This is a genomic window from Mesorhizobium sp. WSM3868 (assembly GCF_002294785.1).
GTDB lineage: Bacteria > Pseudomonadota > Alphaproteobacteria > Rhizobiales > Rhizobiaceae > Mesorhizobium.
Genome location: NZ_NSGB01000001.1, coordinates 403,701 through 519,043 on the forward strand (window position 1 = coordinate 403,701; position 115,343 = coordinate 519,043).

Here is a 115,343-nt window from a genome sequence, read left to right on the forward strand (position 1 = left end):
GGGGCGCGGCAGCGCGAGGTTCGCGGGGCGGTACTCAAGAAGCAGGCCCAGCGCGGGCAGTCGGGAGCGGCGGCATCGGCCATCCTTCAGGCGATGAGTCCCTAAGGTGGGGCGAGAGATCAGGACGCCGAGAGACTGGCTCCTGGGCGGGAGGGGGAGTAGGCACTTCCTCCCGCCACACCGGACCCAGCATTTTAGACTTGGAATTTCCTGATTACGTTTATCACCAGGTCTTCGATCACGGACACAGCTTTGCTCCGCGCCACCTCGACGCCGGAAGGATGCGCTGCGGTGTTTCGTACCCCTAGAGCTTCATCAAGAATCTTCCGCACGTCATTCGAAATGATGTTGGCCGCCCTGCAAAGCTCGATGAACTTGACCTCCTTGAGGTCTGAAAACTCATCTTTCGTGTTTATCTTCTTGGTCCGTTTGTCGGGGTTCGCAGCGAGCGCGGCATTGAACTCGTCCAGCCGGTGAGCCAGCACGTAGTCGAAAAGGTGGTCCAGGGCCAGTATCCAAGACATCACGACAGCGGCCCGGTTCGCGTTAGCCTCGAAGCAATCAATAGCCTCTGCGAGGAACTTCTTTTTGGGGCCGTCCGGGAAGGCGGCCTCCAACGAGCGCAACTCCGCACTGGTCTGGACAACCACGCGCCGCGAGCCCAGGCGGGCCGATAGGGTCTCGCTAAGCTTGCGATGCAGCCGGTATCCCCCGGATGGCGCTTTCACATATTTTGCGCCTCGACCCCTGGTGCCCTCCGAAAGGTAGGCGGCTGTTCTGCCGGGGACCCTGAGGTCACAGACTGCGAAACACTCGTTGATCGCCTTTGCGCTCGCCGCCGTGTCGCCCTGTTCGACAGTCAAGAAGTAGAGGAAATAGGAGACTAGCTCGGAGTCCGTGAGGCTCGCGCGATCCTCAATGGCTTCGTAGAACCTGAGAGCTGGAGCAATCACGGATTTACGCCTGGGCCGGCTTATTCATGCCGCCGTGATCGATATGGTTTGTGCCCCGTATCGTCAGGTCAACATCCTCGCTGCCGGTGAATTCAATAAACCCCTTGTTGCGCCTCGCATCGATGAAGGCCTGCGGGAACGCGACGGGCAGCTTGATCCCAGCATCTCGGTAGCAGGTGAATACCTGGTCAAACGTTGCGGGCTTTCGACCCTTGCTCTCCAGAAATTTCACAAAGGCGACAATGTTGTTGTAGTGATTTGTCATAGCATAAGGCGCGATGAATTCCTTGATGCCCCTTGTGTCGAGATCATCCACCAACTTAGGCCTATAGCTCCTCAGACCCGGCGTGGATTCCTTCGCGACCTTATTGTTTGTTACGCGCTTTGGCCGAGGCTTGCGCCCTCCACTAGAAACCGGCGGGGGCGTCTCTTGGTCTCCAGCCTGCGTTTGGTTGTCGGGTCTGTCCTTCGAGACCATATTGGGCTGAAGATTGTCTCGAAAGTCCTCATAGACCTTCCATACGAAGTCTTCTGACCCTTCCGCCTCAATTGTTCCTTGTGCAATGTCGATGTGCAATTTCGCATTTGACATGTGATATTCCTCCAAGCTCCTGCGACTACTATCCCCGTCATCCGATTCGATGCAACTACCGCAACCGCACAAAGGTTCGATCACGCGAGCGGCCGGTCGCCTGACTGAAGACGGTCGGGATTAAGGGAAGAATGGCGGCCTTGGAGCAGGCCAGCCACCAGTCTCCATCTGACTGGCGAGGTCGCGCTGGCGGGAGAACCTTCTCACTGTTGCGGCAGCCACAAATTGGACAGCAAGAGCTAGGCGGGCAACCCTTAGGCGGGTCAGCCCGGCAGGCGCATACCGGCTCTTCACGTATGGTGGTAGCTGCCGAATAATCTCCGCCACTTTGATGTCTTCGCGGTGCGGTGCTTCGGCCGATAGGCGGTCAGCCAGTCCCGGGACGTCGTGGCCTTTGGGGCCTTTGAATTCATTGGGGTCAGCACCGTTGAAGACAAGGGCCGCCTTCAGCGACAGCTCAGCAACCATGCAGATTGGCTGAAGCAACGAGTCAACGCCGAACGCGGCCGGCAATGCATTGGCAGCGTCACTCAGATTGGACCCGGCCATCCGCCAAAGTGTCTGAGCCTGAGGCTCGCGATCCCTCACGTCATCGACCCCATAGGCGAAGTCGAAAAGGTCCGCGAAGGCGAAGTACGACTCCGCTGCAATAGCACGATCCTCCCGGCACCAGTGCCACCAATCCTCCGGGCTGTCGAAGGCCAGCGGCCCCGCAATGTCGAGCGGCCCATTGTGACTACCAAAGACAACTGGCAGCACCATCTTGCGGACGCGATCCATCGAGACAGCAAGGCCGATGCCCATACCCGGCCAACTGTCCTGGGCTTCTGGAAGCATTGCCCTATAGGCGTCGGTGATTTTCTTGACCTCGGGATTTGCCCCAACCCCAATTCTAAAGCCTGGGCCGAGTAGCTCAACTGCGGCGCGGAAGGGCCGTTGATGCATGTGCACACCATCCTTGGCGAATTTTGCATCAAGCCTGCGCAAGTCTTCCACAGTCCAAGACATTACTATCTCGCCAATAAGTTACCCGCCTCAACTCGCGGGCGAAGTCATGGGCCTATAGCTTCGCCTTATCCCAACACCCGGCGAGAGCGGGAAGCCGACCCAGCGGCAGCATCAATGGCCATCCCAATACGAAGAACGCGTCACCCGTGGGCTAACCGAGATGGGCTGCATTGCGCCGAAATAGTAGGGCTGACCGCAAGGTGCACAGTGATACTTATCCTGCGCAGATGCGGTTCTCCCCAGGAACTGGAGCAACGAGCGCCTCCGTTGTTCGAAGCATGTGGGGCACAGTCTGTGTTGGGGCTCACCGTTCGCAGCTTCGGGCCTCAACTCATAAGCAAACGTACCAGCGCCGAAATCCTGCAACTGGTATCTGCTTGCGGTCGCCGCCCACTCATCAACCGCTGCCGCCTTCCGCTTAAGCTCCGCATTGTCCTGGAGCACCTCAAACAACTGTGTTTGGGCCGCCATCGCAGAAGACTGAGCGCTAAGGATAAGCTCCTGCATCTCTATCACTTTGTCCCGCACTTGCGAGATGTCGTTTATCTCTTTGACGGTCTTTCCGATGTCGATAGCCGTTTTGAGATTCGTAACAAGGGCAGTCACCAAGCTCAGATCAACCATAGCAAACCCCGCTGATGCAAAGCTGTGAGACTCTAGCGATTCTGCCTGGCTGTCAAAGCAGCCGCTCACGGGCCGGGGCTGGCTTGCCGGATCACCTCAAGGGGTGCCTCACGCGAGCCCTCCAATTTACGTGGCAGCGGGCGGGCTTCCCCCCGGTGGGGGTCTGGAGATTTCGGCACCGGGCAGAGCGACTCGTGGGCTAGTGCCCGAAGGGGCGGCGGCCTGGGCACGTGGCGTTCAGTCAGCCTCCCGCCTGCTTTTCGCTTCTCCCCGCGATGCAACCGACTTGCTTATCTCAGCTACCATGCCCGCCGCGATGCCGATGAGACAGTACAACGCCCCACGGTCGATGGCCTGTCCTGGGGTTTTTCCTGCGAAGTAGCGGGGAGCCAAGTCTGGGTCGATATTATAGGCAACCACCACCTGAAGGCCACCCAGGATCACCAGTAGCCACGCAATGACCAGCGCCGACTTTGTGAAGAACATAAACCCCTCCATCTCAATGTCCCTATCCCGAGTAGTTACTTTGAGCCGACGATAACCGCAACTGGCCTGAGGCCATCGCCATTAGGGTATACCCTTTGCGAACCGCCTCCAGACTGGTGTCATAAATACCTCTTGACTACCCAAAGCGAACCGCTACTAATGAGACCATGTAAATCGAACCGAGGGCCACGCAAGGCCCGAGGACCATTCCTGAGAAAGGGTCTCTCTCAATGTTTGTTCGTGCCTACCTCCGCGCCTCCACCAAGGAGCAAGACGCCAGCCGCGCCAAGGCGGACCTCAAGGCCTTCGCCAAGGAGCGCGGCCTCAAGATCGCCGCCACCTACCTGGAGAACGAGAGCGGTGCCTCCCTGGCCCGCCCCGAACTGTTCCGCCTCCTTGCCGATTGCGAGCCTGGGGACGTTCTCCTCATCGAACAGGTGGACCGCCTAAGCCGCCTCAATGCTGCCGACTGGGAGCGGCTCAAGGATGAGATCAGGCAGCGCCTGGTAAAGGTGGTGGCCCTCGACCTCCCCACCTCCTGGAGCATGGCCTCAAGCGGAACCGACGAGTTCACCGCCCGGATGCAGGAGGCCATCAACGGGATGATGCTGGACATGATCGCCGCGATTGCCCGCAAGGATTATGACGACCGGAGACGGCGGCAGGCCCAGGGCATCCAGAAGGCAAAGCAGGAGGGGCGCTATAGGGGGCGGCCTGAGGATCAGGAGCGCAACGCGGCCATCGCGAAGATGCTCAAGGCAGGCCAGTCCTGGAGTAGCATTGTGGCGGCCACCGGGGCCTCCAGGAGCACCTTGGCGAGGCTCGCAAAGAGGGCTTAGGGGCGGGCCGCCCGCAACAGGGCAAGACCATGTGGGTGCGATAGTCCGCTCTCTCAGACGCGCTGGTGGCGAATTAGCCAGGACATTGCCCCGGGGTTCTACCACTTCACGCGAGGCATTCCCGCGTTCTATCCTCGACGTTACCCACGGGTCGCCTCCCGAGATTGTCCTTGCGAGTTCCTCTTGCGAGGGTCTTCAATGGATTCTCCAAGAATCGGCCATCCAGCTTCTCCTTGGGCGATTGTGGGCCAGCCCCAATAGCGTGGGTCTGGCAATGCATTTCACGCCTTAACCCGTCCCCTTTCTAGGAATGCCTCAAAGCGGCGCTATCCGCGATGCCTTGAGAACAGGGACTTCAAAAAGGCTTCCAACAAGGGAGAGCCTCCTTTCTGTCCCCTCAGTTGAGGACTGTTTGCAATTTAGGGATCGCCACCGATTCGTTCAAGTAACCGCGCCAGGGCCAGTTACGACGCATCTGACAAGTACCGGCGAAGCGCTTCTGAGGGTGCCCGCTACTCGTTGGCTTTCGGCTGCCTAGTCAGGTGGTAGAGGACCAACAAACCTGTGCCGAGCATGGCAATGGCGGGGACACACGCCACGATGAAAACGATATGGTCCCAATACTGGCCCGCGACCTGGAATAGGCCAGCATTCGAAAGATATGACTGCATCTTCAGGATTCCGAGCCAGGCTCCTGCAATGCCCAGCCCAACCCCTATGCCTGGCATGAAGGCATACAAGCCCAACACGGCGGCAGTCCTGAATCGCACCGGAAGGATGAAACTCAGCGCCAACTGTCCAAGGACGAGAACCCAGAGGGTGCATAAGATCGTGATCTGAAGAGCGGACATCCCGGCTAATCCCCCTAACCGCCGTCGCAGCTTGCCTCTGTTGAGACCCCAAGATCAAGCCAGGGACCTTGCCCCTACTCGGCCCAGTGCGCCGGCAGTGTCGTCTTCGCGGGGCCTCCAGGGGCACACTGGCGAGGCTGGCGGAAGGGGCAACCTGGCCACGCCCAAATGGGCCGCTCCGTTTTGTGCGACTCTGAGGCGCTTTGCCACGCGCTACGGGACGACACACCGGGGGCCGAACTCAGCGGGCCAAATCCGGCATAGCGAGACCTCCCCAGTCCACCTATCCCGCATCAGGTACTTATCGCCCAAGGGCCAAAGCTCCGTACGAAAGGTCACCGCGAGGATCACGGAGGCGACCACGATGGCTCCCGGCAGTAGTAGCTTTTCCATTTCCCTTGCCCCTCAGTTGGCCGCCGGCAACAACGGCTCAATCTTCCCCAGTTCGACCGCAAGCCCGGGCAGCATGACATCCGAGGAGCCATACTTGGCGTGGACCGCCTGGGTGGAATGCCCCGCGAGATACTCCGCCGCGCTCCCATCAAGCCCATAGCGGCGACACAGGCCGATGAAGAGGTGGCGAAGCCCGTGGTTGGGTGACAGCCCAGGGCGCACCAGCCCCACCTCCTTGCTCCGCACCCAGCGCCCCAGGAGCGACGTTGCGCCGTCCCTGAAGAGTTGGCCTTGGGGAGCCGCCTCCACCCACCGCATGAAGCCCTCCGCCACCAGGGCAGGGTGAACCGGGATGCGCCTCTCGCTGTTTGCCGTCTTGAGGGAGCGCTTGCCGGCGCTGGTGACCTTGAAGAACCAGGTGCCCTCCGCCTGGAAGAAGTCGGCCCTCCGCAGGGTGTTCGCCTCGCTGATCCTGAGGCCGGCATAGAGGCACAGCCAGGGCAGCCACCGCTTGCTTGCATCGTCCTCCTGCCTCGCAGCCAGGAGCACCTTGCGGGCCTCCGCCAGGGTATAGGAGGTCTCGTCTGCCGGCTTCTCCATATAGCTGGGCAACTCCACCCGCCCGGAGACGGTCTCCGCCTGGGCCATGGCGTCCCGATGGTCCCGTTGCCTTTTGCCCCAGTTGATGACGGTCCCGATGGCCACCAGCCTGTCCGCAATGGTCCGGTTTGAGACCCCAGCCTCCTCCTGCATGGCATCCAGCCAGGCCTCTGCCTCCCGAGCCGTCACAGTGGTGGCATCTGTCGAGCCGCGATGAGCGGCGAAAGCCTCCGCTATCCGCCGATACTTCTTGACGGACTTATCGGGCATCGGCTTCGACCCCTGCCCCGCCTTCTTCTTGGCGACCTGGGCCTCAATGATCGCCTCGAAGGTGACTCCCTTGGTGGGGACCGCCTGGTCCGGATTCGACGGCGTGGGGATGAAGGGCGGAGCCTCATCCAACTCGGGGACCGGCCCGTAGCGACCCGCGCGGCGCTCATCGAGTGCGAGGCTCACCGCAGCCATCTTGTGCGCCATCTGGAGGTTCAAGAGGCTGCGCGTCTCGGGATCGACATGGAGCCCTCGCGCGGTGAGCGCCTCATCCGTGTCCCCGCCGTGCATGGCCTCAAGCGCGGCCACAAAGTCCGGAGCGAGCGCCTTGCGCAGCGCGGGGTGGGCATCAAGCAGGGTGAGTGCCAGGGTGCGCCGCTCCGCCTCCCCCGCCGCGAGGTATTGCCTGAGGTCCGCCACCAGCGCCGCCCGCTCGCCGACCGGCAATGCGGCCACGCTTCGAGCAAGCCTCCCCCCATCATCCGCAAGGGGCGGTACCTGGCCCGATACCGGGGGCGCGTCGAATGGGTCGGCCTCATGCATCGCGAGGAATGCCCGCGCCCGCTCCGCCGCGAGGGCCACAAGTTGCTGATGGTTGAGCCGCTGGGGGCCGGTATCCAGGAGCGCTTGCCAGGCCTCCAGGAGCCGCTCCCAGGTGTCCAGCCGCTTGCGGTAGACGTGGGCCGCTTGGCCCCTATCCCGCTCCCCGAGGGTCTTGGTGAACTCCTGGCTTTTCCCGAGGTCCGAGACCCCAAGGCGCACCAAATCTTCGCGGCGATCCCATAGACGTTGGGGGATTCGGAACTTGCCCTGCCAAACCTCAGAGCCCTTGCGTTTGGACAGACCCCGCATTCTCCACCGATTTCCAGCCATGCCAGAGCACAATCCCATAACAGTCCGCGTTGACGGAAGCCACGGAAAACGCTATGTTTTTGATGCTGCTTCGGAAAAGACTGGTGCTGCGAGAGAGGATTGAACTCTATGATACGTTAACAAATTCAATAAGTTACGTGGTGTTTTGTAACGTTGTGACGGTCATCGAAATGACCTCGAGCGCTTCACATCTATACAAGCTGACACTAAGTTTCGCGCCAGCAGGGACCCGAAGCAGACACTCAATTGGGTGGGCGAGCATCATTCCCTCTGCCCCACAAGCAGCCCTTTGCGAGCAGCTCCCGTCGGCCAGCACCACGTCAGCTTTGGCGACGGCGAGCCCATACTGCCGGCTGAGGTAGCCTTGGCCACCGCTCTCGAGTTTCCCAGTTCGGATCGAAGGTTGATCAGACAGTTTCTGGCGCGCCGCCGCCAGGCTCGGCCCGTCTAGCTCACAAGGTGACCGGCAGCCGTGACTTGCCCAGTAACACCTACCTTGCCCGAATGAGCGCTTGGTCCAAAACGAATTCATGAGATGTGACCTCGATCGCAACCACGCTGACCCTGAGTGGGCATGGTGCTACGGCTATCATCGCGCTAGTTTAGCGTGGTGACATGGGCAAGACGCTCGATGCAGACGATCGAAGACTGGCTGAGCCAGCTCGGCCTCGGCAAATACCTGGAGGCGTTCGTCCAAAACGACGTCGATCTGCGAGCGCTCCCTCATGTCACTGAACGCGACCTCCAGGAGCTGGGTGTCTCACTGGGACATCGCAAAATTATCCTGGCCGCTGTCACTGGACTTGCGCAGCCAAGTCTCACCGAGTCTCCGGTCGCTTCACGTCCTCCTGAGGGCTCGGCCAGCCACCTCCCTCAGGAACCGACTGCAGACCGGCGGCTGCTTAGTGTCCTCTTCTGTGACTTGGTTGGCTCGACCGCACTATCTGCCCAACTCGACCCCGAAGACATGCATGAGCTTACCCGTCGCTATCAGGACAGTGTTGCAGGCGCGATCACGCGCTATGGAGGCTACGTCGCGAAATATCTAGGAGACGGCGTGCTTGCATATTTTGGATGGCCCATGGCCTACGAGGACCACGCGGAGCGTGCCATTCGTGCAGGCCTTGAGGCCCTCGCTGCGGTCGAGGCTTTTCAGTCCCCCAGCGGCGAGCAATTGAAGGCGCTGATCGGCATCGCATCGGGACACGTGGTCGTCGGCGATATTGCCGGCAACAGCGCAAATGAGCGGGCCTCAATCGCAGGGGATACTCCGAATCTCGCAGCTCGCCTGCAAGCTGCCGCTGCACCTGGCCAGATCATCGTGGCCGACACCACGCGGCGGCTCGCCGGGCAATCCTTTGAGATCGAAAGTCTCGGTGCGCAGGATTTGAAAGGCTTTCGATTGCCGATTGCCCTGTTTGCAGTCCACGGCGAACGAGAAGTGGAAAGCCGTTTCGATGCCGCGCAAACCAGTGCCCTCTCAAAATTCGTTGGCCGCAGCAGTGAAATTGGAATGTTGCTGGATCGCTGGGAATTGGCCAAAAACGGCCAAGGCCAAGCAATCTTTGTATCGGGAGAGGCGGGGATCGGGAAATCGCGCCTCGTCGACGCGCTTGAGGAACGCTTGCATGAGAACCAGCCCGAGTTAATACGACTGCAGTGTTCGCCCTATCACTCCACGTCAGCCTTCTATCCCATCATTCAGCGCCTGAGCCGGCTGGCGGGCCTTTCAGCCGCCGACGAGCCGATGATGCGTGCCGAGAAGCTGCGCGCAATTGTTCAGCGTTACGGCGAAGATCCCGCAGAAGTCGGGTCGACATATGCCGAGCTGCTGTCGCTGGACTTAGCTGGTGAGTTCACGCCGCTCGATCTCTCCGCCCAGCAGCGCAAAGAACTGATCGTCCGCACACTGGCGAACCGGGTGCTGCTCGCGGCGAAGATGGCCCCGGTTTTGTTTGTCGTTGAGGATGCTCACTGGATCGATCCGTCGACCAATGAATTTCTCACAGAGATTGTTTGCTCGTGTGACACAGATTCCGCAGGCCGGGCCAGCGCAAAGAAAAAGCCCGTCGCGGTTTGCGACAGGCTCTTTATAGGACTTCAGAGGACTAGAATTTGTAGCCGATGCCGAGGCGAACCTCGTTGGTCTTCAGATCAACATCGGCATTGGCCGGAGCTCCAAAGGACTCTGAGCCGAAGTCAGTATAGCGATATTCGCCTCGCAGCAGCAGATTGTCGGTCATGGCATAATCCAAGCCGACGCCTATCGTCCATCCTGTAAATGTTTTTCCGAACGAAGTTCCGCCGGGGGCATTACTACTGATGTCGACATCGCCAAACGCAACGCCGCCCGCAATGTAAGGAAGAAAGCGATCAACGGCATATCCTAGGCGAAGTCTTGCCGCCCCGCTCCAATTGAGTTCTTCGGTTGCGTCGAAGCCCGATGGGACACCAGGAGCGGTGAATATTTCGCCGCTGCCATCAACGTTCGCATATACCACGTCCAGTTCCGCACCAATCACGATGTTGTTGGACATCTGATAGTTGTAACCGCCGTAGAGACCTCCAAGGAACCCGTCAGGATCTGGGTCGACAAAGCCCGGTCCACCGATCTGGTCTATATTGCCATTACCCCAAGCATAGCCTGCCTGTAGGCCGATATACCCACCTGTCCAGCTAAAGACCGGCGCGGGTTCTGCAACGATGGCATCGGCAGCAAAGGCCGAAGACGCCAGCAGAGACAACGACAAAGCAAGAAGCAGCTTCTTCATAGGTGATCTCCCCGTAACCTACCCTTTTGTAGCAGAGAGCGCTGACAAATGTAGTTGTATATCCGCCACAGCAAACCGAGATTCAAGTTGCGGTCAGCACGTCCTTTAGTCAGCCGCCAAGCGTCGCGGAGTGAAAGACCGCGTCGAGAATGGCCTCCACGATGCCGACGAACCAGAATGCGACTCAGACGCGCGTTCCTTGCAATTCGAAAATCCTTGCAGCGAAGCGTGGCGAAGGTCTTCCCCGCCGCGTAGATGTTTCACGCGGCGATCAGTCCAGGCTTGACCCCGTCTGGGCCACCACCGATCGGATCTATCAGATCGATGAGCGGCGTCTGACGTGCGCCGGGGGCAGTTCTACACTGGACCTCATGCTGACGTTCATTGAGCACTGGTCCCGTAGGGGCATCTGCGAGTGGCAACGCTAGTTTACGTTGCCCTATCGGACTGTCGAGGCACTGCAGGTCGAAATTGAAAGATCACCGCTTGCAAATCGGCCGCCGCTGTCTTTTGCTCGCGCGACAGTTGCTCCTTGACCGTTGAATGGTTGGCGAACGGATGAACAAAATCGATCGGCGACGGCCAGAGCCCGAAATGGACGCCACCCTGAATGCCGCGCGGCTTGGAACGCGGTTGCGCCTCGCCCGACAGATGCGAGGCATGACGCTAAAGTCGCTGGCCACTGCTGCGAACTGCTCTGAAAGCCTCCTGTCCAAGATCGAGAACGGCAAAGCTTCGCCCTCGCTGCCTATGCTTCACCGTCTGGTCGAGGTCCTAGACACCAACATTGGCTGGATGTTCGAGGAGGTTGACGATGACGAGGCCATCGTATTCCGGGCAGGCGCGCGGCCATTGATCATGTTGGACGCATTGAGGCGCGGCGATGGCATCTCGCTAGAACGTGTCATTCCGTATTCGTCTGGCCACCTGCTGCAGTGCAACATCCATCACATCGAGCCAGAGGGCGAAAGCGAAGGCCCCATCCAGCATGTCGGCGAGGAAGTCGGTTATGTGCTCGCTGGCCGCATCGAGTTGATCGTCGACGGGAAGAGCCATAATCTCGCCGCCGGGGATGCGTTCGTGTTCAGGTCGGAGCTACCGCATCACTACCGCAACATCGGCCAGGAAAGAGCGAGCATTTTCTGGGTCAACACACCGGCGACGTTCTGATCCGCGGGCTGCCATGCAAACTCATTGACAAATATTCAAGCCTCTTGAATTGTTGCCTCGTGCCTGTGCACCAATGGGACCAGCCAAATGAGGTTTGGCCCGCAAGCAAGGGGAATCGCAAATGCGTCTGTTCAAATTTCTCGTCGGTTGCGCCGCCTTCATCGCCATCGGCTCGACAGTCATGGGATCGGCTCTCGCCGACACGTTCGCTCTGGTCAACATCAATCAGCAGGCCCTGTTCTTCAACCAGATCAACGAAGGCGCACAGAAGGCGGCCGATGCTGCCGGCGCCAAGCTGGTCATCTTCAATGCCAACAACGTCCCGAGCGCGCAAAATGACGCGATCGAAACCTACATCACACAGAAAGTCGACGGGATCATTCTGGTCGCCATCGACGTGAATGGCGTGAAGCCTGCGATCACCGCCGCCAAGTCGGCCGGCATTCCGGTCGTCGCCATCGATGCGCAGATCCCTAACGGCGACAACGTTTCATTCATCGGTGTCGACAACACCAAGGCCGGCGCGGATATCGGCAAATTCTACGCCGATTATGTGAAGACCGAGATGGGCGGCAAAGCCAAGATCGGCATCATCGGCGCGCTCAATTCTTTCATCCAGAACCAGCGGCTCGACGGCTTCAAGAAGGCCGTCACCGACAGCGGCGAGGCGATCACCTTCCTCGACACGGTCGACGGTCAGAACGTTCAGGAGACCGCGCTGAGCGCATCGGAGAATTTGATGACCGCCAATCCTGACATGACGACGCTCTATGCGACCGGTGAGCCGGCGTTGCTGGGTGCCGTCTCCGCCGTGACCAGCCAGGGCCGCACCGACGACGTCAAGGTGTTCGGTTGGGACCTGACCAAGCAGGCGATTCAGGGCATCGACGATGGTTGGGTGGTGGCGGTGGTCCAGCAGGATCCGGCCGGCGAAGGAAAGGCGGCGGTCGAAGCGCTGACCAAGCTCAAAAAGGGCGAAAAGGTCGATCCAATCATCAACATTCCGGTGACGATCGTGACCAAGAAGAACGTCGACCAATACCGCGCGATGTTCAAGTAAACTGCACCGACGACCGACCCGCGGCGGCGCTCAACGCAACGCTGCGGTCTCTTTGCCAATTCCGTGGACTCCAAGATGAGCAGTGGCGAGACTTATCGGGTGCGGATGAGCGGCATCTCAAAGCGCTACAACGCCATCCAGACGCTCGACGACGTGTCCCTGACGCTGAAGCCAGGCGAGGTCCTGGGCCTGGTCGGCGACAATGGCGCGGGAAAATCGACATTGAGCAAGGTGCTGTCGGGAGCGGTGATCCCCGACGCCGGCACGATCGAGATCGACGGAATGCCGGTGAGCTTCAGTTCGCCGGCGGACTCGCGTGCAGCACGCGTCGAGATGGTCTATCAGGACCTTTCGCTCTGCGACACCATCGATGTCGCCGGCAATCTCTTTCTCGGCCGCGAACCGCGCCGGCACATCGCGGGCATCTCCTTTCTCGACAAGAAGCGCATGCACGAGCAAACGCGCCAGATGCTCGACCGCCTCGGCATCGTTATCGCCGACACGCGGCTGAAGGTCGAAAACCTGTCCGGCGGGCAGCGACAGTCGATCGCGATCGGGCGCGCCGCCTCGTTCGAGCCCTCGGTGCTGATTATGGATGAGCCGACGGCAGCGCTCGCCGTCGCCGAGGTCGAGGCCGTGCTGGACTTGATCCGCACCGTGAGCGCGCGCGGCGTCAGCGTCATTTTGATCACCCACCGCCTCCAGGATCTGTTCCTCGTTTGCGACCGCATCCAGGTCATGTATGAAGGACGCAACGTCGCCGAGCGGCTGATCGGCGAAACCAATATCGAGGACGTGGTCAACCTGATCGTTGGCCGCAAGTTCAATGCTCGTTCCGCTGCCAGTCGATATCGCGATGGAGCGGCGACATGAGCGAAGCGACCCACTCCGCTCAATCGCGAAAGGTGCGCGAAGGCACATGGCGAGAAGCGATGCTCGCCAATGGCAGTGTCGTATCGATTGCACTGTTCTTTCTTGTCGTTTGCATCGTCTTCTCGGTGGCCACGAACGCTTTTCTGACATCGCCCAATCTGTTGAACATCCTGCGACAGTCGGCGCCGTTGCTGATCGTTGCCGCGGCGATGACCTTCGTCATCACAACGGGCGGCATCGATCTTTCAGTCGGCTCCGTGCTGGCCCTGGTGGCAACGCTGTCGGCGACACTTCTGCAGTTTGGCTTTCCGTGGCCGGCGGTCATCCTCGCCATGCTTGCATTGGGAGCCCTGCTTGGCGCGGTTCAGGGTTATTTCGTGGCTTATGAGGGCATCCCGGCCTTCATCGTCACGCTTGCTGGGCTTTCGGTGATCCGGGGCGTGGCGCTGCTCATCACCGGCGGCTATTCCATCCCGGTCGACCCAGGAAGCTCTTTCACGGTCATCGGCCGCGCCTGGTTCCTTGGCGTGCCGGTGCCGGCGCTGATCGCGCTGGCGATCCTCGCGATCGCCTATCTGGCCTTCAACGAGACACCGTTCGGCCGCTATGTGACCGGAATCGGCGCCAATACCGAAGCGGTGAGACGCGCCGGCGTTAACACGCGGCTGATGACGCTTTCCGTTTATGTGATTTCCGCCACCGCGGCGGCACTTGCGGGGATAATCATTGCTGCCCGTCTCGGATCCGGGTCCTCGAATGCCGGGCAAGGCTTTGAGCTTGAAGTGATTGCCGCCGTCGTGCTTGGCGGCACAAGTCTCTTCGGTGGCCGCGGAACGATTATCGGCACAGTGCTCGGCGCACTTACCGTGGCCGTGATCGGCAACGGCCTGATCCTGGCGCATCTATCGCCTTTCCTGACACCGATCGTAACCGGAACGATCATCCTGATCGCCATCTGGCTGAACTTCCGCCTGTTCCGCGGCGCCGTGAGGAGCCGTTGAGCTCATGAACAGTCTCTTCGATAACGCGCCGCCCAAGCAACGGCTGGAGATCGGGGTCGAAACCGGTCATGTGATGACCGTGCTCGGCCCGGTTCCGGTCGAGGAAATGGGCATTACCCTGATGCACGAGCACATCCTGCTCGACGGCGCGCGCACCTGGAAATGTCCCTGTCATCCGGACGACATGGCGCTCGCCGAGCAGCCGGTGAACATCGAGATCATCGGCGAACTGCGCATGAACCCTTATGTGAACCGCGACAACGTTTCGCTCGACGACAGCGACCTGGCGTTATCGGAGCTCCAACGCTATCGCGCGCTGGGGGGCCACACCGTCGTCGACGCGACCAATCTCGGTATCGGCCGCGAGCCCGAAAAGCTTGCCCGCATCAGCCGCATGTCCGGGCTGAAGATCGTAATGGGCACCGGCTTCTATCTCGAGCACACCCATCCCGAATGGTTTAAGGCGATGGATGTCGACGCGGTGACCGAGTTCATCGTCAACGACGTCGGCGGCGGCGAGACGCAGCCGCCGATCCTGGCCGGCCTGATCGGCGAGATCGGCGTCAGCAAGGATTTCACCGCCGAGGAACGAAAGTCGCTGAGAGCTTCCGCCCGAGCGTCGCGCGTCACGGGCGTGCCGCTGTCGATCCATCTGCCGGGCTGGGAACGCCTGGCGCACGACGTGCTCGATGTCGTGGAGGCCGAGGGCGCCGATCTTCGTCATACCGTGCTCTGCCACATGAATCCCAGCCATAACGATCTGGACTATCAGACAAGCCTCGCCCGGCGCGGCGCGTTCCTGGAATACGACATGATCGGCATGGACTACTACTATGCCGACCAGGACGCGCAATCGCCCTCCGACGAAGAGAATGCGCGAGCGATCGCGGCGCTTGTCGAAGCGGGTTTCGGCGACCGCCTGCTGCTCTCGCAGGACGTGTTCCTCAAGATCATGCTGACCCGCTTCGGCGGCTTCGGCTACGGCTATATCCTGAAGCATTTCATACCGCGTCTGAGACGGCATGGCGTGGAGCAGCTAGCCATCCACTGCATGCTCATCGCCAATCCGAAGGCCGTGTTCGCGCGGCGGACCTAAGCCGCCAGACTGATAACGGAGCTCCAATGTCCAAGAAAAAGATCCTGCTTGCCGGCGAATCCTGGGTGTCGACTGCGACCCATATCAAGGGTTTCGATCAGTTTCCGACGGTCACTTATCATACCGGCGCGGACGAATTGTTGAAGGCACTGAAGGCGACCGATTTCGACGTCACCTTCATGCCGGCGCACGAGGCGCAACGCACTTTTCCGCAAACGATGGATACCCTTTCGGCATATGACGCGGTGGTGCTCTCCGACATCGGCGCAAACACGCTGCTTCTGCATCCCGACACCTGGGTCCACTCGAAGCGAACGCCGAACCGCTTGCGTCTGCTGCGCGACTATGTGAGCGCCGGCGGCGGGCTTTTGATGTTTGGCGGCTACTACAGCTTCCAGGGCATCAACGGCGGCGCGCGCTACCGCAAGACGCCGGTCGAGGACGTGCTGCCGGTGAACTGCCTCGCCGTCGACGACCGCGTCGAAGTTCCGGAGGGCTTTGCGCCGGTGCTGAAAGGCCCGTCGAGCCATCCCATCCTGAACGGTCTCGGTGCCGACTGGCCAATGCTGCTCGGCTTCAACGAGGTGACGCTGAAAGATGGGGCGGAAGTTCTGGCATCCGTGTCGTCGGACTATGGATCACTGCCGCTGCTCGTCACCGGCCACTATGGCAAGGGCCGCACCGTCGCCTGGACGTCCGATGTCGGGCCGCATTGGCTGCCACCGGAGTTCATCGCCTGGGAAGGCTACAAGACCCTGTTCGAACAGATGCTTGGCTGGGCAACCGGCGAGAACTGAGCGATGCACGTCCACGTGATGGGCAACGCCTGCGTCGACACGACGTTTCGCCTTAGCCGCTTCCCTGCTGTCGGCGAGACGTTGAATGCCACCGCCTATGCCGATGGCCTCGGCGGCAAGGGTGCAAATCAGGCAGTCGCGGCAGCGCGCACAGGCGCGGCGGTGACGCTATGGACGGCGCTTGGCAAGGATCCGGCAGGCGCATGGATCAGGAGCCGGCTCGACATGGAGCTGTCGGACGTGCAGGTGAGCGTATTCGACCTGCCCAGCGACCGCTCGACCATCGTCATCGATGCTGGCGGCGAGAACTTCATCGTCAGCGGCGTCGCCTGCAGCCAAGCATTCGATCCGATTGTGCAAACTGCGCTTGCGCGCCGCATTACTTCGGGCGACATCCTTGTCTGCCAAGGAAACCTGCGGGGCTCCGCGACAAATGCCTGCCTGAGGGCGGCACGGGAAAGTGGCACGCGCACCATTTTGAACGCCAGCCCTATCGATCAGGCGGGTCTGGCCGACTTCCGCCTGGCTGACTTGTTGGTGGTGAATCAATCCGAGGCGAAAGCACTGACTGGGCGAAGTGATATGGCGGCGGCGGCCGGCGCGCTTGCCGCGAAAGGGGTCGGGACAGTCGTGATCACGCTCGGCGCCGAGGGATGTCTTGTGCTTGGGCCGGACCAGACACGAACGCTTCCTTTGCCGGCCCCACACGTCGAGGCGCTCGACACCAGTGGCGCCGGCGACGTGTTCTGCGGCTGTCTGGCCGGCGGGCTCGCCAGGGACATGCCTGTTATCTCAGCGCTGAAGTTCGCGCTCACGGCCGCAGCAATCGCGGTGACACGGCCTGGCACATTGTTATCCTGCCCTTCCGCGTCTGAAATGGCGGCGCTCGTCGATCAAACGGAGTTCTCATGACCCAGCCCCCACGTCCGGTCGGACAATCAGGCGGCGACGCGCTCGTCCAGCTTTTTGGCCGCAGCAAGGTGGTGATCGGAGTCGTTCACCTAGCGCCGCTTCCTGGTGCGCCGCGCTATGACGGCGAGGCCGTAGAGGCGATCTATCAGCGAGGACTCGATGATGCGCGGGCCTATCTCGTTGGCGGATGCGACGGCGTGATCATCGAGAACCATGGCGACATTCCTTTCGCCAAACCTGACGATATCGGACCGGAGACAGCAGCCTATATGGCGGTGATCTCGGACCGTATTCGCCGCGAACTGGGCAAGCCGATCGGCATCAATGTGCTGGCCAATGCCGCGATCCCGGCGCTGGCGATCGCCAGTGCCGCTGGCGCGGGCTTCGTCCGCATCAATCAATGGGCCAATGCCTATGTCGCCAATGAGGGCTTTGTAGAGGGCGAATCGGGCCGCGCGGCACGCTACCGCGCCCGGCTGCGCGCCAACGGCATCCGCATTTTCGCCGATGCTCATGTCAAGCATGGCGCGCATGCCATCGTTGCCGACCGCCCGGTGGAGGAATTGGTCAAGGATCTGGTTTTCTTCGACGCCGACGCCGTCATCGCGACGGGGCAGCGCACCGGGCACGCTGGGGATCTAAGTTACATCCGCATGATCAAGGACGCCGGGGGACTCCCCACCCTGGTCGGCAGCGGCGTGACGCCCGACAACGCCAACGACATTCTCGACATCGTCGATGGCATCATCATTGCCAGCGCGTTGAAGTATGAGGGCGTATGGTGGAACAAGGTCGAGGCCGCCCGGGTGAAAACTTTCATGGCAGGGCTCAGGCGATGACCGAGCGGCAAGTCAATGTCACCGGAGCCACTGGGTGCAGAGCTTGTCGGCCGCGAGCGCCGCCTGGCCGAGCTTTAGGCGGCAAATGCGGCTTTTTCTGCAGCTGCTCACGCCACCAGTCCCGCCAAGTCGCTCGTCGGGGCCATGCACGTCAGCGACGTGCCCGTAACGTCACCTCGTCCAACAGCCTCACCAGCGCGCTGCTGCCCTGTTCATGCCGCCTGCTGCGGGCCGAACCGTCAGTCTTTGATCGCGGCTGCGCAGGATGTATTCATTAATTCGCAACAAAGCTCTCGTCATTGGATTGTGATCGGGCCAGGCTTCCCATCGGTGCCGTCAGCTCCTTTGACGCCATCCTCACCTTTTGGGCCTGGGCCCGCGCCGGGGCGACCTCCACAACCTTGATGGCCACCGTCGCCGCTGCCGCCAGGCCCACCAGGCCCACCAGGACCAAAAGCGCCGCCAGGAGCACCCTTTCCCGGAAGAGTCTTTCCATCCTTACTCACGACGACCAGCTTTGCGAGTGACTCACCACCATCTCCAATCTGGGCAATGAGAACGCCGCCGTTTCCACCGGAGCCCCCGGGAGTTCCATCGCCACCGCGCCCTCCCCTGCCCCCTGGACTAGCGTCATGGCCGCCGCCACATCCACGAAAACCTGACTGAAGGCCCCGTCCCTTCGCATTTCCTCCTCCCGGACCTCTGGTGCCAGCCGTGCCGTCTGTGCCCGGAACTCCGTCTTGTCCTTTGAGATCGATTCGAAGCTCGCCCTCACCAGTCAATCGATCTGCTTTGATCAGAACAGCTCCGCCCGAGACTCCATTTTCTCCCGATGCTCGAGGGGGGCCGCTGCCATCAAATGCGATGATTTCTCCTCCGCCCGCCGCTATGTCTACTTCGTCGGCATCGATCGTCAACGATTGGCCGTGCGTAACTATACGACTTCCAGGCTCAAACTTGACGACATCTCCTGTCATCGTTCGGTCCCCCTCCAGGGACACGGTCCCGACAACAGAGAAGACTTTCTTCGGATACGCAGCAACACCCGTGCAGATGCCGCGGCTCGTTTCAATCATGACCATCAAGTCCAGTTTTGGCTCTGGCTTACAAGGAGATCCTATACCGCCTTCCAGAACTTTCGCCCCCTTCGGGATGCCTGGTTCACATGATCCATTTGTCACCATGACACGTCTAATTTCGGGAGCGGCGCTTTCAAGTTCGCCGTCAGTCCGCCGCCATCTTATGGTAAGTGAAGACGGGTCGCGGCTGAGAGCACACTCTAGAGCTCCTGTGTTTGCAGTTGCTTGAATGCAGGCGACATAGGCGCTCATCGCGCCTGGGGCGACCTGTCTAAGATAGCTGTAGCTCGCAGCTTCAAATGCCGCATTCCTCGTATTGTTCGAGCAGTTCTCTTCTTTCCACTGATCAATATTTTGTTTATTGAAAGTTCCGCCGATCTGCAAAGGAACCCCATAAACAACTGCTCCAACATTTAAGCCTGCGGCAATTGCCTCGTCATGGCTCGAAAATTTAAAGCTACATTGCCAGGCGGTCGATGCCTCGCTTGAGCCAGAAGCGTTTCCACTTTGAGTGATCGTCATCAGTGCCGCTCTGAGAGGCACGGCACAAATATGCTCTTCCGCCGCATATGTGGCCGTAATCGTTGACACAAGTAACATAGTTGTCGCAAGGCTGTGTCGCAGCATGTTCTTGGTCTCTTTACGGGCTCGAGAACTCTCCCCATTGACACTTATAGCACCATTACATGAACGACGATAGGCACCAAAAGCGCAGCATCACCCCCCCCAAAAAACCGCTTCGGGGGACGGACCCGTCGCGCGGTTGGGGGGGCGAAACCTCGCATTACGGAGGAGGGATTACCGACCGCGGGCAACGCTTATAGCCGCACTGCCAGCCAGCGGCGGGGCCAAGGCCACAACCGGTCTTCACGCTTCGCCCGATCCCCACGTCCAAAACTATGGCCCCCAGCCACCCGAGAGCAGATAACTTGACTCTAAGTCAGGCAAAATGGGAGTTTAGATCAGTTCAATTGGAGACTGGTCCTGTGACGCTTCTGTCTCGTTGTTTTTTGGCAATTATCTCCGTCACTTGCACGATGTCCGCAGCTCACGCGGACTTTTGGAAAGACGCCGTCAACGTTATAACTGATCCGCTCAAGCTTGACGCGGGGACGGAAAATCTAATTCGCGCGGTTGAGCGGACAGATCTGATGCTCAGGGATTTGAAGAAATCGCTAGATGCGTCTGGCCGAGAGGTCGACAAGAATATTCGCGATTATCTTGGTAGTGCCGACTTAATAATCCAGAAAACATTTGAACGAGGAGATCTCACGATAACAGCTGCTCTGGCTCAGCTTTCCGATCTTGAAGGAAAGATTATGGCAGATGCAGGAAAACTGATTCAATGTTCGGCCGCTACTACCTTCGATCAGATGCAAACTGCTTTAGCAAGGTCTCTAAATACTTTGGGAGAGTCTCGCCCTCGGTTTGTAATTTTCGGATTTGAATTTGGGGCTGTTGAGGTTACTCCCTTGGACATCACGAATCCTATAGAGTCCTATGAACGCTTGAAGGTCGCCGCATTCAGACGACTGGATTCGCTAGAGCCTTCCAGTGAGGCTAAAATTGTAGAATTCATCTATGGCGACATGCAGCGGGTGGCTGAGCTAACGAAGTGTCATTATGAAGCCGAAAATGAACTGCGCTTGAGACTACAGCGTGATATTTATGAGTATCGGCGTCTACACCAGGTGTGGGCTGGATTGGTCCATTAACTCCTTACGAGGATGTATGAACATGCGATATAAGGCTCTAGTGCTAATTGCGAGTGTTGCTGCATTGAGCGGATATGAGCTGGCATTCAGTCAGAGCGAGGGGACTTGTAGCACCGTGATGGATTGCGCCCAGAAGGCTATGGAGGCTGCCTTTCAGGCGAAGAAGGCCATTCGCGTGGCTGTTCCGAAGGGCTCGGTCATAGCATTCAACCTTGACAGCTGTCCGGATGGTTGGCAGCTGTTCCAGCCGCTCGTTGGAAGGGTCGCGGTTGGCGCAGGCGTAGACGTCACAGGGGTCCTAACAGCGCGCAAACTCGGGGACAAGGGTGGTGAGGAGCTACACACTCTGACCGTAGAAGAGTTGCCGAAGCAGGCAGTAGAAGTAAAGGGGGTGGCGTCGGCAAGCCGGAGCGACAGATATAACGCGGGCGGCAGCGATTATCCTGTCATTACGAAGTCGGAGGGCGTTTTTCCCACCGACGGTGGAGGAAAAGCACATAACATCATGCAACCCTACTATATTCTGACCTACTGCGAGCGCACGTGAGTGACAGCGGATGCACGCCTGCCGCGCCTCTCCACCGACTGTGATTGCGGTCGGTATATAATGAGCCCAAGCGCGACTTGCGAGCGCCGCTACAGCAGCAAGAGGCAGGCAACGGCGACGCATCCGCTTGACCTCAACGTCGTTCATCTAAGTCGCGGGTGGAACTCAGCGATGGAAGACCAGTGTGACATCGCATCTATCGAATTTGGGCCTCAGCTCTCTCGAGGCATTTCCAGACGTTGTGAGGCGGGCTCGCGCTGGCGTTATCAAAGGCTTTGATCTTGCTACCGTTTCCCCTGAGCGGGACAGGTGCTCAATTCCACGCGCACGCGCATGCGTGCCATTCCACAAATCCATGGAAATGCGTTCCAGCCTGGCGGTCCAAGTCGACGGTGATCTAGGGAATGGAGGCGCATTCGAACCTCAAAACAGCCTTTTCCAGCAGGAACGACCACATATTGGCCGATAGCGTTGTCCATGGCGAGGACTGTTTCGGTGTGACGGATAGCTCCAGCCCCTTCTGCTGCACATATCACCTGGACACTAACGCGATCCTCGACGCAGAAATTGCCAGCGCCACCGGGTGCAACAACCTCGACAATTGTTTCGGTAGCCATGACGTCCTTACACGTTTGCCCTTGCGCGATGCTTGTCTGTGTCGCGAACATCAAGCAGGCTGGGAGCGCCAAGGCTAACTGACTATTCAGGAAGGCCGTCATCTCACGGAACATCGCCTCTCCATAATGCGCCAGGGACCCATGTGGCGCGCACTAGTTTTTGTGGGCCAAGGGCTTAGGCGAGCCAGTTCAACTCAACGGTAAACGCGGCGGGGTTCTGCATCTTTCACTTCTTGGACACCTCAATTCCTATCGCGAGGGTTCGGTTATTCTAAGTAGATTCGCCCTTCGTTTACAGCATCGCAATTGTCTGCCACCTAGGGACAATCAGGGAGATTCTCTCGTAGTTGCAGTTGAGACTGTGCCAGCCGAGTAAGAGCTTCGCACAAGCCACTCTGTGCTTTTCAGGGCGACGCTCGCGCCATACGCAGAACAAACGCGTGTTTCTGCAAATGGGTCCTTCGCGCTCCCGATGCGGCGTCTCTTGCAGCCGGAAGTGCGGTGTGGCTCAAATTAGTCACGACCCAGTAGGGACTACTCGGAAATGGAAGGAAGGTCTCGAACCTCCATTCGCTGCTACGCGACTTTAGCAGGCTGGCCTGGCGGATAGCCGCGGCCCTAGTATGGAAGGAAGCCACGATGGAATAGAAGTCTCCCTTCGGACCCGTCTCTGCGGTCTGTGGAATGGATGGCGGCGCCGCGGGCACAAGAGATGCGTCAGCGGGTGCATTGTCCACCACCTCTGGCAAGGGTTCATCTAGTCTGCCGGGGATCTGCCAGCTATCAACTTCCTTGTCGTCGTTTTTCCATACCGCAAGCGCTCCCCTTATCCGAGCGTCGATACGCTGGAGTTCCCGATTCGCCTTGCGCGCTTCATCAAGGGATTTCCCCTTCACCTGAAGGGACTTTCGCGCTACCTCGACGGCGGTTTGCAGGCTCTTATCCGCAAGTTGCCTACGAATATCCTGAAGCTTGGTGTCTAGATCGGCAATCGCCTTGTTAGCTTCCTCGATTTTGACGATCAGATTCGTTCTAACGTTGTCACGCAAATCTCGTAACGAGTTTTCTGCATCATTCGCCTGCTTCAGTAGGTCGCTGCGAGCCCTATTCGGAATGTCTCGAACTTTCTTGACGATCTTGCAAAGCTCTTCAAAGGGCCCCAATGCCTCGCACACTCTATCCTCAAACTCCTCCACGACCGTCTCCGGCATTTGAAGTGCTTGGTTTCGAAGTTGCTGGACTTGTTTCTCAAGCTGAGATTCTTTGTCAGCTAAGCCGCTCAGCTGGCTCGTCAGATCGTCGACCAACGCTACCTGTGCGTTTCGAAGGTCTTTGTATCCCTTGTCAACAAAATCGTTGGCCTTCCGAAGGCCGCGTTCCGCCTCATCAAGCGCCTTTCGTTCTAGATCATTCGCGGCCTCGGCGAGTTGAAGTATCTCGTTTGAATGCTTGAGTGATGTTGCCACTGGATCTGCGTAACTCAGGAAGCGATCCAGCAATTCGTCAATCACGTCTTTTCGCACCCGCATCTTGTTGTAGAGCGAGCCCACGAAGGCACAGTCCCAACCCATGCTGTGTTGCTTCTTCCCGAACTCCTCGCCGGGATGCTTCTCCCAAATCCAATGGCCGTTGTCGGAAGTTTCACCCAACGCAGGACAGCGGTCCAAAATCGAAGCTCGAACATCGGGCGTGGGCCCCAGCGCAAGCAGCGCGAAGAAGGGATTTTCCTTGTTTCGCTGCCAAATGATTTTCGCCGCGAGATTTATGGAGATCGGGTCAGTGCCATCGGAGAAGCTTGCGTTCAGCACACCTGGCAGTGCGTCATCGACGTCCGGCAGATCGGGAAGGTTGTTGAGCTTCAGACCGGGGTTCCTGATCATCATTCTGATCAGCACACGCACAGCGTCGAGGTGAAGAGGATAGTGATCCGGATCAAATAGCGACATAAATACGATCGGGGGGCCATCGATGGCTTTCGACATCGGGACGAGCGCTGCTGCGACCTCTTTCGCTCCTCTCATGGCTGCCCTAGCATTGACGTCCCAATCACTCATCCGCGAGGGAGGGGCAACGTTAAGCGCGTTGTTGACGGCAGCAAAATCGAGCGTATCCCAAGGTCGAAGCGCGCATTTGCCGCCATATTTGCCGAATATTGCGATGGACCCTGGATCCTGACCGTTTCCCATATCCTCCGGGCATACACGCGGCCACTCGACGGCACTACAATCGTAGATGTTTTCGCCTTCTACCTTACACAGCTTCGTTGTCGTAGCCAGATTGTCAAGATAACTTAGCCATTTATTATATCGCGCAATGTCATGTTTCTTAAGTGTGTAAAGAAGAACGCCCAGATTCATGTCTGGCGAGAACCCATAGGCACATCGATCGTTGAAGATGTTCTTTTTCAACGCGGGATCTTTGCAACGCGTGGCCCACATCCACCGACGATGGGGAGAACGAAAATAGCGGCCTGTGTTGTCTTGAGCCTCGGCGACTGCCCTGCAACCCTCCTCAATCCCGCTGGCGCATAGCATCCCATTATAGGTCGTCTGATCGCCATCGTCACAAAGCGTGTCAGGATCCTTTCCATCGAATTGGTCGTGACTGATTTGCTGTTCCTTCGTTACAGGCCCCTTCGAAGGAAAGGGGTGGAATTGTCGTCGAATTCCCCAGCATCTGTGACCCAGCCTGACCTGACCATCTCGACCTCGAGCGCCAAGCCCCATCCAATCCCGTATGAGGTCGTCCGGAATGGGCTCGCCGACGTTGGTCACCGGCCAAGACGGGAGCAGATCCAGAGCCCCGCCATAGGCTGGCAACGCAACCGTTTCTGCCATGGAGAGACAGCCAAAAAAGAAAGCTTTGATTGCTACGGCTTTGCACATGCCATGACCCCTCGTCGACAAAGTCGCGATGCTAGTCAATACGGCGTTGTAGCCTATTTGCGATGCATATATTATCTGATTGATATTCGCAAGAGCAATGCAAAGCCAATTCAATTCTCTCCTGTGCTTGTTGTAACGACTGGCGCTGCCAAGCCGACAACGCTGCAACCACCAGTGGTTATTCAGATATTGTTCGATATCTAATCGAATCTTTGGCGGCCCGCTAGCGTTGCTGACGACGAGTGCCCATCCCCTGAACAGCCGCCATCTCTTAGTTTTTTTGGAAGCCGGTGCCCCGAAAAGGAGTTACTGATTTTCGGAAATTCGACTATCCTGATAGAGCGCCAGCTGCAGTTGTATGCTGATCCTACGGACATCGTTCCCAGCCATCAGTCTCGACTGCAGAACTGAGGAGGGAGTATCCCCACGGTCCTACCGGATTTAGGAGGCGAATATGGTGGTTCCAAACCGAATGATCGTCGGCCTCGTTGTTGCGGTTGGTCTTGTTTTTTCGTCACCTGTTCCCGCAGGATCCGGCAAGGACGTTTTGCATGTTGTCGACCTTTGGGTTGATGCATTCAACAGTCGCGATGCTGCAGAATTAGAAGCTCTTTACGCGTCGAATGCTAAAGTCATGCCGGCACATAAAATGGTTGTCGTAGAGCGCATAGATTGGGCTGACTTCATCAACGCCAATGTTGGCAAGACGATTGCACTAAAGGCTCACGGCGTCGACATAGAGGGTAACGTCGCATATGTTTCGGGTGTTTGGGACCTTTCTCGAAAAGAAAAGGGCTCAGTTCACGAGGCCGCGGGCAACTGGACGATGGTATTGAGGCGGAAAACAGGCCGATGGCTCATCGTGCTCCACATTTGGAACGAAGTTAGACACGCTAGGCTGCCGCCAAAGCAGTAATAGGGTCCCTGCTAGGCAACTAACCCGATGTGTGGGCGGCTTGGGATTTTATTAACGAATGGATCGAATGGGTTCCGAAACGAATCGAGCCAGTTGCGTCGCTCAATCAGCGTTCTTTCAGCAGCGGCAATACGGCCATCTCGCTCCAATTCGGTTGCAGGGAACTGATGCAGTCTCCGCAATACGTGATCGTGTTATTGCCTGCTGCCGCTATTGAGACTGAGGCGGGCATACGCAGGGAGAACGTCAGTTCCTGCGCTCCTATTCAGCAACGCTTAACGGGAACGCGCCGGGTTGCCCGACCTGCACAGTGATATCGTTGGCCCATGCCACCGCGGAACGTAAAAAGCATCGGCGGAAGGTGACGTGGCAGCGAGCTTGGTTAGTTCGGCCCGCCCCTTTCGGCCTGACCGCGCCACTCGCATTCTGACGCGTGCAGAATCACGGGGTCCATCGACGACAAATGGACATTTGAGTGCAATCAGCAGCTCTCTCAGCCGGAGGGTTCGTAAGTTCGCGTGTCGAAATCGGTCGTTCACGTTCGAGAAGGTCAGTTCGAACCCAATCTGCCGGATCATGGACAAGGGTCGAAATCGCGCTCCGCACGAGGGGTAGTGCACCGGGACCTCATCTCTACCAGCAGTTAGCGAGTAAGGTTTTGGACTTGAGCGAGCCTTTTCCGAGAAAAAAACGCGGTGCTTTCCGCGTCCCTTGGATGTTGCGAGTTCGTGTGGTTTTACTGATCATGTCGACGCAGCGCCCCAGATCCCGGGCGTGCTCATTCGATGGAGGCGTGCATCATGCCAACAGAACAGCGCTCGGCCCGGTTAGCTGTGTTGATCGACGCCGACAACGCGTCTGCGAAAATTGCTGATGGATTGTTCGAGGAGATCGCCAAGATCGGCGAAGCGAGCGTTCGGCGTATTTATGGAGACTTCTCCAGCACGCGCTCTAAAGCCTGGGCTGACATCTTGTCCAAGCACGCCATCATTCCGCAGCAGCAGTTTGCATACACGACCGGCAAAAATGCGTCCGACATCACGCTCGTCATCGACGCGATGGATCTCTTGCACAGCGGCCGCTTCGACGGTTTCTGCTTGGTGTCATCCGATAGCGACTTCACTCGTCTCGCTGCGCGGATTCGCGAGCACGGTGTGGACGTCTTCGGATTTGGCGAACAGAAGACTCCCGAGAGTTTCCGGCAGGCTTGTCGACGATTCATCTACACAGAAAATCTTCTTCCGGAGGCGACCACGAATGATACCAGCGCCAAGGCTAAGAAGCCACTGGAGTCCCTGGCCCATGCGTCGAAAATCTTCAAAAGGATTATGGCCGAGATGGAGACGGATGACGGCTGGGTCAGCCTCGGATCCGTGGGCAGCGTGCTTGCCAATGTCGCACCCGATTTTGATCCGCGGACATATGGGTTCAAGAAGCTCAGCGATCTGGTCCGCAAGATACAAGCACTGGATGTTGGCCAATCAGATGCCGGACACATTCGCGTGCGACTGAGGCCAGTCCCCTCCGCAAGGCAAGCTGGAAAATAGAGGCGTGTTCGATCGGACTGGACGCATTGGCGCCACGGACAAAGGCTGACGCCAGCATTGTCAGGGCGCCGGAGGGCAGGAATTCCGCGATTGGATCTTGAGACACGCGGCGCCGTCACCGCTGGTCACGGAACCCTAACGACCTCCATCCATGGGGATCTCCTGTTGCGGATAAAGTCCGTTGGCCCCCCGGATCCCCGGTGAGCGTTGTCATCCGGCCTGGCAAAACCGAAACCTGATTGACGCGTTGGTTCCTCACCCCCGCACAATGGTCCGGATGGAGGCGGATGTGCAGCAATACAGCGTTCGTCTTTTGCCGTGAGTCTATCAGCACTTGAATCCAGTGAGACCTTTGAGGCTTCTGACGTCGAAACGAGAGTATGTGACGTTGCGAGACGCCGAAATTGGGTGGCGGGGTCTATAGGTAAGCTGAGGCAAAGGCGAGACATCCCGGGTTGCAGTGAGGCCAGCACGGCCCCACAAGGCTTCGTCGTTAAACTGAGGAATGTGGCCAGCAATCTAATCGTATTTTTGTTACTTTGCGGAGATCGATCTTGTCGATACGAACTTTTGCTGCTTTTCCTATGTGATTCTAAGGCAACAAGATTCGTAAAATACAATGAGTTTTTTCGACAGGCCGATTCTTAACGCTCCTTACGCGCCTCCGACTCGGCATTGGGAGCTGAATTTGGAGGGGCGTCCAACCGACCAGATTGTGGAGGCACGGCGCCGATCTGCGCTCTGGACCGCCCTCCCAGGTGCATCTTCAACGTCGGCGCGTTCGGCGCAGACGAGCATGGTCTTCAACGCCGACCTCGCAACTGAGGCTACGGCTTTCAATCCGTCCCCAATCGTGAATGAGCTGCGTCAGGAACTTGAGACCTGGCGCGCTCTGCCCAATCCATCGCAATGGAAGGTCACGCCTACCACCCAGCGCCTGCTCCAGCACTGGCGCGCAATTCAGAACGATCCCGCCCAAATCATTCGGCCGTTCTTTTGTCAGCTTGAGGCTGTCGAGGCGGCGATCTGGCTAGCCGAGGTTGCGCCTGAGATGGGGAGGCGCGGCCGACGGTTTATAAATTGGATATCGACCGCCAACAACTTCGCCATCCAGGCCGAAGGTGCAGAGCCCAACGAGGCAGCACCAGACCTTATGCGTATCGCCTTCAAACTGGCGACAGGTGCCGGCAAGACGACAGTCATGGCCATGCTGATCGCGTGGCAGACCCTGAACGCAGTGCGCTCCTCGAGCAGCAGACGCTTCTCGAAAGGCTTCCTGATCGTCACCCCTGGCATAACGATCCGCGATCGGCTCCGCGTGCTACTGCCGAACGATGCGCAGAACTACTACGACGGCCTAAACCTTGTCCCCCACGATCTGCGCCCGGATTTGCTGCGGGCTAACATCGTCATCACCAACTTCCACGCTTTCAAGCTGAGGGAAAACTTTGACGCCGCGAGCGGCACGAGGCAAGTCCTGGAAGGCCATGGCGCGCCGATACAGACACTCGAAACCGAAGGCCAAATGATCCAGCGAGTCATGGGTGACTTGATGGGTGGTAAAGACGTCGTTGTGATCAACGACGAAGCCCACCACTGCTACCGCGAGCGACCAGTTTCCGAGGAGGTCAAGCTCACCGGGGAGGAACGCAAGGAAGCTGACGAAAACAAGGAAGCGGCCAGGCTCTGGATCTCCGGACTCGAAGCACTCAATCGCCATCAGGGCGTTCGTGTCATCTACGATCTATCGGCTACCCCCTTCTTCCTCAGCGGGTCCAATTGGCCCGAAGGCACATTGTTTCCTTGGGTCATGACCGATTTTTCGCTGATGGACGCAATCGAATGCGGGATCGTCAAGCTGCCGAGAGTTCCAATCGCCGACAACCGTGCAGACGGTCAGAAGGTCATGTATCGCAACCTTTGGCCCGCGATACGGCAACGCATGCCGGACAAACGCAAAAAGGGCGAAGGCAAACCGGATCCGCACAAGCTCCCGATCGAACTCAAAGTCGCGCTAGATGCCCTCTACGGCCACTATGAGAAGACGTTTCGCCTATGGGAGAAGGACGGTATTGGCGTTCCGCCCGTCTTCATCGTTGTGTGCAACAACACCACCAACTCCGAGATGCTTCGGGACTACATCGCTGGCTACGCCTATACCGACGAGAACGACCAGGAACGTGTCCGCCAAGGCGAGCTTGAGCTCTTCCGCAACTATGACGACCATGACCAACGCCTCGAGAGGCCACGCACGATCCTGATTGATTCGGCCGCACTGGAAAGTGGCGCCGAGATCGACAAGGCGTTCAAGGATGCCCATGCGACGGAGATCGAGGCATTCAAACGCGAGCGAAGGCGCCGCGATAGCGGCGCTGGCGAAATCACCGATGCTGAGATCCTTCGTGAGGTGATGAACACGGTCGGGCGGGCAGGACGGCTCGGCGAGCAGGTTCGATGCGTCGTTTCTGTATCGATGCTGACGGAAGGCTGGGACGCGAACAACGTAACGCACATCATGGGCCTGCGCGCTTTCGGCTCGCGCTTAATCTGCGAGCAGGTCATCGGCCGTGCGCTCCGGCGCATGTCCTATGATGCCGATCCGCAGACCAGTCTGTTCGGGACCGAATATGCCGACATTATGGGTATCGATGGGCTGAACTTCTCCGATCAAGCCCGCCCGGCGCCACCGCAGCCGCCGCGTGAGATTGTTCATGTGCGTGCCGTTAGTCCGGAGCGCGACCACTTGGAGATCGTTTTCCCCCGCGTCGAGGGCTACCGAACCGACTTCCCGAAGGAACGCATCGACGTCGATCTGTCGCGTCTTGAACCCTACTTGCTGACGCCCGACAAGGTCGGGGCGACCGTTGTCCAGATGTCCGGCATCATCGGAGAGCGACACCAGCTTGGCCTTGCGCACCTGGACGACAAGCGGTTGTCGACTATCGCCTTCGACATTGCGAGCTATTGGGTCTCCGAGAAGTTACGAGACCCGAACGGCGCGCCGAAGACGCACCTTTTCCCACACGCAAAGCGCATCGTCCTGCAATGGCTGAATTCGGACCGACTTGTCTGCAAGGGCGACACGAAACCCGCTCAGCTTCGGTATCGTCAGCTTGCGGACGAGATTTGCGATCTTCTGATGGGCGCGTTGCTCGATCAACCTGGCGGCGCGCCGATTATCCGCGCGGTTCTGGATCCTTTCGCGCCGGATGGCTCCACTGCCGGCGTTAATTTCACTACGTCGAGCAACAGCCGTCATTGGCCGAACCCCGAACGCAGCCACGTCAACTGGATCATCACCGACCAGGACTGGGAGAACAAGCTTGCGGAGATGCTCGACGATCATCCTGATGTCCTCGCTTACGCGAAGAACCACAACCTTCACTTCGAGGTGCCTTACACCAAGGAAGGCGAACCGCATCGCTACCGACCTGATTTCCTGGTGCGCGTGAAGGCCCCGGAAGGCGGCCCGCCGCTGACACTGGTCCTCGAGGTCAAAGGCTTTCGAGGGCACGACGCTATGCTCAAGGCGGAGGCAATCAAGAACAAGTGGATTCCGGCCGTGAACCGGCTGGGCGCCTATGGCCGCTGGAGCTTCGAGGAGTTGCGCAGCGTATACGATTTCAAGCCGGAACTCGATTCGGCGATTATCAGACTGGTGGGGGAGAAAACCTTTGTTTGACAGCACGAAAGAGAGCCTACGGACGCTCCTCGAGCATGTTCGTGAGCGCAAGTTGCAATTGCCAGATTTTCAGAGGGACTGGGTGTGGGACGAGGCTGGAATCCATTCACTCCTGGTCAGCATCGTCCGCGGGTTTCCAGTCGGAGCGATTTTGACCCTGGAAGCAGGAGGCGAGGTCAAGTTTCTCGCTAGACCCTTGGCGACCGTCGAAGCCAATGGGGCGCAGCCCCAGGAATTTTTGCTGGACGGCCAGCAGCGACTGACGAGCCTGGTTCAGTCTTTGACAGGCGACGCACCAGTGCTGACAAAGACAGTGAAAGGAGAGCTTGTCGAGCGTCGTTTTTTTGCCGACCTGAAGCTTGCCACCGAAGATGGCAGCGATCCGGCGGACTGGATCGTAATGACCCGAGGCGACGGCCGCGAAACGAGCGATTTTGGCCGCAAGGTCGAACGGGACTATTCGACAGAAGCCAATCAGTATGAGGCACATGTCTTCCCGCTCAATCGCGTCTTTCGCGAGCACGATTGGTTGTATGGCTATAAGAATTACTGGCATGAGCGTGCAAAGAGCGTCCATGAGACGGATCAGGCGCTTTTCCGGAACATCATCCGGCCGATCCATCGCTACGAAATGCCGGTCATCCGGCTCGCGAAGAGCAATAGTCGCGAGGCGATATGCACCATCTTCGAAAAGGTGAATACCGGAGGGAAAAAGCTGGACGCTTTCGAGCTCTTGACGGCCATATATGCAGGCGAAGAGTTCAATCTCCGATCCGATTGGCTGGGAACCGGCAAAGAAACTGGCCGTCTGGATCGTCTGCGAGGGCATGACAAGCGCCGCGACGTGTATGCCCACGTTGCGAGCACCGACTTTCTCCAGGCGTGCACTGCACTCTCAACTATGGATCGGCGGGCAGAGGCCGCGGCGCAAGGACGAACCGGAAAAGATCTGCCGCCGACGACAATCCGGCGGGACGCAATGCTCGCTTTGCAGCTCTCCGAATACAAACGGCTGGCGGATAGCGTTGAGGAGGGTTTTCTGCAGGCGAAGATGTTCCTGTCGGCGCAAAAGATCATTTGGTTCAAGGACGTTCCCTATCCCTCTCAGGCGATCACTCTTGCTGCCGTGTTCGCGCGATTGCCCAGGGCCGAGCGCACAGCAACGACCCACGACCGCCTGGACCATTGGTTCTGGAGCTGCGTATTCGGCGAGCTCTACGGTGGATCCGTTGAAACCCGTGTCGCAAAGGATATTCCAGAACTTCTCGCATATATCCGCGGCGAAGGCACCGGTGTCGGATCCATCGGCGACGCGGTCTTCCAGATCGATCGGCTCGAATCCCTGAGAAGTCGTCTTGCCGCCGCCTACAAAGGGTTGTCAGCGCGGCTAATGCTCAGTGGCGCGAGGGATTTCGTTTCAGGTGAACCCTTCGAGATCATGACCTACTTCGATCAGCAGGTGGACATCCACCACATTTTCCCGCGAGCCTGGTGCAAGGATAAAGATATTCCCGCCTCGACCTATGATTCGATTATCAATAAGTCTCCTCTTTCAAAATTGACCAACATTCGGATCGGCGGTGACGCACCCTCGATCTATCTCAAGCGTATCGAGGACAACGACGAGGTGGAACCGGTCGTCCTCGATGAGATCTTGCGCTCCCACCTGATCGAACCAGAATTTTTGCGCGCCGACGATTTCAAAGGCTTTTGGAACGCGCGGCGTGAAGCTCTGGCCGGCCTTGTCGAATCCTCCATGAGGAAGCCCGTTGTGCGCTCTGCCACGCTTGTGCTGCCACCAGTGCCATATGATCCTGGAGAGGAAGAAGAACAAGAGGGGGCCATGGCGGCATGAGCACTGACGAGACGCCGGTTGGCATCATCACGCATGACGAGAAGCGCGCGAACATTCCTCCGGCCGAACTTGAGGCTGTGCTCGCCGATGACGACAAGAAGCCAATCAGGATCGCATTTGAGCGGCGCAATCGCGATCTCGACCCGCAGCTTGTTTGGCGCGGCAAGAATCCCGACCAGGCCGAGCTAACGGTCGACGCGCCGCCGATCTACCTGCAGGAACAGGTGCATCCCAAGGCACTGATCGACGATCTGAGAAGCGGCCGCGAGAGAGCGGAGGATTTGTTTGGCCATTTCGGGCTGACGCAAGAGGACCGGGAGGCCGAAGTCGAGTTCTATCGTCACACGCGCAAATGGTCGAATCGGATGATCCTCGGTGACGCGCTGCAGGTCATGTCGTCGCTAGCCGAGCGCGAAGGGCTGAAAGGCCAGGTTCAAGCTATTTATATCGATCCGCCCTATGGCATCCGCTTCAACTCGAACTTCCAGTGGTCAACCACGTCACGGGATGTGAAGGACGGCAAGCTGGAACATCTGACGCGCGAGCCGGAACAGGTGAAGGCTTTTCGCGATACCTGGCGCGACGGAATCCACTCCTATCTTTCCTATCTCCGCGATCGGCTGACCGTGGCGCGCGAGCTGCTGACCGAGAGCGGCAGCTGCTTTGTCCAGATCGGCAACGAGAACGTGCATCGCGTGCGGGCGCTGATGGATGAGGTGTTCGGGGAGAACAATTTCGTCGCGCAGATCGCTTTTGTAAAAACGAGCGGGCTCGGGTCAAAATACCTGAGCAGCCGTTTCGATTATCTTATCTGGTTTGGGCGTGACGCGACGAAGACTAAATTTCGGCGCCCATATCTCGCGAAAACTCGAGAGGATGGAACAGCGGACACCTACTCTTGGATACGCGACGCGACTGGCGACTACCGCGGCCTGTCCAAACGTGAACGAGAGAGCGGCAAAATTCCCGAGGGCTTCGAACTCTACAAGCCGGATAACATCACTTCTCAGGGCAATCCGATCGTCTCCACCGACTTCGACGGTCGGCCTTTTCAACTTAGATCTAAGACGACGGTTGCCGGGCTGGAGCGCTTGCGGAAGTCGGACCGGCTCCATGGCGCGAAAAATAGTGTCCAGTATGTCCGCAAGCTGTCGGACTTTGGCGTGGTGCAGGTTTCAGAACTGTGGGCTGATACCGGCACCGGCAGCTTCACGGATGAGAAGATCTACGTAGTTCAGACTGGCACAAAAACAATCGAACGCTGTCTTTTGATGACCACCGATCCCGGAGACCTGGTGCTCGATCCCACCTGTGGCTCCGGCACCACGGCCTATGTCGCCGAGCAATGGGGACGGCGCTGGATCACCATCGACACTAGCCGCGTGGCGCTTGCGTTGGCACGCGCGCGCATCATGGGCGCAAAATATCCCTGGTATCTGCTGGCCGACAGTCCGGAAGGCCAGATGAAGCTCGCCGAGATGACGCGCACCGCACCTTCAACCCAACAGACCTACGGCGACATCCATCACGGCTTCGTCTACGAGTGCGTGCCGCATATCACTCTCGGCGACATCGCGAACAACACCGAGATTGACGTTATCTGGGAGAAGATGCAGCCGGCCGTAGAGGCTGCGCGCGTGGCGCTGAACGCGACGCTGAAAGGTCATGCGACACCTTTCAAAGTTGAAAGTGGTGGCCGTGCCGGCAAAACGATCGACTTCAGTGCCTCCGGCGAGGTCACGTTGCCTTCGGGCGAAACCGCGCCCGCCAACGGCTTCATGGAATGGGAAATTCCGCGCGAGGCGGTGGCCGGATGGCCTGAAGCAGCCCGTTCGGCGCTCGACGCATTCTGGAATGCACGCATCGCCCGTCAGAAGGAGATCGATGCCTCGATCGCAGCAAAAGCTGAGTTTGAGACACTCTACGACAAGCCCTACGAGGACAAAGGACGCATCCGAGTCGCCGGGCCTTTCACCGTCGAGAGCCTGTCGCCGCACGCGATCTCAGCCGTCGATGAGAATGGAGAGCTGGTCGACGAGATCAATGCCGCCGAGGGCTTGCACCTGCCCGGCGAGCGCGAGGCGGAGAATTACCGCCAGTCGATCATGGAGAACCTCGACAAGGCCGGTGTCCACCAGATGGACAAGAAGGACACGATCAGGTTCGACAGCCTAGCGCCCTGGCCGGGCGAGTGGATCGGCGCAGAAGGCCGCTATCGTGAGGGAAGCGGCGACGACGCGAAGGAACGCCGTGCAGCCATCTTCGTCGGCCCGGAATACGGCACAGTATCCCGAGCCGACCTCGTCGCCTGCGCGCGTGAGGCTGCCGACGCCGGGTTCGACATCGTAATCGCCTGCGCATTCAACTTCGAGGCGCACGCACAGGAACTGCATAGGCTCGGCCGTGTGCCGATCCTGCAGGCGCGGATGAACGCCGATTTGCACATGGCCGTCGACCTCAAGGCCGGTGGCGGGAACCTTTTCGTTGTATTCGGCGAGCCGGACATCGAGCTGAAGCAGCAGGGCGACCGCTACCGCGTCGAACTCAAGGGGGTCGACATCTTTAGGCCCGCGACCGGCGAGGTGGTGAGCTCCGAGCCGGACGACATTGCTTGCTGGTTCATCGACACCGACTACTCGGGCGAGAGCTTCTTCGTGCGCCAAGCCTATTTCCCTGGCGCCGAGGTGCCCTACAAGGCTCTGCGCTCAACGCTTAAGGCCGACATCGACGAAGAGGCCTGGGAGAGCCTAAAGCTGACCGTCTCCCGGCCGTTCTCGAAGCCGAAGTCAGGACGCATCGCGGTGAAGGTGATCAATCACTTGGGGGACGAGGTCATGAAGGTGCTGGGAGTCTAGTGATTGGCCAAGACGCCCGGGAAGCGATTCAAAGCCCAGACAAAGAACGCAAAGCGTGAAGCAATGGCGCGAAAGCGCATGCAGTCGACGCGCACGCTTTTAAGCCAACCGATGCCAGCCGAGAGTAGCAATCACACGATCAGCATCGAGAGGCATCTCGCAAGAGTTCTTGGAAGGTCCCCCACAACGTCGCGGCCGCCCCAGAGCAAGCCGCATCCGTCCATCTCATTTCTGCTCGTCTACGGTGGGAAGACGCCAATTCGTATCGTCCAGAGCCCCGCTCTGATGTTTCTGCCGGATGGTCGGCTGGGAGCTGCGTTGAAGAATCGGGTGTTTCCGATCGTGCGCACCTATGAATACCATCTGGTCGACATAAAACAGTCCGATCACGCGCCCAAGCGCTTGTGCAGCTCTATAGCGGATCGGAACATTCCGCTTCCGACATCGAGCCGCGAGACGGTTTCAGCCCTACCCCTCGACGAATTGTCCAAGCAGTTGCCGGGCGAGAGCGATAGAGGATTTCTTCGTAACCGCGCTGCCAGACATTCCGCCGGCGTGTCGAAGCAAACATCAAATGCGGGACGGCTGGCCTCTACAATCGAGAGACTGAAGGAACGAAGTCTGCCGCAACTGGTCGGCATTTGGAAAAACGCGATCAAGGCGCTCTCCGAAGGTGGCAGGGCCAATTTCAACTCCCAAGAGATTTCAGCCTTTATCGAGGCTGTCGAAACGGAATGGTCGCGCCGCACCGATGAGGATCTATCCACCGATGAGTATTTCCGATGGCCGTCCACAGATGTTGGGCGAACGGAGAACGCCATTGGCTCGTTCGAAGCACAGGGTGAAGGCATGCTTTCATATCTGGAGTATCACGTCGGGCGGTCACATGACCTAGCTCCGAAAGTTCGCCGGGCGATCCTGGAGAGAATTTTCAGGGGGAAGCTCCCGACCGTCTTCTCGAAGGGATACATGGACCAGTGGGGTGAGCCCCAAACCTCCCGCAGGCTTCAGAAGACAGCGGAGTGCATCGCTGCATTCGCTAGGAACTCCAAGCGCCGGGATGACGATCGTTTGGATCAGGCAATCCGCGAGTGGGAAGCGGACCTAGACTGGCTGTTCGATGAATTCTATGTCGGTCATTTCCGCTTTGCTTGGCCGACGACCCGGCGTGACAGTTCTCATTGCCACCAGTTTCACTAAGTCCCTGGCCAAGCTTTCAGGGCAAGAGCAGGCCGCGGTGAAGGTGTCCGCATTCGACATCCAGCAGTATCCTGACAATCCCGGACTGTCGCTGCACCGGATCGACCGCTGCCGGGATCCCGATTTCTGGTCGGCAAGGGTCAACAAAGACATCCGTATGGTCCTGCACAAGCGCGATGGCGACACGGTTCTTATGTATGTCGGGCACCATGACGACGCCTACGACTGGGCGGAGCGCCACCGTCTTGATCGGCATCCGACGACAGGTGCGGCTCAGATCGTCGAGATCCGCGAAACCGTTGAGGAGATTGTCGTCCGTCGCTACGTTGAGGAAGCGGTAAGAAAGCCAGCGCTCCTTGCAACCGAAAGCGACGACACTCTCCGGAGTTGGGGAGTGCCGGAGGATTGGCTCGAGACCGTCAAGCAAGCGACAGACGATACGCTGCTGGACACAGCGAGCCGTCTACCAGACGAGGCTCAGGAGGCGCTTTTGGCCGCCGCGGTAGGCGAGAGGCCTGTGCTCAGGTTTGCGACTCAGGAAGCGTCTGGTTTCAACCACCCCGATGCGCGCCGCCGCTTCGTCATCATTGGCGATGAAGCCGAACTCGCAGCTGCGCTTGATGCTCCTTGGGACGACTGGGCGATCTTTCTACATCCCGCACAGCGGGAATTCGTCGATCGGAATTTCAATGGCCCAGCGCGCGTGATCGGCTCTGCGGGGACCGGCAAGACAGTCGTTGCGCTTCACCGAGCCGTCAGGTTGGCCCGAGAAGGTGCGGACAACCGGGTCCTCCTGACTACTTTCTCTGGCGACTTGGCCGAAGGCCTCAGTCGCAACCTCGACCGACTGACCGGTAACGGTCCCGATATTGCCAAACAGATCACTGTCGCCACGCTTCCAGACGTCGCTCGCCGCCTCGCTGCGCAGTATCTCGGAGACATCAAGATTTGCTCCGACATCGAGGCCATCGTGCTTCTGAAGGAAGCCGCCGCTGCCGAGGGCACCGGTGTGTCACAGGGTTTTCTGATCGACGAATGGCGCCTGGTCGTGGACGCCTGGGACATCCACGACGCCGACACCTATCGAGACCTTCCCCGACTAGGCCGCAAAGTGCGCATGGTCTCCTCACGCCGCGACGAGCTGTGGCGTGTGTTTGCTCGAGTTCGGGCCGCAGTGGAGGCAGACGGCGAACTGACCGAAGCGGGTCTTATGCATCGGTTAGCGCACATGATGAAGGATCTGCATGTCCCGCCGTTTACCAACATCGTTGTCGACGAGGCACAGGATATTTCAGTGCCGGAATTGCATCTGATCGCGGCAATCGTTGGTCATCGTCCCAACGGTCTGTTCTTCGCGGGCGATATCGGGCAGCGGATATTCCGATCGCCTTTCCCCTGGAAGGCCGTAGGCGTCGACATCCAAGGACGCTCCCGCAGCCTAAAGGTGAACTATCGCACGTCGCATCAAATCCGCGCCAAGTCGGATATCCTCCTACCGCCGCGGCTGCTAGAGGCTGACGGCGGCGAGGACAACAGGCTTGGTGTGTCCTCCGTATTCCACGGCCCCCCTCCAGAGCTGCTTCTCTTTGACCGGCCGGAACAGGAGAGCGCCGCCGTTGGCGTCTGGATCAAAGACTCCCTAAGCGAAGGCTTCGCTCCAGAAACGATCGTGGTTCTTGTGCGGTCGGACAATGAACTTCCTCGCGCGCGGGCAGCGATCGATTTGTCTGGAGCGTCCGTCCGGGTTGCGCTGATGCATGATGCGAAGGGACGTGAGTTTCGCGCGGTAGCCGTCATGGCGTGCGACGCAGACGTGCTTCCGAGCGAAAAACGGCTTGTCCAGGCGAGCGACGAGCGAGCGCTGAAAGAAGTCTATGAAAGCGAGCGACACTTGCTTTATGTCGCAGCAACTCGGGCGAGAGAGCGCTTGTGGCTTTCGGCATGCAAACCAGCCTCGGAGTTTCTGGAAGATCTTCTGACCACCTGACCAAGCGCGATCCAAGGCTCGATGGCTTGGGGGCGATGGCAAATGTCTCAGCATAGGCAACGCGGGGGTCCGACGGGCTGAGTGGACTTGCCCGGGTATCGTCGACCACCTAAGCAGAGCCACGTCGTGGTGGATAAAGATCATCTTATAGTAGAAATTCGATAGCGAATGTCCGAACATCGCAAATTGGGTTGGTAACGCCGGACGTTCTTCCGGTGGCGGGGTGAAATAGCAATTATGTTTGGTTCAGCTCTTGAGCTGGGAACCCTGGTAAAGGGCCTGGTTCTTTCCGCAGCGTCATTTTTGACTGGTGACGCCGCACCGGGCATCGTCGTGATCGTGCTGCTGATAGCACTCGCGCTCATTCTAGCGTCTGCGTGGCACACCTTCCGGAAGCGGATAGGCTCGATCAAGCGGCTACGACGCGAACTCGGCAACGGCGACTCGCCGTTGCTGCAAGGCCGCGAGAAAATCAGTGCGTGGTTCAATAGCCACAAGGGCGGCAAAGAGCAGGAAGCTTTGCGCGAAGCGTGGAGCGAGTTCGACGAGACGCTGTTCATCGACAATTCAGGCGACGAGCCGCTGCTTCGCAATTCGGTGCGTCCATCGGCGTTTTTCAACATCGAGGATCTGCACTTTGGCCAAGGCTTCTATCGGATCTGGCCAGGCCTTTTCGTCTCGATCGGCCTGGCCCTCACCTTCCTTGGGCTTATTGCCGCGCTGAATGCGCTCGCCGGAAAGCATATCGACGACGCGGCAATGTCCGATCTGCTAAGGATCGCATCGGCCAAGTTCATCATGTCCTTGACGGGTTTGGTCTGTTCGATCGTGTTGACGATAGGCCTTCGGATCTTCGTCGGCAGCCTCGATGAGCAGTTGCATCGGCTTTGCAGGACGGTCGAAGCTCGGATAAGTTTCGCCAGTCTTGAACAGATCGCGGTCGACCAACTCCGTGCGACGATCGAAAGTCGCGAGCACCAGCGGCAACTTACACTGCAGATGATCGCGGAGATCGGTGGGCCCCTCAAAAGTGAGCTGCCCCAGGCGATTTCGTCCTCTATCACCACGGCCATGCAACCAATCATGGACAGAGTGAGCCAACAGGGCACCGACAGCATTGCGACTATGGCGACGGACTTGTCGCAGCAGGTGACACAAGGGGTCGCTGGTGCGCTTGGGCAGGCAAGTGAGCACTTGGCGCGCGCTGGCGACAAGATCAGCCAGCTGGCCGACCGCATGGATCAGTCCTCCGGCCGAATGGGCAGCGAAATGGAGCAAGCCGTTGCTCGTGTCGCCCAGGCCGTAGATGAGTTGCGCGGAGCAATCTCTGCCTCTGCACAATCCGCAACCGGCGTATTCAACCAAGGCGCGGAGCAGCTTCTCGGTGCCATGAACCGGACGCTGGAAAGCATTCGCGACAACACCGGCGAAGGCGCCCGGGCGATTTCGGCCGCGGCGGTGGACATGCGCGACGCTGCTATCGCCATGCGCAGCGAAATTGAGTCCGCGGCGCGCAGTGGCGCCGATGCGGCGAAAGCTCGCCTGGAACTCGCGGGTGAAGATGCGGGCAAAGTAATTGGCGCGGCCGGGCAGACAATGTTGGATGCTTTCAGCAAGGCGGGTGCCGACATAGCCGGAATGACTCAAGCTCTTTCTTCGAAGGCGGGCGATGATCTGATTGCTCCGATCGAGGCGATTGCACGCCAGCTCGACGGCATGGTGAGTTCGCTCGCGAGCGGCGCCGACCAGATGCGCAGACTCTCGGATGCTGTGCGCGATGGCGCGTCGGCTAGTGCCGAAGCCGCGGGCACTTTCCGTGGAGCGTCCCAAGAACTCGTCGCCGCGGCAGCGCCTGTGCGCGCGACATCGGAGCGGATAGAGGGCACGCTACGCCAATTTGCGGACGGCACGCGGGATGCCGTCGCAACCGTCCGGGAAAGCTCGCGGGCGACTGCGGAGGCGGCTGCCCGGACATTAGAGGCGGCGCGTGAGACGATTGCCGCAGAACGCCAGGGCGTCGAAAGCTCGCTTGCCGCGGTGACGGCCATGCTAGAACGGCTGCGTGGTCAGGGCGACCGCATGGATACGATCGACGTGAAGCTTGGCCATGCGTTCGATCTTTACTCCGGCCAGACTGAACAGGCGATGCAGGCTGTTCGCAGCCATGTTCAGACTATGGCGGGTCAACTGAACACGGCGCTCTCGACACTTCAAACCATCCTTGATGGACTGCAGGAGTTTCAACCACAGCAGGGACGTAGCTGATGCGTGCCAGCTCGATCCGTCGTCGCCGGCATGAGGAAGAAGAAGAGTCCGTCTTCGTGTCGATGACAGACATGACGGTTGGCTTCCTCTTCATCGTTATCCTGCTGCTTGCTTTCTTCGCAAGTCGATACAATCCGTCAGAGATGGTGCCTCGTCCTCAATACGAGCAGGTCTTGAACGAACGCGACGCATTGGCTGAAGAACTGAAACGCCTACAGCAACGCATCGCACAGTTGGAAACTGAGCGCGACGCGGCCATCGCAGCCCGTGAAAGAGCGGACAAAGAAATTGTCGAGCTGAAGGCCCAAATCGCGAAGCTCGAGGCTGAACTGGAAAGGCTAAAAAAGCCCAATCCCCTCGAAGCCTATATCAACAACAGCATGGAGGCTCGGCGCCGCATCCTTCAGCAACTGCGAGAACGTATCCGTCTCGACTTTCCGGATCTCCAACTGATGCTCAGCGAAGAGTCGCTTCGCTTCCAGGGCGAAGGGCTTTTCAAGCGGGGGGAGTATACGCTTCTCCCCGACGGGCTGCGCCTCGTTCAGGTGTTGGCAGATCGCCTGCACGACATAGTGCCTTGCTACACGCTGGGCGCTGATGCCAAATTCAACACAAATTGCAATTCGGGGTTTGCCCTTATCGAGGCTGTCCAGATCGAAGGGCACACAGACTCAGACGGCGACGATATGGCAAATCTCGTGCTGTCCACCAATCGCGCCACGACCACGTTCCGTGCGATGACCACACACCAACAGCTGTTGGGCTATCTCAATTTCCAGCTACAGCCGGTTCTATCGGTCGCCGGCTATGGTCGGATGCGTCCAATCGCTCCGAACGATACAGTCGAGCACAAGGCATCAAACCGACGCATCGACCTGCGCATTATCATGCACGTTCCCCGAGACACCGATGAGATCGAGAAGGTGCGGAATGCGCTGCTCATCGGATCTAGTATGGGCCGCCGATGACCCAGGAACCGCACCAGCAGTCCCTGTCCTACCAACTCGGCGATTTGCGAAAGCTTGAGACGCCTTCCCTGCCATCTTTCGAGCTGATTGAGCGAAACATCCGTCGGGTTCTCGACAGATACGATGCGCCCGACAAACTTCCGGAACGGGACGCTGAACGGCTCTTCTCCGAGATGCTGCGCAGGATCAGAGAACACGATTGGCACAAGGTGCCAATGAGTTTCGTGACGCGCGCAGCTTCTCTCGTCTACGCGGCAGCACACCGGTTTCGTGACGACCTGGCCGACATCCGGCGCTTCCTGTGTGCCGAGATTCGCGCAACGAGGCGGCATGGCTTTATCAACCCGATGGTGCGGATCTATATCGAGAGCTACGAGACAGGTAAGGCCCACACGCAGGAGTTGGCTGAGGCGCTGCAACACTCTCGCCCCAGGATCGGGGCTCGGTGGCAGCCCCTGCTAGAGAACGTCCCGGAGTTGCTCGACGCACAGCATGCGCCCTCGGCGCTAGCCGCCAAGATGGACCTCATGCCGGATCCTTGGCATGGCCTTCGGGCGTTGGGACTTCATCAGCCGCATGCACCCGGTCTAATGGACGCGGCTCATCTCGCATTTCTCAATATCATCGAGCCGCAACTCACGTCGCTCGATGATATTGAGCGATTGCTGGGGTGGCTTAAGCCAGATGAACGTGCACTTAGACAGGTTGGGGCGGGTAAGGCGATCGAAGTTCTGCTGGGTCACTGGCGGAGACGCAACCCTCCCTTAGAGATTCAGAACCTGCTGGTCGATCGATTGACGCAGCTCTACAGCCATCCTCGTGTCAACCCTCATCCTGCCTGGAGTGAGGTGGACCCAGCTTTGGTTCAGGTTTTCCTGCGTTGGCTGATGGGCGCGGATATCCGATTTTTGTTCAGGGTGCTAACGGAAGTCGAACGCGGCCACATGTGGGCCGACAGGGAAAAGTTCTGGTGGACACTCCATGAGCAGGGACGCATCGACGAAGTCTGGATCGCCTTCAACGATGACGGACACCGCGCGGCGCTGTCGAAGCTACCGACAGATGCCCGTCAAAATGGACGACGTTTCGGCCGGCAGGTGGGCGACCGCGACAAATCTCTGCTGATCATGCGTATCCGCAACAAAATCGTCGTTGAAGGGACATTCAACTTCAAAGTCCATTTCTTCAGGGCCGATCAGCCACGGACTCCGGAGCTTTATCGACCGCGTTACGACGTGGCAGATATCCGGAACCTCCCAAACCTCGATGCGATCGCGCACTTAGGCGACTGGCAATCCCGCGTTCTGATGGCCCTATCCCGATGACATTTGAACTCAGCTGCGACGCCGTCAAGATCACGCTGCGCCTGTTATCCCACCGCTCTGGTTTGTTGGGGCGCTTAATGCCCGGCAAGAAAATTGATCTCGAAACGCTTTCAGGCGCCGACCGTCGGCTAGTCCTGGCCCTCGCGGACCTCAAATTGACGGCCGACGGCCTTCGCGAAACTGTCCAGATATCGGCCGACCGGATCACGCTCGGACATCGTTTGGCCGCAGCACTGGACAACTCCACCGCAGTTGAGATCGGTTTGCCTGCGCTGACGGACCTGACCTTGCGCACTGACGCAGAGGGCGTCCTCGGGACAGAAGGCTTTTGCCTTCAGGTCCAGTGGCTTCGGGCGGGCCAGCAACGAACTCCGAAGAGAACTGGAGCTATTCTCGAGACGGACCGAGGCTTGCAGCGGGTGCCAATATGGATGCTCGAGGCTATCGAGGTTGCCGAGGGGTTTCGAAGGTCCAAGGACGACGCTGAGCACTGGGAGGCTTTGGCGCGCTTTCGCAAGGCGCTTGAACCAGGTGTCGAGATGTCCGCTGATAATGCCATGGCCCGGCTTTCGATGACGGACTTCCTTTCCGGCCTCGAGGTCTCGCTCGCCGACGGATTTTCTATCAGTCCGACAAATGATGGTGAGGACTTCGAGGTGTTACCGTTTGCCAACGACAGGCTCGATCCTGAAGCGGCCACAAGTGAAGCCATGGCCGAGCTCGCAGGTGCTGATCTCGCCCAGTTTCAGAGACGATTGCGTGAGCGCGGAGCGCTCAATGCCTTTCGACTCGCGCCAGGCAAGTTCCTGGTCGTAGATCGCAGCGCGGGGGCCGCGCTTAAAGTCATGGCCGACATGCAGCGCGCGGCCCCCGAGGAGCGCAGGGCTTTCGTGCGCAATCCTCGTGCACGAATTACCGAGGCAGTTGAGGCGCATCTGCGGAGGCAAAGCGGTTTTCAGGAATTGTCTTCAGCGGCGCAAGAAGAAGCTGTTGAGGCCGCGGCAGGACCCCTGTTCATCGAGACCGAGGAGTATTCCCGATTCTCCGAACGCGTAACAGGCGTTGAGGCCTACGCGGGAAACCCATTGGGGGAATTTGCATCAAGTGGCACCACATGGCTCCCCGAGGCCTTCACCGATGCGGTGCTCAAGCGCCTAGATGAACTGCGGACACCCGAACTTGAGGAGCTGCGTGATCGCGTGCAAGCGGCTATTAATGGCGGGGATGCAACTGTGTCGTTCGAAGACATCGAGCTTCCCGCGAACAGCCAGACGCTTCATGTCCTTGAGGGTCGCCTGCAGTCGCGGAGCCTCGTAGAGGAGGAACCTGACCAAGATGATGCAGGCCGGAACGGCCCGATAATTCTGAAGACGGAGGTCAACTTCGAGGACGTCTCCTGGCGCCCGACCCGGGGGCCTCGATATTCAAATCTCGGAGACGGCGTGCCCTATGCGATCAAGACCAGGCTGAAAGACCACCAGGTCGAGAGCTTAGCCTTGCAGATCGAGTCCTGGAGCGCTGGAATGCCGGGCATCCTGAATGCCGATGAACAGGGCCTGGGCAAGACGCTGCAAACAATCGCATTCCTGACGTGGCTGAACGAGCATATGAAGCGTGACGGATCAGCAAACCGCGGCCCAATGCTGATTGTTGCCCCGACGTCGTTGCTTGAGAACTGGGAATTAGAGGTTAGTCAACACGTCGAGTCGCCGGGCCTCGGACATCTCATACGGCTCTATGGATCCGCTACGAGAGCTAGGAAGATTGCGGGGGCGAACGGGCGCGATACGCTGGACGGCGACTCCAGGTTGGACTTCTCTGATATCCGTGGTGCACTCAATGCGGGAGCGGGGCACCTTACCTGGATTCTAACCACCTATACGACGCTTACCAACTATCAGCATTCGCTCGGGAAAATCCCGTTCGCGGTTGCCGTTTTCGACGAGATTCAGAATATTAAGAATCCAGGCACCTTAGCGGCGAACGCAGCCAGGGCGATGAATGCCGACTTTCGTATTGGCCTAACGGGAACGCCGATCGAGAATTCGACCGTCGATCTTTGGGCGATTATGGATCAGCTGACTCCTGGCGCACTGGGGTCGTTACGGGAGTTCCGCGATCGTTATGGAACCCCAGACGAAGACAACATGTCGGAACTCCACTCTCGGGTGTTCAAGACGCAGAACGGTTTGCCGCCGCTAGCCTTTCGACGCTTGAAGGAAACAGTCGCCCGAGACCTTCCGGCAAAGTCACGTTTCATGCATCCGCGAGCAATGCCACCACTCCAGGCGGATCGATATGAGGAGGCTCGTGCCAAGCTCGCAAGTGGCGGTCCCGGCGCTGCGTTGAAGATGCTGCACCATATTCGTTCCGTTTCGGTGCATCCGGCAATTAACGCGCAAGAAGACGCGCAGGAATTTATTGACGCGTCAGGACGGCTGGCAGCAACTTTCGACATATTGCGGCGAATCAGCTCTGCGCGTGAGCGAGCTCTGGTCTTCATTGAGAGCCGGCAGATGCAGTTCCGCTTCATTGAACTGGTGCGTGCCGAGTTCGGCTTAGCGCGGGTTGATCTCATCAATGGCGACACCCCCATCCAGAAGCGTCAGGCGATCGTAAATCGCTTCCAAAAGCACCTCACCAACAATGGCGGATTCGATCTGCTGGTTCTCGGTCCAAAAGCAGCGGGAACCGGCCTTACCCTAACAGCAGCCACTCATGTGATCCACTTGTCTCGCTGGTGGAATCCGGCCGTTGAGGAACAATGCAACGACCGCGTCCATCGCCTTGGTCAAACCAGACCTATAACAGTCCACGTGCCCATGGCAGTTCATCCAGAATACCGCGAGCACTCTTTCGACCTGCTGCTTCAGAGCCTTATGCAAAAGAAGCGCAAGCTTGCCAGCTCCGCGCTTTGGCCGCTGGGTGATTCCACGGACGATGCCGCACATCTCCAGCATATGTTGCGGGAAGAGGGCGAACCTATATCCGGTCGCACAATCGATGACGCCATGGCGGCGATGATGAGACGCGACGGCGTCAATTCAGCCGCACCGAACGCTATGGGTGCTTGGGAATATAAGTGATTGATGCAATGCCCGCGTTATCGAGGTGACGACCTACCAGACGATCTGTGGACGGAGGTCTCGATAGAGTTCTTCCGCGTTCGCGGCCGATGCGGTCTCAAGGCGCTTGAGAAGTGAGCTGTTTGTCATCAAGAACCGACATGATCGTGCCATCCATCACAGGGCGCGGCGCGGGATCATCAGATTGGCGGCCGTGCGCGTTGTCATGTCGACGTAGGCTTCGCCCGCAATTTGCCTATACGAGCAATGAGGTCCTTCGCGGTGTTATGAGTCCACTGCCCTCCCCGAGCAGTGGAAACGCCAGCTGCGTTCAGCGCCGCGGCCAGCGCCGAAGGCGACAATTTCTCACCCGTGGTCAGCTTCGCCATCTCTCCGAGAACGAAAGGTAGAAGCCGGGAAGCTCGTTTGTCGGCGTTACGACGATTTGCGTGATTGCCGTGCTTGTAGTTGAGGTTCGGAGGCGCGGCTTTCTTAGTTCGGGATAGCTGAATTCCTGCTCTTACGGCCTCCGACCGCGACTTACTGATCTCCATTGCGCTCTTCACGAAGGAACCACGCTCGTCAAGCCCCATTGCTCGCCAAGTGCGGGCCAAGGTCGCATCCCAGAGTTCGACATCAAGGGCGTTCAAGGCATCAACGCACCGCGCGATCTGGTTGAGAGTCGTGCGTTCGATGAGTTCGGCGATGTCAGCCAAAAGCAGGTCGGCGCCAGCGCTTCGCGCGACCTCCACCGCGTTCCTGAAGTTCTCCCTGGAAGAAAAGGGCGTCGTCCGGGAGGTGCTCCAATCAGGTATTACCTTCAATATGCGCCCATTGCTTGCTTTCTCGAACTTCCGCTGAGTAGTGAGCTGCCTTCTAAGCGCAGAGTTGGCGTTGACCTCGGCCGGCGAGTTGGGCTGCCGTCTCACATACACAAAACTGTAAGCAACAAGCAGGCGAGCTTCATTCATCGCGTTTTCTAAACCCTGTCAGTGTTCTCAATCAGGATGAAGGAGATGTTCATTATCGCCAGGGCTGTCACCGGCTGGTTCCTTGCGTTTGATGCGACATTGATGCTTCAAGAGAGTCCACCAGCGCCCCTGAGCTCCCCTGTGACAGGGGCACGTATCTGGAACGAAGAGCAATGTCATCTGTTGCAGCGTTGCCAGATAGAATTCGGAAATGCGTCTTCGCTAGACGGGGGCAGCGCCTTATTGAAGCTCCCACCTCTGGCGCCTCGAGGATGATGGTTGGCGTCGAGCAGCCGCGTCGTTCGCAAGCCCAGCAAAGCCTACTTACATCATTTCTCCACGGAAATGCGCATCTGAGGACCCACCTCGCAGCGCTTGAAGTGCTTGCCAGGGCTGGGACCGGCGTTGAGGACCTTCCTTGGCCTCTAATAACTTGTATTACTGCCTCTGCGCACAGACACCGATCGTCTTCGCTACACATGTATCTAGAGAAGCTTAGACGACGTTAGCTGTCGCTGGCGCCGTCGCTTGAGGACGCACCTTTCAACCGCATCCGGTCATCGATGTGTCGGAGTGCGGCTATCACTCTCCGCGTCAGCTCGTTGTAATCCATCAATGTGCTAGAGCTTCCGGTCATGATCGATGTCAGGCCCAGAGGTAGTCCGCTTTTGAGCGTCTCCTTTCGCGTCCGCTTCTTCTTCCTTCGCCAGGCGTCGTCCCAAGCTTCAAGTCCGACGACACCCGCGTTCAGGAACCGTTGCAGCCGCTTCTTCCACAAAATTTCCAGGAGCGGTCTCCGCTTCTCTGCCGGCTCATAGGCAAGCTCCGGAAAGGTCGGGACGCGAAATTTGAAGTATCGGCCTTGGAAGCGCTGGAACTTGAAGTCCGCAAGATCCTCGATCCCCCGGATGCCCATCTCATCGAGTTCGTCCTTGTCGATCGTGACCTCGATCCGCACTCTCTTTTTCTCTTCCGGTAGGACCTCCCTGGTTCCGGTGGCGATGTTCTGTTTGTCGAGCAGCTTGACCATCGTTCGCCATGAGCTTCGCGTTCCTTCCGCGCCGGCGTAGTAGGTAGAGTCGATCGTTGCCGGTCGGTCTTTTGCGGGGTCGAGAAGGAAAGCATCGCTGCGGTCGGGACGCCTAGGATCATCCCCAAGGACATAGGAGGTGCCTGTGCGGCCCTTCTTCCAAGCAAACCTTGGTCGGTCGAGCGGCTTGTCAATGACGTCCCGGCTGGGCAGATGGCTACGCACCAGAACGCCGAACATAAGTGCGCGCGCCTCATCGGATGGCTTGCGGGGCGTGAAATCGACGCTGACTTCGATGCCTACGATCTCAGCTGGCTGCTGCAGATCCCATCTTGCCTTGACGGCTTCCTCCGCACGCAGGAGGTCCTTGGTAACTGGCTCCTGGATGCGCACCCTGAATTCACGGTATTTTCCGTCGTCATCGAGCTTCTTTTTCTCGACATACACCCTCTCCCCAATGGCTTTGTCGATGTGATGCTTGATCCACCTCCACTGCGTATGTCGCACCGTCCGGAACCGTATATCCGCCCAGTCGACGACCGCCCGGCACGTATAGGACCTCAGGTCGATCTGCGGCTGCAGGACAACCCGGTTCTGAAACCGCTTCTGCTGCTGCTCGGCCTGCTGCTCTGTATATGTAAGTCTGAAGGCCGAGGGAGATTTGGCGGCCGTCAAGATGACGGAATGCGAGGTCATGCGCTCTGCTGTCAGTCGTCTAATGCGGAGATGGACAGCGGCCTTACCACGGTCATCTGATTGGAGTCGACAGAGTGAACTTCCTCGGGCCTGAGGTAAGTGATCGCCCCGGGACGAGCACCTGGACGCGTCCTTCGGCCTTCAACCTTCCGGTCGCGCCACCCGAAGTTTCACTCCAGGCTTGCGCCACTTTCCAAGAACCTCTTGGACATGCGGCGCAACAAAGGACCGGGCTTCATCGCGCGTCATCATCTTGGTCCGGAGCAACTCGTCGTAGTCAGTGAGAGAATGCCGGATAAGTTTTTGCAATTCGATCCCAACTGCAGCGCCCAGTTTCAGGCTGCGCCAGGTTCTCGCGCTGACGCGGTTAGCTATGGTGTGACAAGTCTCCTTGGGACAACCAGGATGATTGATGCGCATATGTCGCATCACCACATCGAACGAAAATGCGATGGAGGTGTCGCGTGTCGACCCGTTGTGGTCTGACATCGTATCAATCTCGATTGGGTGGCCCGAGGACCCGTAGCACTAAGCGCGCTCTACACGGCGCCAATATCACCGTCCCGATCGGCAATCGTTACCGATTCATGCGCCAATGGTCGTCGCTGGCCTTTGATGACCAATACATCTTCGTCAGGTTTTAGGCGAAGTCCGACTCGGACCATTGCGCCTAAGGTCGCCCGGAGTTCGGCTAACTCCTCGACGGCACGCTCGTGGCGTTCGGTTACATCGCGGAGTTCACCGGCTAGCAGCACGCGCTGCAAGCCCTCCATAAGAACCTCGTGCTCAAGCGCGCCAATATAGGCTGAAATCTCAGGCCTCAATTGCCTTTTTTTACCAAAACATTTCTCCATAACAAGCTGCGACGGCTTAATCACTAAATGTGCGTGCTGCATGTTGCTCGTGCTCACCCAGGTCCAATTGCCTTTTATTAGCTTACTCTCTGCTGATTCGCAATATTCCTGACATTAAGTCATTGATTACTTAGAATAAATTGGGAAAGGCCCCCCTTGTCTGGAAAAAAGGTTGAATCACCGGCCACTGGAGCTACATACCCCTAGGCCGACTTCGAAAGGCGACCGTCCATCAGTGTGCCAGTTTTTGGATGTCGCTGTCGGGTAGGGAACGAATTGGGTTAGAAAAGTCCTTTTCCCGAAGCTGGTGGGCAAACCTAGATCAGACCGTCGTAAATGCGGTCACTCTCGCTCTCAGCGCTGGTCGTTGCAGCCCTCTTGCCGTCGCTATTTTGATATGCGTTTTCAGACGTTTGAGACCTGCTGGCCGCCTCAAATTGCACTCGCCGCAGAATAGTTTCCGCGGATCTTTTAGCTTCACAGTGTCTCGGCGGCGTTGCGCATTGCGACAGGACATACCACCAATGCCAGCAAGCGCGACCTAAGGGCCGCAGAAGTTGACAGGTTGCCAAAAACACGAATTCCCGCCTGATCTGTCAACTTAATGTAAACTTAGCGTAAAGCGCTCTCTTACCGGCGTAAGAGAACGCATGATTTCTGGTTGACAGAACTGAGTGTGAACACCGTCGAATCCGACAGCAAGTTGACAATGTCAACGCGGATCAGTCGGGGCGGGCGAGTATCCGTCCTGGCGGGGAGCACTCGGGAAAAGACCCAGCCTTCATGCCTCTCAAGGGTAAGCGGTGTTTCCGGACCACCTTTCGGGAGTGATCGCGATCTGTGAGGTTGCCGATCCTGTATTGGGATCGGAGATAGGCTTGTGGCTGGACTTGACCTTACGCTTGACCCGGAGCGGCAGCCTCGGCGTTTTGAGGTGATCAACGGTGCTGGCGGCCGGCGTCACTGGTCGATGGATGATAAGGCGCGGATCGTCGCGGAGACGCTGGAACCGCGCAATCATTTCCGAAGTCGCCCGGCGTTATGGTCTCAGGCCACAGCAGGTCTTCGCCTGGCGGCGCGAAGCGCGCAAACAGGCCGCTTCGGTGCAGCAGGAATCCCCGGCCTTCGTGCCGGCGGTGGTGACGGCGCCGCCTCCGGAACCCGCGGCGACGCGTCCAGCGCAGCCGCGGAAGCGGAAGGCGACCCGCGGCGTTGGCGTGATCGAGCTTGAGATCGACGGCATCGCCATGCGGGTCGGCCGGGGAGCAGACGCCGGGACGGTTGCGGCGGTGATCCGTGCGCTGAAGGCAACGTCGTGATCGGGCCGACGGGCGCCGTCAAGGTCATGGTGGCGACGAAGCCGGTGGACTTCCGCAAGGGTGCGGAGGGGCTGGCTGCGTTGGTGCGCGAGACGATGGGCGCCGATCCGTTCAGTGGCGCAGTCTATGTGTTCCGGGCAAAACGGACGGATCGGATCAAGCTGATCTTCTGGGACGGCACCGGCGTCTGCCTCTATGCGAAGCGGCTGGAGGATGGCGAGTTCCGTTGGCCGAAAGTGCAGGATGGCGCGATGCGGCTGACGGCCGCCCAGTTGTCGGCGCTGCTTGAGGGGCTTGATTGGCGGCGGGTTCATGAAGCCCGCCGGACGCTCGCTCCGGGGCAGGCGGGTTGATCCGCGACCAAGTGAATCAGCCTGGATTCCGCTGTCGCCCGGAACTGGCGAATATGGTCTCATCCGGTCATGGCGATGACGGCGGACCAGCTTCCCGACGATCCGGATGTGCTGAAGGCGATGGTCCTGGCGCGCGATGTCGAGAATGCTCGCCTGACCCAGATCATCAAGGAATTGCAGCGTCACCGCTTCGGCCGTCGCGCCGAGAGCCTGCCCGAAGATCAACTGCTCCTTGGCCTCGAGGAGGCCGAACAGATCGAGGCGGCAGGCGAGGAAGAGGCCGAACGTGCCGATCCTGCCGCACGCAGGGAGCGCACCGCAAAGCGGCGGACGAACCGGGGGTGCGCTGCCGCAGCATCTGCCGCGCATCGAGATGGTTCGTCGACATCGAGGACCATGCCTGCCCATGCTGTCGCAACGGACTTCATCGGATCGGCGAAGACGTCAGCGAACGGCTCGACATCGTGCCGGCGCAGCTGCGCGTGATCGTTGTGCGGCGGCCCAAATATGCGTGTCGCGCCTGCGAGGACGTGGTCGTGCAGGCCCCGGCGCCCGCCCGGCTGATCGAAGGCGGTCTGCCGACCGAGGCGACGGTCGCCCAGGTTCTGGTCTCCAGATATGCCGATCACCTGCCGCTCTATCGTCAGGCGCAGATCTATGCCCGGCAGGGCATCAATCTGGATCGCTCCACGCTCGCCGACTGGGTCGGCCGCGCCGCCTGGCATCTGCGTCCGGTCCAGGAGCGGCTGCTGGAGAAGCTGAAAGCCTCGCCGAAGCTCTTGCCGACGAGACCACGGCGCCGGTGCTCGATCCCGGCCGCGGCAAGACCAAGACCGGGCAGCTCTGGGCCTACGCCCGCGATGACCGACCATGGAACGGAAGCGACCCAACGGGCGTCGCCTATGTCTATGCGCCGGACCGCAAGGCGGAGCGACCGATCGCTCATCTGGCGGGCTTTGCCGGAATCCTGCAGGTCGACGGATATGGTGGCTATCGGGTGCTCGCCGACAAGAGCGGCGCAACGCTCGCCTTCTGCTGGGCACACGTGCGCCGACGCTTCTACGAACTCGCCGCAGCCGCTCCGGTCGCGAGCGAGGCGCTCCGGCGCATCGCAGAACTCTATCGCGTCGAGGATGACATCCGCGGCCAGCCGGCAGACGCACGTCGTGCCGCGCGCCAGGAAAGGAGTTGGCCGATCCTGGCCGATCTCGAGCCCTGGTTGCGCGAAAAGCTCGGCCTGATCAGCCAGAAGACAAAGCTCGCTGAGGCGATCCGCTACACGCTCTCGCGCTGGGAAGGTCTCTCGCGCTTTCTTGACGACGGCCGCGTCGAGATCGACAGCAACACGGTCGAACGCTCCATCCGTCCGATCGCGCTCAACCGCAAGAACGCCCTTTTGCAGGCTCAGACGGCGGCGCCGAACACTGGGCGGTCGTCGCGTCGCTGATCGAAACCTGCAAACTCAACAGCTCGAGCCGCTCGGCTATCTCGCTGATGTCCTCACCAAGATTGTCAACGGCCACCCCAACAGCCAGATCGATGACCTGCTGCCTTGGGCCTACATCCGGCTCCCGAGCTTAAGGCCTTGATCTGAGTTCGGGTGATGCGCGGCTTCGCCAGCTCATTCGGCTAGTTCAAGACGCCCCTGAACTCGCTCCTCGATCGCCTTCAGGAAATGGTCGGACGTCGATGTCCAGCCAAAGAGTATCTGCACGAGCGTGATCGAGGCATCATGATTGCTCCTTGAGGCGTCCCAAGCGATGGGCTCGCTGGTGCAATCCGTCAACAGTATGCAGTGATAGTCCCTGAAGAAGGCATCCCGAATTGTCGATTCCACACAAACGCTGGTCGTGCATCCTGTCACGATGAGGTGTTTGATGCCTGCGGTCTTCAGAACAGAATCGAGCTCGGTCTCGTAGAAACCGCTGAACCGCGTTTTGTAGAGGACGACATCCCCTGCCTCTGGCTTGAGGTCGTTAACGATATCTGTTCCCCAAGTGTCGCGGATCAGAATCCGGCTCTCGCTGCCATCCGGAGCTGTCATGCTCTCACCGACGCCAAAGATCTGGAGATGTCGGATACGGTTGGGGGCGTCCGATGTCCCAAGGTCCGAGAGGTCGGAATAATACCCCATCTTCAGATAGACGACGGGCACTCTCAAATCGCGAGCGGCAGCTATTACGCTGGCAGTAGGGCCAATAGCCCGTTGAATCCCGGAGATATCGATTCCGGCTCTGTCGAACATTCCACCTTTGGAGCCGAAGTCATTCTGCATGTCGACGACGAGAACTGCAGCGTTAGCAGGATCAATTGAAACAGGTTGAGGCTTCGCGTCGATGACAAGTGGATGCATTTTTGTCCTCCCACCAGCATGAGGTGTCGCTCTTCGCGCCCTTGGTTATCATGATCCGCCACCTACATCGCGTCAACAAAGGGAGGAGCTACATCACTGCTTGGCGGCCTAAGAACAGCGGTTACTCCCAAGGGGTAACTACCTTCCAAGCTTTTTTGGCCGACAGGAGACTGTCTGCCACTGAACGGCAACCCGAGAAAAGCGGTCGTCGCGCATCTGATCAGGCGCTTCGAGAAGGCTGTTCTGGGCGCTGCAACCAGCGCACGGACATGGAGGCGCTGGTGACCGGCAACCAATACGTGGACATCGAAATCGAAACGGCAACGGAGCAGTAGAGTCCGGGTGCAAAGCCATTGCCGGAACCGGGCGTCCACCTTGGCCGTCTCAGGTCTGCCCTTCCCGGAGCCGCCTCCGCACATCCTGTGACCTGTCACGGGTCTCACGGTTCAACGAGTCAGAAGTCGTTTGTCTGCGCCCTGCTGTTCAAGGGAAAATCGGGGAGGTCGGAGACTCGCATCGACTCGTCAAAGTCCGCGAGGTTCTGGTCCGTCGGTATTTGGCTGCGGCCGTTGAGGCGGCGCATCGCGTCTGCGACATCGCGATGGCTGAGCGTCCCAAGGATCACGCGTCCAGACTCGAGCTGGTAGTCCAGCGACCCGCACCACGAATTCACTCGGCCGTAGCCGGGAGCATAGGCAACCTGCTTTGGCTTGCCGCTGACCTCGTGCTTGGCGAGCGACACCCGCAGGTGCTCAAGCAGCGCGAACTGTATGTGCGTGAGTCGCAGGTCCTCTTTGATGACATCAACGATACCGGGATCGGCGGCAACGCGTTCGAGTTGCTCAGCTCGCATCTGCCGAGCTGGGTGCAGATAGCCCGGATCGGTCTTCAACGCCTTGATCTTGAGCACCAACCCGCCGGTTTGCGAGAGTTTTACTATGTCCTTAGCCCGTTGGCGCCAGGTGCGCAGCAGTTCGTAGGCCGAAAAGATCCACATTTGCGACTGAGCGTTGAGGAAGGCCAACTGCCCGATGTCCATCCTATCGCCGACGTGTTGCAGCGTTTCCTGCTCGATCTGTGTGATGAAGCGGTCGACGATCTCGAGATTGGTGATTTGGAGACTGAGATAGGGATCATCAAATAGCTGGAGCGACGTCAGCCCCCTACGGAGTGCGGTCCAGTCGATCTGATCGAACGGGGCGTAGGGGAGCTCGCCGTAATAGTCGGCGCGATCGTCGGGATCGTCGCGTTCTTCCATGTGAGGTCGGCCTGAAGGCGCAATGATTCGGTGACCCGATGATAGTGCTGCGGGCGCGGCAGCGAAACGCTCGCGCACTTGCAGCGAGTCATGCCAGTTGCGCTAGCTACTCGATGTGCTGCTCTTGGGAAGCAACACTCCGCGGCGCGATTTGCACGATCTGCCCGCGACGCATGCTATCGGCCAGGCTGTCGTCCGGAAAGCTGAGGAGGACGCAAAGGCCAGGGACATGCGAGCAAACGAAGAAGCGGACAGCTGCCGGCGATCGATGATTGGACTCTCGGAACGGACCCTGAATGATGCGGATCCCATGGATTTCCTTCGCACGCCGCTTGCCGGCCAGGATGGACTCCTTCCGCTGGACCTTGCCGAGCGAAGTAACTCCTACTTTGACTTGGCCGAAGAGGCCTTGAGAGAATCGCACAATCGCGCCTTACCGAGCACGTCGCTACGCTTTGGCGGTCAAGATTGGAGGGCGAAGCCAAGGAACTGTTCGGGGACCGCGCTACGCGTATCGCAAGGCGGACGATAGATGGCAAACTCGACGGGCGCCCCCCACTCATTTACTGCCGGGACGAAACCACGTTTCCAACTACGCTTGGAGTGCTGCACTGGATGGCGCGGACGCCGTGAACCACTCGGTCGACCCCGACGATTCGGGTCGACTGTCATTTGAGTATAATCCAGCGGCTAGTGGCGGTAGCAGTCTAGCCCGTTTTTGTATCCCCGAACTACGTCATTAGACAGGATTTTGGTTGCATTTCGGCAGGGGCGTCGGAGGTGCACACCTCGCGCTTTGCCGACACTTCGACTAGCGTTACGGTTCCTGTTGAGGGGAAACAATGAAGATTGTAAGATTAGATATAGAAGGTTTTCGAGGCGTCCATCGCGGCAAGGTTCTGTTCAACGATTTCACTATCCTTATCGGTGCGAACAACTGCGGCAAGACCACGGTCGTCGAGGCTCTCGCTCTGTTGCTGGGGCGTGATCGGCTCGTGCGCACCCTTACTGAGCACGACTTCTTCGGCTCGGATCCCCAGGCGGCGACAAGAATAAAGATTATCGCCACGATCTCAGGTTTTGCACACGACGATCCTGCGCATCACCACGAGTGGTTCCGGCAGGGACGCGGTGTCGAAAAGTGGTTCGACCCTACCAGCGGCGACCTTCATCCAGCGATCACAGCCCAGGCAACACAGCTCGCCTGTCAAATCGCCTTCTGTGCGCGCTTTGATCGCACGACGCTCGAAACCGAGACTTCGCGCTACTTCTATGATGACGTCCAGGACGACGATCCGTTCTCGGACGACTCGCCCGTGGTCCCGTTTCCGATAAGCCTTGTCAAAGAACTAGGCATTTTCCTCGTCCCGGCCAACCGGACCTGGGACCGGATGATGTCGTTCGGTTCTGACCTCTTTCGCAAAACGGTGGCCTATGTCGGCGGAAATCCCGCGGAAGCAGTTCTCGTAGAACGAGACAGGCTTCGTGATCCAGAACAACCGCTCGAAGAGGACGAGAAACTGTCTGCACTGGTTGAAGATGTAAACGAAGATCTTGAGACCCTATTCGGACGCCAGATCGACTTGAGCCTCCGCCTCACATCAACAGATAGCGAGGGTGTGCTAGACGCGGTGATGCCGCATTTTCAGGAGGCTGGGCGCCCTTCTCTGCCGGGTCGTAGGCACGGCAACGGAATAATCTCTCTTCAGACTCTCGTGCTGCTGATGCGCTTCGGAAGCCTGCGAAAGGCGCGAGGCGATAACTTCATCATGTTGATCGAGGAACCTGAACTGCACGTTCCACCGCCGCAGCAGCGGAAGCTTCTCCACTATCTCAGGAGGATGGCGACACAGACGATAATCACCAGCCATTCGCCCACTGTCTCAGCGGTCGCAGCTCCTCATCAGCTTGTCCTTATGGTCAATCGCACCGGCACGTTGTCAGCAAACCCGCTTCTGACGGCTCCAATCGATCAGAATGCGACCGCTGTCAGGCGATCGCTATTTCTTACGGAGCGTGCGGCTACAGTCTCAGCGGTGATGCATCCTTGCGTTCTGATACCCGAAGGGAAGTTCGACGCTTCCTGGCTGCGTTTGTTCGGGCGCATTGCCGACCTGACAGAACTGCCTGATGATGCGCAAAGCGCGACCTTTACCCACGAGGTGGGCGTCATCCCAACAAAGGACGCCCGCATCAATGAAACTTACCGCGACCTCGCCGTCGTGCATCCCGCACTCAGCTGTCTCGTCGATGGGGATCAGTCGGGCAACGACTACAAGAATGCTTTGTCTGCGGGAGTGTCGCCTTGCCCGCGGATTATACAATGGCCCAATGGCTGGGAAATCGAAGATGTCGTCGCCTGGGTTTGCGCTGGCGACGCGAGCATCATCGCACATGCGGATTTGGCGCCATTCAACCTTCCTGCCAACATTGCGGCGCTCGCAAATCACCTGAAATCACCAGCAGCAAAAACGGACGAAATTCTACACGGCACCCTTGCTGACCTGATTGTGGCAAAGCCTCTCTGTGGTCGCCGCGTGCGACACGTGCTTTCCGTCCTCGCAGCCATTGCAATAGGGAGGGCGCCTCCTGCGGGTTCCGCCGTCCAAGCGGCGCACGCTAACGGCGTCACGCACCATTGGACCTTCAACGATGCCTTTCCGGGGATTTGAGGGCCCAGCGGGGTCTGGCAAGACCTACCGCCTAATGGAATCGGTCGTCGAGCACTTGGCGCAGCATGCCTTGCTGCCGCACCAAAAGGTTCTGGCCTTGACATTCATGCATGGCTCGCGCCGTCGCCTCGACGAGGAACTGCGATTAAGCCCGCATCTACGCGGAAAATCGGTCGCCATGACTATCGACAGCTTCGCCTCGCAAGTCCTGACGCGCTGGAGATCGTTGGCCAATTCGCTCAATCTCGTAGCGGGCGGTTTCGACGCGACCTGCGATGCGAGCGGACAACTGCTTGGCCACCCACAGGTCGCGATGTGGGTAGCGCGCTCCTTTCCGGTCATCGTGGTTGACGAAGCGCAGGAGTTGGCGCCGCCGAGACTACGTATCATCACCGCATTAGCTCCGCACACGTCCGTGTTCGTGGCAGCCGACGAGTTTCAATGCCTAGACGAGAATCTGGATACCGGTCCGTTTATCGCGTGGTTCGAGGGCGGCGAGATCACACACCTCAATCACATCCACCGCACCGCCGTTGCGGGTTTGCTGAATGCGGGGGCAAACCTCCGCCAATTGGCTGCTCCTGCGGTGGGACCGGGATTGAGCATCAACTATTTCTTTCCGAACGTCGTTCCGTTCCGTATCGGCGTCGCCATAGCACAAGGGCAAGGGACGCGCGCAGTGCTCTTCCCTCCGGCAGGACGCGCATGGGCGGACGCGATCGCAGACAGGCTCGGCGAGGGGCTTCAATCTCCCCACTACAATATCCCGCCGATCAAGCTAATCGTTGAGCCGCGTGCATCTGACGAGATCGAAGCCGTGATGGCAGGCATCGCAGAGGCTGATGTTTTAGCCGCTACACAGATTGCAGCACGGTTTGCGGTGCAGGAAAATTCGCCTCGCTGGATACCTCAAGTCACATCAGCCGTGGTCCAAGCCATGAACCAAGAAGGTAAGGCCCTTTGGTCGGCGGCCGAATTGCGTGCCCTGGTCGAGCGAAAGGCTGCAAGGTTTCGCGCATACGTTAGTGACCGGCGAGGCGGCGTTCCCCTACTTGGCATCCACCAAGCGAAGAACAGGCAGTTCGACCACGTGATCATCCTCTGGCCACATGGCGTGCCTGGTAGTGATCAATTCAAAGCTAGATTGCTCTACAACGGCATCACGCGCGCCCGTGTGAGCTGCAAGGTGTTTGTCCGCGCTGAGGCCCTGCTTCAGCAGGCACCCTTCGCGTTCAACGCTGTCTAGAGCATTACCTCCGAATAATGCCATTGTTAACGCGGCCAAGCCGGGCCCTCCCACCCAATGCGGAGCATTGACGAAATTTTGTCTGCCGCAACAGAAGGCATCCCCACCGCTAGCCACGGCATTCCTAGGACTTCCATCCATCTGGGGCATCCCCTCTCACGAGTAGTCTCAGTTGGTTCCTAAATACCCCAAGCCCACACAGAGCCCCCGGTCAGCACCGCTCGAATTCGCCATGGCTGCCGACTATCTCGCACAGATCGAACGTGGCCAGACATGTCCACGTTCCGACTTGATAGCCGCTTCCGCATGTCACAGCTGCTAACCAGGTTGTCGCCTGATCTTCCCGAACATCGCCCGAATGATCATTGCACGCTTGTTCGTCAAGGGAGGATCAGCGTTGTCTGAGGCACTGCGAAGCGCCTCTATCCAGGCAACCTCGTTCTCGCTCATGCCGCGTCCCATGATCTGTCTGATGCTCACCAACGCTTCCTCGTCGAGATATTGCCCGAGCGCGAGGAGGAACAGCGTTCTAGGATCGCATTCAAGCGCTCGTGCAAGTCCCGGGACCCTGTCGAGGGGAACCTTGATCCCGCCCTCTCTAATTTTCGAAAGAAGGCTGACAGATGTGAACCCGGTCCCTTCCGCGATATCTTCTAGGCTCTTTTCCTCCTTCAACTGATTGATGCGGTCGTCCACGAACTTCGATACTTCAGATCTTGAACATGTCGCCATCTGAGATTTTCTCATGCCTTTGCTCACTTTCTATGTAGTAATCGTCAACAACTTAGATATAGCTAGAATATAACGGGAACTTCTCGGGTGTTTATCTCAGAATCGCTGCCACCTTATTGCGAGGTGCGATTGTGTTTTCATTCCGCCGGCGAATCCCGACCTATGGTCGATAGCAAGCGCTAAGGATTTCTGGCCTGCGCTGACTCGGCACAGCGAAGTTCAGGGCCATCGATGTCGGGGCGGCCGGCCTCGGAGTGGGGGAACCGGCTCTGTCTTGCCGTCTTGGCGTTTGTTTCCAAAGCCGATAAGGATCGCGGCTCCATCTGCCGCAGGAGAAGAGAGTGCCGGAAGAGACCCATCAGGCAATGCCCCTTTTGATTGAGCTGACCGCCGACATCGTGTCGGCCTATGTCAGCAACAACCCGGTGCCAGTCGCATCTCTTTCGGATCTAATCGCAAGCGTGAATTCGTCACTGGCAAAGATTGGACCGCAGGCCGAGCCGGAGACGCCGGCTCAGGCGCCCGCGGTGAATCCGAAGCGGTCGCTGTTTCCCGACTACATCATCTGCCTCGAGGACGGGAAGAAGTTCAAATCGTTGAAGCGCCATCTCGATGTGCACTATGGCCTGACGCCCGCCGAGTATCGGGAGAAATGGGACCTGGCGCGCGATTATCCCATGGTGGCGCCGAACTATGCTGCTCAACGGTCGACGCTAGCTAAAGCGGCCGGGCTCGGCCGTAAGGTGGCAGCAAAGCCGGCGAAGAACACTGGTAAGAAGCGTTCGTCGCGATGAATATGGAGCCTTGCCCGTTTTGCACGAGCAACGACGCAAGGCCTCATGTGACAGACGAGGGGCGAGTTGTGGTGCGCTGCGATGACTGCGGCGCATCTGGCCCGGTCTGCATCGACGAATTAAACGCCGAGAAGCTGGAACCGCTGTCCCGCCACGCCTGACCAGGATTGGGACTAGGGGCCGGCCATCGAGCCTCATCTTCGCCAAGGTCCCAAACTACTCGGCGCCCGGGGCTTCGAGCGGAGTGACTTTTGATGATCAGAATTCTTGTTGCGGCCGGCGTCTTTACGCTAGCTGGCTCTTTTGCTGCCCCGGCAAACGCGCAAGAGACGTTCCATGGCTACGATTGCACGGATGACTGCTCGGGACACGAGGCCGGCTACGATTGGGCGGCAAGGAACAACATCACTGACGAGCGGGATTGCGAAGGCGACAGCCGTTCGTTCAACGAAGGCTGCCAAGCTTACGTCGACGAGCAAGCGGACGATGCGAATCGGGACGGCCACTCCGACGATGGAAACGATGACGAGGACAGCGACGAGTAGCACCTAAGGCTCGTCACATGGCCCAGCGCTGCGGCTGTTTTGTCAGGCGTGACCGCGCTACTCGTCGCGCCAGATCACCCGCTTCTCCCAACGGATCTGCACCAGGCGCCGATAGCGAATGGTGTGCGCCTGCTCTCCGGTTGGGTGGAATAGCTGCGCGCTCATCCACTCCCGGCTCTTGCACTGCTGGCAGCGCACCTTGTCCCGCACCTCGTCGATCGTGACGTTGCCGATCACCTCTCGCAACTCGAGCGGCTTGTAGTAGCGCGTGAGGTTGCAGCGAGCGCAGCGGATGCCTGCTACCTGCCCCGCATCATGGGCGTGCGTCAGGGTCCAGGCGGCGCCTCTCGGCCACTTTTCCGGTTGCTCGGGCATACATCGAAATGAGAACATATTCCCATTCGGTCAAGGGGCCGCTTGACTCTTTCGTTCTCATTTTGTTCACTGCTGCCCATGAGCGACGAAATCAGGCTGCCACGACCCGAACACGCCACGCCGGCCGGCGTCCAGCATCACATTTGCGAGCACGACGGCTGCAGCAAGGATGCGGGTTGGGGCTTCGCCAAGCCGAAGCAGGCGCCGCATTGGTTCTGCTTTGAACACCGGGCCGATGGAGAGAAATTCCTGTAGGAGCGCGCCGATGTCCCGTCATCAATTCGTGCATGAACTGGAAAACGCTGCCGACCACATCGCAGACGCGACACGGGCTGATTTACAGGTGCTATTGAGGCGAGCCGCGTTGCTGCTCAGAAACGTTAGCGGGCTTAGCCTCGATCCGCGAACGGACGAAGCACTCAACAGCCTTGCCCTCGAGATGGGTAAGGCGAAGCCGGACCTGGTGGAGACGATCGTCGACGAGTGGCTGATGGCGAACGCCTACTTGCCGGTGCCCTACGCGCTTGATCTCGAGAGCGCGGTCGAAGGTAACGCGTGACCCGCCGTCCGTCATCACCCCAGACGTCCGTTCCTATTCTAGCGTGGGCCGGCCCGGGCCATGACCTGCTGACCATGCCGGAAGGTGACGTTGTCGCTTGATGGAGTCTTCGGCAGACGCGAGCCAACCGCTGACCGAAAGACGAAATATCCGAGTTGCAGCGCGACCGATGAAATGCGGGCCCAAACCACATCGCACCATTGCTCTGGAAGGAGAAGACGACGACCGCCGAGCGGGGCGGGGGGCTCGGGGTGTGTCGACGGTCGTCGGAGAACAAGGGGCCATACAGTCCGCAAACTGCGTTGCGATCGACCCTAGCTGACTATGTGGTTGATTCGGCTCAGATGTATATAACAAATGTTAACGGCATGGGTTCCTCCCTCGGCTCGCTTGAGAGCGAATTTGTCGAGTATCCCGTCGGCTTGGTTGGTCACGCGGATCGCATGAGCTTCTGATGTCGATGGCAGTCGAGGCAGCCGCCCGTGACGGACATGCCAGCGTCGATCAGCTCTTGCAGCGTCCAGCCGTTACCCATGCCCGGCGATGTAGGCTGCGAACATCCAGACCGCCAGAAATTGGGAGGCGATTGTATCAAATCGCCTAACTTAGACCGGTTGAGCCTCGCCGGGAGAGATCTGACTATCGCGGATTGCTTGGATTTCCAGTCGGACGCGCTGCGCTCGTGCCCGTTCAGCCCTGACGGCGGCCAGTATCAGCTGGCGCTCGGCGCGAAGCCTGAGCGTTTCGTTGTAGACAGCCAGGAAATAGCCGGTGGCGTCCATTGTCCGAACCCACTTTGGCGACCAACGGATGGAAATGGACTTTGTTCCGGTTATCCGCCAACGCGGGATGCAGGCCGCGGCGATGAGTTGTGCGTCATCTTATCAAGACCAAGCCGCATCATCTGGGCTTCGGCAAAGTTAAAGGCTGGCACCCGCTCCCGGAATGAGCGGATGATCGTGCCTACACCGCATTCCTCTACTACGACGCGCCATCCATCCCTGGTGTCGGATATCGAGACCGCATTCCGGGTGATAAGGGGGCTTAGCCGGTGCGGGTCAACCAGCGGCCTGGTTTCACGCAATTTCTGACGGGACCGGGCGATAGCTTCCCTTGTCTCGGCGATCAGCCGAAAGTCGTTGTTATAGAGTGGGCGCGGGAAGGGATTTACAGGGTCATCGGACATAGCCGCCTCCAGTCGCAGACGGGAGCTGTCTCTCAGCCGCCGATATCCATTTGGCTGTTACCGGCGGTGCGCATTAACTTACAGGAACCGGGTTCAGTTCCCGATCAAATGAGTTCCGCCCTTCAGGCCGCTGCTGAACAACTTGTGCCCGGGAACATCGGACTTCAGACGCAAATCTCGTTAGTTGCGAGTCCGCTCATTTGGATGCAGGATCAATGCTCCCCACCTTTTCAAGGGGTGGGGTGGCCCGACCCGTGATAATCCTGTGTCACCTAGATTAAGCGAGCCGGGCCGCAGAGGTTCCTGGGGGTGCACGATGCGTTCTCAGCCAAACATTATTCTCGGACCCGACGACATGGCGATGCTTGAAAGAGTGCTCCAGAAGCTATTACCCCCAAGTGCCGACGCCGCCGAAAGGGAATGGCTGGGTAGCCTGTTGATCGCAGCCTTCCAGAACGGGGTGACAGACGAGGCGGCGCTGATTGCCACGATGGATAGGAAAGCCTAACCGTAAGCTTGCGTCTTCCTGTATGCAAACCTTCGCCTCGCTGCATCATTTGATAGCTTCTCATCCAGCAGCCCTTGCCAGCAGCCGCGATAGATGCAGTTCGTGAAGCTCCTGCGTGCTTTCGAGAAGTTCGAGGAATTCAAGCGCCTTGGCGATGGGCGATTCGAGCCGTTCCAATTGGGCTATGTGCTCCCGCTGCTGGGCGATGTGTCGTCTACCCAGGCTAACATGCCCGCGCACCATGCGGATGTCATCGGCAAGGGCCATTGACGGTGATGGTATCACGCACGCGGCGTTCCTGCACTGATTCCGCCAAGCAAGAGCCCGCTCGCCTGAGGGGGGTCGAACGGGCTCCGGGGGGGGAAATGCCCCACGCGGCGCGGTGAACCTTGGCCGGGGACACACGCCGCGACACCAACGGGATGGTTGATGGAATGTTCCGTTCGCCCGATGCGACCGAAGTCGCACGGAGAAGCGCTTTGGTTCCTATGCTGAAACAAACCGCCCATTGCTCAGTTTGGTCGTTGTCGGCGAGCATGAGGTCCCTTCATCGTCGGCAGCCAGAGAGTAGTGACGGATGCCCGCCATTTCTGCCAGGAGGTGACGGGCGTCTGTTAACCGGCGTTCGCAGTGCTCCTCTGTTGGATCGCGCTACAGCTTTTTCAGCAACCGCGCCTCGCGAAGGAGCGAAGCCGGGGCATTGCCGATCATGTCTATGAGTTCGCGCGCTTGAGCTTCGGTGATCCCAGTTTCCCGGGTTAGGAACTGCACGATCAATTGCTTGTGTGCCCGCGCGCGGTCGCTAAGCTCTTGCCCGGTTTCGGCCATAGGAAAAGTCCCCAGTAGTCCGCAACGCGACTCGATCAATTTGGTTCCCATGAAAAAGCCCGTCGCAGCTAATGAGCGTAAGCGGCGGGCATTTCGGCGCGGCCTAGCTATTCCGGTGCCCCGCCTTCGTGGTAGATGATGGCGTCGAGGATCGCTGGATAGATGCTGCCGGTGTCTTCCTCGAGTTCAGTGCTGCTGATGCCAAGCGACTTCGCGTCGGCAAACAGTTCCTGGATCAACTCGGCGATCGACCGGACGTCCGCGCTGATCATGCCCGCCTGGTTGTTGGCGAGCCATTGATGCAGGAAGTTCGTGCCGCGCGTGCTCAATGGCGGCCCTTGAGGAATTTCGCCTCTCGCACCAGCGAATTCCAGTCTGTTCCAATCAACTTGATCAGCTCCCGCGCCTCCTCCTCCGATACGCTCATCTCTTTTGCCAACCGCGCTGCCAGAAGATGGATATTCTCGTCCGAATGCGTGCCGTCCGGCTCGCCATCGCCGTCCTTCATTGCCTATCTCCGTGTTTTACGAAGAACATTTCGCGGTCGGCGAGGTTTCAGCGTCCGGCTGATTTGACTCGCTCATGCCACATTGCAGGCATAGGCTTCGGGCCTGCCGCCCGGGACACTTTCGGTGGCGCTTGGAAGTCAAACCAGGTGCTTCCGCCTGACAGGGAGGAAAGATCATGGTTCCCACCGGCATCATCAGTCCTGAAGATCTGGCCATCCTGGCGGGAGTTGTCGACGACTACTGCCGCGCATTCAACATCAGGCCGGCAAGCCCCGAAGGCCAAGAGGCGGCGCAACGCGCTATTCTCTTATTTGAGACAGGTTGTAGCGACCCAACGGAGCTGCGAGCGAGACTCGCCGCGTTTGAAAAATCCGGATGGCCGCAGCCGACGGGCCAAAATTCAGGGTTGGAGTGACGCGTTGACGAGAATTAGGCGATCTACCTTCCAGATGGTCGCCGACCCGGCACAGGCGGATCGGCCAGACCTCCTATTCCTCGCGAAAATCCTGCATGGTGGCGTGGCGCAGCTTGTGCTCCCCTCGGAGGAACCGCACCTTGGCCTTGATGCCGGGCTTCACCCAATCGACATCGCCGCCGGCGACGGTCGGCACCGGCCGCGGCGGCTTGCCCGACTTAGCCTCCTGCACGCGCTGCCATAGCCGCTCGCGCAGACCCGCGGGCAGAGTGACAGCGGCGGCGCCGGCATATCGGCCATCACGCGCCATGATCGCCGCAGCGGGCTTCCCGGGTTCTCGCTTAATGCCCAGCAGCTCGAAGTCGCCGATCTCCCAACATTTGGTTTTCACCCAAAAATCCAGCTTGCCGCTGCGATAGAGGCTCTCGCGCCGCTTTGACACCATTCCCTCGAGGCCCATCTTCTCGACGGCTTCGAAGAAGGCAGCGCCCTTGCCCTCGACGTGGTCGCTATACTGCACGATGCCATCGGCTGGCTCGATCAGGTTCCAGAGTTTCGCCTTGCGATCTATCAGCGGCAGAGCGCGAAGATCCTCGCCATCGAGGTGGAGCAGATCGAAGGCGACAAACGCGAGCAGCTCGGCGTTCCAGGTCATGCGCGAATGCATCTCATGGAAGTTCGGCCGGCCGTCGGGATCCGGCGCGATCATCTCGCCGTCGATGATGAAGGACTCGGCCGGCAGCTTTTCGGCCGCGGTGACGATCGGCCAGTAGCGCTGGGACCAGTCATGCCCGTTTCGTGAGAATGCCGTCACACCTGCCCAATCGCGGACGAGCTGGGTGCGGAAGCCGTCGTATTTGATCTCATGCAGCCAGTCGTCGCTGACCGGCGGTGTTTCGACCGGGACGGGCTCCAGGGGCTTAATGAAGAACAGCCGGGCTCTGCCGGCAGGCTTGCGCATACGAACCCCAACGCAACACTCGAATTTGATTCAATATCGCACCACCGTAAGTGTTCCGTTAGCTGTAGCTGAAAAGTGACGGGACCCCCTCGCCTTGCGGTGTTTAGGGCCGCATGACGAAGCTCTCGGAATTAGGCCCGCCGATCAGCGGCACGCGACATGGTGGCGAACTGACGCGTGAGCAGGACCATTTCTATGAGTGCGCCGCTGTCGCCAGCCGGTCGATCGGCGCGATTTGCGACAGGTCATTTGGCATGAGCAGCCAACCCACGAATCGCTTGAGATGGACGCATAACAGCGTCCAGAACCGCAAGGGGTGGAACGCGGGCCATCTCAGAACAAAGTTGTAGACACGCTTCGTAAATTCCCCCCAATATTTGCCGGGGTGGGGGATCAATAAATGAAAGCGAAGGCAATTCTGGCGGTCGCGACCGCATTCATAAGCAGCTGCTCAACAAACACGAATGTTTCCGACAGCGACCTGACGGCGCAGAACACCTCAGCGCTTTGTCATGCGCTTGCTAGCAGCCCCGACGAACAATATCGAAATCGAGTTGCGGCGCTTCTAGTTCGACGAGGTGCAACAGCCGAGAAGTGCACCAGGCTGATCCAGACGGACAACGCTGTCGCGACCGGCATTGCTGTAGCGGGTGTTGCAGCGGCCGCCGGTGCGGCAGCAAAGAATGGTGGCGGCGGCTATTATGTCCCGCGACCGCAAGTCTATGGCGTCGCCTGGGACCAGTTCTACGGCCCGAACTATAGCGTGATTTGGCGGTGCCGCGACATGTCCACCGGGAGATTCGTCTACGACTACTACTGCGCTGGCATGCCCATGATCGACACCACATGGCCGGGTTGGTCGGCGTAGGCCATGGACAGATCACGGCACGACAACCGTTCCGATCAGCGGCGCAAGCGCACCGGCGCCAAGCGCTCGCGCGCCTGCGTTGGGCAAGCGTGCCGCGACGGCTGATCTTCATCACAGTCGCTGCGGCCGGTGCGCTGGCCGCGCAAACCGCGATGAAGCATGCCGACGCGCTTGCATGAGATCAATCTGCAGAGCTTGATCGGGCCGAAGCCCCCGAAGCCGATCACCGGCGTCGCCTCTGTCATCGACGGCGACACGATTGATGTCCACGGGCAGCGGATACGCTTCAATGGCATCGACGCCCCGGAGAGCAAACAATATTGCGACGACGCCAAGGGCTTCGAATATCCGTGCGGCAGGCGATCGGCCGAAGCGCTGGATAGCTTCCTGGCCGCCTCGAGGCCGGTGCAATGCACGTTCGTGACCTGGGATCGCTATCACCGCTTTGTCGGCGACTGCCGCCGAGCCGACGGCGCCAGCGTGGCGGCATGGATGGTCGAACACGGCCAGGCGCTCGATTGGCCTCGCTACAGCCATGGTGCCTATGCCGCGCAACAGGCCAAGGCGGAAGCGGCTAAAGTCGGATTGTGGGCAGGGAAGTTTGAGGCGCCATGGGACTGGCGCGCTTCTCACGCCAATGACGCGGCGCCGAGGCGTCAGCCGCTTGGCATCGTCAGTCGCAAGCTCGTTGCGCAGAGCGGCTATTCATGCGAGCCGAGGCGATATTGCTCCCAAATCAGCTCGTGCGAGGACGCGCAGTGGTATCTGCACAACTGCACATGGGGCGGCAAGCTGGATCGCGACGGTGACGGCGTTGCGTGCGAGACACTTTGCTAGGCGCGATTTTCAAAACGAGGGTCATACTTATGTCCCCACACAGAAGGTATAGTGCTGGCGTGGCCGCACTAGCAGCCTTGCTCGCGGCAAGCCAAGCGCTCGCCGGCAACGCCTATGATCAGTCGTCCACCCAGCCGGATGCCAGGCAGAAACTGCTCTTTCAGGTCGTCATTCTATCCGCCGGATCGCAATGCAGCAGCGTGTCGCGCATTTTCTTTCGCGGCGAGATGCCGAGCATTGATGCCGGCGGCTGGGCGGTGCGTTGCCCTGAGGGCGACTACAGTGTTTCCGTCGGCAACAGCGGCAGCATGGAAACTCGTGTTCTTGACTGCGTCACTATGAAGATGCTGACCGGGCAGTGTTGGGAGCCGTTTTAGAGAATCGCCTTGTCTAGCTTGTATGCCAGATCGGCACGCATTCGAAAGTTGAGAGACGCTAGCCGAGGCGGCGGATCACACATCACTGATCTTCGCCATTGAAGGTATCGACTATCCTGCGCGAGAGGCGCTCCGTCAAATCTCATACCGGGGTAGCCGTGCGATCGCTGCCGCCTTCGCAGCAATGGTCACGTCTCCATACTCGTCACCCGCGGTGCGTCCGGCATGCCCTTGGATTGCATCCAACGTGCGATCCGCGATGCCCAACTCGCGGCCGACCGTCTTGAACCGATGGCGCCAGCCATGACTGGGGCTGACGCCTTCAGGAATGACTTTCTGCGCCTGCAACCACTCGCTCACCCGACCGGCGACCGTTCGGGCCGGAAGCGATCCAACTTTCTTTTTGCTAGGAGGATAGAAGAGCGGCCCGTCGGGAGCGTCATCTACGAATTCCATAAAGCCCAAGTGCACTAGCTGCTGGTGCAACGGAACATCGCGATAGTTCCCCGCCTTGACCGAACCGGCGTCCGGCGCGATGCGCACCACTGGGATGTTTTTCTCATAGCGGAAGTCTTGCTTCCGGAGCTGGGTTATCTCGGCAATTCGCGCGCCCGTATGCGCGCATAAGATCGGCGACCACCGTTTGGCTGCGGTCGTTTCGGGCGCTTCGCGGGTCCGCGGATTGTCGGAGTGTTTTGGCTGGTAATCCCGAGCCAGCTTCAGGACGGCAACAGCCTCGTCCGTTGTGAAGCCTTGTTCGCGCGAACGCTGTTTTCTCGAAACCTTAATCCGGACGTTCTCCGCGACGTTCGTCTCAAGCCGATCGTTGTTGACGGCCCACTTCAAGACCGTCCGAACCGAGGTCAGGTAGACGTCACTGACGGTCTTGCTCGCCAGCACCTTCAAGCTCGCGTCTTTCCACTCTAGGAGGTTCTGTTTGGTGAGCTTGCGGGCATCGTCGTGACCGATGAACTTTGACAAGTTCGCGAAGACGGGCGTCCAGCGCTTACGTGCCTCCCTGCCCTTCCCGTCCGCAGCGCGCTCATCGAGGTAGTCGACCAGCAGGCCTTTCAGCGAGACAGGCTCACACTCATCCCCAGGGGGCTGAACAGTCGCTAGCAACGGATGCGAGGGGCTACCCGTGAAGACGCCCTCGTTTCGTTCGCCACGCCTCGCCAATGCCTCATAGCTCGAAACACAAAGGGCTCTAGCGATTTGTCGCCATTCCGCGCTTCCCTTGGGCGCCGCGTGATTGCCCGCAGCCCGGTAGCGTTCGACACGATCGCCAACTAGGACTTCAAGCTGGTCATCAGACAGCTTTCCAGAATAGCCGTCACGGAAGGGCTGCCCCTCATCATAGCCCACGTCGAAGGATGCATATTGGTGGTGATTGGCTCGGATGTCTTCGTCGAAGGTCAGCTGCGCCTGGTAGTCGCGTATCGCGATTTGGGGTGGGGACAGCGGATAGCGCCGGGTGGTTATAGATCGCTCGCCAGCCTCAACTGCCCGGCGCTCGCCGAGTGCTATCTTGTGCTGTAGGGTTGCGACCGCCCCAGGGAGTGTCTTCAACGCCGTCCGGTAGTCAGGCCCGAGGGCCGTTCGCAGCTCCGTCTTGCCTTCCATGTAGGGACGCAGCTCTTTCGGAATTACGAGCCGGGCAAAATAGCGGCCATCACGATTTAGGAGATTTCGAACACGGCCTGCCACAATATCCACCCGTTTGTTACGGTTTTTGTAACGACAGAATGGACATGGAGCCTTGCCTGTCAAGGTATTCAGTCAGGTCAATGGGTTAAGCTGGTGCTGCGAGAGAGGATTGAACTCTCGACCTCTCCCTTACCAAGGGAGTGCTCTACCACTGAGCTACCGCAGCCTGCGATGGCGGCGCTTCTGCCATAACGAACCGGCAAGCGCAAGGCCAAGAAAACCTTAAAACGACGCATGCCTTCGTGCGAAATCGCTGCGCGGTTTTCCCGCGGCATGTGTCGAATGCCGCGGCTGTGGAAGCCGCTTGCGAGCAGGCTTCAATGACATGGCGGCGCCACAATGTTAACTATGCGTGAACCACAGCCGGCTATCCGCCAACGGGAACGGGCGATGAACCAAAAAGCAAATCCGCCGAAAAAACGCGACGGCGAGCGCAAGGACCGGCTGGCCGAGGCGCTGCGTGCCAACCTGCCGAAGCGAAAGGCGCAGGCGCGTTCGCGACGGGATGGCAATGCTGACGATCGGCCGGAAGGATTGCCGACTGCTGGAAAAATGCACAAGGACTAACGGAAATCAGCCACACTGGCCGATCACACTCGGTCCACAGATGGGGAAATCCTATTTCTTGAACCGCACCGGCCGATAGTCTAGAGCCGGACATACTCAACCGATTGAAACGGCCCGTCCGGGCCGAGGGGACGTTCTTTCATGGATCGCATCAGAATTGTCGGCGGCAATAAGCTTGCCGGAAGCATTCCGATTTCGGGCGCCAAGAACGCGGCGCTGCCGCTGATGATCGCCTCGCTGCTCACCGACGACACGCTGACGCTCGAAAACGTGCCGCATCTGGCCGATGTCGAGCAACTGATCCGCATCCTCGGCAATCACGGCGTCGACTATTCCGTCAACGGCCGGCGCGAGAAGCAGCAGGAGGGCTATTCGCGCACCATCAATTTCTCCGCCCGCAACATCGTCGACACCACCGCGCCCTACGAGCTGGTGTCCAAGATGCGCGCCTCCTTCTGGGTTATCGGCCCGCTGCTTGCCCGCATGGGTGAGGCCAAGGTGTCGCTGCCGGGCGGCTGCGCCATCGGCACGCGCCCGGTCGACCTCTTCCTCGAAGGCCTGCAGGCGCTGGACGCCGAGCTCGACGTCGACAACGGCTATGTCGTCGCCAAAACCAAGAACGGTCGTCTCCACGGCAACCGCTACGTGTTCCCGAAAGTGTCGGTCGGCGCCACCCATGTGCTGATGATGGCGGCCTCACTCGCCAAGGGCGAGACGGTACTCGAAAACGCCGCCCGCGAGCCGGAAATCGTCAATCTCGCCGAATGCCTGATCGCCATGGGCGCCAAGATCCACGGCGCCGGCACCTCCACCATCACCATCGAGGGCGTCGAGGCGCTGTCGGGGGCGCGCGTGCGCGTCATTCCCGATCGCATCGAGACCGGAACCTATGCCATGGCGGTGGCGATGACCGGCGGCGACGTGGTGCTGGAAGGCGCGCGCCCCGACCTGTTGCAGAGCGCGCTCGACGTCATTGCCGAGACCGGCGCCGAGATCACGCCGACCAATGCCGGCATCCGCGTCAAGCGCAACGGCGCCGGCATCGCACCGGTGGATGTGACGACCGCGCCCTTCCCCGCCTTCCCGACCGACCTGCAGGCGCAGTTCATGGGCCTGATGACGATGGCGAAGGGCAAGTCGCGCATCACCGAGACGATCTTCGAGAACCGCTTCATGCATGTGCAGGAGCTTGCCCGCCTCGGCGCCCACATTACGCTGTCCGGCCAGACGGCGATCGTCGACGGCGTCGCCAAGCTGAAGGGCGCGCCGGTCATGGCGACCGACCTGCGCGCCTCGGTGTCGCTGGTCATCGCAGGCCTTGCCGCCGAAGGCGAAACCACCGTCAACCGGGTCTACCACCTCGACCGCGGTTTCGAGCGCCTGGAGGAGAAGCTTTCCGGCTGCGGCGCGGTGATCGAGCGGATTTCGGGCTGACAAAGCGCCTCGGTTGCGCAGAGCGGAAAGACCGCATAACAGAAGATTGACTAATCAACCTTCAGGTGCGCATTCCGCATGGCCCTCAAGCTCATCGCGCTCGACGACCAGGATCTGAGCATCATCTCGGCCCACGTCCAGGACGCCGTGATGAAGGTCTCCGACCTCGAATACCTGCCGGCGGCCAAACGTTTCGTGCTGACCATGAACCGCTTCGTCTGGGAGGCGAGGTCCGGCTTCTTCCGCCAGCACAATGAACGGCGCCAGTGCGTGCTGCATTTCGACCGCGTGCTGGGCGCCAAGACCAGCGGCATCGCCCGCGACAAGCCGGCGGAGATACTGTCGCTCTTGGCGGTCAGCTTCGTCGCATTCAGCAAGCCGGCCGGCATCATCGAGCTGGTTTTTTCCGGAGGCGGCACGATCATGCTCGACGTTGAGTGCATCGAGGCGCGGCTCGCCGATGTCGGCGGCTCCTGGGAAGCCACCTCGCGCCCGGTTCACAGGACCTGAGCACCGACGATGGCCATCACGCTTAGCCAAACCGACGCCGATTTCGAGCTCCGTTTTTCGGCATTCCTCACCACCAAGCGCGAAGTGTCGGCCGACGTCGAAGCGGTGGTGCGCGACATCGTCGCGCGCGTGCGCGCCGCAGGCGACAAGGCGCTCATCGACTACACGCTGAAATTCGACAAGGCCGATCTCAACAGGCTCGGCATCGCCGTCTCCAGGGCCGACATCGAAGAGGCATACGCCGCGGCCGACCCAGCCACAGTCGAGGCGCTCGAATTCGCACGCGACCGCATCCGCTCCCATCACGAGCGGCAGAAGCCGAAGGACGACCGCTACACGGACGCCGCCGGCGTCGAGCTCGGCTCGCGCTGGACCGCGATCGATGCCGTGGGGCTCTATGTGCCCGGCGGCACAGCGAGCTATCCGAGCTCGGTGCTGATGAACGCGGTGCCGGCCAAGGTCGCCGGAGTCGAGCGCATCGTGATCGTGGTGCCGGCCTCGGGCGGTGTCATCAATCCGTTGGTTCTGGTTGCGGCCGACCTTGCCGGCGTCTCCGAGATCTACCGCGTCGGCGGCGCGCAAGCCGTCGCCGCGCTCGCCTACGGCACCGAGACGATCCGGCCGGTCGCCAAGATCGTCGGGCCGGGCAATGCCTATGTCGCGGCAGCCAAGCGCCAAGTGTTCGGCAGCGTCGGCATCGACATGATCGCCGGGCCGTCGGAAGTGCTGGTCGTCGCAGACGCGGACAACGATCCGGACTGGATCGCCGCCGATCTGCTGGCGCAAGCCGAGCATGACGCGTCGGCGCAGTCGATCCTCATCACCGACAATGCCGAATTCGGCACGGCGGTGGAGCAGGCGGTCGAGCGCCAGTTGAAGAGCCTGCCGCGCGCCGCGACGGCCGCGGCGAGCTGGCGCGATTTCGGCGCCGTGATCCTGGTGCCGACGATCGAGGCTTCGCTGCCGCTGGTCGACCGCATCGCGGCCGAACATGTCGAGCTCGCCTTCGACGACGCCGAAAACTTCCTCGCCGGGATGCGCAATGCCGGCGCCGTCTTCCTCGGCCGCCACACGCCGGAAGTCATCGGCGATTATGTCGGCGGCTCCAACCACGTGCTGCCGACCGCGCGCTCGGCGCGCTTCTCGTCTGGTTTGTCCGTGCTCGATTTCGTCAAGCGCACGTCGATCCTGAAGCTCGGCCCGGAGCAGCTCAAGGCGCTGGCGCCGGCGGCCATCGCGCTCGCCAAGGCGGAAGGGCTCGACGCCCACGCACGATCGGTGGCGATCAGGCTGAACATGTAGCGATGTCCGGCCACCACCAAAACCGCGACAGGCTGATCGACGTCGAGCTCGACGAATCGATCGGGCGTTCGACGCCCGATGTCGAGCATGAGCGGGCAGTGGCGATCTTCGACCTGATCGAGGAAAACAGTTTCCGGCCGGTCAACGACGATGGCGCCGGCCCATACAGGCTGAAGCTGTCGCTGGCCGAGTCGCGCCTGGTGTTCGCCGTCAGCCGCCAGAATGGCGCCGATGTGGTTACCCATATCCTGTCGCTGACGCCGCTTAGGCGTATTGTCAAGGATTACTATCTGATCTGCGAAAGCTATTATGAGGCGATCCGCTCCTCCACGCCCAGCCATATCGAAGCAATCGACATGGGCCGCCGCGGCCTGCACAATGAGGGCTCGCAAACACTGATGGACCGGCTCGCCGGCAAGATCGAGATCGACTTCGACACGGCGCGCCGGTTGTTCACGCTCGTCTGCGTGCTGCACTGGCGGGGGTAGTCCTGGCCGCGCTGCCGCATTCGATTCTTTTTGTGTGCGGCATGAATGCCGTGCGCTCGCCGATGGCCGAGCAACTGGCGCGGCGAATGCTGCCCGCCACCACTTTCGTCGCCTCGGCCGGCGTGCGCAGCGGCGAGCGCGACCCTTTCGTCGACGCCGTGCTTGCCGAAGAGGGTCTCACGCTCGGCGAGCGGCAGCCGAGGACGCTTGACGAGCTGGAAGACGATTATTTCGACCTGATCGTGACGCTGGCGCCGGAAGCGCACCACGCCGCGCTCGAGCTTACCCGCTCGCTCGCCGTCGAGGTCGAGTACTGGCCGATGCCGGACCCGACCGACACCGGCGGCACGCGCGAGCATATCATGGCCGCCTATCGCGATGTGCGAGAGCGGCTGAAGACGCGCATAAGCCGGCGTTTCTTGCTTCCGGAAGCAAAAAACGCGACGGATTAAGCATGTTCACAAGCGGGCGATTATCATATAGGTTCCGCCGCAAATTCCGGCTGGAGTCGGACGAGTTCAGGTCTGTTCGACCTGAAATCGTCCGGCTCCAGATCAAGAGTAGAGCATGATGTCGTCCGAAAACCGCTTCACACTTTTCGGCATCATGCTCTAAGCCCCGGAACCGCCATCCAAGCAAAGGTATCGAATGCCGAAGGAAGAAGTCCTCGAATTTCCGGGCGTGGTCACGGAACTGCTGCCCAATGCGATGTTCCGGGTGAAGCTCGAAAACGAGCACGAAATCATCGCCCACACGGCCGGCCGCATGCGCAAGAACCGCATCCGCGTGCTGACCGGCGACAAGGTCCTGGTCGAAATGACGCCTTACGACCTGACCAAGGGCCGCATCACCTACCGCTTCAAGTAACAATTCGGCGCGAACCGCGATGAGCATTCTGCAGAAGCTCGTGCTTGCCTCGGGTTCGCCGCGTCGCATCGAGCTGTTGCAGCAGGCCGGCATCGAACCGGACCGCGTGCTGCCCGCCGATGTCGACGAGACGCCGCTGCGCGCCGAGCATCCGCGCTCGCTGGCGAAGCGCCTTTCCAAGGACAAGGCCGAGAAGGCGTTCGCCTCGCTGAAAAGCGAGGAAGACTATGCGCCGGCCTTCATCCTGGCCGCCGACACGGTGGTGGCGGTGGGACGGCGCATCCTGCCCAAGGCCGAGACGATCGACGACGCGGTGAACTGCCTCGGCCTGCTTTCCGGCCGCTCGCACCGGGTCTATTCCGGCATCTGCCTGATCACGCCGGGCGGCAAGCTCAGGCAGCGGCTGGTGGAGACCAGGGTGCGCTTCAAGCGACTGCCGCGCGAGGAGATCGACGCCTATGTCGCGTCGGGCGAATGGCGCGGCAAGGCCGGCGGCTATGCCGTGCAGGGCCTCGCCGGCTCCTTCGTCGTCAAGCTGGTCGGCTCCTACACCAATGTGGTCGGCCTGCCGCTCTACGAAAGTATCGCACTGCTGTCCGGCGAGGGCTTCAAGCCGCACAAGAACTGGCACGTCGCGCGGCCATGAGCCCGGACGAAAAGGTCACGCCGCTGAGGCCGAAGCGCCCCTGCCCCGAATGCGGCAAGCCTTCGGTGCGGGAGCACTATCCGTTCTGCTCGACACGCTGCAAGGACATCGACCTCAATCGCTGGCTGAAAGGCGCCTACGTCATTCCCGGCCGCGACGACGCAGAGGAAGAAGACGGAGGCCCCAAGCAAGGCCCTTCGTCCACAGACGAGCAGTGAAGGCCCGTAGCAATACGCCGTTTCCCGGCGATTTTTCTTTATCAACACCTAAGCGCTGGACAGGGCGAATTCCCGTGCTATAACCCACGCGCTTTCGAGGGGGGCGCCACCCGGCGCTTCCGTGAAACCCGGCGGACGATCCCGTTAGCCGGCGCAGGCCCAGATAGCTCAGTTGGTAGAGCAGCGGACTGAAAATCCGCGTGTCGGTGGTTCGAATCCGCCTCTGGGCACCATCCCCCCTTCTCCCGACAGTCTCTTCCGCCGAAGCATCTACGCTTTTGTCTCGGCAAATATCTGAAATTCTTGGTGATTTTCGCTCGCAAGGCGCGGTTGGTCGTGTTTTGTGGAATTTCGGCGTAGTTGGTCCAACGAGGCGGAGGGCTGGTATTTTCGATGGTATTGGAGATCCTGATGGTATCGATGCAGCCAAATGGAGCTCCCGAAAATGGTGCTGTCCGACGTGAAATGCCGAAATGCCCGACCCGCTTCCAAGCTCGTGAAATTTTCTGACGGCGGCGGGCTCCAGCTTTGGGTGCAGCCTACCGGATCTCGGCTATGGCGCCTCGCCTATCGTTTTGGGGGCAAGCAGAAGCTTCTGGCATTGGGCAGCTATCCCCTCATCTCCCTCGCTGAGGCACGCGAGGCGCGCGATACCGCCAAACGTCTTCTCCTACGTGGCATCGACCCCGCACAGGAGCGTAAGTCGCAAAAGGCTTCGGCAGAGGACACCTTTCGCTCAATCGCGGAGGATTATGTCGACAAGCTGAAGAAGGAGGGACGTGCCGACCGGACCATCACCAAGGTCAAATGGTTGCTCGACTTTGCCTATCCAACATTTGGGGACAAAAGCATTAGGGAGATCGATCCGGCCACAATTCTGGCCGCTCTCCGCAGCGTGGAGGTTCGCGGTCGATACGAGTCGGCTAGGCGACTGCGCTCCACTATCGGCAGCGTGTTTCGATATGCAATCGCAACCGCACGCGCCGATGTAGATCCGACGATCGCCCTGAGGGGGGCACTCGTCGGTCCGACGGTCACGCCGCGTGCGGCAGTTACCGATCCTAAGGCCTTGGGAGGCTTGCTGAGGGCGATCAATGCGTTTGATGGACAGCCAACAACCCGAGCCGCCCTGAAGATGATGGCCCTATTGTTTCCCCGCCCCGGCGAGCTGCGCGCGGCCGGATGGGATGAGTTCGATTTTGAAAGGTCGGTGTGGAGCATCCCTGAAGGACGCATGAAGATGCGAAGGCCGCACCGTGTACCTCTTTCCAGGCAGGCGGTCAGCGTCCTGACCTCACTTAGAGAAATCTCTGGTGGTGGATCGCTGTTGTTTCCTAGTGTTCGATCGGGTTCGCGCCCGATTTCCGACAACACGCTTAACGCCGCCCTTCGCCGTATGGGCTATAGCAAAGAGGAAGCTACAGCGCACGGTTTTCGAGCAACGGCATCAACTCTGCTAAACGAATGCGGAAATTGGCATTCGGATGCCATAGAGCGGCAACTGGCCCACATCGAAAACAACGACGTTCGTCGTGCCTACGCCCGGGCTGAGCATTGGGAAGAGCGTGTCAAGATGATGCAGTGGTGGGCAGATTATTTGGATGAACTCGAGAGCAAAAGCGGGATAGTGAACTCGATCGGGCGACGCGGCAAGCCTGCCGTTCATACACCAGACCCACTTTGAACCCAACAGCAAACGCCGAAACGAATCTCCAACCGCACGACCAGATCGGCGTAGGTCATCCCGCCACCGTCGTCGGGCAGAAAAGGACGCCCCAGCAGAACTCCCGTGATCCACGAGGCGCGCGAGCGACAGTCCCATCGTCTCACCTACGAAAGTATGAGTCTGTCTCGCCTTTGGAATGATGCGAGTCGACGAGTGCGCTTTCCGCACGCGCTTGCTTGTCCGGCGACGGCATGAACAGCAAAGTCAGACGATATCTGCTCTCGCAATGCGCGACTTGCCATCGAAAGCGCCGTGCCGTTCTTCATCGACTAGCATGAGGCCGATAGTCCAGCGCTTCGATGCGCTCGGCGTCAAAGAAAAATGCCCAGCCAGAGCCAAGCTTCTCAGCTCATAGTTTGCCGCGCGCACCTGACTACAAGTTCGGCTTCAGTCGCGCTTGAGATCGGAGCCGCGGAGCCGAAAGGTGCGCTGAAAGCTGCCGTCCTTTGAGGACGATGCTGTGCGCGTCGAGTGCGGCTCAAGGCAGATGATCGGCAAGCCGGTCGGCTTTGCCGTGATATTCTGAACGATTCAGCATGCGAGCCAATCATTCGGGCGAAGGTGGCGGACAAACACGTTTGCGAAGGCTCGCGGCGAGCTGCGAAGACCGCGAGCTGTGGTCGGCGATCCAGAGCACCAGCCCGGCAACCCACTGCTGTAGGCCAACGCCTATGGCGGCGGCTAGATGGTTGGTGGTCATCATCCGCTGCAGTGTCGCGGCAAATGAGCGTTGTGGGTCCGGCAAGAAAGGTGACGCACGGGCGATCGTCTTTCTTGTTCGGCGTAGAACACGGGCAGGGTGGCGCCGATCAGGAGGGAATGACTCGTCTTTTCGCCGCGTTCCAGCGCCCCCCGAGGTCGACGAGAATGTCGGCGATGTTCTGGACGTCGCGGAGCTCGTTCGGACCTTTGAGGACTTTCACTCGGATCGGCCGGGTTGAACAGCAGGCAGTACGAGAACTTCGACTGCCAGCCGGCCGTCAACTGCCACTCCTCCCCTTTGATGTCGTGAATGCGGCTGAGCCGGTCCAGGAAAGAAGCGTTGGAACAACCAGTCTGACGCCCTTGCCCGAACGTGCCGGCGCAAAAGCCATGACGTTCTCTGGCCCGGTATGGCACAGATACCGATCTTTCAGTTTACCCAGGAAAACGCCGGCCGGCCGGAGCAACCCTGCCTGGTCGATCTCCTGGTTAATGGCCCATCGCGAAGAGCCGTAGGTTGTGACCAACCCACGCTGTCGCGCGCCGGCCACCCGCCTTTCACTTTTTTTAGCATTCGGCGCGAACCCACACCCTGCACCAAACCTGCGAAAGAACCCTTGATTGTTGCCGCCTAAAGCTTATTGTCCTCGACTCGAGCGTTCTCTGCTTCTCGTGGAAGACGCTAAATCCGCGCGTGCGTTATTGCCGGCCAGCAAAGGCTGCGGGTCGGCGGTGAAGCTGTCGAGGGGCGGCGGCCGTTCCCCTTCACTCAATGGTGCCGCCGGCGCCTGGATGGTTTCCACGCCGCCGCCCCCGCACTCGTGGCCGTTGTGATGATCATCGTGCATGCGCTGCGCTGTTGGGGACATGCTGATGGCGGTGCCGGAAGCACCGGAAACATGTGATATTTCGGCAGCGGGCAGAGCGGCTTCTCTCTCCCTGCTGCACAGGAAAGCGTAGAGCTCCTTCACGCAAGTGCCGACGTTCTTCTTGTCTTTTTTAAAGGGCGGGACCACCCTGATATCGGCCTGTTGGTAGTCTGGCCCGCGCGCTTCTAACATGTTTTCGAGCTGCTGCTCGATGTCGGCGCCTTGCAGCAGCGGCCGGCCGGTGTCGCCCGTGAGGCGCTGTTGCAGGGCGATGCGCCTGCCGACCTCTTGAAGGTCGGTGTCGAGCCAGATCGACACGGCCTTCTCGAGGATCAGGTCTCGATTGGACTTCTTGACAAAGCAGCCGCCGCCGGTTGCGATGACGATGGGCCCTTTCTTCAGCTGTTCGGCGAGCTCTCTAGCCTCCAGCTCCCTGAAGTGCGGCTGGCCATGGCGCTCGAATATATCCTTAATATTGCCGTGCTGGGCGACGATAAGCTTATCGATGTCGACAAACTCCACCCCCAGCTCCTTGGCAAGCCGGGGACCGATGGTCGACTTGCCGCTCGCCGGCATGCCGACGAGCACCACCGGCCGCGTGCCAAGGGCCGCGACGATCTCGCCGGCTTGCGGCGAGTGAGCGACCGCAATCTGTTGTCTTGCGATGGTGGCCGACCTGGAGGTTCCTGCCGCCCTCGACCTGCTTTCTCCTGACGAGCCCCAGTGTAATATCTCCCAGGCACCATGGGGAACGGGAACCAGCTCGCATTCGCTCTGCGCGCGCTGCGCGAGCTCGGCCCGGTAACTGGCCGGCGTATGGAACTCGACCTCGAAGCGATAGTTCTGCGCAGTTCTGAATGCCGTGTGAACGCCGCGTAACCGCGGCGTGTCCATCCTGATGAACCAGTTGGTGGTCTCGACCTCGCTGCAGTCCCGCTCCTCGAAGGCCAGTGACGCCTTCCTGAAGGCGCGCGTAAAAGCCTCGTCCGGGATTTCGAAGACATGGCGCACGGCATTGGTGACCAATTTGGCCTCCGGCGCCGCGCTCACGTTATGGCCGGTCAACTCGTCGGCTATCCAGACCTGCCCGCGCGACCGTTGGTCAAGATGCGGCACCTTCACCTCGATGCCGTCCTGCCGCAAAAGCTCGGCAACCGCATGCACAGTTTCGATAATCGCGCTTTCTTGCGCTTCGGCGGGGGCGGCTTCGAGCCTGGCGCGCTCCAGGGCCTGTTCGCTGCTCAGCGTTATCCTGCTGGCGGGGTTGTCGGCCGAGATTGCTAAGGCGCTGGGCAGGATACGCTTTTCGACGGCGAGTCTGATCGAGGCCTCCATGACCGAGGCCGCCAGCGTGGGGTTGTCCTTCAGATCCGCCAGGCTGCCATCGACGTCGAACCGGCCCTGGTGGAGCTTTGCCGCCTGCGCCTTGACATAGGGGGCCGCCTTGAAGCCCGGCCTCCGCTCCAAGAGCCGCTGCAATTCGGTGGTTTTTTGCATGAACACCCGCGCACCGGTATCGGACTTGTAGGCGTCCGTGCCGACCTTGATGCCGACGCTCAACAGATTGATCGCACTTTCATGCAGATCGTCCGGGTTGTAGCCGTCGGGCCGCGGATCGATGCGCGGCTGGTAGTGGTTGAGCAGGAAATCGATGCGCTTCCTGGCGTCAGCGGTAGCCGGATAGGATTCGCTGAGTTTCGGGAAGAGCGCGGCGGCGTCGGCGCTGACGGCAAGCTTCGCGCCGGCTGAGGCCACGGATCGCGCTAACTGCTGCTTGACGTCCGACTGCTGATGAGCCGGCTCGCCGAGCTGCAGGTTCCAGTCCTGGAGCTCGGCCACTAGCAAGGCGGCCAGTTCGCAGGCCACCGGGTGCTTGGCGGCCTTGCTGTCTTCCCCCGCCCTGGTGATGAGCTCATGGAGGGTCTGGCCATCCGGCCGATCTTTCTGCAACAGTGCGCGGATGTCGGCCTTGAGCTCAGGATGAATGCCCTCGTAGGTGCCGAAGATGGCGCGCTCGGCAAACCAGCGTTGCGCCTCCTGCGGCTGCGCCAGCACGTTGCGCTGCAGGCAGCTGTAGGTCTCCAGCACCAGCCCGGTGGCCGACAGGATCTGCTTGGCCCGGCTGAACTGGTAGTCGCCTTTCTCAATGGCCGGCGTGTGCGACTTCGGCGGCTTCATCGAGGCGACGCCGCGCGCCTGCAGCTGCGCGTCGAACTGGCGCACATGCTCGTAAAGGCGAGGCCGGTTGCCGATGATGACGACGGCGTCGCCGTCAAAATCGCCGTCGAGCATTTTTTGTTCGACGCTCGGAACCGCAACCAAAGAGCCGGGCGCAAACACCTCCGTCGCCTGCAGGATGCCGACGCACTCGAGCGCGGTGTCGGCCTTAACGCGGTTCTTTTCCTCCAGCCAGCGCGAATGGCACTTTACGTCCTCCGCAGACATCACCACCCCGCGGTCGGCGAAGTCCGCCGGCCACATTTCGTCGGGCACAACGATCAAGATGCCTTTGGCAAAGAAGGTCGGATCGTCGGCGGCTAGCCCGGCCCCCGACCTGTGCGCGACGTTGAAGCTGTATTGGAAGGCCACGCACCGATCCAGGAACGCCGCGGTCCGATCGCCATCGCGCGCCGACCTGACCCGGTCGGCGGCGAACGGGCGCAGGTTGGGCTTGTCATAGGGGGAGCGTCCGACAAGCACGCCAGCGTCACGGGTCAAGGTCTTGCTCTTGCCCGTCGGGACATGCAGGCATTCGTCGCTGGACGGCACGGCGATAGCGCCCGACCCCTCGATGTGCCCGCCCGTGACCGTCCGGAACACCTCCTCGAGGGTGAGGCTTGGATGGTTTTCGAGCCAAGCCAGAGCCTTCTCGCGGGTCTCCTGTGCCACCTCGACGCTGCGCGGATAATGTTGCAGCGCCGAGGGCGGTACCGCCGATTGACGACTGTCGGCATAGGCAGGCATCCGCTCGGGAGCGTCGTGGCGAGCCCGGGCAATGGCCGGCATGCGCTCGGCCAGTGAGGCCCTGATGAAGCCGCAGCCGTCATGCGGCCGCAAGGCGACCTCGCCGTCTCGCCCCTCGAACCGGAAGGGGTGCTCTGCGCCTGCGGGGCGGTCGGGCAGAAGGGACAGCTTGAAGCACCCTTCCAGCGCATAATCATGCGGGCCAACGTCGGGGATGCCCGGCGGCGCGGCAAATCCGCGGCGCTGAGTATAGTAATAGGCTTCCTTGAACGGTGCCCAGGCCCGCGACAACTGCTCAAAGGCCGTGCCCGGAGCCGTCTCGGCATAGGGGATCGCCAAAAGCTTGCCGCTTGGGGCCTCTTCGGGCGCGAAGGGCAGGTGAGAGGCAAGCTGGTTGAGGCTCTTTTGCGGCGGCTTTAGTTTGCTGCCGCCGAACAGGTCCATGCGGTAGGGCACGCCCTCTACGGGGAGCGTGCGTGTCAACATGGCGCCAGTCGGAGTTCCCTTTAGTTGCACGGCCACCACCGGCACCGCGCCCGAGGTCAAGCGGTGGAAAATGGAATAGCGCAACTCGGCTTCGCTGGCCAGCGGCCGGCCTTGCATGTCGACCACCGGCAGCCGCATCAGTCCGGCATCGCCTTGCGGCGGTCTCGGCTCGTGGTCCATGCCCTGAAGGACCCGATGGACATCGAAGCTGGCGGCTGCATGCTGAGCCTGGACCATCGATGCGTTCTGCGCCATGAAGGTGTCGAGCGCATCGAGGGGCTCCTTCGCCTCGATCTCGGCGATCACGTTCCAGCTCATGTAAGAAAGGTCGGCGTAGATGAGGGCGCGGGCACTGTCCAGGATCTGCCTGGTTTTGCCGTGCAGCTCTTCCTGCCTGGCCTGCAAGGCGAGTTCGTCGCCGTCGACATAGGGCCGCCGGTAGAGCGTCTCCAGCACTGCCCGGGTCTTGAGCACCTGATAGATCGAAAGCGCCGGGCAGCGGCTTGCATTGGGGCCGCTGGTGCGCTCGGCCTGGCCTGCCTTGAGATGGGCATCGATCTTGTGTTCCACCACCGGCTGGATGGCGTTGAGCAGGTTCAGCGCCGGTCTGCGGTGCCAGCGCAACACCGGCTTCGGGCTGCGAGCTAGGGGCAGCAGGGAGGCGCAAAGGTTGCCCATCGTCTCGAGGTTGTTGTCGAGCTTAAACCCGGGATTGGCGCTTAACACCTCGAGCCTGTCCAACCCCGGCTGTGCCAGCGCGCCGAAATCGTCCAACAACTGCGCCTTGCCCAACGCCTTGAATATACTCGCAATGGCATGGACATCGGCCTGCTGCAGCCGATCCTCGGCATATTGGAGGTAGTGCGCCAACTGATGCAGCCGGTCCTTCAGCAAGGCGGGTTCGGCGATCTCGCCGGCGGTCTCTCCCTCCTCGATACCCCGCGACAGCCCGTTGGCGATCCTGACTAGCGCAGGCGTGCTGAAAGTACTGAAGCGACGGCCCTTGGAGCCGAGCTCGCCGGCGATGGCAACGATCGCCTTACGTGCTTTTTCTTCTTCCGGCCACTTGCTGAAACCGTTCACCAGATTGGCGAATTCTTGATTCGAGAATCCGTCGAGATTGCCGTCGCGGGCAACCACCACGCCGCCGATGGCAACCGTCGCTTCACGCGTCTTCTGCTGGTCCGGCCATCTGCTGAAGCCGTTCACCAAATCGGCCAACTCTGGATCCGAAAATCCGTCGAGATTGCCGTCGCGGGCAACCACCGCGCTGGCGATGGCAAGCGTCGCTTCGCGCGTCTTCTGCTGGTCCGGCCATTTGCTGAAGCCTTTAACAAAATCGGCCAACTCTGAATCCGAATATCCGTCGAGATTGCCGTCGCGGGCAACCACGGCGCCGGCGATAGCAAGCGTCGCTTCGCGCGTCTGGTCCGACATTGCGTCGGAGATCTGGCGCGGGCCTCCTTCGGTATCAGGGCGCCCTGCTTGTCCGACCAACTCTCGGTTGCTGCCCATATTCCCTCTCCGATTCAGCAAAATGCATCGCCTAAGCCTGTCAACAACAGGGCATCACTTAGTTTGGTGCGGTCACGCGAGCCTGTAACGGCGTGCTTGAAAGCCGCAGCATTCACGCAACGCCTCGACAACGCCGGAAGCTTCGTCGCCACGCGATCGCTCCGCCATCAGGCTGAAGCTCAAATGCCTGAGCCCTGTACAAAACGCCGATCCGGGACGAATCTACGGTTTTTCAATGCGGTACAGATTGAGCGATATGATCAGGCAGCGTTCGAAATCCAGTTCAGAAGAGCTGCCTTCGGTTTGGCGCCGACCGAGAAATCGGCCACTTCGCCGCCCTTGAAGATCGCGAGCGTCGGAATGGAGCGCACGCCCAATTGAGCGGCGAGTTCCGGGTATTCATCAATGTTGAGCTTGGCGACCTTGATCTTGCTTTCCATCTCGACGGAGATTTCCTCGAGGCTCGGAGCAATCATCTTGCAGGAATCGCACCATTCGGCCCAGAAATCGACGACGACGGGTGCTGCGGATTCCAGGACTTCCGACTGGAAGTTATTGATATCGACTTTCACGGTAGCCATGACTGCTCCTTTGACCGAAGAAGATGTTTGAACCACATGTGACGGTGCGGTTCAGAATTTTCAATTATCAACCCGACGCTCTTGGGGACTTACGGAGCGCAGGGCCTCGCCTTCTTCCGGCTTCAGCACCAAGCCTTTGCGAACGTATGATCTTCGACCTCGCGCCCCCGCCGTTGCTTTACTGCCTTCTCGTCGGCCGGTTCAGTTTGTTGCGCTTCCTCTAACGGAGTTTGATGTTCGGGCTTTATGTTGGACTCGACACTGATCCTCCTGATCGGCATGATCGAGATATTTCTCGCCGTCAGGAGAGCAATGGGGTGAGGTGAGAAAGTATCCGCCTGATTAGCGGCAAAGTACCCGCGGTTGCTTGTGCTCTCGATCTCTTCTCCCTTCTGCTCCCACTGCAATGGCGTAGCGGATGCGGCGACTTGCTGAGTAATCGGCGTTGGCTCGGGCATTCATCCGGTCTGGCTTCGAAGATTCGCCTTAGTAGGCGGTCTGAATAGTATTTCACCTTGGACATTCCCAGCGGTGGCAGTCCCTTGATGAGGACGATCTCGCTGTTCTCATCGATCCGGCGGACCTGCTCAGGCCGCATCAGGTTGGCTCCCTGATCCGATAGCTGGATTGGTCTCGAACATTCGGCTTAGCTTGAATGAGGTCGATTTGGGGCACCAAAAGTCTAGTCGCCGATTTCCTTGGAAGATAGATCGGCGTCTCCTCATCGGCGGTGGCCATGAAGACCTCGATCCCGGTGTTGCAGAGGAAAGTCTCTCTCCCCGACTGCTCGTACAGGCCGGTTAGAGCCGCGAGGCTATGTACCACAAACATGAACCGGCCCTGGTAGGTAGCGATTGTGGCGACGGCCGTCTACACTGACTCCCGCCTGCCGAGATGCTTAAACTCGTCGAGTACAAACAAGCCCTCAAAGAGTTCACCGTCGGTTGGCATAGAATTGGGAGATCCGGCGCCTTATTCCTTTCTTGGTTGGCCCTCTGCCAGAGTTTGAGCAAGGGACGTGAATGAAACTTTCAAATACAACGACACTATGTTGATATAGTGTGGGATCCACTGACCGCCATCGAAAGGTGATCGTTCGAAGGAAGTCTGGCGGCGTCGGAGCGTCGATTTGCGTTGAGTCGAAACGTTGACAATCGCCCAGCGAAGCATCGACTTCGTCGGCAGAAATCCCCCTGATTCTCGACATCGGACATATCATCATCGGCCATGTAAGCGCTCCTTCAATGGATACCCAGCTGCAATTTGTTTTCGTTTGTGTTTCATCTCGAGGACTTAACAGCTCTTAGGGCTATAAGCCGACGTTCACGAGATTCCAGAAACAGAATCGGATCGTCCATCGGTTCATAGTCGTCTGCATTAATGTCCAAAGCGCACTCAGTTCACATGATAGCCGAACGCTGTCTCCACTTTGACTGGGCCCCAAGTGAGATGATGTAAGTTTTCCGAGCCGTGAATGGACCTCCGTTCAATATCGAATGCGCCGATTGGTGTGTGTCCTTTAATGAAGATCCAAAATTCTGAAGCGTCAACTCGAAACGGGTTACACTCGTAATGTGGATAGATCGGACATGCTGGACCTGGCTCTATGCCTGCGCATGCTTATCGGGCTTGTGCCGAAGCAGAACTCTAGCGGGCGAAGGAGAAGCTCGGCAGCATTTCCAAGGCCGGCAATTGCTATTTGCGACAGCTACTCGTGATCGGCGCAATGGGGGGTCATCCGCTACGCCGAACGGAACGGGACCAGGTGGCCCATGGCTCGTGCAGTTGATGGCGCGGCGAACAGCCAAGGTTGCAGCGGTCGTGTTGGCCAACAAGACCGCCCGGATGGTCTGGGCATCGATGACAAGCGGCGAGCGCTACTGGGAGCCGGTCATCAGATAGAACGAGACAAGGCGAGCGATCGCCGAACCAATTTGCCGGCGCAGAGGGTCAGACGGTACGATGACCAACAGCCGCGGAATCTGTTCAGAAACCAATTCGCCGCAGAACAACCATCTCGCCGAGCCGCGTATGACGACGGTCGCATCAAACCTCCTTTATTCGACCTTGCGGGAGCGGATTGTCGAGCATGTCTTCGTTGGGGACGCTCTCCGCGAGCTATGGCGGCTTGGCGTTTATGACCTCGAAGTCCTCCGATCGGAATTCGATGCCCACGGCTACGACCTAGTGATGGCCCGAGGGAAGATCGTTCGCCACATTCAGTTCAAGACCGGAACGCAGAAGAAACCCGGCACCGTATCCTTGTCCCGGTCTTTGGCAGAAAAGCCCAGCGGATGCGCCATTTGGATCCGGCTCAATCCTGACTTGGGCTTGGGCCCGTCCTTCTGGTTTGGTGCTGCACCGGGGCAGCGGCTCGCCGCGCTTGACGGTTATCCCAACTCGCGGCGCGTGACGCCCAACAAGACCGGTGTTCGACCGATCCGCAAGAACCATCATGAAGTGCCGGGCGCAGCGTTCGTACCGCGAAGCACCCTGAGGGAAATTCTGGCAGATCTGTTCGGCCATCTCCCGCCGACGTTGGTAGTTGAGGACTCCGAATGAGTTCGGCTCCTCAGGCGACGGCTTGGGCGCCGTGCCGCCCTTGTTGATCACTTGGGACAATTTTTTCCGGATTTATGACCCAAGGCGACCTAATCTCCATGGGAGGCATCAGTGCGGACGGCATTACGATCGAAAACCATGATGGCTTCAGGTGGACCGGCCATGAGTTCGTGGACGACGTGCGCTACGCGAAGGCATGGCACGCAGCAAAGGACGCGACAAGAAGGTGGAGAGCGGAAGTTTTGGATTTATATGGGAAGTAGCCAAGTAGATCTGCAAATACGAGCTTGGCAAGCGATTGGGGATTCCTCTGTCAGAGCCGGGGTCCAGCAGCACATTACCCTTCGGCGGAAAAGGCAATCATGAGCGACGTGCCACGCCACGATAGGCTAGCCGCGACGGTTCGCATTTCGTTGACGACCGCCCGTCGTCCGACGAGGAGGACCGCCAGAGCCGACCAGTGCACATGACCTGCGCCAAGGCGCGCGCAGCATTCGGATCCGTCTTGTTAGGGGTCGTCTCCAAAGCCTGGCCAGTCGGGTATCTATGCAAATCGCCGGCAATCCTTCAGCGCAAATACCTGCGTCCCAAGTCAATTGTTGCAATGGAGCCAATCGATGTGTCCTGAATCCATCATTGGTTCACAATCCTTGTGCTTTGAAGGCAGCTTTTCGCTCTCATCGCTTTGGCGCACAGTGCGAAACGATTAAAAATCAACCACCTATCTGGGGGTGTCATAAGTCGGCACGTCGCTTGCATGACGAGGTCAAATGCCAAATTGAGCGAGGCCAGAATGTCGCGTCAAATGAAGTTTGTAGCGTATCTCATGGCGGGGCCAACTTGTCATCATCATGGGATGTGGCGCCACCCGCAAACAGAGAACAGGTTTCTCGACCCGGCGTTCTGGGAGACGCTGGCGCGAACGCTCGAGGCGGGGAGATTTGACGCGCTCTTCTTCGCCGATGCTCTGAGTTTTTATAATGAAACTATTATGGCACGGGGCGGGCAGATGTCGCTGCTTGATCCTGTCCCGCTCGCCGCAATGATGGCGCGGGCGACGTCGCGCATTGGACTCGGTGTGACGATATCGACGAGTTTCCAACAGCCCTATGCGATAGCCCGCGTGCTTTCCTCGCTCGATGCGCTGACGGCCGGCCGCATCGCCTGGAACATCGTGACTTCCGCTCTCGATCAGGAGGCGCAGTTTTTTGGCGAAGAGAAGCTCCTGCCGCGCAGTGAACGCTACGACCGCGCCGAGGAGGTCCTGAAAGTCTGTCTTGACTTGTGGACGGGGTGGGCCGACGGCGCGCTCGTCTGCGACAAGAAGAGCGGCCACTTCATCGATAAGGCGAAGATGCGCCACACCGAGATCGCGGGACAACACGTCGGGGCAAGGGGCATGTTCACCGTCCCGCCCAGCCCCCAGCGACATCCGGTCATCATGCAGGCCGGTTCGTCACCTCGCGGCCGCGATTTCGCCGCCAGCCACGCCGAGCTTGTCTTTACGCTTCAGCATTCGTTGCCAGACATGCAGAAATTCTATGTCGAGATGAAAGGTCGGGTCGACAAGGCTGGGCGGAATCCTGACGATTGCGCCATCCTGGTGTCGGTGGACCCGGTCGTGGGCGAAACACAATCGATTGCCCGCGAGAAGCAGGCTTACATCAATGACTTGGTCGACCCTCGCCTCGCCATCCCCTTCATGTCGGCCCATACCGGACTCGATTTGTCGCAATACCCGATAGACAAGCCAATCAACGACATTCCGGCAGAAGCCGGTTCTCGCGGCTCCTTTGATGTCATTCTTCAAGCCACAAAGGCCAGTAATCTCACGCTCGGCGAAGCGGCCAAACACTTTGCCATAAGCGAACTTTGCCCTCAAGTTGTAGGCACACCCGAGAGCGTGGCCGACGAGCTTCAGGGATTCTTCGAAAACGAGGGCTGCGATGGCTTCATCGTGACGCCCACCGAAATGCCAGGCTCCTTCGAGGCCTTCACGCGATCGGTGGTCCCGATCCTCCAGAAGCGCGGCTTATTCCGCAAGGAGTATCCGGGGTCGACCCTGAGGGAAACGATCAAAGCGTAAGCGATGAGGCATAATTCTACCTCCAAGCAGGATCGCAAATGAGTTCGAATACCCTTTCACACCTCCGGTTGTTTCAGCCACTCTTCTCGCCTTCGCGAGGCTCTACGCCTAGTGGCCAGGGTGGCCAGTGGCGCAGTCACATTGATGTCTTAGGCTGCTTTGCCCAGCGCAGAGGGTTAGCCGTGTATTTGAGCTAGCCATTTTGTGCAGCGGCGGTGGCAATCGATAAATCGTGATCGCCTGGCTATAGGATAAGCCTAGTTTACTCGCAGGCCCCCCGTTCGAAGCCAAGTCACCAAGAGACAAATGCCGTTGACTCTTCATAGCGAAAGCGGTTGCCGAAACTCGACACTTGGCGATGGCCTAACCTCGCCTGAACGACAAGTAAGAGTTGTCGGCCAGAACGATTGCGCTGGCGCAACGGAGGCAATATGCAGAACTTACTAACGCGCATGGCCGCCAAGATAGTTCGAATCGATGATAACCAACAGTCTTCCGAACGAATTTGTATTGACTATCAGCTTGAGGCTGACCTCAATGGCAAGATAGTTCAACGTCTTCCAGAAGATGACGTCTATACTGAGCTCTACGGACTCGTCGGCCACCCAGATTCAATATTTCCAGGCGGTGATGGTTTTACAAAAAAGACCACAGGACTGGGGCGCGGCCTCCCCTGGAGCGACACGACAGACACCGACAGTAACGCCCGGATAACGGCGAAGGATATCCCGACAGTTCTCGACGGCGTTGGGGATTGCGTGAAGGTACTCTCACTTGACTGTTTCGACACGTTGCTATGGCGCAAAACAGCGACACCCAAGGACGTTTTTGCCGTGCTGGCCGCCAATCCAATCGCGCGAAGGTTAGGGGTAACTGTTCACCAACGAATTAGCGCCGCGGCGCGTGCACGCCGAGCGAACCTATTAGACAACGGATCCAGCGAAATTGATTTAGGTGACATCTATCGGTCCTTTACGTCGCTCTCCAGTGAGGACCGGGAGCTATTGGTCGAGGCAGAAATCCAGACCGAAATGAGAGTTTGCTTTGCATTCTCACCGTATGTAGAACTGATCAGGCTAGCGCGCACCCGTGGTATGAAGATAATTGTTGTGAGCGACACGTATTTGCGCGAATACGACTTAAGACGTCTTTTGGCTCGGCATTTGCCCGCGGACGTCATGCAGTCAATCAGCAAGATTTACTGCTCTGTTGATTATGGGACGCCAAAAAGCGAGTCCCTTTTTCAGGCCGTAATCAACGAGGCTGGGGTGCCTGCCTCGGAACTGCTTCACATTGGAGACAATGATGTAGCAGACGTGCAAGCACCGCGGAAATTGGGCGTACGAGCGTTGCACTTCGTGCCCTTTGACCGTGATGTCGCTGAATTGTTGCGCCTTCAGCGCGCAGCATCATCGTTAATTGTCCTCGAGCAGGCAGCGCCGTCGGCAATCATTCTCCCATGCTATAGCCCATTCCGCCCTGTTTTTTCTTTAGCACACCTCCGTCAGTGCACGCCCGAGACACTGATAGGCTACATGTCATTTGGCCCGGCGCTATACGCCTATGCTCGCTTTCTTATGGACGAAGTTGATGCCTTACAACAACAAGGCAAACGAGTAAAGGTCTTCTTCTTGCTGCGTGATGCTTACCTCCTTTCAGCCGCATGCGAAGTCTATGCGCGCAAGCCCATCGGAAAGCTCGCACGAATCCGGAAATTCCATGCTATTGCCGCTTCTTTCAAAACCCGCGCCGATATCGACTATTACATCAGCGCGATCGAGCCCGAATGCGACAGCCTTCACGCCATCGCAAAACAGCTTTTGCTTCCGCCTGAACTCACGGAATTGTTAATACAGGTCGCCCGTCAATCTCGCGATCCAAAAACCGCGTTCCATCAGCTTCTGCACGACGATGATGTACTAACCTTGGTTTTCAACAACTCGTCCGCTTTGCGCGCTCGCTTGATGCGCTATATATCCACTGAGCTGGGCGTAGAGGACGGTGATACGATTGTCTTGGCCGACGTCGGCTATAACGGCAGAACGCAAGAATATCTGTCTCGCACAGTTGGCGGCGGACTCTTGGACGTAGATATACTTGGGCGTTACGTGTACGCGTCGGATGAACCGTATAGGGCTTCCGATAGCAAGGCACTTATAGCATCAACCTGGGACAACACGACTATATTCGAGCAATGCTGTACCCTCAAGGAGGGTGCGGTCGTTGACTATGAATTGGACGGGAGGCCAATTATTGCGGACATTGTGCTTAGTGACAACCAGTATGAAAAGGTTGCCAATGTTCAAGCTGAGTGTTTGCGGTTCATTGATGATGCCAGAATGTTCTTTGGCAAGTCTGGTTTGACGCATGATTCTTCTATGTTGCGGAGTGCAGCGCACGCAGCTCTATTCCGCAATGCGTATATGCCCGTTGAAGGGGAGTTGCGATATTTCAAGGATTTCCCGCATGACAAGTTTATGGGACCAGATCGCAAAAAAACGATCTACCATCTGGAAAGTGCTTGGAAGAATGTGAGGTGCCTGCCCTCACCCTATCGGCTGGGCGCATATGAAACGCGTGGCTTGGGCCTTGACTTCACATTCAGCGGCTTAGTGCAAAGAAGGTTTCAACTTGACCTAGGCCCAGACGATATGAATGTACGGTTTTCACCTCTGATGATTTCGGTTGGGAGCAGACACGAGCCCAAACGCTTCTTGCTTCGAGCACGTCATCTGCATGACGGATTTTACTCTGTTATGCTGCCGTATGTAAGTAGCGCCAGTGTGAAAATGTTTTTTGGCGAGAACTACGAATGGTTGCAGGTCGCAGATATCCAGCTCTTTAATAAAGCAAGAAGCGTGTGCAGGAATCCATCCAATTATCTAGATTTGGAAGAAATCAACCGAGAGGGAGAGATTTACCAGTGCCTGTCACAGGCGAGTGCGGCGACAATACGTCCAAGAGATTTGGGTCAGCTTAATTCACCGCATTACTATAACGTGATATTTCGCCCGTTGGTTTCAAGGGCATCTGACTCCGCTGCGGAAGCCAGGCGCGGCGCAATAGAGGGGGAAGATTCCTGCTGGTCGCGCTACGGCGAGTCACTGGCTCGCGGGAATTTCGAAGGATAGCAAGTACGCCGGCGGCGACGATTGACCTGGCGGACTGTTCAGCTCCTATGAGGAGTAGATCGCGTCCGGCGCGGGGTTGTCAGGTTGTTTGAAATGTAGCCGCATGATGCCGCCGATCCTGCGCTTTTCAGGCAGGCTTTGCACTCACGGCTCCTACGCGGCCATGGTCCGATGGTCTGGCATGGAACGAAGGGATCGCGGAGGAAGTCGACAAGAAATGATGTAATTGGGGTGACCGAGAGGAAGCCTGTCGCGTTCGCCCCCCCCGCTTCTGGGAGCGTAGATGAGAATTCTCCGCCCGTTGTTCAAGCCTTTATGCGAGCGGTGTCCAAGTGCGGCATGATCTGGCTGAGTCATTCAGTAAGTCCCGGACTCCGTTGGAGTGGGCCCCAGCTTCACACCCGCAGAGAGACGAGACAGAGAGAGAGAGAGAGAGAGAGAGAGAGAGAGAGAGAGAGAGAGAGAGAGAGAGAGAGAAAGGATCTCCGCCCCAGACGTACCTTCGGCCTGCCTGATGTTACCTGCACGGTCTCGACCGCTTCAATGCCATGTCTGTTTCAATAGTAAGCTTGGATTATTAAATGTGGATTCCAGACCTGTCTAATTCAGTCGGCCCGCGATACAAGGCAATCATCGACGCGGTTGACGGAGCCATTGCTTCGAAATCGCTACAGCCGGGTGATCGCTTGCCCACCCAGCGCCAACTCGCCGAAAAGCTCGGCGTCAGCGTGCAGACCGTAGCTCGCGCTTACGCCGAGGCGGAACGCAAAGGACTACTCTCGGGCGAAGTGGGTCGAGGAACGTTTGTTCAGTATTTCAGGCCGGAACGCCGTGCGCGGTATGTCGCCGATAGCGAAGAGCCGAACATACGAGACTTCTCAAACATCGTGCCGGTGCTCTCCGAAACCCATATCGAGGAACTCAGGGAGGCGATGGTCGCGTCAGCCAAAGACGGCGCCATCCAGCGCATGCTCGAGTATCGGCCGAGCCAGGGCATAGTGCAGCACCGCGAAGCTGGCGCCGCTTGGCTTGAGCGCAATGGGGTTCAGGGCAGTGCCGACGGCCTCATCGTAACGAACGGCGCTGCTCACGCGATCTGGACTGCAATGGCCAGCATAACCGAGCCTGGTGATGTGGTCGCCACCGAAGCGCTTGTGGACACGTCTATCACCATTAATGCCTCAATCCTCAAGATCAGGCTCCGCGGCCTAGCTATCGATCAGAGCGGCATTATACCGGAATCCTTTGAAGAAGCCTGTGAGCAAGAAAACATCAAGGTTTTGTGCGTTACCCCCTGCTACAGTGTTCCCACAGTCTCCTTCATGGAAGAGGCGCGTCGCGAGCGGATTGCCGAAATTGCGCGGCGGCATGATGTAGCGATCATCGAGGATGACGTCTTCGGTCCGCTAATCCCCAACCGACCGAAGCCCATGTTGTGTTTCGCTCCCGAACGCACGTACTACGCGACGAGCTTTACGAAGTGCGTAATGCCTGCTTTACGGACAGGATTTCTTGCGGGCCCCATTCCGGCAATACCTCGTCTAATTTCACGCGCTCGAGCCACCGGATGCAGTGCAAACACCTGGACCGCTGATGTTGCTGCCCGCTGGCTCCAGGACGGCACGATTGATCGACTGGTCGAATGGCAGCGACATAAACTCAAGACAAGATACGAGATACTGAACCACATACTAGGGGCATTTAGGTATGAAGCGGAGCCATACGCGATGCATGCTTGGCTGACCTTGCCTGAACACTGGCGATCGACCCATTTTGTGGATCATGCGCGTTCTCTAGGGCTCCTTGTCAGCCCTCCGGATCCATTCATCATCGGACGAGCAGTCGAACCCCATGCAGTGCGGTTGGCACTTGGTGACACAAATAGAAACGACCAGAACTTCAAAGAGGGCCTTGAACGAATTGCGGCCCTCCTGCAAGAACATCCCGATCCAATGGGTACTTCGTACTGATCCAGTCGACTCCATCGCGCAAAGAAATTGTGGGAACACCGGAGAGGGCGTGGTTGGACGATCGAGGCGCTAAGCGGGATGACCGTGAGTGAAGGATCGGCGGACTCGATGGTTAGCCCCCGAAGTCCACGAGGTCGCAATCTTGTTGTCAGAGCGGCGGCCCTCCCCGTCGTCAATGCCGTTCGCAAGTAGATTCCGCCACCACTCCCATCGTAATCCTACCCCTCGCCCTTTCCGAGAAAATGCTGCGTAACCGACACCTACTGTCAAGTCTGTCTAATTCGCGACACACAGTTTTTTGCCTAGGTGCCCCCCCCTGCACTGCGGGTCAAGTCAGCAACACAATTGACAAAGCAATTTCTAGGCGCCTCGACGTAGCTGGCACGACCTTTGCTAACTCCTCTTCGTGAAACGCGACGCGAGGCGGCATTGATGTTCGCCCGGAGGTACAAATTGGTTAGTGATAGCCAGAGGTTCTCATTGCCTCCCACCGTCCTATTGTCAGGAGTGACATTCCGAGAGCCCACCGATATTCATGCGGCCGACGTATGGGAACTGATCGGGAAGCGCCCGCCCCTGGACCGCAACTCGGTCTACTGCGAGCTCCTGCTCTGCACTGATTTCGCTGACACCTGTGTTCTCGCGGTGCGCGATGGTGAGGTCGTTGGCTGGCTAGCGACGTATCGGCGGCCGAGCGAGCATTCGACGCTCTTCATTTGGCAAATTGCCGTGCATCCTGAGGCGCGCGGTATGGGGGTTGGGAAAGGGTTGATTATCTCAGCTCTGAACAGGCGATCTTGCGACGGCGTGACCCACATCAACGCCACGGTGACTCTCAGCAACACTGCGAGCCAGTTGCTCTTCGCGGGTGTGGCTCGGGATATGCGCGCGCCAATCCGACAGGCTATACGCTTCGATCGCGATATCCATTTTAAGGGACAGCATGAGAGCGAGTACACGATAGCCATCGGCCCCATCGCACCCTCCTAGAAGCGCTGCAGGCATGCTCGCCAGGCCCCGGAGCTCGTAGCAAAGAAGGGAGTCAAGCAATGACTAACCGAAGCAGGCCGTACGGCGGGGACGAATTCGCGACCTTCCGCCATCTCGAGTCCGAAGTGCGCAGCTACGCTCGTCGCGCTCCTGCTGTTTTCACGACAGCGCGGGGCGCCCAGTTGTTTGCGCGCGATGGAACCGTCTATCTCGATTTTCTGATGGGGTGCTCAAGTCTAAACCACGGTCATAGTCCCCCCGAGCTCAAGAGCGCGCTCGTAGAATACATCGCCCGAGACGGCATCACGCACAGCCTCGATTTGTATAGTGAAGCCAACGAGTCTTTTTTACGGGAATTGAACGAGACGATTTTCAGAGCGCGACAACTCGACTACGTCGTTCAGTTTCCCGGTCCAACCGGCGCTAACGCGGTCGAGGCTGCCCTCAAGTTAGCGCGCAAGATAACTGGTCGGTCCAACATCGTAGCGTTCACCGATGGCTTTCATGGTGTGAGCCTCGGCGCTCTCTCGTGCACCGGCAGTAGATACCACCGCGCAGCCGCCGGCCGGTTGCTCGGCGGCGTCTCGCGATTACCACATGACGGCTATCTTGGGTCAAGTGTAGACACCGCCGACTATCTTGATCACCTGCTTTCGGATCCCTCCAGGGGTGTGGACGCGCCGGCTGCGGTGATCGTTCGAGACAGTTCAGGGCGACGGCGGCCTGAATGTCGCAGGCCCGGGGTGGCTGCAAAAGCTGGCGGCCGTTGCGCGCAGACATGGAGCTCTGCTCGTCGTCGACGAAATTCAGGCGGGGGTTGGCCGGACCGATGCATTCTTCAGCTTCGAAGCATCTGGGCTCCGTCCAGACATCGTCACAATGGCCAAATCGATATCCGGCTATGGCCTGCCTATGGCCCTCGTTCTCAAGATCGACAACTCGACAAGTGGGAGCCCGGAGAGCACAACGGCACGTTCCGCGGCAACTGCGATGCTTTCGTCACGGCACGCGCAGCTCTCGAGCACTTCTGGCACACGGATAGCTTTGCAGCGTCTGTCAAGGAGAAAGGCAATTTGCTGAAAAGCCGCCTTGATCAGATCACGCAGAAATACGACCCGAGCCGAGTGTCAGCCAAAGGTCGTGGCGTGATGCGGGGCATAGATCTGAAGTCCGGCGAGATTGCCGGTCAAGTCAGCACCGCCTTCCAGAGGGGTCTGATTGTCGAGACCGCTGGTCCCAACGACGAGGTCGTAAAGTGTCAGCCACCTCTGGTCATCGCCGAGGATCAGCTTAACCAAGGCCTCGACATCCTGGAGCATACAATCGAAAGCGTGATCGGCAGCACAGTCAGCACGGCGAGTAGGAGATAAGTCATGATTGTAAGAGATTTCAATGAGGAGCAAAAGACGGCCAGGCGGGTCCAGACGGCGAGCTGGGAAAGCGTGCGACTGCTCCTCAAGAATGATGCGATGGGCTTCTCCTTTCACATCACCACGATCCATAAGGGCGCCCGGCTCAAGATGCACTATCGGAACCACTTTGAGGCAGTTTACTGCATCTCAGGAACGGGTTTTATCGAGAATTCACAGGTGGATGAGGTCCATGTCGTTCGACCGGGGATCATCTACGCGCTTGATAAACATGATGCTCACCTGCTGTGTGCAGAGACCGAACTGGTGCTAGCCTGCGTCTTCGTCCCTCCCTTGGCAGGCAGCGAGGTCCATGATGAGACCGGCGCGTATCCGCTCGACTCGGAGGCGATCTGATGACGCCTCAGAGAAGGTCAATGAGCGTCGACATCGGAGGGCATTCGAGGATTGGCTCCTCCGCCTCTCTTCCCCGCGCTCGTCTGTCTATCGGAACAATACTCCCCAAATGTGCCGTGGGAGCCTTCCCCATTTTGCGCCGTTGCCGGTTCTGCAGGGCGCGAGCACCGTGCACCTCAGCAGACAGGAAAGTGCGACGTTGAGTAGATGCGATCTGGCGTTTCGGAGGACCTTCCTACGACGGGGTAGCGCTGCGAGTGACGTCAGAAGGAGAAGGGGACGTGAGCGCGCATGCAAGACCTCTTGCGGCGCAATACTGGCTGAGGATGCGGGTGACCAACTGTCCAACCCACTTCGCTGAAAGGCTAAAGATAAAACCTCTTCTTGCCTAACCGCCAGCCCAGGGCCCCACATTTGTCTCCGCGGGAGGCGATCTTCGTGGACAGACGGGCTGCGGCAGCTTCGGTGATAGTTTACAGCCTGTGGAGAAGCGGTTCAGGCTCCTCTCTTAGCATAGCGCATATTGTCTCAAGGCCACGCCTCAATTCATCTGGGCGCGTTGATCCTACAGAGATGCGGATTGCAGGAGGCTGCGCGTGTTGCGATAACGTAAATGCGCTGCCGCGTGCGACACCCACTCCCCGGAGACGAGCATTGGCGACGAACCCATCTTCAGTGTGACCTTTTGGCATCGGGAGCCAGATGTGAAGACTTTGCGGGTGGGAAAGATAGGGAACGCCGCCCAAAAGTTCAGCGGCTAGTTTGTGCCGCTCCGCCAACGCTTTCCGCTGCCAGTCGATAAGGTCTTTTGCAGTGCCGTCTTCAATCCAACGGCTGGCAATCTCGGCTATGAGTGGTGTAGCCATCCAGGTCGTTACGAGGGACCGATTTGTGACTGCAGGAATCAAGCTACTCGGAACGACCACATAGCCAGTTCGCAAACCCGGCATAAGGGATTTTGTCAAAGAGGTAATGTAGAATGTCCGTTCGGGAGCGAGTTCAACAAAGGACGTCAGGCCGCGATCGACCAGCGCACCGAGAGGATCATTTTCAACAATAAATAACCCATGGCGCCGCGCGATTTCAGCGATTTCCGCCCGCCGCCCGTTGCTCATAATACTGACAGTTGGGCTGATGGGACCAGGCATGATGAACAGAGCGCGCGCCTTGTGCTCCAAGCAAGCCTGCTCCAACGAATCCGGACAAATGCCCTCCGAATCTATTTTTACCGCATGGAGCTTCGAGCCGAGGTACGCGGCGAGCGGGCTTAGCGTGTGGTGGCCTATTTCCTCGGATAGCAGAGTTGACCCCGGGCTTAGAACGGACATCAACGCAAGTGTCATGCCGGGCGTTGCACCATTCGTGACCACCAAGTTGCGTTCGTCGACTTCGATGCCATACGATCGCAACCAGTCGACGCCCATGCTGCGATGGCGGGCCAATGCATTATTTGGCCGGAATGAGAAGAAATTCGTATGGGGAAGATCCACCGCGAGGTCCCGGAGCACCCTACTCATATGCTGAAGATGGGTTGAACCACTCACCGGCTTCAAAATCGAAAGGTCAATCGATGTTTCGGAGCGTTCAGGGGAGTGAGGATAGGCTGGTTTATCGAGTGAGAATTTGACGAAACTTCCACGACCGACTGTGCTTGTGACCAACCCCCGTCTAGCTAATTCGTCATATGCCCGGCTAACGGTCTGGGCTGAAATCTTCAAGCGGAACGATAACTCGCGGTGCGTCGGCAAGCGCGCACCCTCCGTCAATTTGCCAGCTTGGAGAGCCTCGATGACCCTTTCTGCTAAAGAAAGATAGATGGGACGTTCGAGCGAACTCGGATCAGGTAGCCACACATCCATATTGCACGATCCTCTTAGGGTACGGGAGAAGCCCTAACAAACTCAATGAATTGCGCTATCCGATGTATCACTGAAGTTCCCTAAATGAAGCGGCCGGTCGCACGATGGCGACCAGCCGTTCTTGTCATCAACACCTTTCGGAAAAAGCTGCAAGGTTCTTCAATATCCTAAGTCGAGATCGATTTTCCAAGTAAGAGGCTTGTCGCTCTGGAACTCAAGCAAGCTTTCCACAGAGCGCGCTATGTTGCGCTCGAGAACGTCATCGGCATTAGCTCCCTGATCACCCGTACCGATGACATTCGGCATCCTCTGGATCCCCGTTCGCGAGGGCACCGGAAAATGATAACTTGCGGGGAAGGCGTTGTTATATGTCCACCAGACGTCAGAACCGTAGCCTGCTATCTTTCCGGTTTTAAGAGCATCATAGAGGGGTCGTTCCTGTATCAGATTGCCACGAGCGATGTTTACGAGGAATGCCCCTGGTTTCATCGCATCTATCTCAGCAGCCCCAAAAAACGAATTCGTTTTGCGGGTGATAGGTGTGGCCAACACAACGTAATCGCTGCTTCCCAGCACCTGCCCCATCTGGTCGACGCCGAAAACCGCGTCCGCCGCACCCGCACCGAGTTCAGGATGGAGGCGAACACCCAAAACTCCCATGTCAAAAGCCTTGGCGCGCTGGGCGATCGCACTTCCAATCTGCCCTAGGCCGATTATTCCCAGTGTTCTGCGATGCAACATCGCTGAGCAGGAATCGCGATCGTAAACTGGCACTGGGAGAGCGTCGACGCAGGCCTGGTGCTTCGTGATCAGACGCTTTGCCAGCCCCAGAATGATCGACATCGCATGTTCGGCAACTGCAATACTGTTGGCGCCTCGCAAATTAGTAACTTGGACGCCCATTGTCTTCAGGCGAGCTAAGTCAAGTTCATCACAGCCGGCGTGCATCCAGCATATCACCTTCAATTTCTTTGCGACGTCCAACGACCCTTCGGGCAAAACATATCCAACGAAGGCGTCTACGTCTCCAAGCGTTTCCACGATCGATTCTAGTGTTAGATCGAAACGAGAAAGATAGGGCTCAGGACGCGGCCTTACGAGAGTAGCGCCGGCAAGCGACCGCTCAAACGTTGACACCTCTTCGTCCGTAGCGTGCCATCCCAATAAAACTTTCATTTGATCCTCTGATCCTTTTTAAACGCTAAGTCGCCTGCTGGTAGCATCAGTTTTGACATGTCTCAATAGCAAACTTGCATCATGTCAATAGGACCTCACCGCCCGACCCCGAAGAACGAGAGGCGCGGCAAGGGCATCGCAATCTTCAGTTGTTACTCCTCCGGCAACAAAAGATCACGATTAGCAGGCGATTGAATTGAGGCAATTTCGCGATTGACAGCTTTTTTAAAACGCACGAATAGTGACATTGCCCCATATCGGGCCGTGTCAATGGCTGCAGCCGCGCACCACGTCCAGCCCAGGAGAATAAGAAATTGAAAGTACTAGGGTCGGGTCAGTACCGCTTTGAACGGGTCGAGAGTTGGCCAAACGTCCCAAAATATTTTGAGATGGGGCAACCAAGCGACGTTGCCATCAACTCCTCGGGAGAGATCTTCGTTCTCTCTCGAGGCAAACATCCGGTAACCATCTGGACTCCGGAGGGGGACTTCATTGGGTCGTGGGGCGACGGCATGTTCTCAGCTACACCCCATGGAATATTCATCGGTAAGAACGACAATGTCTGGATAGTGGATTGTGGCGCTCACGTCGCGATGGAGTTCGCACCGCACGGCGAGCTTTTGCGCACACTAGGAAACAAGAATTCAGCATCACCTACTTGCGAGGGGCGCTTAGTCCACGCGCAGCCGTTCAACTTGCCTACGAATCTCGCGATTGCACCCAACGGAGATATCTTCGTTGCGGACGGTTACGGTGGCCACAAGGTCCACCGCTTCAATTCCAAGGGTGAACTGCTGCTGTCTTGGGGGCGTCAAGGGCGCGAACCAGGCCAATTTGAGCTGGTCCACAATGTTTGGATCGATAGCAGGAACAGAGTTCTTGTCTGCGATGACGAGAATGACAGAGTTCAGCTCTTTGATACCGAAGGCAAATATTTGGAAGAATGGACGCTTGGTAATCCTAGCGGTATTTGCATTAGAGATGACATTGTTTACTTCGCTCAACTACAGCCGTTCGAGGACAAGTCAAATGGAAGGGGAAGCGGATCGATCTCGCTATATAACTTGGATGGCGTGCTTCTTAGCAGCTGGGATAATACGGCGGGTGGCAACAAAGACACTCTGATCGGGCCGCACGATCTCTGTGTAGCTGAAAACGGCGACATTTATGTCTGCGAAGTTTACGGCTGGCGTGTATCAAAGTTCCGAAAAGTCCAATAATCGCTCAAAGGTGTAAGTGTTGGCTTTTTAGGAGCCGTTTCGGTGGCGAGTTGAGACCCACTACACTGAGGCAATCTTTTCCCGCTGGAGTACGAATGAGACATTTTTCGCAATCTCTTGATGAGGCGCACAGCAAGCCGGCGCCTATGATCGGGATCAACGGAATCTCGAAGAGTTTTGGCGCCTTCAAGGTGCTCGACGGTTTGTCGATGCAGGTTATGCCCGGCGAGAAGCTGGCGCTGATCGGTCCATCAGGCTCGGGCAAGACGACGATCCTGCGCATCTTGATGACGCTGGAGAAGATCGACGGCGGCCATATCCAGATCGACGGCGAGCAGCTCTATCACATGGAGCGCAACGGCCAATTGCTGCAGGCCGATGAGCGGCATCTGGCCAGGATGCGCCAGAAGATCGGCATGGTCTTCCAGCTCTTCAATCTCTTCCCGCACAAATGCGTCATGGACAACGTGACCCTGGCGCCGATGCTGACCAAGAGTGCCGCGCGCGCCGCCGCCGAGAAGCGGGCGATGGAACTGCTGGACATGGTGGGCCTCGCCGACAAGGCGAAAGCGATGCCCGGGCAGCTTTCCGGCGGCCAGAAGCAGCGCGCGGCGATCGCGCGCGCCCTGGCGCTGTCGCCCAAGATCATGCTGTTCGACGAAGTGACCTCGGCGCTCGACCCGGAACTCGTCGAGGAAGTGCTCAACGTCATGCGCAAGCTCGCGGCCGAGACAGACATGACGATGCTTCTGGTCACCCATGAGATGGGCTTCGCCCACGATTTTGCCGATCGCGTGCTGTTCTTTGACCGCGGCAGGATCGTCGAGGAAGGCAAGCCCGATGAGATTTTTCGCCATCCCAAACAGGAAAGAACGCAGAGCTTCCTGAAGAAGATCATCGCGGCCGGACATAGGGTCTAACCGCGATGCATGGGCGACGCAGTCCATCCCGAGGTAACGAAATATCCTCGACGCTGTGCGCCCAATTCGAGCAACAAAAGAGACAAAGGAGTTGGGAACATGAAGAAACTAGGCATTCTGACCGGCGTCGCCGGCCTCGCGGTCACCACAATGCTGCTTGCCTCCGGCGCGCGGTCGGCGGATGACGCCAAGCTGGATCAGCTCAAGCAACAGGGCTTCGCCCGCGTCGCCATTGCCAACGAGCCCCCCTATACGGCGGTGGCGGCCGACGGCAAGGTTTCGGGAGCGGCGCCCGACGTGGCGCGTGAGATCTTCAAGCGACTCGGCGTCAAGGACGTCGTCGCCTCGATCTCCGAATACGGCGCGATGATCCCCGGGCTGCAAGCTGGCCGCTTCGATGTCGTCACCGCCGGCCTGATGATGAAGCCGGAGCGTTGCGCGGCGGTTGCCTACTCCGAACCCGTGCTTTGCGACGCTGACGCCTTTCTAGTGAAGAAGGGCAACCCAAAACATTTGATGACTTATGAGGATATCGCCAAGAACACATCCGCCACCATCGGTGGACCGGGTGGCGGACTTCAGGCGAAGTACGCTCTAAAAGCCGGCGTGCCAAGTGATCGCTTCATTGTTGTGCCTGACGGTCAGAGCGGCCTGAAGATGGTGCAGGACGGGCGCATCGACGTCTATACGCTCCCGATCCTCTCTATCACTGACCTGGTCAAGAAGGCGAACGATCCCAACCTCGAAGTGATCGCCCCGGTGCAGGGGCTGCCGGTCTCGTGCGACGGCGCCGCTTTCAAGAAAGGCGACGAGGCGTTGCGCGATGCTTTTGATACCGAACTCGCCAATTTGAAGAAGTCAGGCGAATTCGCCAAGATTGTCGAGCCGTACGGGTTCTCCGCCAAGGCGGCTATGTCGACCACGCGCGAGAAACTCTGCGCCTCGGCGCAATAGGACCTTGTCTGACCTCGCAGCGGGAAGATCGGCGAACGGGAGGGGTTTCGGACCGCGTCTGTTAACCCCACCGGACGTGCCGCAGCAAGTCCCGACGGATATGAAGTCAGCCCAAGGCAAGTCTTTAGCTTCTAATTGGCAACCCCGATCCCATGACAGACTGGTCCGGATATCTTGACTTGATTTTGCAGGGTGCGGTGGTCACGGTGCAAATCACCTTGATGGGCGCAGCGGTCGCACTAGCGATGGCATTCATTGCTGGCATGGGACGGCTGTCACGCTTCTTCTTGTTGCGCGTCCTCGCGACGGCCTATATCGAGTTCTTCCGCGGCACGTCGGGCTTCGTGCAGCTGTTCTTCGCTTACTTCGTTCTGCCTTTCGCTGGCCTAACGCTGACGCCGCTGCAGGCCGGCGTGCTGGCCCTCGGTCTCAATGTCGGCGCCTATGGGGCGGAGGTGGTGCGCGGCGCCATCCTGTCGGTCGGCCGCGAGCAATATGAGGCCTGTACGGCGCTAAACCTCAGCCGTTGGCAAGGCATGCGCCATGTCATCCTGCCGCAGGCGCTGCTGGTGATGCTGCCGACCTTCGGCAACAACGCCATCGAGTTACTCAAGGCGACCTCGGTGGTGTCACTGGTTTCGCTTGCCGACCTTACCTTCCAGGCGCAGGTGGTGCGCTCGCAAACAGGCAGCACGCTGATGCCGTTCCTCTCCGTCCTTATCATCTATTTCGTGCTTTCGATGATCATCTCCTGGGGTGTGCGGTCCTTGGAACGCCGCTTGGCGCGCGGGCTCGACGGAGTGCGCGTCTGATGGAATGGGATTGGAACTTCGTTCGGGAGATCATGCCGGTCCTGCTCAAGGGTGTGAAGATCACCATCCTAGCCACAGTGCTTGGCTCGATCCTGGCTGCGATCGTCGGCCTAGGAATTGCGCTGGCGCGGCGCTCGGACAACTTGCTCGTCTCGCGCAGCGTCGGCTGGTTTGCCGAATTCATTCGCGGCACGCCGCTCTTGGTGCAGCTCTATTTCATCTTCTACGTGCTGCCCGATATCGGCATCCTGTTGCCTCCGCTGGTGGCGGGCGTCATCGGGCTTGGCCTGCATTACGGCACCTACACGGCGGAAGTCTATCGCGCCGGCATCGACAATGTGCCGCGCGGCCAGTGGGAGGCGGCCAAGGCCTCCAATCTCAAGGGACGCCACACCTGGACGCACATCATCCTGCCGCAGGCGATCCCGCCGATGATCCCGGCCTTGGCCAACTATTTCATCGCCATGTTCAAGGAAACACCCCTTCTCTCGGCGATCACCGTTCTGGAATTAATGAACCAGGCCAAGGGCGTCGCCAACAGCTACTACCGCTATATCGAGCCTATGACGCTGGTCGGCGCCTTCTTCCTCTTCATCAGCCTCTGCTCCGTCGTGCTGTTGCGCTGGCTGGAGCATCGCTACGGCAGGATCGAAAGATGAAAGTCATGAATGCATTGCCCGAGATCCGCCTCGAAACGGCACGTCCCGCGCTTGACGCGCGTCCGCTGGAAAAGCGCGTCGGGCTGATCGCATTAGCCACCGACCACACCAGCGAGGTGGACTTCCGCCGCATGGTGGCGAGCGAGCGGATCGGCGTGTATGTCGCTCGCATTCCCTATGCCAATCCGACGACAGCGGAAAATCTGCGCAAGATGCAGCCGTCCCTTTCGGCCGGCGCGGCGCTCATCTTGCCGGACGAGACGCTCGATGCCATCTGCTACTCCTGCACCTCTGCCTCAGTAGTGATCCGCGATGCCGAGATTGAGGCCGCGATCCAGGCGGCTAAGCCCGGCGTTCCCGTGGTCACGCCGCCGATGGCAGGCGTGCGCGGCCTAAAGGCCTTAGGGGCGAAGCGCATCAGCATTCTCACGCCTTATACCATCGAGACCAGCCGGCCGATGGCCACCTATTTCGCGGCGCATGGTTTCGATATCAAGAGCTTCACCTGCCTCGACTTCAAGGACGATCGCGAAATGGCACGCATCAAGCCCGCTTCCCTTGTGGACCTCGCGCGCAAGGCAGCGGATGCGCAGGCCGATGCGCTGTTCGTCTCCTGCACGGCGCTGCGCGCGGCTCTCGCAGTTCCCGACATGGAAGAAGCGATCGGCCGTCCGGTCGTCACCAGCAATCAGGCCAGCGCCTGGAACTGCCTGCGGCTTTGCGGGGACGGCGCAGCGCGGCCCGAATTCGGCCGGCTGATGATGAAGCGGCCAGGAGATAACTCCCACTAAGGAAAGCTCTCCAAGGTTCCCCTCGACTGCGGTCGTTGCCCTACGAACTCGCAGGACTTGCGCATACCTTCCCGATGCTCCGCGCACCATCGAACCCCGAGCATACATGAGGTCCGGATATGAAGTAATCGCTACAAAATAAGGCTGTCACCTTTTGCTTTGTTTATGCTGTTCTTGGATATCTCCTACTGATCCGCTGCCAGCTTACGCTTATTAAACATATCTAACTTTGTCGCGCGAGCCCCTGTTTGCGATTTCCTCGGTAATCCTTCGCGGAGATGCTTGCATTGTCGTCTACGTCGGAGTTATGGCAATCACGGGTTGTTAAGTCAAGCTTGTCTCGAACAATAGAATGTGAGGGTTGAGCGCCGCTCAAATGTCGCTCAGGCATTACTGTTATCGCGAGAAAATACCGGAGAGCTGTTCACAGGTGAATTAGTTGTTTTTTGTCGATTCTGCGCGGGCGGCCAAAAGGGAGTTATTGGGAATGATTGAATCGATATGACACTGGAGTCCTCGGCAATGCCCGAGGTGAAGTCCCGGATCAGGAGACTTTTCCCTCAGGAACGTGTGGCGATTTCGGCCGGACTGTTCCTTAAAGGCCTGCTCCGGGATGCGCATCGCAAAACCGGGTGGATGCGCGCCGAGGCTGCGGGTGACCCTGGGCCGTGGTGCCAACAGGCCATTCTCGGAAGGGGCCGGAGGGACGCAGACGTCTCGCGCGACATTGTGCGCGAATATGCCCTCGAAACGTTGGCTGACGCCGAAGCGGTCCTGGTGATCGATGAGACGGTTTTCGTCAAGCAAAGCAAGACGTCCTGTGGGGTAGCGCGGCAGGTCAATGTCTCGACGGGCAAGACGGCAAATTGCCAGATCGGCGTGTTCGCCGCCTATGCATCCAAGCACGGGAATGCTTTCGTCGATCGCGTGCTGTATCTGCCAAGGGCCCTGCACGGAAGACCCTGCCCGCCTTGCGCAGTCCCACGTGCCTGGGGCAGGACTTTCGCGACGAAGTCCCGCCTAGCAATTGATATGATCGCGCGTATCGTCTCAGCCGACGTACCCTTCAGTTGGGTAGCCGTCGACTTGGTCTACAGTGACGTCGACATCGAGATGGCCCTACGACGCTGGTCCAAGGGATACGTGCTCGCCGTTAGCGCAGACCATCATTTCGCTTTCCGAAATCGCCTTTTTCCGGAAGGAGGAATGGCCGAAGATATCGCACGGAACCTCGATCTCTCCGGTTGGCGGATATTCCCCCCAGGAGAGGCGCTAAAGGGCTCTAAATCATGGGCTTACCGCCCGTTCACTGACACGGACCTCGCGCAATTCGATAAAATCCGCTCAGGCCTCTGGACCGCAGGGCTCTTAATCCGACGCGATGCCAATCAGGCTCTCAGCTACTTTTCAACATGGTCTCCAGTGGGAACTGAGATCGAAACCTTTGTCGCAGTGCACCAATGCTGCAGGATTGTCGAGGAAAACCTCCGCACGGCGAAGAACGAGCTGGGCCTCGACCATAACGAAACCGTTCTTGGCGCGGGTGGCATCGCAACGTCTCGCTCGTGCATTCGCGATGGTGTCGACCGTTCGCCACAAGGCGAGCCTCGACCCCTCGGGAGCGGTTGGAAGGCTCATGGAAACGAGCCGCCGCTTCGAACGCTTACCGAGGCCTCCCAGGAAGCCGAAGCCGGGATCGCTCGGCGCCGCGGCCGCTGTCCATGGCAAGATCAATCCCGCAAACGTAGCCGCAAGCCCTTGCCGGTCAAAACGCAATAGTAGCGTGAGGTTTCCATCATGACACGAGATCCACCCCTCTTCCGAAACAGGACCGACCAGGCCGCCGGATTAGCTTGGATTGGGAGAAATTCATGCGACAAATGCCTCATCGGTGATGGATCGACCCTGAGCAAGGGCGTAGCGCGAAGCTCTGCGAGGGCACGCGTTTCGGGTTGGAGCGAGTGTCAGTTGTCCTTTAGGGAGAACGCCGTTTGAAAGCCGGGATTCCAGTGAAACAGTCCAGAAAGTTGCAGAACTTGCACCATGCCCAGGCAATGTTGAGACAAATTCGTCAGACGGCGCAGTCAGATGGTGAGAGCCTCCTGACCTATTTGGTCGAGATGGCTTACCTAGAAGCCAGCGATCGAATTCGGGCAATTTGGCATGCAACCCGGGCGGAGTCCGGGGGCGGGCGCACTGGCGAAGAGAATGGCCCACCGACCTAGGCCCTGCCCTTACTTGGACAAGCACGTAATCTTCGTTGAGAGGTTAGGCTCGATCCTCAACCGGCCGTACTCGAAGTAAACGAGATGCCATCCCTTCGATGGCTGCAATGAGACCTAGTGGGAATGTGCAGTTTGCGCCTTTTGAGATGACGCCTTCAACCTGCGCCGCACATTTGGACCGCCAGCACGTCTCGAATAGGAAGGCTTACAGAAAGAAAGGAGCATGATTATGATTGACGACAATACCGAGCGCACAAGCGCAGAGGACGCCAATACAGAACAGACGGGCGTGATTGAGGAGAATACTGCGCGCATAAACGTGGATGAGAAGGCTGCCGAGGCGCCCAGCATGGATTTACTGTCCCTTACGGCAGATATTGTCGCGGCTTACGTCCGGATGAATGCGATCCCTGTTGCCGGACTTCCGGACTTGATCGCTAGTGTCAATTCTGCGTTGAGGGCGATTGTTGTGCTGCCGCCTGGTTCAGAAGGCCCCGGGCTCGTTCCGGCAGTCAACCCCAAGCGGTCCGTGTTTCCCGACTATATCCTCTGCCTGGAGGACGGAAAAAAATACAAGTCCCTTAAACGCCATCTCAAAGCCCATTTCGGCCTGACACCCGAGGATTATAGAGCAAAATGGGGACTTGCCCATGACTATCCGATGGTGGCGCCTAACTATGCTGCTCAGCGTTCTCGTCTTGCAAAGTCAGCTGGTCTCGGCCGCAGGTCAGCCGTCAAAACACCAGTGTGAAGATCCAACCTCGCTGCTTGCTGGCGCCTTCTGATTTTTTTGCCACGGCAAACGCGTCCTCACCTAGGGAGTGGGGTGATGGGAATGCGGTTCAGCCATGACGTAACCGGCGAACTGCATGGTGGCACAGGCTTCTCAAAGCCCATGTTGCAATCGTTCTAGCGCTGATTGGGATCTCGTCTGCCGCCTCATGTCGCGGCCGACAACCGACCTTGGCTGCCGATCCAACTCCTATGGACGTCATCGAGCGAGCCGCAAAGGGCGCAAGGCAGGTTATGACATAGGGAAACAGTTCTGTTCCGAATGGGAAGCATGTGGGCCGGCCCCGCGGACGGCCAAGGTATGAGGAAGCCTAGAACGTCCCTTCACGGATGTAGCCGGGAAAATCGTGCTGTGGTAGCGATGGGCAACCTCGCCCCTCGTTCCCCGGCGGTTAGGCGGAACTGCCTTTCTCCTATCTTTGCTATAACAGCGGCGGTCTTAGCTCGCACCCTCCTCCTTTTCGAGCCACGGGTGCCCCAAATGACAACTTGGGGGGGCGTTGCCTATTGCAACAAGTCGCTTCGGAAACTCTGTAAACCGCTGATCGCCAGCCAGCGCGCCCGCGCCAAGTGCGATGTCCAGGCATCAAGTGCCCGTGCCGGTTCACGCTTAGGGTCGATTTTCAAGATGTCCCAAGCCGCGTCGCTCCAATCGGCGCCCTCTGCTTCCGCGACCAGCAAGGCAGCGTAGGCGGCGATGTGCGCTTCGTCATAGGCGGTGACGCCGGCCCGATCGGGGGCCTTATCGTCGATCTCAAGTTCCGAGGTGGGAAATATCTCCCAAGCTTCTGGCTATAGTGACGGCGCGTCCTCTCTGCACCTGCCCTATCATACTGAGGCGGAGATTCAACCATTTCGTGCGCCTGGTACCCGAACCGCGCGTGCGCCACCGCTTCTCTCCATCACCATTATTGCTGTTATGCAGGTATCGCCGTCGACACGTATGTCGAATAGAACCGATCCTCCGGTTTTGTTCGCGGCGCCAGCCACGCGATCACCGAACGGTTGATGCACGCCCTCGCGGTAGCCGAGTGACGGCCCAAACAACGCCAGTTTAACATGCTCCGCCACCATGACTGCTGGGGTGCACGCCGGCTGGCGCAAGCGGCTATAGCAAGGGCTGGTTATCCACACTTCAGCCGCCGACTCCGCAGCCGATGCGGCGTCACAGTCGCGCTATTTGCCGGCGCTACCTTCGAGCGTCGGCCCCGTGTTCAGGCCCTTTGCTGCTACTCGCCGGACTTTTCCCAGGAGCCTCTTAGTCTTCGCCAGGGTCCTCGTGGATAGACCCGCAAGGCTTTTTGGATGGCGCAAGGAAGACTGATGCTAGGACGTGGATTGATTAGAGCGTTGCGCCAGGACGACGCTCAACAGGTGCGCGCGCGCATTGCCGAACTGGGGCGCGACCTCATGACGACCACGCCTTTGCGACGCCATCGACGTTTCGACGCCGGCCATGAACTTCCCGAAGGCGAAGTTCCGCCTGGAGAAGCTCGAACAATGCATCAGCCAAATACCGGAGAGTTCTGGGCGATAGCGGAAGCTTCGCCGGTTGCCATCCTTGCTCGCCGAGGTTGACAGCATTCATTTCCCCTTCATTCAACGTTCCTGATGGCAGTCTTTCTGCCGAGCGAGCCGGCCACCGCCTGATAAATATGGCCGACCGGGCTAGGCTATGGAAGAGGCCGGCTGGAGTTTCGCCGCCAATTCTAGACTCTGCTTCACGTTGACAACGACGCCGCCAAAACGCTGGCTCACGTCGGATTTCAGGCTGACCAGGAGCTGCATGACCAAGCTCGCGCCCATGGGCATATCTGCGGTCACTCTTAGCCCGTATTCTTCCTCTTCGAGCCAACCGGTCTGGACCAATTTCTGGTAGGCAACACTTGCGACCCTCAACGCCGCCTCTGCAGCCTCATTCGCCTCGCCGGCAAATTTCAGCCGCCGGCGCCGCTTTGACACTAGATCAGGTAGGCCTTCACCAACATCTTCGCCTTCGGCAAGAAGCTCAGGCATCCGCTTGATAAGATCGTAGATTGCATGGACCACCTCCTGCGGGGTGGGGAAGGAGGCACCACGAGAGAAGAAGCGCTCGTAGGTATCTAGTAATGCCGCCTCATAGAGGAACCGGAATTTGCGTGAAAAGATCAGGAACGCGTCATCATTAAGATAACGGAAAAGTGCCATTTGTGGCGTTTATCCCCAAGGTGCCCGGTCGTTTTTATGCCATTGCTCTGTTGGTCAAACAACCCAAGAAAGGGACGGTGAAGAACAATATTTTCGGGTCTGAGGCAACATCTTTAGTTAAAGGGCCGCTAATTGTCGTCTCGAGTGAGCTGAGGAGTCAGTCGGTACCCACAGAACCCAGCGCGAACTTCGGCCACAGGAACCGAGCCTTCGGGGTGGCGCGGGCGAGACGTCCTCCGCGCCCATAATGACAGCGCCCTCAAGTCGAGACGCGATGAACGCTTGCGCCTCATATCAGTCCTCAAGCCGACTACTGGCGCATTCCAGAACCGGTCATTCGAGCGATAACGGAGCTGGATGATGAGGAGATGTCGTCGACGCCAAAAATGAAGGCTGACGAGACTATCGTGCTTCTGGTGGCAGCGGCTCATTGGCAGGACGAAGCGAACCAGGGCAACGTTGAAGAACGCGCGACCGTCTTGACCACATTCAACGTCCTCTATGAGAAATACAGGGAAATGGCCGAAAGGGGCACAAAGATGCTTGTGTCGCAGTCCAGGTTCCAAGACGTTCTTGAGGATCTTGCTGCGCGTAACCTGATCTGGCTCGGAGAGTTCGATCGTGTCCTTCAGGATCGGGAAGTGGTGGTTCGGCCGATAATCAAGCTTGTTTCCGGATCCGACGCGTTGAGGCGCATTGAGGAGCAGGTTGCCCTGGAAGACTATGAGCCCCGCCAGCTCGGTTCCGTCGAGGAAAAATTGCAATGATGGAACTCGTGCATCTCACGCTGGTGAATTGGCATTCGTTCACTGTCGAAGATATTCCGGTTAGCGGCCACGTCGGGTTCCTAGGTGAAAACGCGTCGGGCAAATCAACAATCCTGGACATGATCCAAGTGGTGCTCACTGGCGCCAGCGGACGCTACATGAACCTCAACCCAGTCGCTGGTGAGAATCGTCGCAGAAGCGGTCCAAGGCGCACGGTACAGGGGTATTGCCTCGGTGCGCGCGGAGAGGGCGATTTTCGGCGGGAAGCCTGCCTTACCTATGTGACCATTAGTTTTCGCGACGTCGATGGAGTGAAGCCAGACTTGACGGTAGGTCTCGCCATGGAAGCGAGGAAGACACAGCCAGCGGAAACTATACTCGGCCGCTTCGTCGTTCGCGGCAAAATATTGAAGACGACAGATTTCCTGCGTGAGCGGGAAGGAAGGCAAGAATTCGCGCAATGGGAGGAAGTGAGGCAAGCACTGGAGAGGGAATGCGGGAGCGGTTTCGTAACCATCGCGACAGCGCCACGGATCACATCCGGGAATATATGCGTGACTTGGTTCCACGACGATCGGCGCCAACTTCCGGAAACGCCGCCGCGCTTGCAAAAGCGATTGTGAACGGCATGACGCTCAACCAGGGCCTGTCCGCAACAGACTTCGTCAGGAACTATATCCTTGAGGAGTCTCCGATGAGGATCGGTGAACTGCGAGAGTCGCTGAAGACTTACCGACAAGTCAACCAGACCATCAAAAACATGCGAGAGCGCGCAAAGCGGCTGAAAGTGGTCAAGGCGCGAGCGGAAGATTTTAGAAACTTCCTCAACGAACACGTCGAGGAGGATTGGATCAGTCGCAAGGCGAGATACCTCGCGGCCTCCGCGGCGATGAGGGCACTCGAAGAAGAGGTCAAGGAAGCCGAGGCATCTCTTCTGGCAGAGAGCGAGGAAATCAACGATCTGAACAGTTCGATCACCGAAGCGACCCAGGATGTGCACCGCATCATCAAGCAGATCGAAGCGATCAAAGCCAAGGTGGGCATCGACGATCTTACGAAGATGGCCGAAAGTCATTCCTTTTCCGCCGCAGATTGCCTCAAACGGGTCTCTGAAAGAGTGAAGCACATGCAGCGGATCGCAGCCGCGGCCGAAGCACTCGGAAAGGGTGATGTAAGCTCCCGCGAATTGGCTGCTCACGCCTCCGCGGTGGCCGAGGCGGTCAAGCGCGGGAACACGGAAGCCACCACAGTGATCGAACAAGCGTTCGTGGCTTCGCTCCCGGTCACCGCCGAGAGAATTGGCAGGGCGCGCAGCGAGGCGGAAGCCGCTTGGCATACCAAGAATGAGGAGCTCGACAAGCTGTCTCGATCTATCCAGGCGGCCGCTTCCGGTTCACGGGATTCTCACCTCGGCGACCATACCCGCGAGTTGATGAGGCTCCTTCGCATGGCCGGGATGGTTCCGAGAGCGCTTTGCGACATCGTAGACCTTACCGACAAGAATTGGGGACAAGCGGCTGAAGGTCTTCTCGGTCGAGATAGGGAAGCGATCTTCGTCGATCGCGACCATATTCACATGGCGACGACGATCCTGAGAGAAAACAGGCGGGATCTACGCCAGGCATCCCTAGTCAGCCTAAACAAGCTCGAGCGATACAAAGATCCGGTCGAGCCAGGTTGGTTCCCATCGCTTTTCAGGTCCGAAGACAAAGACGCAGTCGCCTTCCTGCAGCGCAGATATGGCAATGTGCGACTGGCCCGCACCATGGAGCAGTTTAACCAACCCGGCCGTGCCCTCATGGCTGACGGCCTTTATGATGATGGACTATTACGAGGGACCCGCCTGGAGGAAGCCTTCCGCCTCAAGATCGGTAGGGCGGCGCAGGAGCAACTTTTCCTGGAGCAGAAAAGGCTGTTGGAGGTGCTGCAGGGAGAAATCGAAACCCTATCCCAGCGCAGGCGCATCCTTTCCGAGGTTGACCGCTCCGCCGCTTTCGTGGCTTCGCCCGCGGACAGCGAGACGGTTGCACGCCTGCTTGAAAGAGCGCAAGCGCAGGAGAGGCTGGCAGGAGAGGCTCGATCCAGGCTGGAGGCGGTCGATCAAGGCGACCTGAAACGCCTATATGAGCTTGAGGAGAAGAAGAAGGTTCAGCAGGCCTACGTCCAGGCCAGAAATGCCGAGCTCAACTCAATCCAGAAGAGGCAGGGCGCTTACCAAAAACAAGCTGAAACCGCGAGTAAGACGCTCACGGGCCTTACCAACCAAGAGGGGTCGCGCCATTCACGAGATCTCGCCCGTCGCATGTTCCAATACAACTGGCGCTTGACGGCCCCGCTCCCGGCCAACCGCAGGTACCGGGGGAGGATCGCCGGTAAACAAATCCAAACTGATCCATCTGCCCGTTACGAAGCACTAGCTGGGATCCATCGTGGGATTGGGCAGCGCGCGGAGGATCGCTCCAAACAGGCAAAAGATAGAATGATGGAGGCCGACAGGAATGTGCGGGCCGCCATGAGGAGCTATTTCGACATCGCTCCCATAAGCTCGGAGGTCGGAGCAGAAAGCGACATCCTGAAGGATATACTGCCCTGGGTGGAGGCCACGCTTCGCGATATTGAAGAGAACGAGCTCACGCGCCATGAAGCACTGGCAGCTGAAGCTTCGGAGCGAGTCTCCTCTATCTTTCGCGGCGAGTTCGTCAACTCTCTCCACTCACGCATCTCCAAACTGAAGAGAGATATCGACTCGCTGAACCATAGCCTCCGCAATCACACATTCCACGGGGAGCGATATTCGTTCAGCAGGACGCAAGTGGCTCAATATGCTCCGATCCTGAAAGCGGTCGAGATTTACGTGACTTCTGAGGATGCGCTGGATCTTCTGTTCAAGGGTGAGATAGCCGAAGACTCTCCGCACAAACCCGTCCTCGACGAGGTGAAGCGCATCCTGGAGGACCCCGATACAGATTTCGACAGTTTTGAGGACTATCGGAGCTTTTTCGTCTTCGAGATTCATGTGGAGAACCTTGATACCGGGCATAAGACACGATGGGAAACTCGCCGCGGCACGGGCTCCGGTGCCGAGCAACAAGTCCCGCTCTATGTGGCCATCGGTGCCTCGCTGGCTTCCGT

At 58.9% G+C, this 115,343-nt stretch carries 97 protein-coding genes, 2 tRNA genes and 8 pseudogenes (2 of these 107 cut by a window edge); 71 read left to right on the forward strand and 36 right to left on the reverse strand.

The window, feature by feature from the left end:
- On the forward strand, positions 1-105 hold the 3' portion of the coding sequence (locus CK221_RS01780) for a hypothetical protein (protein WP_245430558.1). It extends 3,561 nt beyond the left edge of the window; only the last 105 of its 3,666 coding nucleotides appear in the window; its start codon lies beyond the left edge, outside the window; its stop codon occupies positions 103-105.
- Positions 106-194: 89 nt separating this feature from the next.
- On the opposite strand, the gene CK221_RS01785 is transcribed toward CK221_RS01780, so the two are convergent.
- The 5 genes from CK221_RS01785 to CK221_RS01805 all read right to left on the reverse strand — a co-directional run bounded on the left by CK221_RS01785 (position 195) and on the right by CK221_RS01805 (position 3,663).
- Positions 195-953 carry a hypothetical protein gene (locus CK221_RS01785; RefSeq protein ID WP_095776436.1) on the reverse strand — a complete coding sequence of 253 codons (759 nt, stop codon included), beginning with the start codon at positions 951-953 and terminating at the stop codon, positions 195-197.
- A 4-nt stretch (positions 954-957) separates the two neighbouring features.
- Entirely contained in the window at positions 958-1,545 is a 588-nt protein-coding gene (locus CK221_RS01790) for a hypothetical protein (protein ID WP_127847317.1), read from the reverse strand.
- Positions 1,546-1,665: 120 nt separating this feature from the next.
- On the reverse strand, positions 1,666-2,553 hold the full coding sequence (locus tag CK221_RS01795; RefSeq protein ID WP_095776438.1) for a HEPN domain-containing protein: 888 nt from the start codon (positions 2,551-2,553) through the stop codon (positions 1,666-1,668).
- A gap of 111 nt (positions 2,554-2,664) precedes the next feature.
- Positions 2,665-3,177, reverse strand: coding sequence for a hypothetical protein (locus tag CK221_RS01800; RefSeq protein WP_095776439.1), 513 nt, complete (start codon positions 3,175-3,177; stop codon positions 2,665-2,667).
- 237 nt (positions 3,178-3,414) lie between these two features.
- Positions 3,415-3,663, reverse strand: coding sequence for a hypothetical protein (locus CK221_RS01805; protein WP_127847316.1), 249 nt, complete (start codon positions 3,661-3,663; stop codon positions 3,415-3,417).
- 230 nt (positions 3,664-3,893) lie between these two features.
- Here CK221_RS01805 and CK221_RS01810 point away from each other — a divergent pair, with 230 nt between their 5' ends.
- Positions 3,894-4,502, forward strand: a complete 609-nt coding sequence (locus tag CK221_RS01810) for a recombinase family protein (protein WP_095776441.1) — start codon at positions 3,894-3,896, stop codon at positions 4,500-4,502.
- A gap of 512 nt (positions 4,503-5,014) precedes the next feature.
- On the opposite strand, the gene CK221_RS01815 is transcribed toward CK221_RS01810, so the two are convergent.
- Positions 5,015-5,353: a hypothetical protein gene (locus CK221_RS01815; protein ID WP_095776442.1), complete on the reverse strand. Its 339-nt coding sequence runs from the start codon at positions 5,351-5,353 to the stop codon at positions 5,015-5,017.
- A gap of 405 nt (positions 5,354-5,758) precedes the next feature.
- Positions 5,759-7,468, reverse strand: a complete 1,710-nt coding sequence (locus CK221_RS01825) for a hypothetical protein (protein ID WP_095776444.1) — start codon at positions 7,466-7,468, stop codon at positions 5,759-5,761.
- A 652-nt stretch (positions 7,469-8,120) separates the two neighbouring features.
- On the opposite strand from CK221_RS01825, the pseudogene CK221_RS01830 reads away from it, so the two are divergent.
- A pseudogene (locus CK221_RS01830) lies at positions 8,121-9,491 on the forward strand (adenylate/guanylate cyclase domain-containing protein); the annotation flags it as partial.
- Positions 9,492-9,597: 106 nt separating this feature from the next.
- Here the strand turns inward: CK221_RS01830 and CK221_RS01835 are convergent.
- Positions 9,598-10,260 (reverse strand): outer membrane protein, encoded by a 663-nt coding sequence (locus tag CK221_RS01835; RefSeq protein ID WP_095776445.1) that lies wholly within the window; start codon positions 10,258-10,260, stop codon positions 9,598-9,600.
- Positions 10,261-10,818: 558 nt separating this feature from the next.
- Here CK221_RS01835 and CK221_RS01840 point away from each other — a divergent pair.
- From CK221_RS01840 to CK221_RS01875, 8 genes are all read left to right on the forward strand, one after another.
- Positions 10,819-11,430 (forward strand): cupin domain-containing protein, encoded by a 612-nt coding sequence (locus tag CK221_RS01840; protein ID WP_095776681.1) that lies wholly within the window; start codon positions 10,819-10,821, stop codon positions 11,428-11,430.
- A 121-nt stretch (positions 11,431-11,551) separates the two neighbouring features.
- A complete protein-coding gene (locus CK221_RS01845; RefSeq protein ID WP_095776446.1) occupies positions 11,552-12,490 on the forward strand; it encodes a substrate-binding domain-containing protein in 939 nt (312 codons plus the stop codon).
- Between the two features lie 75 nt (positions 12,491-12,565).
- A complete protein-coding gene (locus tag CK221_RS01850) occupies positions 12,566-13,363 on the forward strand; it encodes an ATP-binding cassette domain-containing protein (protein WP_095776447.1) in 798 nt (265 codons plus the stop codon).
- The gene (locus CK221_RS01855) at positions 13,360-14,364 is read left to right on the forward strand and encodes an ABC transporter permease (RefSeq protein ID WP_095776448.1); all 1,005 of its coding nucleotides are present in this window, start codon (positions 13,360-13,362) and stop codon (positions 14,362-14,364) included. Before CK221_RS01850 ends, CK221_RS01855 begins: the two co-directional genes overlap by 4 nt.
- Before the next feature lie 4 nt (positions 14,365-14,368).
- Complete coding sequence (locus CK221_RS01860; protein ID WP_095776449.1) at positions 14,369-15,460, forward strand: phosphotriesterase; 1,092 nt, start codon at positions 14,369-14,371, stop codon at positions 15,458-15,460.
- 26 nt (positions 15,461-15,486) lie between these two features.
- Positions 15,487-16,257 (forward strand): glutamine amidotransferase, encoded by a 771-nt coding sequence (locus CK221_RS01865; RefSeq protein ID WP_095776450.1) that lies wholly within the window; start codon positions 15,487-15,489, stop codon positions 16,255-16,257.
- 18 nt (positions 16,258-16,275) lie between these two features.
- Positions 16,276-17,169 (forward strand): ribokinase, encoded by an 894-nt coding sequence (locus CK221_RS01870; RefSeq protein ID WP_348628422.1) that lies wholly within the window; start codon positions 16,276-16,278, stop codon positions 17,167-17,169.
- Positions 17,166-18,008 (forward strand): BtpA/SgcQ family protein, encoded by an 843-nt coding sequence (locus CK221_RS01875; protein WP_095776452.1) that lies wholly within the window; start codon positions 17,166-17,168, stop codon positions 18,006-18,008. Before CK221_RS01870 ends, CK221_RS01875 begins: the two co-directional genes overlap by 4 nt.
- A 274-nt stretch (positions 18,009-18,282) precedes the next feature.
- Here the strand turns inward: CK221_RS01875 and CK221_RS30550 are convergent, their stop codons facing one another.
- A complete protein-coding gene (locus tag CK221_RS30550) occupies positions 18,283-18,504 on the reverse strand; it encodes a hypothetical protein (RefSeq protein WP_095776453.1) in 222 nt (73 codons plus the stop codon).
- Positions 18,505-20,073: 1,569 nt separating this feature from the next.
- Between CK221_RS30550 and CK221_RS01890 the strand changes: the two genes are divergently transcribed.
- A complete protein-coding gene (locus CK221_RS01890; RefSeq protein ID WP_143749004.1) occupies positions 20,074-20,802 on the forward strand; it encodes a hypothetical protein in 729 nt (242 codons plus the stop codon).
- A gap of 16 nt (positions 20,803-20,818) precedes the next feature.
- Complete coding sequence (locus CK221_RS01895; RefSeq protein ID WP_095776456.1) at positions 20,819-21,349, forward strand: hypothetical protein; 531 nt, start codon at positions 20,819-20,821, stop codon at positions 21,347-21,349.
- A 1,021-nt stretch (positions 21,350-22,370) separates the two neighbouring features.
- On the opposite strand, the gene CK221_RS01900 is transcribed toward CK221_RS01895, so the two are convergent.
- Positions 22,371-24,851: a hypothetical protein gene (locus CK221_RS01900; protein ID WP_095776457.1), complete on the reverse strand. Its 2,481-nt coding sequence runs from the start codon at positions 24,849-24,851 to the stop codon at positions 22,371-22,373.
- Positions 24,852-25,305: 454 nt separating this feature from the next.
- Between CK221_RS01900 and CK221_RS01905 the strand changes: the two genes are divergently transcribed.
- The 11 genes from CK221_RS01905 to CK221_RS01955 all read left to right on the forward strand — a co-directional run bounded on the left by CK221_RS01905 (position 25,306) and on the right by CK221_RS01955 (position 46,537).
- A complete protein-coding gene (locus CK221_RS01905) occupies positions 25,306-25,767 on the forward strand; it encodes a nuclear transport factor 2 family protein (RefSeq protein ID WP_095776458.1) in 462 nt (153 codons plus the stop codon).
- 800 nt (positions 25,768-26,567) lie between these two features.
- Positions 26,568-27,314, forward strand: a complete 747-nt coding sequence (locus CK221_RS01910) for an NYN domain-containing protein (protein ID WP_095776682.1) — start codon at positions 26,568-26,570, stop codon at positions 27,312-27,314.
- A gap of 796 nt (positions 27,315-28,110) precedes the next feature.
- A complete protein-coding gene (locus CK221_RS01915) occupies positions 28,111-30,996 on the forward strand; it encodes a DEAD/DEAH box helicase family protein (protein ID WP_210200027.1) in 2,886 nt (961 codons plus the stop codon).
- Positions 30,989-32,851 carry a DUF262 domain-containing protein gene (locus CK221_RS01920; protein ID WP_179295056.1) on the forward strand — a complete coding sequence of 621 codons (1,863 nt, stop codon included), beginning with the start codon at positions 30,989-30,991 and terminating at the stop codon, positions 32,849-32,851. The genes CK221_RS01915 and CK221_RS01920 overlap by 8 nt, the downstream gene beginning before the upstream one ends.
- Positions 32,848-35,706, forward strand: a complete 2,859-nt coding sequence (locus CK221_RS01925) for a site-specific DNA-methyltransferase (RefSeq protein ID WP_095776461.1) — start codon at positions 32,848-32,850, stop codon at positions 35,704-35,706. The genes CK221_RS01920 and CK221_RS01925 overlap by 4 nt, the downstream gene beginning before the upstream one ends.
- Before the next feature lie 3 nt (positions 35,707-35,709).
- Positions 35,710-36,906, forward strand: a complete 1,197-nt coding sequence (locus CK221_RS01930) for a hypothetical protein (RefSeq protein WP_143749005.1) — start codon at positions 35,710-35,712, stop codon at positions 36,904-36,906.
- On the forward strand, positions 36,836-38,893 hold the full coding sequence (locus CK221_RS01935; RefSeq protein ID WP_245430559.1) for a UvrD-helicase domain-containing protein: 2,058 nt from the start codon (positions 36,836-36,838) through the stop codon (positions 38,891-38,893). Before CK221_RS01930 ends, CK221_RS01935 begins: the two co-directional genes overlap by 71 nt.
- 237 nt (positions 38,894-39,130) lie before the next feature.
- A complete protein-coding gene (locus CK221_RS01940; protein WP_095776464.1) occupies positions 39,131-41,158 on the forward strand; it encodes a hypothetical protein in 2,028 nt (675 codons plus the stop codon).
- Positions 41,158-42,126, forward strand: a complete 969-nt coding sequence (locus CK221_RS01945) for an OmpA family protein (protein WP_095776465.1) — start codon at positions 41,158-41,160, stop codon at positions 42,124-42,126. The genes CK221_RS01940 and CK221_RS01945 overlap by 1 nt, the downstream gene beginning before the upstream one ends.
- Positions 42,123-43,451, forward strand: a complete 1,329-nt coding sequence (locus CK221_RS01950) for an EH signature domain-containing protein (protein ID WP_095776466.1) — start codon at positions 42,123-42,125, stop codon at positions 43,449-43,451. Before CK221_RS01945 ends, CK221_RS01950 begins: the two co-directional genes overlap by 4 nt.
- Positions 43,448-46,537: a DEAD/DEAH box helicase gene (locus CK221_RS01955; RefSeq protein ID WP_095776467.1), complete on the forward strand. Its 3,090-nt coding sequence runs from the start codon at positions 43,448-43,450 to the stop codon at positions 46,535-46,537. The genes CK221_RS01950 and CK221_RS01955 overlap by 4 nt, the downstream gene beginning before the upstream one ends.
- 203 nt (positions 46,538-46,740) lie before the next feature.
- Here CK221_RS01955 and CK221_RS01960 read toward each other — a convergent pair whose 3' ends face one another.
- The 4 genes from CK221_RS01960 to CK221_RS01975 form a co-directional block, all read right to left on the reverse strand.
- Entirely contained in the window at positions 46,741-47,487 is a 747-nt protein-coding gene (locus tag CK221_RS01960) for a hypothetical protein (RefSeq protein WP_095776468.1), read from the reverse strand.
- 505 nt (positions 47,488-47,992) lie between these two features.
- A complete protein-coding gene (locus tag CK221_RS01965) occupies positions 47,993-49,213 on the reverse strand; it encodes a hypothetical protein (RefSeq protein WP_095776469.1) in 1,221 nt (406 codons plus the stop codon).
- A gap of 141 nt (positions 49,214-49,354) precedes the next feature.
- Positions 49,355-49,702, reverse strand: a complete 348-nt coding sequence (locus tag CK221_RS01970) for a DUF2293 domain-containing protein (protein ID WP_095776470.1) — start codon at positions 49,700-49,702, stop codon at positions 49,355-49,357.
- Between the two features lie 50 nt (positions 49,703-49,752).
- The gene (locus CK221_RS01975; protein ID WP_095776471.1) at positions 49,753-50,109 is read right to left on the reverse strand and encodes a hypothetical protein; all 357 of its coding nucleotides are present in this window, start codon (positions 50,107-50,109) and stop codon (positions 49,753-49,755) included.
- A 1,061-nt stretch (positions 50,110-51,170) separates the two neighbouring features.
- Between CK221_RS01975 and CK221_RS31200 the strand changes: the two genes are divergently transcribed.
- The 3 genes and pseudogenes from CK221_RS31200 to CK221_RS01990 all read left to right on the forward strand — a co-directional run bounded on the left by CK221_RS31200 (position 51,171) and on the right by CK221_RS01990 (position 53,328).
- The gene (locus tag CK221_RS31200; RefSeq protein WP_245430560.1) at positions 51,171-51,386 is read left to right on the forward strand and encodes a hypothetical protein; all 216 of its coding nucleotides are present in this window, start codon (positions 51,171-51,173) and stop codon (positions 51,384-51,386) included.
- On the forward strand, positions 51,383-51,739 hold the full coding sequence (tnpB, locus tag CK221_RS01985; RefSeq protein ID WP_095776473.1) for an IS66 family insertion sequence element accessory protein TnpB: 357 nt from the start codon (positions 51,383-51,385) through the stop codon (positions 51,737-51,739). The genes CK221_RS31200 and tnpB overlap by 4 nt, the downstream gene beginning before the upstream one ends.
- Positions 51,740-51,808: 69 nt before the next feature.
- Positions 51,809-53,328 (forward strand): annotated as a pseudogene (locus CK221_RS01990) (IS66 family transposase).
- Positions 53,329-53,360: 32 nt separating this feature from the next.
- Here the strand turns inward: CK221_RS01990 and CK221_RS01995 are convergent.
- Positions 53,361-54,092 carry a cysteine hydrolase gene (locus tag CK221_RS01995; RefSeq protein ID WP_095776474.1) on the reverse strand — a complete coding sequence of 244 codons (732 nt, stop codon included), beginning with the start codon at positions 54,090-54,092 and terminating at the stop codon, positions 53,361-53,363.
- 2 nt (positions 54,093-54,094) lie between these two features.
- On the opposite strand from CK221_RS01995, the gene CK221_RS02000 reads away from it, so the two are divergent.
- Positions 54,095-54,427, forward strand: a complete 333-nt coding sequence (locus tag CK221_RS02000; protein ID WP_095776475.1) for a hypothetical protein — start codon at positions 54,095-54,097, stop codon at positions 54,425-54,427.
- A gap of 119 nt (positions 54,428-54,546) precedes the next feature.
- On the opposite strand, the gene CK221_RS02005 is transcribed toward CK221_RS02000, so the two are convergent.
- Positions 54,547-55,350, reverse strand: a complete 804-nt coding sequence (locus CK221_RS02005) for a hypothetical protein (protein WP_095776476.1) — start codon at positions 55,348-55,350, stop codon at positions 54,547-54,549.
- Between the two features lie 842 nt (positions 55,351-56,192).
- On the opposite strand from CK221_RS02005, the gene CK221_RS02015 reads away from it, so the two are divergent.
- Together CK221_RS02015 and CK221_RS02020 are read left to right on the forward strand one after the other, a co-directional pair.
- Positions 56,193-58,022: an AAA family ATPase gene (locus CK221_RS02015; RefSeq protein WP_095776478.1), complete on the forward strand. Its 1,830-nt coding sequence runs from the start codon at positions 56,193-56,195 to the stop codon at positions 58,020-58,022.
- A complete protein-coding gene (locus CK221_RS02020) occupies positions 58,003-59,268 on the forward strand; it encodes an ATP-binding domain-containing protein (RefSeq protein ID WP_095776479.1) in 1,266 nt (421 codons plus the stop codon). The genes CK221_RS02015 and CK221_RS02020 overlap by 20 nt, the downstream gene beginning before the upstream one ends.
- Positions 59,269-59,586: 318 nt before the next feature.
- Here the strand turns inward: CK221_RS02020 and CK221_RS02025 are convergent, their stop codons facing one another.
- Positions 59,587-59,964: a helix-turn-helix transcriptional regulator gene (locus CK221_RS02025; RefSeq protein WP_095776480.1), complete on the reverse strand. Its 378-nt coding sequence runs from the start codon at positions 59,962-59,964 to the stop codon at positions 59,587-59,589.
- Positions 59,965-60,365: 401 nt separating this feature from the next.
- On the opposite strand from CK221_RS02025, the gene CK221_RS02030 reads away from it, so the two are divergent.
- Positions 60,366-60,794 (forward strand): MucR family transcriptional regulator, encoded by a 429-nt coding sequence (locus tag CK221_RS02030; protein WP_095776683.1) that lies wholly within the window; start codon positions 60,366-60,368, stop codon positions 60,792-60,794.
- Between the two features lie 254 nt (positions 60,795-61,048).
- The gene (locus tag CK221_RS02035) at positions 61,049-61,339 is read left to right on the forward strand and encodes a hypothetical protein (protein ID WP_095776481.1); all 291 of its coding nucleotides are present in this window, start codon (positions 61,049-61,051) and stop codon (positions 61,337-61,339) included.
- 57 nt (positions 61,340-61,396) lie between these two features.
- Here CK221_RS02035 and CK221_RS02040 read toward each other — a convergent pair whose 3' ends face one another.
- Entirely contained in the window at positions 61,397-61,714 is a 318-nt protein-coding gene (locus tag CK221_RS02040; RefSeq protein WP_095776482.1) for a hypothetical protein, read from the reverse strand.
- A gap of 42 nt (positions 61,715-61,756) precedes the next feature.
- Between CK221_RS02040 and CK221_RS02045 the strand changes: the two genes are divergently transcribed.
- Both CK221_RS02045 and CK221_RS02050 read left to right on the forward strand, forming a co-directional pair.
- The gene (locus tag CK221_RS02045; RefSeq protein WP_143749008.1) at positions 61,757-61,969 is read left to right on the forward strand and encodes a hypothetical protein; all 213 of its coding nucleotides are present in this window, start codon (positions 61,757-61,759) and stop codon (positions 61,967-61,969) included.
- Between the two features lie 10 nt (positions 61,970-61,979).
- Positions 61,980-62,273 carry a hypothetical protein gene (locus tag CK221_RS02050; protein WP_095776484.1) on the forward strand — a complete coding sequence of 98 codons (294 nt, stop codon included), beginning with the start codon at positions 61,980-61,982 and terminating at the stop codon, positions 62,271-62,273.
- Between the two features lie 605 nt (positions 62,274-62,878).
- Here the strand turns inward: CK221_RS02050 and CK221_RS30090 are convergent.
- Positions 62,879-63,055: a hypothetical protein gene (locus tag CK221_RS30090; RefSeq protein ID WP_179295057.1), complete on the reverse strand. Its 177-nt coding sequence runs from the start codon at positions 63,053-63,055 to the stop codon at positions 62,879-62,881.
- Between the two features lie 759 nt (positions 63,056-63,814).
- Between CK221_RS30090 and CK221_RS29545 the strand changes: the two genes are divergently transcribed.
- Together CK221_RS29545 and CK221_RS30095 are read left to right on the forward strand one after the other, a co-directional pair.
- Complete coding sequence (locus CK221_RS29545) at positions 63,815-63,967, forward strand: hypothetical protein (protein ID WP_179295058.1); 153 nt, start codon at positions 63,815-63,817, stop codon at positions 63,965-63,967.
- Between the two features lie 93 nt (positions 63,968-64,060).
- Positions 64,061-64,237 carry a hypothetical protein gene (locus tag CK221_RS30095; RefSeq protein WP_179295059.1) on the forward strand — a complete coding sequence of 59 codons (177 nt, stop codon included), beginning with the start codon at positions 64,061-64,063 and terminating at the stop codon, positions 64,235-64,237.
- Between the two features lie 381 nt (positions 64,238-64,618).
- Here the strand turns inward: CK221_RS30095 and CK221_RS30100 are convergent, their stop codons facing one another.
- The 3 genes from CK221_RS30100 to CK221_RS02065 form a co-directional block, all read right to left on the reverse strand.
- Entirely contained in the window at positions 64,619-64,795 is a 177-nt protein-coding gene (locus CK221_RS30100) for a hypothetical protein (protein ID WP_179295060.1), read from the reverse strand.
- A gap of 107 nt (positions 64,796-64,902) precedes the next feature.
- On the reverse strand, positions 64,903-65,124 hold the full coding sequence (locus tag CK221_RS02060; RefSeq protein ID WP_095776486.1) for a DUF768 domain-containing protein: 222 nt from the start codon (positions 65,122-65,124) through the stop codon (positions 64,903-64,905).
- A complete protein-coding gene (locus CK221_RS02065) occupies positions 65,121-65,303 on the reverse strand; it encodes a hypothetical protein (protein ID WP_095776487.1) in 183 nt (60 codons plus the stop codon). Before CK221_RS02065 ends, CK221_RS02060 begins: the two co-directional genes overlap by 4 nt.
- 176 nt (positions 65,304-65,479) lie before the next feature.
- Between CK221_RS02065 and CK221_RS29550 the strand changes: the two genes are divergently transcribed.
- Positions 65,480-65,719 carry a hypothetical protein gene (locus tag CK221_RS29550; protein ID WP_143749010.1) on the forward strand — a complete coding sequence of 80 codons (240 nt, stop codon included), beginning with the start codon at positions 65,480-65,482 and terminating at the stop codon, positions 65,717-65,719.
- A gap of 73 nt (positions 65,720-65,792) precedes the next feature.
- Here the strand turns inward: CK221_RS29550 and CK221_RS02070 are convergent, their stop codons facing one another.
- Positions 65,793-66,680, reverse strand: coding sequence for an RNA ligase family protein (locus CK221_RS02070; RefSeq protein WP_095776488.1), 888 nt, complete (start codon positions 66,678-66,680; stop codon positions 65,793-65,795).
- Positions 66,681-67,080: 400 nt separating this feature from the next.
- Between CK221_RS02070 and CK221_RS02080 the strand changes: the two genes are divergently transcribed.
- From CK221_RS02080 to CK221_RS02090, 3 genes are all read left to right on the forward strand, one after another.
- Positions 67,081-67,548 carry a hypothetical protein gene (locus tag CK221_RS02080; RefSeq protein ID WP_095776489.1) on the forward strand — a complete coding sequence of 156 codons (468 nt, stop codon included), beginning with the start codon at positions 67,081-67,083 and terminating at the stop codon, positions 67,546-67,548.
- Positions 67,549-67,707: 159 nt separating this feature from the next.
- The gene (locus CK221_RS02085) at positions 67,708-68,385 is read left to right on the forward strand and encodes a thermonuclease family protein (protein WP_245430562.1); all 678 of its coding nucleotides are present in this window, start codon (positions 67,708-67,710) and stop codon (positions 68,383-68,385) included.
- Between the two features lie 59 nt (positions 68,386-68,444).
- On the forward strand, positions 68,445-68,762 hold the full coding sequence (locus CK221_RS02090; RefSeq protein WP_143749011.1) for a hypothetical protein: 318 nt from the start codon (positions 68,445-68,447) through the stop codon (positions 68,760-68,762).
- A 135-nt stretch (positions 68,763-68,897) separates the two neighbouring features.
- Here CK221_RS02090 and CK221_RS02095 read toward each other — a convergent pair whose 3' ends face one another.
- Together CK221_RS02095 and CK221_RS02100 are read right to left on the reverse strand one after the other, a co-directional pair.
- Positions 68,898-70,385, reverse strand: a complete 1,488-nt coding sequence (locus tag CK221_RS02095; protein WP_095776491.1) for a tyrosine-type recombinase/integrase — start codon at positions 70,383-70,385, stop codon at positions 68,898-68,900.
- Positions 70,386-70,560: 175 nt separating this feature from the next.
- Positions 70,561-70,635 (reverse strand) — tRNA-Thr (locus CK221_RS02100).
- A gap of 182 nt (positions 70,636-70,817) precedes the next feature.
- Here CK221_RS02100 and CK221_RS02105 point away from each other — a divergent pair.
- The 11 genes from CK221_RS02105 (at position 70,818) to CK221_RS02155 (ending at position 78,185) form a co-directional block, all read left to right on the forward strand.
- A complete protein-coding gene (locus tag CK221_RS02105) occupies positions 70,818-71,036 on the forward strand; it encodes a hypothetical protein (RefSeq protein WP_143749012.1) in 219 nt (72 codons plus the stop codon).
- A gap of 141 nt (positions 71,037-71,177) precedes the next feature.
- Positions 71,178-72,470 (forward strand): UDP-N-acetylglucosamine 1-carboxyvinyltransferase, encoded by a 1,293-nt coding sequence (gene murA / locus CK221_RS02110; protein WP_066993783.1) that lies wholly within the window; start codon positions 71,178-71,180, stop codon positions 72,468-72,470.
- 78 nt (positions 72,471-72,548) lie between these two features.
- Complete coding sequence (locus CK221_RS02115; RefSeq protein ID WP_066993786.1) at positions 72,549-72,980, forward strand: DUF2948 family protein; 432 nt, start codon at positions 72,549-72,551, stop codon at positions 72,978-72,980.
- Positions 72,981-72,989: 9 nt separating this feature from the next.
- Positions 72,990-74,282, forward strand: a complete 1,293-nt coding sequence (hisD, locus tag CK221_RS02120; RefSeq protein WP_095776493.1) for a histidinol dehydrogenase — start codon at positions 72,990-72,992, stop codon at positions 74,280-74,282.
- A gap of 2 nt (positions 74,283-74,284) precedes the next feature.
- On the forward strand, positions 74,285-74,770 hold the full coding sequence (locus CK221_RS02125; protein ID WP_066993793.1) for a UPF0262 family protein: 486 nt from the start codon (positions 74,285-74,287) through the stop codon (positions 74,768-74,770).
- On the forward strand, positions 74,758-75,222 hold the full coding sequence (locus CK221_RS02130) for a low molecular weight phosphatase family protein (RefSeq protein ID WP_082954052.1): 465 nt from the start codon (positions 74,758-74,760) through the stop codon (positions 75,220-75,222). The genes CK221_RS02125 and CK221_RS02130 overlap by 13 nt, the downstream gene beginning before the upstream one ends.
- A gap of 196 nt (positions 75,223-75,418) precedes the next feature.
- Positions 75,419-75,637 (forward strand): translation initiation factor IF-1, encoded by a 219-nt coding sequence (infA, locus tag CK221_RS02135; protein WP_006200926.1) that lies wholly within the window; start codon positions 75,419-75,421, stop codon positions 75,635-75,637.
- A gap of 19 nt (positions 75,638-75,656) precedes the next feature.
- A complete protein-coding gene (locus CK221_RS02140) occupies positions 75,657-76,283 on the forward strand; it encodes a Maf-like protein (protein WP_066993800.1) in 627 nt (208 codons plus the stop codon).
- Positions 76,280-76,501, forward strand: a complete 222-nt coding sequence (yacG, locus tag CK221_RS02145) for a DNA gyrase inhibitor YacG (RefSeq protein ID WP_095776494.1) — start codon at positions 76,280-76,282, stop codon at positions 76,499-76,501. Before CK221_RS02140 ends, yacG begins: the two co-directional genes overlap by 4 nt.
- Positions 76,502-76,658: 157 nt before the next feature.
- Positions 76,659-76,734, forward strand: a tRNA-Phe gene (locus tag CK221_RS02150).
- Positions 76,735-76,946: 212 nt separating this feature from the next.
- The gene (locus CK221_RS02155) at positions 76,947-78,185 is read left to right on the forward strand and encodes an integrase arm-type DNA-binding domain-containing protein (RefSeq protein ID WP_095776684.1); all 1,239 of its coding nucleotides are present in this window, start codon (positions 76,947-76,949) and stop codon (positions 78,183-78,185) included.
- Between the two features lie 724 nt (positions 78,186-78,909).
- Here CK221_RS02155 and CK221_RS02160 read toward each other — a convergent pair.
- From CK221_RS02160 to CK221_RS30645, 6 genes and pseudogenes are all read right to left on the reverse strand, one after another.
- A pseudogene (locus tag CK221_RS02160) lies at positions 78,910-79,471 on the reverse strand (type IV secretory system conjugative DNA transfer family protein); the annotation flags it as partial.
- A 96-nt stretch (positions 79,472-79,567) separates the two neighbouring features.
- Positions 79,568-84,640, reverse strand: coding sequence for a shikimate kinase (locus CK221_RS02165; RefSeq protein WP_245430563.1), 5,073 nt, complete (start codon positions 84,638-84,640; stop codon positions 79,568-79,570).
- A 383-nt stretch (positions 84,641-85,023) separates the two neighbouring features.
- The gene (trxA, locus tag CK221_RS02170) at positions 85,024-85,344 is read right to left on the reverse strand and encodes a thioredoxin (RefSeq protein ID WP_095776496.1); all 321 of its coding nucleotides are present in this window, start codon (positions 85,342-85,344) and stop codon (positions 85,024-85,026) included.
- A 122-nt stretch (positions 85,345-85,466) separates the two neighbouring features.
- Positions 85,467-85,802 (reverse strand): hypothetical protein, encoded by a 336-nt coding sequence (locus CK221_RS02175; protein ID WP_095776497.1) that lies wholly within the window; start codon positions 85,800-85,802, stop codon positions 85,467-85,469.
- Between the two features lie 74 nt (positions 85,803-85,876).
- Positions 85,877-85,942, reverse strand: a pseudogene (locus CK221_RS31020) (hypothetical protein); the annotation flags it as partial.
- On the reverse strand, positions 85,942-86,175 hold the full coding sequence (locus CK221_RS30645; RefSeq protein WP_095776498.1) for a type IV secretory system conjugative DNA transfer family protein: 234 nt from the start codon (positions 86,173-86,175) through the stop codon (positions 85,942-85,944). The pseudogene CK221_RS31020 and the gene CK221_RS30645, both read right to left, overlap by 1 nt.
- 1,131 nt (positions 86,176-87,306) lie before the next feature.
- On the opposite strand from CK221_RS30645, the gene CK221_RS02185 reads away from it, so the two are divergent.
- Positions 87,307-87,906, forward strand: a complete 600-nt coding sequence (locus tag CK221_RS02185; RefSeq protein WP_245430564.1) for a hypothetical protein — start codon at positions 87,307-87,309, stop codon at positions 87,904-87,906.
- Between the two features lie 397 nt (positions 87,907-88,303).
- On the opposite strand, the pseudogene CK221_RS29560 reads toward CK221_RS02185, so the two are convergent.
- A pseudogene (locus CK221_RS29560) lies at positions 88,304-88,472 on the reverse strand (IS110 family transposase); the annotation flags it as partial.
- 239 nt (positions 88,473-88,711) lie between these two features.
- On the opposite strand from CK221_RS29560, the gene CK221_RS02195 reads away from it, so the two are divergent.
- The 8 genes and pseudogenes from CK221_RS02195 (at position 88,712) to CK221_RS02220 (ending at position 97,849) form a co-directional block, all read left to right on the forward strand.
- Positions 88,712-89,992 carry an LLM class flavin-dependent oxidoreductase gene (locus tag CK221_RS02195; protein WP_095776501.1) on the forward strand — a complete coding sequence of 427 codons (1,281 nt, stop codon included), beginning with the start codon at positions 88,712-88,714 and terminating at the stop codon, positions 89,990-89,992.
- Positions 89,993-90,423: 431 nt separating this feature from the next.
- A complete protein-coding gene (locus tag CK221_RS02200) occupies positions 90,424-93,123 on the forward strand; it encodes an HAD family hydrolase (RefSeq protein ID WP_095776502.1) in 2,700 nt (899 codons plus the stop codon).
- A 581-nt stretch (positions 93,124-93,704) separates the two neighbouring features.
- The gene (locus CK221_RS02205) at positions 93,705-95,093 is read left to right on the forward strand and encodes a PLP-dependent aminotransferase family protein (RefSeq protein ID WP_095776503.1); all 1,389 of its coding nucleotides are present in this window, start codon (positions 93,705-93,707) and stop codon (positions 95,091-95,093) included.
- Between the two features lie 480 nt (positions 95,094-95,573).
- Positions 95,574-96,083, forward strand: a complete 510-nt coding sequence (gene ectA / locus CK221_RS02210; RefSeq protein WP_179295061.1) for a diaminobutyrate acetyltransferase — start codon at positions 95,574-95,576, stop codon at positions 96,081-96,083.
- Between the two features lie 59 nt (positions 96,084-96,142).
- Positions 96,143-96,673: pseudogene (locus CK221_RS31205) on the forward strand (aminotransferase class III-fold pyridoxal phosphate-dependent enzyme); the annotation flags it as partial.
- 166 nt (positions 96,674-96,839) lie between these two features.
- A pseudogene (locus CK221_RS31210) lies at positions 96,840-96,953 on the forward strand (aminotransferase class III-fold pyridoxal phosphate-dependent enzyme); the annotation flags it as partial.
- Between the two features lie 23 nt (positions 96,954-96,976).
- Entirely contained in the window at positions 96,977-97,453 is a 477-nt protein-coding gene (locus CK221_RS31215) for an aminotransferase class III-fold pyridoxal phosphate-dependent enzyme (protein WP_348628423.1), read from the forward strand.
- 3 nt (positions 97,454-97,456) lie between these two features.
- On the forward strand, positions 97,457-97,849 hold the full coding sequence (locus CK221_RS02220) for an ectoine synthase (protein WP_095776505.1): 393 nt from the start codon (positions 97,457-97,459) through the stop codon (positions 97,847-97,849).
- A gap of 473 nt (positions 97,850-98,322) precedes the next feature.
- On the opposite strand, the gene CK221_RS02225 is transcribed toward CK221_RS02220, so the two are convergent.
- Positions 98,323-99,708: a PLP-dependent aminotransferase family protein gene (locus tag CK221_RS02225; protein WP_095776506.1), complete on the reverse strand. Its 1,386-nt coding sequence runs from the start codon at positions 99,706-99,708 to the stop codon at positions 98,323-98,325.
- Between the two features lie 159 nt (positions 99,709-99,867).
- Positions 99,868-100,884, reverse strand: coding sequence for a 2-hydroxyacid dehydrogenase (locus CK221_RS02230; RefSeq protein ID WP_095776507.1), 1,017 nt, complete (start codon positions 100,882-100,884; stop codon positions 99,868-99,870).
- 314 nt (positions 100,885-101,198) lie between these two features.
- Between CK221_RS02230 and CK221_RS02235 the strand changes: the two genes are divergently transcribed.
- From CK221_RS02235 to CK221_RS02275, 8 genes and pseudogenes are all read left to right on the forward strand, one after another.
- Entirely contained in the window at positions 101,199-102,104 is a 906-nt protein-coding gene (locus tag CK221_RS02235) for a peptidyl-alpha-hydroxyglycine alpha-amidating lyase family protein (RefSeq protein WP_141245927.1), read from the forward strand.
- A gap of 146 nt (positions 102,105-102,250) precedes the next feature.
- Positions 102,251-103,024: an ectoine/hydroxyectoine ABC transporter ATP-binding protein EhuA gene (ehuA, locus tag CK221_RS02240; RefSeq protein WP_170954329.1), complete on the forward strand. Its 774-nt coding sequence runs from the start codon at positions 102,251-102,253 to the stop codon at positions 103,022-103,024.
- A 99-nt stretch (positions 103,025-103,123) separates the two neighbouring features.
- Positions 103,124-103,978 carry an ectoine/hydroxyectoine ABC transporter substrate-binding protein EhuB gene (gene ehuB, locus CK221_RS02245; RefSeq protein WP_095776510.1) on the forward strand — a complete coding sequence of 285 codons (855 nt, stop codon included), beginning with the start codon at positions 103,124-103,126 and terminating at the stop codon, positions 103,976-103,978.
- A gap of 152 nt (positions 103,979-104,130) precedes the next feature.
- The gene (gene ehuC / locus CK221_RS02250; protein WP_095776511.1) at positions 104,131-104,790 is read left to right on the forward strand and encodes an ectoine/hydroxyectoine ABC transporter permease subunit EhuC; all 660 of its coding nucleotides are present in this window, start codon (positions 104,131-104,133) and stop codon (positions 104,788-104,790) included.
- Positions 104,790-105,449 (forward strand): ectoine/hydroxyectoine ABC transporter permease subunit EhuD, encoded by a 660-nt coding sequence (gene ehuD, locus CK221_RS02255; protein WP_095776512.1) that lies wholly within the window; start codon positions 104,790-104,792, stop codon positions 105,447-105,449. The genes ehuC and ehuD overlap by 1 nt, the downstream gene beginning before the upstream one ends.
- 5 nt (positions 105,450-105,454) lie before the next feature.
- On the forward strand, positions 105,455-106,240 hold the full coding sequence (gene eutA, locus CK221_RS02260; RefSeq protein WP_095776685.1) for an ectoine utilization protein EutA: 786 nt from the start codon (positions 105,455-105,457) through the stop codon (positions 106,238-106,240).
- A gap of 501 nt (positions 106,241-106,741) precedes the next feature.
- A pseudogene (locus CK221_RS02265) lies at positions 106,742-107,846 on the forward strand (IS701 family transposase); the annotation flags it as partial.
- Positions 107,847-108,814: 968 nt separating this feature from the next.
- Positions 108,815-109,216 carry a MucR family transcriptional regulator gene (locus CK221_RS02275; RefSeq protein WP_095776686.1) on the forward strand — a complete coding sequence of 134 codons (402 nt, stop codon included), beginning with the start codon at positions 108,815-108,817 and terminating at the stop codon, positions 109,214-109,216.
- Positions 109,217-110,583: 1,367 nt separating this feature from the next.
- On the opposite strand, the gene CK221_RS30105 is transcribed toward CK221_RS02275, so the two are convergent.
- Together CK221_RS30105 and CK221_RS02295 are read right to left on the reverse strand one after the other, a co-directional pair.
- Positions 110,584-110,841 carry a hypothetical protein gene (locus CK221_RS30105; protein ID WP_170954327.1) on the reverse strand — a complete coding sequence of 86 codons (258 nt, stop codon included), beginning with the start codon at positions 110,839-110,841 and terminating at the stop codon, positions 110,584-110,586.
- Between the two features lie 84 nt (positions 110,842-110,925).
- On the reverse strand, positions 110,926-111,444 hold the full coding sequence (locus CK221_RS02295) for a Wadjet anti-phage system protein JetA family protein (RefSeq protein WP_095776516.1): 519 nt from the start codon (positions 111,442-111,444) through the stop codon (positions 110,926-110,928).
- A 368-nt stretch (positions 111,445-111,812) separates the two neighbouring features.
- On the opposite strand from CK221_RS02295, the gene CK221_RS02300 reads away from it, so the two are divergent.
- The 3 genes in view from CK221_RS02300 to CK221_RS02310 are tightly spaced (at most 5 nt apart) and all read left to right on the forward strand, a layout consistent with a single transcriptional unit that may run on beyond the window.
- Positions 111,813-112,211 (forward strand): DUF4194 domain-containing protein, encoded by a 399-nt coding sequence (locus tag CK221_RS02300; protein WP_095776517.1) that lies wholly within the window; start codon positions 111,813-111,815, stop codon positions 112,209-112,211.
- The gene (locus tag CK221_RS02305; protein ID WP_095776518.1) at positions 112,208-112,834 is read left to right on the forward strand and encodes an ATP-binding protein; all 627 of its coding nucleotides are present in this window, start codon (positions 112,208-112,210) and stop codon (positions 112,832-112,834) included. Before CK221_RS02300 ends, CK221_RS02305 begins: the two co-directional genes overlap by 4 nt.
- Positions 112,835-112,839: 5 nt before the next feature.
- On the forward strand, positions 112,840-115,343 hold the 5' portion of the coding sequence (locus CK221_RS02310) for an SbcC/MukB-like Walker B domain-containing protein (RefSeq protein WP_179295062.1). It continues 331 nt past the right edge of the window; 2,504 of the gene's 2,835 nt are visible here — the first part of the coding sequence; it begins with the start codon at positions 112,840-112,842; its stop codon lies off the right edge, out of view.

What these genes read in the sequence shown, in the direction of transcription:
- CK221_RS02195 (WP_095776501.1), top strand. Translation starts at nt 88,712, where the DNA reads ATGAAGTTTGTAGCGTATCTCATGGCGGGGCCAACTTGTCATCATCAT.
- CK221_RS01945 (WP_095776465.1), top strand. Translation starts at nt 41,158, where the DNA reads ATGCGTGCCAGCTCGATCCGTCGTCGCCGGCATGAGGAAGAAGAAGAG.
- CK221_RS02220 (WP_095776505.1), top strand. Translation starts at nt 97,457, where the DNA reads ATGATTGTAAGAGATTTCAATGAGGAGCAAAAGACGGCCAGGCGGGTC.
- CK221_RS01860 (WP_095776449.1), top strand. Translation starts at nt 14,369, where the DNA reads ATGAACAGTCTCTTCGATAACGCGCCGCCCAAGCAACGGCTGGAGATC.
- CK221_RS02225 (WP_095776506.1), bottom strand. Translation starts at nt 99,708, where the DNA reads ATGGATGTGTGGCTACCTGATCCGAGTTCGCTCGAACGTCCCATCTAT.
- CK221_RS29550 (WP_143749010.1), top strand. Translation starts at nt 65,480, where the DNA reads ATGGTTCCCACCGGCATCATCAGTCCTGAAGATCTGGCCATCCTGGCG.
- murA (WP_066993783.1), top strand. Translation starts at nt 71,178, where the DNA reads ATGGATCGCATCAGAATTGTCGGCGGCAATAAGCTTGCCGGAAGCATT.
- CK221_RS02295 (WP_095776516.1), bottom strand. Translation starts at nt 111,444, where the DNA reads ATGGCACTTTTCCGTTATCTTAATGATGACGCGTTCCTGATCTTTTCA.
- CK221_RS02275 (WP_095776686.1), top strand. Translation starts at nt 108,815, where the DNA reads ATGGATTTACTGTCCCTTACGGCAGATATTGTCGCGGCTTACGTCCGG.
- CK221_RS02080 (WP_095776489.1), top strand. Translation starts at nt 67,081, where the DNA reads ATGAAAGCGAAGGCAATTCTGGCGGTCGCGACCGCATTCATAAGCAGC.
- CK221_RS01905 (WP_095776458.1), top strand. Translation starts at nt 25,306, where the DNA reads ATGGTGGTTCCAAACCGAATGATCGTCGGCCTCGTTGTTGCGGTTGGT.
- CK221_RS02065 (WP_095776487.1), bottom strand. Translation starts at nt 65,303, where the DNA reads ATGAAGGACGGCGATGGCGAGCCGGACGGCACGCATTCGGACGAGAAT.
- hisD (WP_095776493.1), top strand. Translation starts at nt 72,990, where the DNA reads ATGGCCATCACGCTTAGCCAAACCGACGCCGATTTCGAGCTCCGTTTT.
- CK221_RS02030 (WP_095776683.1), top strand. Translation starts at nt 60,366, where the DNA reads ATGCCCCTTTTGATTGAGCTGACCGCCGACATCGTGTCGGCCTATGTC.
- CK221_RS01915 (WP_210200027.1), top strand. Translation starts at nt 28,111, where the DNA reads ATGGTCTTCAACGCCGACCTCGCAACTGAGGCTACGGCTTTCAATCCG.
- CK221_RS01895 (WP_095776456.1), top strand. Translation starts at nt 20,819, where the DNA reads ATGAACATGCGATATAAGGCTCTAGTGCTAATTGCGAGTGTTGCTGCA.
- CK221_RS30645 (WP_095776498.1), bottom strand. Translation starts at nt 86,175, where the DNA reads ATGTTTGTGGTACATAGCCTCGCGGCTCTAACCGGCCTGTACGAGCAG.
- CK221_RS02200 (WP_095776502.1), top strand. Translation starts at nt 90,424, where the DNA reads ATGCAGAACTTACTAACGCGCATGGCCGCCAAGATAGTTCGAATCGAT.
- CK221_RS01995 (WP_095776474.1), bottom strand. Translation starts at nt 54,092, where the DNA reads ATGCATCCACTTGTCATCGACGCGAAGCCTCAACCTGTTTCAATTGAT.
- CK221_RS01840 (WP_095776681.1), top strand. Translation starts at nt 10,819, where the DNA reads ATGAACAAAATCGATCGGCGACGGCCAGAGCCCGAAATGGACGCCACC.
- CK221_RS01835 (WP_095776445.1), bottom strand. Translation starts at nt 10,260, where the DNA reads ATGAAGAAGCTGCTTCTTGCTTTGTCGTTGTCTCTGCTGGCGTCTTCG.
- CK221_RS01795 (WP_095776438.1), bottom strand. Translation starts at nt 2,553, where the DNA reads ATGTCTTGGACTGTGGAAGACTTGCGCAGGCTTGATGCAAAATTCGCC.
- CK221_RS01935 (WP_245430559.1), top strand. Translation starts at nt 36,836, where the DNA reads ATGTCGGTCATTTCCGCTTTGCTTGGCCGACGACCCGGCGTGACAGTT.
- CK221_RS02125 (WP_066993793.1), top strand. Translation starts at nt 74,285, where the DNA reads ATGTCCGGCCACCACCAAAACCGCGACAGGCTGATCGACGTCGAGCTC.
- infA (WP_006200926.1), top strand. Translation starts at nt 75,419, where the DNA reads ATGCCGAAGGAAGAAGTCCTCGAATTTCCGGGCGTGGTCACGGAACTG.
- CK221_RS02050 (WP_095776484.1), top strand. Translation starts at nt 61,980, where the DNA reads ATGTCCCGTCATCAATTCGTGCATGAACTGGAAAACGCTGCCGACCAC.
- CK221_RS01900 (WP_095776457.1), bottom strand. Translation starts at nt 24,851, where the DNA reads ATGTGCAAAGCCGTAGCAATCAAAGCTTTCTTTTTTGGCTGTCTCTCC.
- CK221_RS02175 (WP_095776497.1), bottom strand. Translation starts at nt 85,802, where the DNA reads ATGCCCGAGCCAACGCCGATTACTCAGCAAGTCGCCGCATCCGCTACG.
- CK221_RS01790 (WP_127847317.1), bottom strand. Translation starts at nt 1,545, where the DNA reads ATGTCAAATGCGAAATTGCACATCGACATTGCACAAGGAACAATTGAG.
- CK221_RS30095 (WP_179295059.1), top strand. Translation starts at nt 64,061, where the DNA reads ATGCAGTTCGTGAAGCTCCTGCGTGCTTTCGAGAAGTTCGAGGAATTC.
- CK221_RS02105 (WP_143749012.1), top strand. Translation starts at nt 70,818, where the DNA reads ATGCGTGAACCACAGCCGGCTATCCGCCAACGGGAACGGGCGATGAAC.
- CK221_RS01865 (WP_095776450.1), top strand. Translation starts at nt 15,487, where the DNA reads ATGTCCAAGAAAAAGATCCTGCTTGCCGGCGAATCCTGGGTGTCGACT.
- CK221_RS01855 (WP_095776448.1), top strand. Translation starts at nt 13,360, where the DNA reads ATGAGCGAAGCGACCCACTCCGCTCAATCGCGAAAGGTGCGCGAAGGC.
- CK221_RS01975 (WP_095776471.1), bottom strand. Translation starts at nt 50,109, where the DNA reads ATGCAGCACGCACATTTAGTGATTAAGCCGTCGCAGCTTGTTATGGAG.
- CK221_RS02115 (WP_066993786.1), top strand. Translation starts at nt 72,549, where the DNA reads ATGGCCCTCAAGCTCATCGCGCTCGACGACCAGGATCTGAGCATCATC.
- ehuC (WP_095776511.1), top strand. Translation starts at nt 104,131, where the DNA reads ATGACAGACTGGTCCGGATATCTTGACTTGATTTTGCAGGGTGCGGTG.
- CK221_RS02020 (WP_095776479.1), top strand. Translation starts at nt 58,003, where the DNA reads ATGCCTTTCCGGGGATTTGAGGGCCCAGCGGGGTCTGGCAAGACCTAC.
- CK221_RS01815 (WP_095776442.1), bottom strand. Translation starts at nt 5,353, where the DNA reads ATGTCCGCTCTTCAGATCACGATCTTATGCACCCTCTGGGTTCTCGTC.
- ehuA (WP_170954329.1), top strand. Translation starts at nt 102,251, where the DNA reads ATGATCGGGATCAACGGAATCTCGAAGAGTTTTGGCGCCTTCAAGGTG.
- CK221_RS02155 (WP_095776684.1), top strand. Translation starts at nt 76,947, where the DNA reads ATGGTGCTGTCCGACGTGAAATGCCGAAATGCCCGACCCGCTTCCAAG.
- CK221_RS01805 (WP_127847316.1), bottom strand. Translation starts at nt 3,663, where the DNA reads ATGTTCTTCACAAAGTCGGCGCTGGTCATTGCGTGGCTACTGGTGATC.
- CK221_RS02300 (WP_095776517.1), top strand. Translation starts at nt 111,813, where the DNA reads ATGTCGTCGACGCCAAAAATGAAGGCTGACGAGACTATCGTGCTTCTG.
- CK221_RS02095 (WP_095776491.1), bottom strand. Translation starts at nt 70,385, where the DNA reads ATGGAAGGCAAGACGGAGCTGCGAACGGCCCTCGGGCCTGACTACCGG.
- CK221_RS01910 (WP_095776682.1), top strand. Translation starts at nt 26,568, where the DNA reads ATGCCAACAGAACAGCGCTCGGCCCGGTTAGCTGTGTTGATCGACGCC.
- CK221_RS01810 (WP_095776441.1), top strand. Translation starts at nt 3,894, where the DNA reads ATGTTTGTTCGTGCCTACCTCCGCGCCTCCACCAAGGAGCAAGACGCC.
- trxA (WP_095776496.1), bottom strand. Translation starts at nt 85,344, where the DNA reads ATGGCTACCGTGAAAGTCGATATCAATAACTTCCAGTCGGAAGTCCTG.
- yacG (WP_095776494.1), top strand. Translation starts at nt 76,280, where the DNA reads ATGAGCCCGGACGAAAAGGTCACGCCGCTGAGGCCGAAGCGCCCCTGC.
- CK221_RS02035 (WP_095776481.1), top strand. Translation starts at nt 61,049, where the DNA reads ATGATCAGAATTCTTGTTGCGGCCGGCGTCTTTACGCTAGCTGGCTCT.
- CK221_RS01870 (WP_348628422.1), top strand. Translation starts at nt 16,276, where the DNA reads ATGGGCAACGCCTGCGTCGACACGACGTTTCGCCTTAGCCGCTTCCCT.
- CK221_RS01850 (WP_095776447.1), top strand. Translation starts at nt 12,566, where the DNA reads ATGAGCAGTGGCGAGACTTATCGGGTGCGGATGAGCGGCATCTCAAAG.
- CK221_RS02085 (WP_245430562.1), top strand. Translation starts at nt 67,708, where the DNA reads ATGCCGACGCGCTTGCATGAGATCAATCTGCAGAGCTTGATCGGGCCG.
- CK221_RS01960 (WP_095776468.1), bottom strand. Translation starts at nt 47,487, where the DNA reads ATGAATGAAGCTCGCCTGCTTGTTGCTTACAGTTTTGTGTATGTGAGA.
- CK221_RS30100 (WP_179295060.1), bottom strand. Translation starts at nt 64,795, where the DNA reads ATGGCCGAAACCGGGCAAGAGCTTAGCGACCGCGCGCGGGCACACAAG.
- CK221_RS02005 (WP_095776476.1), bottom strand. Translation starts at nt 55,350, where the DNA reads ATGGAAGAACGCGACGATCCCGACGATCGCGCCGACTATTACGGCGAG.
- CK221_RS01950 (WP_095776466.1), top strand. Translation starts at nt 42,123, where the DNA reads ATGACCCAGGAACCGCACCAGCAGTCCCTGTCCTACCAACTCGGCGAT.
- CK221_RS01970 (WP_095776470.1), bottom strand. Translation starts at nt 49,702, where the DNA reads ATGTCAGACCACAACGGGTCGACACGCGACACCTCCATCGCATTTTCG.
- CK221_RS29545 (WP_179295058.1), top strand. Translation starts at nt 63,815, where the DNA reads ATGGCGATGCTTGAAAGAGTGCTCCAGAAGCTATTACCCCCAAGTGCC.
- CK221_RS01965 (WP_095776469.1), bottom strand. Translation starts at nt 49,213, where the DNA reads ATGACCTCGCATTCCGTCATCTTGACGGCCGCCAAATCTCCCTCGGCC.
- ehuB (WP_095776510.1), top strand. Translation starts at nt 103,124, where the DNA reads ATGAAGAAACTAGGCATTCTGACCGGCGTCGCCGGCCTCGCGGTCACC.
- CK221_RS01845 (WP_095776446.1), top strand. Translation starts at nt 11,552, where the DNA reads ATGCGTCTGTTCAAATTTCTCGTCGGTTGCGCCGCCTTCATCGCCATC.
- eutA (WP_095776685.1), top strand. Translation starts at nt 105,455, where the DNA reads ATGAATGCATTGCCCGAGATCCGCCTCGAAACGGCACGTCCCGCGCTT.
- CK221_RS02015 (WP_095776478.1), top strand. Translation starts at nt 56,193, where the DNA reads ATGAAGATTGTAAGATTAGATATAGAAGGTTTTCGAGGCGTCCATCGC.
- CK221_RS01925 (WP_095776461.1), top strand. Translation starts at nt 32,848, where the DNA reads ATGAGCACTGACGAGACGCCGGTTGGCATCATCACGCATGACGAGAAG.
- CK221_RS30550 (WP_095776453.1), bottom strand. Translation starts at nt 18,504, where the DNA reads ATGGAAAGACTCTTCCGGGAAAGGGTGCTCCTGGCGGCGCTTTTGGTC.
- CK221_RS02305 (WP_095776518.1), top strand. Translation starts at nt 112,208, where the DNA reads ATGATGGAACTCGTGCATCTCACGCTGGTGAATTGGCATTCGTTCACT.
- CK221_RS02205 (WP_095776503.1), top strand. Translation starts at nt 93,705, where the DNA reads ATGTGGATTCCAGACCTGTCTAATTCAGTCGGCCCGCGATACAAGGCA.
- CK221_RS01940 (WP_095776464.1), top strand. Translation starts at nt 39,131, where the DNA reads ATGTTTGGTTCAGCTCTTGAGCTGGGAACCCTGGTAAAGGGCCTGGTT.
- CK221_RS02070 (WP_095776488.1), bottom strand. Translation starts at nt 66,680, where the DNA reads ATGCGCAAGCCTGCCGGCAGAGCCCGGCTGTTCTTCATTAAGCCCCTG.
- CK221_RS01800 (WP_095776439.1), bottom strand. Translation starts at nt 3,177, where the DNA reads ATGGTTGATCTGAGCTTGGTGACTGCCCTTGTTACGAATCTCAAAACG.
- CK221_RS30090 (WP_179295057.1), bottom strand. Translation starts at nt 63,055, where the DNA reads ATGGACGCCACCGGCTATTTCCTGGCTGTCTACAACGAAACGCTCAGG.
- CK221_RS01955 (WP_095776467.1), top strand. Translation starts at nt 43,448, where the DNA reads ATGACATTTGAACTCAGCTGCGACGCCGTCAAGATCACGCTGCGCCTG.
- CK221_RS02230 (WP_095776507.1), bottom strand. Translation starts at nt 100,884, where the DNA reads ATGAAAGTTTTATTGGGATGGCACGCTACGGACGAAGAGGTGTCAACG.
- CK221_RS02040 (WP_095776482.1), bottom strand. Translation starts at nt 61,714, where the DNA reads ATGCCCGAGCAACCGGAAAAGTGGCCGAGAGGCGCCGCCTGGACCCTG.
- ehuD (WP_095776512.1), top strand. Translation starts at nt 104,790, where the DNA reads ATGGAATGGGATTGGAACTTCGTTCGGGAGATCATGCCGGTCCTGCTC.
- CK221_RS02140 (WP_066993800.1), top strand. Translation starts at nt 75,657, where the DNA reads ATGAGCATTCTGCAGAAGCTCGTGCTTGCCTCGGGTTCGCCGCGTCGC.
- CK221_RS30105 (WP_170954327.1), bottom strand. Translation starts at nt 110,841, where the DNA reads ATGCTGTCAACCTCGGCGAGCAAGGATGGCAACCGGCGAAGCTTCCGC.
- CK221_RS01825 (WP_095776444.1), bottom strand. Translation starts at nt 7,468, where the DNA reads ATGCGGGGTCTGTCCAAACGCAAGGGCTCTGAGGTTTGGCAGGGCAAG.
- CK221_RS02185 (WP_245430564.1), top strand. Translation starts at nt 87,307, where the DNA reads ATGACCAACAGCCGCGGAATCTGTTCAGAAACCAATTCGCCGCAGAAC.
- CK221_RS01875 (WP_095776452.1), top strand. Translation starts at nt 17,166, where the DNA reads ATGACCCAGCCCCCACGTCCGGTCGGACAATCAGGCGGCGACGCGCTC.